This window comes from Phytohabitans aurantiacus (assembly GCF_027923225.1).
GTDB lineage: Bacteria > Actinomycetota > Actinomycetes > Mycobacteriales > Micromonosporaceae > Phytohabitans > Phytohabitans aurantiacus.
Genome location: NZ_BSDI01000024.1, coordinates 1 through 114,907, shown reverse-complemented (window position 1 = coordinate 114,907; position 114,907 = coordinate 1). Strand labels below are relative to the sequence as shown.

The 114,907-nt window shown below is 72.2% G+C and carries 106 protein-coding genes (1 of these 106 cut by a window edge); 54 read left to right on the top strand and 52 right to left on the bottom strand.

The genetic code is table 11. The features are described from left to right. Positions 1-18, bottom strand: the 5' portion of a protein-coding gene (locus QMG73_RS24225; protein WP_281899286.1) for a LuxR family transcriptional regulator. The gene continues 2,673 nt to the left of window position 1, outside the view; the window shows 18 of its 2,691 coding nt (coding positions 1-18); it begins with the start codon at positions 16-18; the stop codon falls past the left edge of the window. A gap of 38 nt (positions 19-56) precedes the next feature. Beyond that, positions 57-1,037, bottom strand: a complete 981-nt coding sequence (locus tag QMG73_RS24220; RefSeq protein WP_281899284.1) for a helix-turn-helix domain-containing protein — start codon at positions 1,035-1,037, stop codon at positions 57-59. Positions 1,038-1,186: 149 nt separating this feature from the next. Here QMG73_RS24220 and QMG73_RS24215 point away from each other — a divergent pair, with 149 nt between their 5' ends. The 4 genes from QMG73_RS24215 (at position 1,187) to QMG73_RS24200 (ending at position 6,766) form a co-directional block, all read left to right on the top strand. Then, complete coding sequence (locus tag QMG73_RS24215) at positions 1,187-5,149, top strand: S8 family serine peptidase (RefSeq protein WP_281899282.1); 3,963 nt, start codon at positions 1,187-1,189, stop codon at positions 5,147-5,149. Between the two features lie 155 nt (positions 5,150-5,304). After that, positions 5,305-5,838, top strand: coding sequence for a CGNR zinc finger domain-containing protein (locus tag QMG73_RS24210; protein WP_281899279.1), 534 nt, complete (start codon positions 5,305-5,307; stop codon positions 5,836-5,838). After that, positions 5,835-6,251, top strand: a complete 417-nt coding sequence (locus tag QMG73_RS24205; protein ID WP_281899277.1) for a VOC family protein — start codon at positions 5,835-5,837, stop codon at positions 6,249-6,251. The genes QMG73_RS24210 and QMG73_RS24205 overlap by 4 nt, the downstream gene beginning before the upstream one ends. Before the next feature lie 5 nt (positions 6,252-6,256). After that, positions 6,257-6,766 (top strand): GNAT family N-acetyltransferase, encoded by a 510-nt coding sequence (locus QMG73_RS24200; protein ID WP_281899275.1) that lies wholly within the window; start codon positions 6,257-6,259, stop codon positions 6,764-6,766. Here QMG73_RS24200 and QMG73_RS24195 read toward each other — a convergent pair. After that, positions 6,744-7,877, bottom strand: coding sequence for a M50 family metallopeptidase (locus QMG73_RS24195; protein WP_281899274.1), 1,134 nt, complete (start codon positions 7,875-7,877; stop codon positions 6,744-6,746). The two genes, QMG73_RS24200 and QMG73_RS24195, sit on opposite strands and share 23 nt — an antisense overlap. Before the next feature lie 62 nt (positions 7,878-7,939). Between QMG73_RS24195 and QMG73_RS24190 the strand changes: the two genes are divergently transcribed. Continuing rightward, complete coding sequence (locus QMG73_RS24190) at positions 7,940-8,233, top strand: hypothetical protein (RefSeq protein ID WP_281899272.1); 294 nt, start codon at positions 7,940-7,942, stop codon at positions 8,231-8,233. Between the two features lie 22 nt (positions 8,234-8,255). Here QMG73_RS24190 and pth2 read toward each other — a convergent pair whose 3' ends face one another. Then, positions 8,256-8,603 carry a peptidyl-tRNA hydrolase Pth2 gene (gene pth2 / locus QMG73_RS24185; RefSeq protein WP_281899270.1) on the bottom strand — a complete coding sequence of 116 codons (348 nt, stop codon included), beginning with the start codon at positions 8,601-8,603 and terminating at the stop codon, positions 8,256-8,258. Positions 8,604-8,641: 38 nt separating this feature from the next. On the opposite strand from pth2, the gene QMG73_RS24180 reads away from it, so the two are divergent. After that, positions 8,642-9,433, top strand: coding sequence for an alpha/beta fold hydrolase (locus QMG73_RS24180; RefSeq protein WP_281899268.1), 792 nt, complete (start codon positions 8,642-8,644; stop codon positions 9,431-9,433). A 905-nt stretch (positions 9,434-10,338) separates the two neighbouring features. Here the strand turns inward: QMG73_RS24180 and QMG73_RS24175 are convergent. The 3 genes from QMG73_RS24175 to QMG73_RS24165 are packed head-to-tail and all read right to left on the bottom strand — an operon-like array spanning position 10,339 to position 15,137. Next, a complete protein-coding gene (locus tag QMG73_RS24175) occupies positions 10,339-12,975 on the bottom strand; it encodes an alpha-L-rhamnosidase (RefSeq protein ID WP_281899265.1) in 2,637 nt (878 codons plus the stop codon). 32 nt (positions 12,976-13,007) lie between these two features. Next, on the bottom strand, positions 13,008-14,033 hold the full coding sequence (locus tag QMG73_RS24170; RefSeq protein ID WP_407676849.1) for an LLM class F420-dependent oxidoreductase: 1,026 nt from the start codon (positions 14,031-14,033) through the stop codon (positions 13,008-13,010). A 15-nt stretch (positions 14,034-14,048) separates the two neighbouring features. Beyond that, positions 14,049-15,137, bottom strand: coding sequence for a Zn-dependent alcohol dehydrogenase (locus QMG73_RS24165; RefSeq protein ID WP_281899262.1), 1,089 nt, complete (start codon positions 15,135-15,137; stop codon positions 14,049-14,051). 104 nt (positions 15,138-15,241) lie between these two features. Between QMG73_RS24165 and QMG73_RS24160 the strand changes: the two genes are divergently transcribed. Genes QMG73_RS24160 through QMG73_RS24145 form a run of 4 tightly spaced genes read left to right on the top strand, consistent with a single transcriptional unit; the run spans position 15,242 to position 18,001 of the window. Beyond that, positions 15,242-15,835 carry a TetR/AcrR family transcriptional regulator gene (locus QMG73_RS24160; protein WP_407676846.1) on the top strand — a complete coding sequence of 198 codons (594 nt, stop codon included), beginning with the start codon at positions 15,242-15,244 and terminating at the stop codon, positions 15,833-15,835. A 20-nt stretch (positions 15,836-15,855) separates the two neighbouring features. Beyond that, positions 15,856-16,617, top strand: a complete 762-nt coding sequence (locus tag QMG73_RS24155; RefSeq protein WP_281899261.1) for a glucose 1-dehydrogenase — start codon at positions 15,856-15,858, stop codon at positions 16,615-16,617. A gap of 26 nt (positions 16,618-16,643) precedes the next feature. Beyond that, entirely contained in the window at positions 16,644-17,549 is a 906-nt protein-coding gene (locus QMG73_RS24150; protein WP_281899260.1) for an SDR family NAD(P)-dependent oxidoreductase, read from the top strand. After that, entirely contained in the window at positions 17,549-18,001 is a 453-nt protein-coding gene (locus tag QMG73_RS24145; RefSeq protein ID WP_281899259.1) for a pyridoxamine 5'-phosphate oxidase family protein, read from the top strand. Before QMG73_RS24150 ends, QMG73_RS24145 begins: the two co-directional genes overlap by 1 nt. On the opposite strand, the gene QMG73_RS24140 is transcribed toward QMG73_RS24145, so the two are convergent. Beyond that, entirely contained in the window at positions 17,990-18,760 is a 771-nt protein-coding gene (locus tag QMG73_RS24140; RefSeq protein WP_281899319.1) for an SDR family oxidoreductase, read from the bottom strand. The genes QMG73_RS24145 and QMG73_RS24140 overlap by 12 nt on opposite strands. A gap of 44 nt (positions 18,761-18,804) precedes the next feature. On the opposite strand from QMG73_RS24140, the gene QMG73_RS24135 reads away from it, so the two are divergent. The 4 genes from QMG73_RS24135 to QMG73_RS24120 are packed head-to-tail and all read left to right on the top strand — an operon-like array spanning position 18,805 to position 22,213. Beyond that, a complete protein-coding gene (locus tag QMG73_RS24135; RefSeq protein WP_281899258.1) occupies positions 18,805-19,554 on the top strand; it encodes an enoyl-CoA hydratase family protein in 750 nt (249 codons plus the stop codon). Then, positions 19,554-20,411, top strand: coding sequence for a CoA transferase subunit A (locus QMG73_RS24130; protein ID WP_281899256.1), 858 nt, complete (start codon positions 19,554-19,556; stop codon positions 20,409-20,411). Before QMG73_RS24135 ends, QMG73_RS24130 begins: the two co-directional genes overlap by 1 nt. Positions 20,412-20,459: 48 nt before the next feature. Beyond that, positions 20,460-21,167, top strand: a complete 708-nt coding sequence (locus QMG73_RS24125) for a CoA-transferase subunit beta (RefSeq protein WP_281899255.1) — start codon at positions 20,460-20,462, stop codon at positions 21,165-21,167. Between the two features lie 53 nt (positions 21,168-21,220). Continuing rightward, positions 21,221-22,213, top strand: coding sequence for an NAD(P)H-dependent flavin oxidoreductase (locus QMG73_RS24120; protein ID WP_407676848.1), 993 nt, complete (start codon positions 21,221-21,223; stop codon positions 22,211-22,213). Here QMG73_RS24120 and QMG73_RS24115 read toward each other — a convergent pair. Then, positions 22,191-23,342: an acetyl-CoA C-acetyltransferase gene (locus tag QMG73_RS24115; RefSeq protein ID WP_281899252.1), complete on the bottom strand. Its 1,152-nt coding sequence runs from the start codon at positions 23,340-23,342 to the stop codon at positions 22,191-22,193. The genes QMG73_RS24120 and QMG73_RS24115 overlap by 23 nt on opposite strands. 17 nt (positions 23,343-23,359) lie before the next feature. Here QMG73_RS24115 and QMG73_RS24110 point away from each other — a divergent pair, with 17 nt between their 5' ends. After that, positions 23,360-24,541, top strand: a complete 1,182-nt coding sequence (locus QMG73_RS24110) for an acyl-CoA dehydrogenase family protein (protein ID WP_281899250.1) — start codon at positions 23,360-23,362, stop codon at positions 24,539-24,541. Positions 24,542-24,566: 25 nt separating this feature from the next. Continuing rightward, positions 24,567-25,607 carry an acyl-CoA dehydrogenase family protein gene (locus QMG73_RS24105; RefSeq protein WP_281899248.1) on the top strand — a complete coding sequence of 347 codons (1,041 nt, stop codon included), beginning with the start codon at positions 24,567-24,569 and terminating at the stop codon, positions 25,605-25,607. A 12-nt stretch (positions 25,608-25,619) separates the two neighbouring features. On the opposite strand, the gene QMG73_RS24100 is transcribed toward QMG73_RS24105, so the two are convergent. After that, entirely contained in the window at positions 25,620-26,711 is a 1,092-nt protein-coding gene (locus QMG73_RS24100) for an NAD(P)H-dependent flavin oxidoreductase (RefSeq protein WP_281899246.1), read from the bottom strand. Between the two features lie 28 nt (positions 26,712-26,739). Beyond that, entirely contained in the window at positions 26,740-28,329 is a 1,590-nt protein-coding gene (locus QMG73_RS24095; protein WP_281899245.1) for an acyl-CoA synthetase, read from the bottom strand. A 65-nt stretch (positions 28,330-28,394) separates the two neighbouring features. Here QMG73_RS24095 and QMG73_RS24090 point away from each other — a divergent pair, with 65 nt between their 5' ends. After that, the gene (locus QMG73_RS24090; protein ID WP_281899243.1) at positions 28,395-29,198 is read left to right on the top strand and encodes a crotonase/enoyl-CoA hydratase family protein; all 804 of its coding nucleotides are present in this window, start codon (positions 28,395-28,397) and stop codon (positions 29,196-29,198) included. On the opposite strand, the gene QMG73_RS24085 is transcribed toward QMG73_RS24090, so the two are convergent. Further along, positions 29,195-30,736 carry an acyl-CoA synthetase gene (locus tag QMG73_RS24085; RefSeq protein ID WP_281899241.1) on the bottom strand — a complete coding sequence of 514 codons (1,542 nt, stop codon included), beginning with the start codon at positions 30,734-30,736 and terminating at the stop codon, positions 29,195-29,197. The two genes, QMG73_RS24090 and QMG73_RS24085, sit on opposite strands and share 4 nt — an antisense overlap. 112 nt (positions 30,737-30,848) lie before the next feature. Between QMG73_RS24085 and QMG73_RS24080 the strand changes: the two genes are divergently transcribed. From QMG73_RS24080 to QMG73_RS24065, 4 genes are read left to right on the top strand one after another with little or no spacing between them, the layout of a single operon-like run. Then, positions 30,849-31,775: a Zn-ribbon domain-containing OB-fold protein gene (locus QMG73_RS24080; protein WP_281899317.1), complete on the top strand. Its 927-nt coding sequence runs from the start codon at positions 30,849-30,851 to the stop codon at positions 31,773-31,775. Between the two features lie 10 nt (positions 31,776-31,785). Further along, a complete protein-coding gene (locus QMG73_RS24075) occupies positions 31,786-32,841 on the top strand; it encodes a thiolase domain-containing protein (protein WP_281899239.1) in 1,056 nt (351 codons plus the stop codon). 26 nt (positions 32,842-32,867) lie between these two features. Next, positions 32,868-34,007 (top strand): thiolase domain-containing protein, encoded by a 1,140-nt coding sequence (locus QMG73_RS24070; protein WP_281899315.1) that lies wholly within the window; start codon positions 32,868-32,870, stop codon positions 34,005-34,007. Between the two features lie 12 nt (positions 34,008-34,019). Further along, positions 34,020-35,645: a GMC oxidoreductase gene (locus tag QMG73_RS24065; protein WP_281899237.1), complete on the top strand. Its 1,626-nt coding sequence runs from the start codon at positions 34,020-34,022 to the stop codon at positions 35,643-35,645. 583 nt (positions 35,646-36,228) lie between these two features. Here the strand turns inward: QMG73_RS24065 and QMG73_RS24060 are convergent. Continuing rightward, positions 36,229-37,458 carry a cytochrome P450 gene (locus QMG73_RS24060; RefSeq protein WP_281899235.1) on the bottom strand — a complete coding sequence of 410 codons (1,230 nt, stop codon included), beginning with the start codon at positions 37,456-37,458 and terminating at the stop codon, positions 36,229-36,231. Positions 37,459-37,583: 125 nt separating this feature from the next. Between QMG73_RS24060 and QMG73_RS24055 the strand changes: the two genes are divergently transcribed. Genes QMG73_RS24055 through QMG73_RS24045 form a run of 3 tightly spaced genes read left to right on the top strand, consistent with a single transcriptional unit; the run spans position 37,584 to position 40,011 of the window. After that, the gene (locus tag QMG73_RS24055; RefSeq protein ID WP_281899233.1) at positions 37,584-38,747 is read left to right on the top strand and encodes a steroid 3-ketoacyl-CoA thiolase; all 1,164 of its coding nucleotides are present in this window, start codon (positions 37,584-37,586) and stop codon (positions 38,745-38,747) included. A gap of 9 nt (positions 38,748-38,756) precedes the next feature. Next, complete coding sequence (locus QMG73_RS24050) at positions 38,757-38,942, top strand: hypothetical protein (protein WP_281899231.1); 186 nt, start codon at positions 38,757-38,759, stop codon at positions 38,940-38,942. A gap of 37 nt (positions 38,943-38,979) precedes the next feature. Beyond that, positions 38,980-40,011, top strand: a complete 1,032-nt coding sequence (locus QMG73_RS24045; RefSeq protein WP_281899229.1) for a DUF3068 domain-containing protein — start codon at positions 38,980-38,982, stop codon at positions 40,009-40,011. Here QMG73_RS24045 and QMG73_RS24040 read toward each other — a convergent pair. Together QMG73_RS24040 and QMG73_RS24035 are read right to left on the bottom strand one after the other, a co-directional pair. Further along, on the bottom strand, positions 40,008-40,760 hold the full coding sequence (locus tag QMG73_RS24040; protein WP_281899227.1) for an SDR family oxidoreductase: 753 nt from the start codon (positions 40,758-40,760) through the stop codon (positions 40,008-40,010). The genes QMG73_RS24045 and QMG73_RS24040 overlap by 4 nt on opposite strands. Then, positions 40,757-41,932: an acyl-CoA dehydrogenase family protein gene (locus QMG73_RS24035; protein WP_281899225.1), complete on the bottom strand. Its 1,176-nt coding sequence runs from the start codon at positions 41,930-41,932 to the stop codon at positions 40,757-40,759. Before QMG73_RS24035 ends, QMG73_RS24040 begins: the two co-directional genes overlap by 4 nt. A 32-nt stretch (positions 41,933-41,964) precedes the next feature. Between QMG73_RS24035 and QMG73_RS24030 the strand changes: the two genes are divergently transcribed. Genes QMG73_RS24030 through QMG73_RS24005 form a run of 6 tightly spaced genes read left to right on the top strand, consistent with a single transcriptional unit; the run spans position 41,965 to position 51,817 of the window. After that, a complete protein-coding gene (locus QMG73_RS24030) occupies positions 41,965-43,494 on the top strand; it encodes a FadD3 family acyl-CoA ligase (RefSeq protein ID WP_281899224.1) in 1,530 nt (509 codons plus the stop codon). 1 nt (position 43,495) lies between these two features. Then, on the top strand, positions 43,496-44,350 hold the full coding sequence (locus tag QMG73_RS24025; RefSeq protein WP_281899223.1) for an enoyl-CoA hydratase: 855 nt from the start codon (positions 43,496-43,498) through the stop codon (positions 44,348-44,350). Then, the gene (locus QMG73_RS24020; protein WP_281899222.1) at positions 44,347-45,471 is read left to right on the top strand and encodes an acyl-CoA dehydrogenase family protein; all 1,125 of its coding nucleotides are present in this window, start codon (positions 44,347-44,349) and stop codon (positions 45,469-45,471) included. Before QMG73_RS24025 ends, QMG73_RS24020 begins: the two co-directional genes overlap by 4 nt. Further along, positions 45,468-46,565 carry an acyl-CoA dehydrogenase family protein gene (locus QMG73_RS24015; RefSeq protein WP_281899220.1) on the top strand — a complete coding sequence of 366 codons (1,098 nt, stop codon included), beginning with the start codon at positions 45,468-45,470 and terminating at the stop codon, positions 46,563-46,565. Before QMG73_RS24020 ends, QMG73_RS24015 begins: the two co-directional genes overlap by 4 nt. Then, positions 46,562-47,560, top strand: a complete 999-nt coding sequence (locus QMG73_RS24010; protein ID WP_281899313.1) for an acyl-CoA dehydrogenase family protein — start codon at positions 46,562-46,564, stop codon at positions 47,558-47,560. The genes QMG73_RS24015 and QMG73_RS24010 overlap by 4 nt, the downstream gene beginning before the upstream one ends. A gap of 54 nt (positions 47,561-47,614) precedes the next feature. Beyond that, positions 47,615-51,817: a S8 family serine peptidase gene (locus QMG73_RS24005; RefSeq protein WP_281899217.1), complete on the top strand. Its 4,203-nt coding sequence runs from the start codon at positions 47,615-47,617 to the stop codon at positions 51,815-51,817. Positions 51,818-51,826: 9 nt separating this feature from the next. Here QMG73_RS24005 and hsaB read toward each other — a convergent pair whose 3' ends face one another. Genes hsaB through hsaA form a run of 4 tightly spaced genes read right to left on the bottom strand, consistent with a single transcriptional unit; the run spans position 51,827 to position 55,324 of the window. Beyond that, entirely contained in the window at positions 51,827-52,384 is a 558-nt protein-coding gene (hsaB, locus tag QMG73_RS24000) for a 3-hydroxy-9,10-secoandrosta-1,3,5(10)-triene-9,17-dione monooxygenase reductase subunit (RefSeq protein WP_281899213.1), read from the bottom strand. A 1-nt stretch (position 52,385) separates the two neighbouring features. Continuing rightward, complete coding sequence (gene hsaC / locus QMG73_RS23995) at positions 52,386-53,294, bottom strand: iron-dependent extradiol dioxygenase HsaC (RefSeq protein ID WP_281899211.1); 909 nt, start codon at positions 53,292-53,294, stop codon at positions 52,386-52,388. Further along, the gene (gene hsaD, locus QMG73_RS23990; protein ID WP_281899312.1) at positions 53,291-54,139 is read right to left on the bottom strand and encodes a 4,5:9,10-diseco-3-hydroxy-5,9,17-trioxoandrosta-1(10),2-diene-4-oate hydrolase; all 849 of its coding nucleotides are present in this window, start codon (positions 54,137-54,139) and stop codon (positions 53,291-53,293) included. Before hsaD ends, hsaC begins: the two co-directional genes overlap by 4 nt. 30 nt (positions 54,140-54,169) lie before the next feature. Beyond that, the gene (gene hsaA, locus QMG73_RS23985; RefSeq protein ID WP_281899210.1) at positions 54,170-55,324 is read right to left on the bottom strand and encodes a 3-hydroxy-9,10-secoandrosta-1,3,5(10)-triene-9,17-dione monooxygenase oxygenase subunit; all 1,155 of its coding nucleotides are present in this window, start codon (positions 55,322-55,324) and stop codon (positions 54,170-54,172) included. A 142-nt stretch (positions 55,325-55,466) separates the two neighbouring features. On the opposite strand from hsaA, the gene QMG73_RS23980 reads away from it, so the two are divergent. From QMG73_RS23980 to QMG73_RS23970, 3 genes are read left to right on the top strand one after another with little or no spacing between them, the layout of a single operon-like run. Then, the gene (locus QMG73_RS23980) at positions 55,467-56,606 is read left to right on the top strand and encodes a Rieske 2Fe-2S domain-containing protein (protein ID WP_281899208.1); all 1,140 of its coding nucleotides are present in this window, start codon (positions 55,467-55,469) and stop codon (positions 56,604-56,606) included. Next, entirely contained in the window at positions 56,603-56,863 is a 261-nt protein-coding gene (locus tag QMG73_RS23975) for a hypothetical protein (RefSeq protein ID WP_281899207.1), read from the top strand. Before QMG73_RS23980 ends, QMG73_RS23975 begins: the two co-directional genes overlap by 4 nt. Continuing rightward, positions 56,860-57,918, top strand: coding sequence for a ferredoxin--NADP reductase (locus tag QMG73_RS23970; protein ID WP_281899205.1), 1,059 nt, complete (start codon positions 56,860-56,862; stop codon positions 57,916-57,918). Before QMG73_RS23975 ends, QMG73_RS23970 begins: the two co-directional genes overlap by 4 nt. Here the strand turns inward: QMG73_RS23970 and dmpG are convergent. Genes dmpG through QMG73_RS23950 form a run of 4 tightly spaced genes read right to left on the bottom strand, consistent with a single transcriptional unit; the run spans position 57,909 to position 62,206 of the window. Then, positions 57,909-58,952 (bottom strand): 4-hydroxy-2-oxovalerate aldolase, encoded by a 1,044-nt coding sequence (gene dmpG / locus QMG73_RS23965; RefSeq protein WP_281899203.1) that lies wholly within the window; start codon positions 58,950-58,952, stop codon positions 57,909-57,911. The two genes, QMG73_RS23970 and dmpG, sit on opposite strands and share 10 nt — an antisense overlap. Continuing rightward, a complete protein-coding gene (locus tag QMG73_RS23960) occupies positions 58,930-59,835 on the bottom strand; it encodes an acetaldehyde dehydrogenase (acetylating) (protein ID WP_281899202.1) in 906 nt (301 codons plus the stop codon). Before QMG73_RS23960 ends, dmpG begins: the two co-directional genes overlap by 23 nt. Positions 59,836-59,837: 2 nt before the next feature. Then, on the bottom strand, positions 59,838-60,620 hold the full coding sequence (locus QMG73_RS23955; RefSeq protein ID WP_281899200.1) for a 2-keto-4-pentenoate hydratase: 783 nt from the start codon (positions 60,618-60,620) through the stop codon (positions 59,838-59,840). Further along, positions 60,614-62,206 carry an FAD-binding protein gene (locus QMG73_RS23950; RefSeq protein ID WP_281899198.1) on the bottom strand — a complete coding sequence of 531 codons (1,593 nt, stop codon included), beginning with the start codon at positions 62,204-62,206 and terminating at the stop codon, positions 60,614-60,616. The genes QMG73_RS23955 and QMG73_RS23950 overlap by 7 nt, the downstream gene beginning before the upstream one ends. Positions 62,207-62,245: 39 nt before the next feature. On the opposite strand from QMG73_RS23950, the gene kstD (QMG73_RS23945) reads away from it, so the two are divergent. Further along, entirely contained in the window at positions 62,246-63,871 is a 1,626-nt protein-coding gene (kstD, locus tag QMG73_RS23945) for a 3-oxosteroid 1-dehydrogenase (protein WP_281899195.1), read from the top strand. Beyond that, on the top strand, positions 63,871-64,701 hold the full coding sequence (locus QMG73_RS23940) for a MaoC/PaaZ C-terminal domain-containing protein (RefSeq protein ID WP_281899193.1): 831 nt from the start codon (positions 63,871-63,873) through the stop codon (positions 64,699-64,701). The genes kstD (QMG73_RS23945) and QMG73_RS23940 overlap by 1 nt, the downstream gene beginning before the upstream one ends. On the opposite strand, the gene QMG73_RS23935 is transcribed toward QMG73_RS23940, so the two are convergent. From QMG73_RS23935 to QMG73_RS23905, 7 genes are all read right to left on the bottom strand, one after another. Beyond that, on the bottom strand, positions 64,691-66,025 hold the full coding sequence (locus QMG73_RS23935; RefSeq protein ID WP_407676847.1) for an FAD-binding oxidoreductase: 1,335 nt from the start codon (positions 66,023-66,025) through the stop codon (positions 64,691-64,693). The two genes, QMG73_RS23940 and QMG73_RS23935, sit on opposite strands and share 11 nt — an antisense overlap. A 189-nt stretch (positions 66,026-66,214) precedes the next feature. Further along, positions 66,215-67,372 (bottom strand): lipid-transfer protein, encoded by a 1,158-nt coding sequence (locus QMG73_RS23930; RefSeq protein WP_281899189.1) that lies wholly within the window; start codon positions 67,370-67,372, stop codon positions 66,215-66,217. Then, a complete protein-coding gene (locus tag QMG73_RS23925) occupies positions 67,369-67,752 on the bottom strand; it encodes a MaoC family dehydratase (protein WP_281899187.1) in 384 nt (127 codons plus the stop codon). Before QMG73_RS23925 ends, QMG73_RS23930 begins: the two co-directional genes overlap by 4 nt. After that, a complete protein-coding gene (locus QMG73_RS23920; RefSeq protein WP_281899185.1) occupies positions 67,749-68,633 on the bottom strand; it encodes a bifunctional MaoC family dehydratase N-terminal/OB-fold nucleic acid binding domain-containing protein in 885 nt (294 codons plus the stop codon). Before QMG73_RS23920 ends, QMG73_RS23925 begins: the two co-directional genes overlap by 4 nt. After that, on the bottom strand, positions 68,630-69,775 hold the full coding sequence (locus tag QMG73_RS23915) for an acyl-CoA dehydrogenase family protein (protein WP_281899183.1): 1,146 nt from the start codon (positions 69,773-69,775) through the stop codon (positions 68,630-68,632). Before QMG73_RS23915 ends, QMG73_RS23920 begins: the two co-directional genes overlap by 4 nt. Beyond that, on the bottom strand, positions 69,760-70,803 hold the full coding sequence (locus QMG73_RS23910; RefSeq protein ID WP_281899179.1) for an acyl-CoA dehydrogenase family protein: 1,044 nt from the start codon (positions 70,801-70,803) through the stop codon (positions 69,760-69,762). Before QMG73_RS23910 ends, QMG73_RS23915 begins: the two co-directional genes overlap by 16 nt. A gap of 1 nt (position 70,804) precedes the next feature. Next, entirely contained in the window at positions 70,805-72,877 is a 2,073-nt protein-coding gene (locus QMG73_RS23905; protein ID WP_281899177.1) for an acyl-CoA dehydrogenase, read from the bottom strand. A gap of 98 nt (positions 72,878-72,975) precedes the next feature. Here QMG73_RS23905 and kstR point away from each other — a divergent pair, with 98 nt between their 5' ends. Next, positions 72,976-73,623 (top strand): cholesterol catabolism transcriptional regulator KstR, encoded by a 648-nt coding sequence (gene kstR, locus QMG73_RS23900; RefSeq protein ID WP_281899176.1) that lies wholly within the window; start codon positions 72,976-72,978, stop codon positions 73,621-73,623. 7 nt (positions 73,624-73,630) lie between these two features. On the opposite strand, the gene QMG73_RS23895 is transcribed toward kstR, so the two are convergent. Further along, on the bottom strand, positions 73,631-74,056 hold the full coding sequence (locus QMG73_RS23895; RefSeq protein ID WP_281899175.1) for a type II toxin-antitoxin system Rv0910 family toxin: 426 nt from the start codon (positions 74,054-74,056) through the stop codon (positions 73,631-73,633). A gap of 39 nt (positions 74,057-74,095) precedes the next feature. Continuing rightward, positions 74,096-75,754: a 3-oxosteroid 1-dehydrogenase gene (gene kstD / locus QMG73_RS23890; protein WP_281899173.1), complete on the bottom strand. Its 1,659-nt coding sequence runs from the start codon at positions 75,752-75,754 to the stop codon at positions 74,096-74,098. 38 nt (positions 75,755-75,792) lie between these two features. Between kstD (QMG73_RS23890) and QMG73_RS23885 the strand changes: the two genes are divergently transcribed. Continuing rightward, the gene (locus QMG73_RS23885; RefSeq protein ID WP_281899171.1) at positions 75,793-76,506 is read left to right on the top strand and encodes a PaaI family thioesterase; all 714 of its coding nucleotides are present in this window, start codon (positions 75,793-75,795) and stop codon (positions 76,504-76,506) included. A 3-nt stretch (positions 76,507-76,509) separates the two neighbouring features. Here the strand turns inward: QMG73_RS23885 and QMG73_RS23880 are convergent, their stop codons facing one another. The 3 genes from QMG73_RS23880 to QMG73_RS23870 are packed head-to-tail and all read right to left on the bottom strand — an operon-like array spanning position 76,510 to position 78,244. Then, entirely contained in the window at positions 76,510-76,995 is a 486-nt protein-coding gene (locus QMG73_RS23880; protein WP_281899170.1) for a nucleoside deaminase, read from the bottom strand. Positions 76,996-77,018: 23 nt separating this feature from the next. Next, positions 77,019-77,429 carry a RidA family protein gene (locus QMG73_RS23875; RefSeq protein WP_281899169.1) on the bottom strand — a complete coding sequence of 137 codons (411 nt, stop codon included), beginning with the start codon at positions 77,427-77,429 and terminating at the stop codon, positions 77,019-77,021. An 8-nt stretch (positions 77,430-77,437) separates the two neighbouring features. Beyond that, positions 77,438-78,244 carry an NAD(P)-dependent oxidoreductase gene (locus tag QMG73_RS23870; RefSeq protein WP_281899167.1) on the bottom strand — a complete coding sequence of 269 codons (807 nt, stop codon included), beginning with the start codon at positions 78,242-78,244 and terminating at the stop codon, positions 77,438-77,440. An 80-nt stretch (positions 78,245-78,324) separates the two neighbouring features. On the opposite strand from QMG73_RS23870, the gene QMG73_RS23865 reads away from it, so the two are divergent. After that, positions 78,325-79,221, top strand: a complete 897-nt coding sequence (locus QMG73_RS23865; protein WP_281899166.1) for a LysR family transcriptional regulator — start codon at positions 78,325-78,327, stop codon at positions 79,219-79,221. Between the two features lie 58 nt (positions 79,222-79,279). On the opposite strand, the gene QMG73_RS23860 is transcribed toward QMG73_RS23865, so the two are convergent. Together QMG73_RS23860 and QMG73_RS23855 are read right to left on the bottom strand one after the other, a co-directional pair. Then, positions 79,280-82,750: an ATP-binding cassette domain-containing protein gene (locus QMG73_RS23860; protein ID WP_281899310.1), complete on the bottom strand. Its 3,471-nt coding sequence runs from the start codon at positions 82,748-82,750 to the stop codon at positions 79,280-79,282. A gap of 111 nt (positions 82,751-82,861) precedes the next feature. Then, complete coding sequence (locus tag QMG73_RS23855) at positions 82,862-83,956, bottom strand: calcium:proton antiporter (RefSeq protein WP_281899164.1); 1,095 nt, start codon at positions 83,954-83,956, stop codon at positions 82,862-82,864. A gap of 39 nt (positions 83,957-83,995) precedes the next feature. Between QMG73_RS23855 and QMG73_RS23850 the strand changes: the two genes are divergently transcribed. Continuing rightward, entirely contained in the window at positions 83,996-85,309 is a 1,314-nt protein-coding gene (locus QMG73_RS23850; RefSeq protein WP_281899162.1) for an MFS transporter, read from the top strand. 12 nt (positions 85,310-85,321) lie between these two features. On the opposite strand, the gene QMG73_RS23845 is transcribed toward QMG73_RS23850, so the two are convergent. The 5 genes from QMG73_RS23845 to QMG73_RS23825 form a co-directional block, all read right to left on the bottom strand. Next, complete coding sequence (locus tag QMG73_RS23845) at positions 85,322-85,876, bottom strand: GbsR/MarR family transcriptional regulator (RefSeq protein ID WP_281899160.1); 555 nt, start codon at positions 85,874-85,876, stop codon at positions 85,322-85,324. Between the two features lie 27 nt (positions 85,877-85,903). Next, on the bottom strand, positions 85,904-87,535 hold the full coding sequence (locus QMG73_RS23840) for an ABC transporter permease (RefSeq protein ID WP_281899158.1): 1,632 nt from the start codon (positions 87,533-87,535) through the stop codon (positions 85,904-85,906). Beyond that, entirely contained in the window at positions 87,532-88,431 is a 900-nt protein-coding gene (locus QMG73_RS23835) for an ABC transporter ATP-binding protein (protein WP_281899157.1), read from the bottom strand. Before QMG73_RS23835 ends, QMG73_RS23840 begins: the two co-directional genes overlap by 4 nt. Before the next feature lie 158 nt (positions 88,432-88,589). Further along, entirely contained in the window at positions 88,590-89,072 is a 483-nt protein-coding gene (locus QMG73_RS23830) for a hypothetical protein (RefSeq protein ID WP_281899155.1), read from the bottom strand. A gap of 321 nt (positions 89,073-89,393) precedes the next feature. Continuing rightward, a complete protein-coding gene (locus tag QMG73_RS23825; protein ID WP_309299519.1) occupies positions 89,394-90,128 on the bottom strand; it encodes a CDP-alcohol phosphatidyltransferase family protein in 735 nt (244 codons plus the stop codon). 96 nt (positions 90,129-90,224) lie between these two features. Here QMG73_RS23825 and QMG73_RS23820 point away from each other — a divergent pair, with 96 nt between their 5' ends. Genes QMG73_RS23820 through QMG73_RS23800 form a run of 5 tightly spaced genes read left to right on the top strand, consistent with a single transcriptional unit; the run spans position 90,225 to position 94,634 of the window. After that, complete coding sequence (locus tag QMG73_RS23820) at positions 90,225-91,211, top strand: zinc-dependent alcohol dehydrogenase (protein WP_281899153.1); 987 nt, start codon at positions 90,225-90,227, stop codon at positions 91,209-91,211. A gap of 4 nt (positions 91,212-91,215) precedes the next feature. Then, on the top strand, positions 91,216-91,614 hold the full coding sequence (locus tag QMG73_RS23815; RefSeq protein WP_281899151.1) for a 6-pyruvoyl trahydropterin synthase family protein: 399 nt from the start codon (positions 91,216-91,218) through the stop codon (positions 91,612-91,614). A 19-nt stretch (positions 91,615-91,633) separates the two neighbouring features. Further along, the gene (locus QMG73_RS23810; RefSeq protein ID WP_281899150.1) at positions 91,634-92,719 is read left to right on the top strand and encodes a glycosyltransferase family 4 protein; all 1,086 of its coding nucleotides are present in this window, start codon (positions 91,634-91,636) and stop codon (positions 92,717-92,719) included. Then, positions 92,716-93,522: a class I SAM-dependent methyltransferase gene (locus tag QMG73_RS23805; protein ID WP_281899149.1), complete on the top strand. Its 807-nt coding sequence runs from the start codon at positions 92,716-92,718 to the stop codon at positions 93,520-93,522. The genes QMG73_RS23810 and QMG73_RS23805 overlap by 4 nt, the downstream gene beginning before the upstream one ends. 32 nt (positions 93,523-93,554) lie before the next feature. Then, positions 93,555-94,634, top strand: coding sequence for a lysylphosphatidylglycerol synthase transmembrane domain-containing protein (locus QMG73_RS23800; RefSeq protein WP_281899148.1), 1,080 nt, complete (start codon positions 93,555-93,557; stop codon positions 94,632-94,634). Here QMG73_RS23800 and QMG73_RS23795 read toward each other — a convergent pair. Next, positions 94,604-95,290: a RibD family protein gene (locus QMG73_RS23795; protein WP_281899305.1), complete on the bottom strand. Its 687-nt coding sequence runs from the start codon at positions 95,288-95,290 to the stop codon at positions 94,604-94,606. The two genes, QMG73_RS23800 and QMG73_RS23795, sit on opposite strands and share 31 nt — an antisense overlap. A 66-nt stretch (positions 95,291-95,356) precedes the next feature. Between QMG73_RS23795 and QMG73_RS23790 the strand changes: the two genes are divergently transcribed. Further along, positions 95,357-96,010, top strand: a complete 654-nt coding sequence (locus QMG73_RS23790) for a GTP cyclohydrolase II (RefSeq protein WP_281899146.1) — start codon at positions 95,357-95,359, stop codon at positions 96,008-96,010. Here the strand turns inward: QMG73_RS23790 and QMG73_RS23785 are convergent, their stop codons facing one another. The 5 genes from QMG73_RS23785 to QMG73_RS23765 form a co-directional block, all read right to left on the bottom strand. Further along, positions 96,011-97,546 (bottom strand): CotH kinase family protein, encoded by a 1,536-nt coding sequence (locus tag QMG73_RS23785; protein ID WP_281899144.1) that lies wholly within the window; start codon positions 97,544-97,546, stop codon positions 96,011-96,013. Next, entirely contained in the window at positions 97,546-98,223 is a 678-nt protein-coding gene (locus tag QMG73_RS23780; RefSeq protein WP_281899142.1) for a DUF4956 domain-containing protein, read from the bottom strand. Before QMG73_RS23780 ends, QMG73_RS23785 begins: the two co-directional genes overlap by 1 nt. A gap of 5 nt (positions 98,224-98,228) precedes the next feature. After that, positions 98,229-99,095 carry a polyphosphate polymerase domain-containing protein gene (locus QMG73_RS23775; RefSeq protein WP_281899140.1) on the bottom strand — a complete coding sequence of 289 codons (867 nt, stop codon included), beginning with the start codon at positions 99,093-99,095 and terminating at the stop codon, positions 98,229-98,231. 126 nt (positions 99,096-99,221) lie between these two features. Further along, complete coding sequence (locus QMG73_RS23770) at positions 99,222-99,836, bottom strand: HdeD family acid-resistance protein (protein WP_281899138.1); 615 nt, start codon at positions 99,834-99,836, stop codon at positions 99,222-99,224. Positions 99,837-99,838: 2 nt separating this feature from the next. After that, positions 99,839-100,393: a DUF7144 family membrane protein gene (locus QMG73_RS23765; RefSeq protein ID WP_281899136.1), complete on the bottom strand. Its 555-nt coding sequence runs from the start codon at positions 100,391-100,393 to the stop codon at positions 99,839-99,841. Positions 100,394-100,497: 104 nt separating this feature from the next. Between QMG73_RS23765 and QMG73_RS23760 the strand changes: the two genes are divergently transcribed. The 3 genes from QMG73_RS23760 (at position 100,498) to QMG73_RS23750 (ending at position 103,969) form a co-directional block, all read left to right on the top strand. After that, positions 100,498-101,202, top strand: a complete 705-nt coding sequence (locus QMG73_RS23760; protein WP_281899134.1) for a hypothetical protein — start codon at positions 100,498-100,500, stop codon at positions 101,200-101,202. Positions 101,203-101,340: 138 nt separating this feature from the next. Continuing rightward, entirely contained in the window at positions 101,341-102,531 is a 1,191-nt protein-coding gene (locus QMG73_RS23755; protein ID WP_281899132.1) for a pectate lyase, read from the top strand. A gap of 166 nt (positions 102,532-102,697) precedes the next feature. Continuing rightward, entirely contained in the window at positions 102,698-103,969 is a 1,272-nt protein-coding gene (locus QMG73_RS23750) for an SGNH/GDSL hydrolase family protein (RefSeq protein WP_281899130.1), read from the top strand. On the opposite strand, the gene ftrA is transcribed toward QMG73_RS23750, so the two are convergent. Further along, positions 103,941-104,939, bottom strand: coding sequence for a transcriptional regulator FtrA (gene ftrA, locus QMG73_RS23745; RefSeq protein ID WP_281899128.1), 999 nt, complete (start codon positions 104,937-104,939; stop codon positions 103,941-103,943). The two genes, QMG73_RS23750 and ftrA, sit on opposite strands and share 29 nt — an antisense overlap. 71 nt (positions 104,940-105,010) lie before the next feature. Here ftrA and QMG73_RS23740 point away from each other — a divergent pair, with 71 nt between their 5' ends. After that, positions 105,011-105,469, top strand: a complete 459-nt coding sequence (locus QMG73_RS23740) for a rhodanese-like domain-containing protein (protein ID WP_281899127.1) — start codon at positions 105,011-105,013, stop codon at positions 105,467-105,469. 75 nt (positions 105,470-105,544) lie between these two features. Here the strand turns inward: QMG73_RS23740 and QMG73_RS23735 are convergent, their stop codons facing one another. Beyond that, entirely contained in the window at positions 105,545-106,591 is a 1,047-nt protein-coding gene (locus QMG73_RS23735) for a trypsin-like serine peptidase (RefSeq protein WP_281899125.1), read from the bottom strand. Positions 106,592-106,774: 183 nt separating this feature from the next. Between QMG73_RS23735 and QMG73_RS23730 the strand changes: the two genes are divergently transcribed. Next, positions 106,775-109,327 carry an ATP-binding protein gene (locus QMG73_RS23730; RefSeq protein WP_281899123.1) on the top strand — a complete coding sequence of 851 codons (2,553 nt, stop codon included), beginning with the start codon at positions 106,775-106,777 and terminating at the stop codon, positions 109,325-109,327. 133 nt (positions 109,328-109,460) lie between these two features. Continuing rightward, complete coding sequence (locus tag QMG73_RS23725) at positions 109,461-110,105, top strand: YceI family protein (protein ID WP_281899303.1); 645 nt, start codon at positions 109,461-109,463, stop codon at positions 110,103-110,105. 31 nt (positions 110,106-110,136) lie between these two features. On the opposite strand, the gene QMG73_RS23720 is transcribed toward QMG73_RS23725, so the two are convergent. Further along, positions 110,137-110,505: a winged helix-turn-helix transcriptional regulator gene (locus QMG73_RS23720; RefSeq protein ID WP_281899121.1), complete on the bottom strand. Its 369-nt coding sequence runs from the start codon at positions 110,503-110,505 to the stop codon at positions 110,137-110,139. 75 nt (positions 110,506-110,580) lie between these two features. Here QMG73_RS23720 and QMG73_RS23715 point away from each other — a divergent pair, with 75 nt between their 5' ends. Then, positions 110,581-110,712, top strand: a complete 132-nt coding sequence (locus QMG73_RS23715) for a hypothetical protein (RefSeq protein WP_281899119.1) — start codon at positions 110,581-110,583, stop codon at positions 110,710-110,712. A 28-nt stretch (positions 110,713-110,740) separates the two neighbouring features. Then, a complete protein-coding gene (locus QMG73_RS23710; protein WP_281899117.1) occupies positions 110,741-111,391 on the top strand; it encodes a DsbA family oxidoreductase in 651 nt (216 codons plus the stop codon). Here QMG73_RS23710 and QMG73_RS23705 read toward each other — a convergent pair. Then, positions 111,388-111,867, bottom strand: coding sequence for a peroxiredoxin (locus QMG73_RS23705; RefSeq protein ID WP_281899115.1), 480 nt, complete (start codon positions 111,865-111,867; stop codon positions 111,388-111,390). The two genes, QMG73_RS23710 and QMG73_RS23705, sit on opposite strands and share 4 nt — an antisense overlap. Before the next feature lie 103 nt (positions 111,868-111,970). Between QMG73_RS23705 and QMG73_RS23700 the strand changes: the two genes are divergently transcribed. Next, a complete protein-coding gene (locus tag QMG73_RS23700; RefSeq protein WP_281899113.1) occupies positions 111,971-114,070 on the top strand; it encodes a glycoside hydrolase family 3 protein in 2,100 nt (699 codons plus the stop codon). Positions 114,071-114,907: the final 837 nt, after the last annotated feature.

The window sequence follows — 114,907 nt, the reverse complement described above, 5'->3', positions numbered from 1 at the left end:
CCGCGATCCACCAGGCATGTCACCAGTGTTACCGACAAGTAACAGGTTGGAAAGGGTCAGGCCCAGCCGCGTTCGCGAGCGGCGAGGCCGGCCTGGAAGCGGGTGGTCACGCCCAGCTCCAGGAGCAGGTCGTGGATGCGGCGCTGGACGGTACGCAGGCTGACGCCGAGGGTCCGGGCGATGGCCTCGTCGGTCAGGCCGGCGGCCAGCAACCCGAGCAGGGCGCGCGTCGGTTCGTCGGGGGCCAGGGCCGCCGGCGCGGCGGCACCGTCCACAGTGAAGGCCCGCACGGGTACGCCGCGGCGCCATTCCAGCTCGAAGAGGGCGACCAGGGCGTCCAGTAGCGTCGACGGGTGGATGACGAACGCGGCGTCGACCGCGTATCCGCTGCCCCGGATCGGGATGAGCGCGGCCGCGTCGTCGACCATCCACAGCTTGAGGGGCGCGTTCGTGACGATGCGGGCCTTCTCGCCGCGCTGGCTGGAGGCCCGGATGTCGTCGAGCTTGCCCGGCCGCCGCACCGACTCGACGTCGTACAGGATGCGGTACTCGATGCCCTCGCGCAGCCGCTGGTACTCGCGGTCGGCGTTGGTGTCGGCGTTGGGCATCGCGTACGGCGGCTTGTCGATGCCGCGCACCGACGACTGCGCGCCCTCCTGCAGGGCGAACGCGCGGCTGGCGATGTTCTGCGCGCCGGTCACCACCTCGACCAGCTCGGCGGGGTGGGTGTGCCGCGACGAGCGGTGGAACGAGGCGGTCAGCTCGTGAATGGCGGTGCGCACGTAGAGCAGCTCGTCTTCGCGGCGGGCGAGCATCGGTTGCAGCGACACGTCGGGCGCGACCGCCAGGTAGGACACCTGCCTGCCGGGGAGGCGGCTGGCCAGGCCGCGCCGGGCGAGCGCGGCGAGGGTACGGGCGGCGAGGCGGGCCGGCAGCTCGCACTGGCGCGCCACGTCGGCGGCGGAGGAGCGCGGGTTCTCGATCAGTGTCATGTAGACCCGGCTCTCCGTCGGCGAGAGACCGATCGCCTCCAACAACGCGGTTCACCTCCGGTAGCTGGGTGGTGGCGGGATGCCGTCAGATGGCGGGTATCTGCCGCACGGCGTACTTGCGCCGCCACACCACAACCACCAGGTTAGATCAACAACAAGGTGATCTCCATCGACGTCTCGTGCCGGAGGACCCCGTGCGCATCCCCATTCCCGCCGGACACCCCACCCTGCGCGGGTTCGTCGCCCAGGTCACCGCGGTCCTCGTGACCGCGACCGCGGCGCTGGCGGCTACCGCCCCTCCCGCCGGCGCCGCACCTAAACCGGCCCCAGCCACGGCCGCCAAGGTCGCGGCGTTCAAACCCACAGCGTTCAAGCCCACGAAGCTCACCCTCATCACCGGCGACACCGTCACCTACTCCCGCGACAGCGAGGGCCGCGCGTCGGTCAGCGTCGACCTCGGCGCCGGCCGCGACGAACTGACCTACCAGGCGCAGGAGGCGGACACCGGGTACTACGTCATCCCCAAGGACGCTCAGGGGTACGTGGCCTCGGGTGTGCTCGACAAGGAGCTGTTCAACCTCGACCGCCTAGCCGCCAGCGGGTACGCCGACACCACCGCCGCCGAACTACCGGTCATCGTCCAGTATGGACAGGAGTTGAGCGCGTCGGCCCTCGGCAAGCGCGCCGGCACCATCAAGGGCGGCACGAAGCCCCGGGCTCTCGCGAGCGTCAACGGCGCGGCGGTCCGGGTCACCAAGGCGCGTACCGGCGAGTTCTGGACCGGCTTCAAGCAGCCGGGGAACGCCGGGCTGCGCAAGGTGTGGCTGGACGCGAAGGCCACCGCCCTCGACGACGTGAGCAACGCCCAGATCGGCGCGGCCACGGCGTGGGCGGCGGGCTTCGACGGCACCGGTACCCAGGTGGGCATCATCGACACCGGCATCGACGCCACCCACCCGGACGTGGCCGGCAAGGTGACCGCCGCGCGCAGCTTCGTGCCGGCCGGCAGCCCCGGTGGCGGCGCGCCGGACGACGTCACCGACCGGCACGGGCACGGCACGCACGTGGCGTCGATCGTGGCCGGTACGGGTGCCGCCTCGGGTGGGCGCTACAAGGGCGTGGCGCCCGGTGCGACCCTCACCATCGCCAAGGCGCTCGACGACAAGGGCAGCGCCCTCAACTCCACCATCATCGAGGCGATGCAGTGGCAGGCCGCGACCGCGAAGGTGCGGATCGTGAGCATGAGCCTCGGCAGCGGCCCGACCGACGGCACCGACCCGCTCAGCCAGGCGGTCGACGACCTGACCGCCGAGTACGGGACGCTCTTCGTGGTGGCGGCGGGCAACGACGGGCCCGGTCGCCGCACGGTCGCGTCGCCGGGCGCGGCCACCTCGGCGCTGACCGTCGGCGCGGTCGACAGCGCCGACCACCTCGCCGACTTCTCCAGCCGGGGCCCGCGGTTGGGCGACTCAGCCATCAAGCCGGAGATCACCGCGCCGGGTGTCGCCACCGTCGCCGCCCGTGCGGCCGGTACCTCGATGGGCACCCCGCTGGACGCCCGGTACACGGCCGCCTCCGGCACCTCGATGGCCACGCCCCACGTCGCGGCGGCGGCCGCGCTGCTGGGCGCCAAGCATCCGAAGTGGACGGCGAAGCAGATCAAGGACGCGCTCGTCGGCACCGCCAAGGACGGCGGCTACTCGCCGTACGACCAGGGCGCCGGGCGGCTCGACGTGGCCCGTGCCATCACCCAGGACGTGTTCGCCGACACGGCGACCTTCTCGGAGTTCTTCGCCTACCCGTACCCCGGCCAGACCCGGACGAAGGCGGTCACCTTCCGCAACGAGGGCGCGGCCGACGCGACCCTCGACCTGTCGGCGACGCTGACGCGCGCTGACGGCGGCCCCGCCCCGGCGGGCCTCGCGACCCTGGCACCGGCCACGGTGACCGTGCCGGCCGGCGGCACCGCGACCGCTGACCTCGTCTTCGAACCGACGGTGGGCCAGTCCGGCCGGTACACGGGCCGGGTGACGGCGGCCGGCGGCAGCACCCGGCTGGGCATGCCGATGGCCGTGTTCAAGCAGGCCGAGCAGCAGACCCTGACGGTGCGGGTGGTCGGCGACCCCGCGTGGATCATGCAGCCTTACACGTCGATGACCGCGGTCCGGCTCAACGACACCGAACCGGCGCTCGACGGCGAGTACACCTCTGTCTTCAGTGGACAGTACAAGCAGACCGGTGAGCCCAACACGTACGAGGTCCAGCTCACTCTCGCCCGGGGCGGCATCTACTCGCTCGACGCCATCATGTGGTTCCGCGAGACCGCGGACGCGTATCCACGCCACGGCCTGCTGACCCTGCCCGAGGTGCGCCTCGACGGCGACACGACGGTCACATTGGACGCTCGCAAGCTGGTGCCGGTACGCGTCAGCACGCCGCTGCCGAGCGAGCAGGTCACGCTGAACTACCTGTACACCCGGACGACGGCGTCCGGCCGGCTGTGGGCCGGTGCCACGGTCTTCGCGTACTCGGCCGCGGTCCGGGGCGGGCTGTGGGTACTGCCGACGACCGGTACCGCGACGACGATCGGCAAGTCCACATTGGTCATCGACCAGATGCACATCAAGCCTCAGGTGACGATGGCGCTGACCGGCGGCCGCCGGGTCGACCTGCACCCCCGGTACATCGCCGAGGAGCACTCCGAGGTGCCGAAGTTCACCGCGGACCGGCGGGTGCGGCTGGCGAGCCAGGCCGAGCTGCGCGCCGGCCAGGACGTGCGCGGCAAGCTCGTCTACCTGGAGCCGGACACGCTCGCGAACTTCCGCGCGGACCTGTCGAAGGCGATCGCCGCTGGCGCCGCCGGCACCCTGACCGACAGCGCCTACGCATGGATCATGGTGGGGCCGAACAGCAAGCCGTACATGAGGATCCCGCTGCTGGTGATCGACCACGCCGAGGCGGCGCTGGTGACGCAGGCGCTCGCGAGGCAGCCGCGCCCGCAGGCCGACCTGGGCGTCGAGCTGGTCACGCCGTACCAGTACAAGCTCGCCTTCTACGTGCGCGGCGCGGTGCCGTCCAAGCTGGACTTCCGGCCCAAGGCGAGCGAGTTCACCCGGATCGAGACCACCTACCACGCGCAGTTCCCGACGTACCAGGGTGAGTGGGGCACCGGCGAGAACTTCGGCGAGGTGATCCACACGTTCGTACCCGAGCAGACGTTCAGCATCAAGACGCCGCACGGCTTCCCCGGGCCGGCGCGGCGCACCGAGTACTACAACGTGACCGGGCCCGACACGCTCTGGATGCGCGAGTACACCTTCTACGACCCGGCCACCGGCGCGATCCGTGCCGGGCTCGGCGAGCGCGGGTTCGCGAAGTCCACAAGCGAGCGTGAGGACTGGAACGAGGGCTTGCTGCCCATCCAGCTCGTCCCCGGCCCGCAGGCGCCCGAGGGCTTCACGCCGGTGATCCCGTGCGACGGCTGCCGCCAGGGTGACAAACTGCGGGTGCGGTCCCTCGCCGGCCTCGCCCTCGGCCAGTACTCCGACCTGAGCGACAACAGCCACAGCTACCAGGGCGCGGCCGGCGTCGAGGAGAACCACCTGTACGGAGGCGACACCGAGATAGCGCCCTCGTACGACGCCGCCGGCCTGCCGTACTACACGGTGCCCGAGGGCGTGCGGTCGTACCGGTTCACCAGCCGCTTCCAGGACGCCTTCGCGGCCGCCCACAACGCGACCGCGGTGACCACGACGTGGAACTTCCGGTCCGGCCGGCCCGCGAGCGGCAACGTCAAGGAGCCCAACCTCTGCCTGGACGGCGCTCTCTGGGGCGACACCGCCGCGTGCGCGTGGCTGCCGCTGATCCAGCTCCAGTACGAGCTGGGCCTCGCGCCGGACGACACCGCGCCCACCGGCCCGTACACGTTCACCGTCACGCCGAGCGGGGCCAAGCCGCGCGACGTGCGCGTGTGGACGTCCACGGACGCGGGCGCCCACTGGACGCCGGCGCTGGTGCTGCCGGGGTCGGGCGGCTCCTACAAGGTCGTGACCTGGAACACGCGCGGCACCGGCACGGTCTGGTTGCGCGCGCAGGCCCGGGACGCCGCCGGCAACTCGGTCGAGCAGGTCATCGCGGACGCGTACCGGAAGAGGTGAGCCCGGTCACCTCCACCCAGCGGTGCCCGCAAGGGCACCGCCGGTACCGGACCACCCCCTCGGAGGTGTAGTGCGCGGACTCGGTCTCGGCGCCCCACTTCAAGCGCCCGCAGGCTTCGCAGTGCTCCATGCGTCCAGCATGCTGTAATAGGCTTATGCACTTCAACCATTACGGAGGCACGGGGGCTTTCGTCGCGGCCGCGCTGGCCAACACCACGGATTTCAGCGTGGCCGCGATCGACCGCCTCCTGACCGAGCACGAGATGACCAGCCGGATCGCCGACGACAAGCAGGCCGCGACCCTCGCCGCGTGGGCCGACCGGGTCCGGCCGGTCTTCGGCGACGACGACCCGGGCAGGCAGATCGCGCTGGTCAACGAGCTGCTCACCGACGCCACCACCTCGGTGCGCGTCTCCCGGCACGACGGGTACGGCGCGCATCTGCACTACATCACCGATACCGACGATCCCGTCGCCCGGATCAAGGCCGCCGTCGCCGGCGGCCTGGCCGTGGCCATCTGCGGCGCGGGCGGGCAACGGCTCGGTCGCTGCTCGCGAGAGGGTTGCGCCATCGTGTACGTCGACACGTCACGCAACGGCCGCCGGCGCTTCTGCTCCCTCGCGTGCGCCAATCGGGTGAACGTGGCAGCACACCGCGCGCGAGTGGAGAAACTAGGATCGACGGCATGAACTGGACGCTCGAAGTCGTGGTCGTGCCCGTGTCCGACGTCGACCGCGCTCGCTCGTTCTACGCCGACCAGGTCGGCTTCAACGTCGACCATGACACGAAGATCGGCAACGAGCTCCGGGTCGTCCAGCTCACCCCGCCCGGTTCGGGCTGCTCGGTCGTCATCGGCACGGGCATCGGCGACAGCATGGCGCCCGGCTCGCTCAAGGGCCTGCAACTCGTGGTCTCCAACCTGCCGAAAGCCCGCGCCGAGCTGGTCGAGCGCGGCGTCGACCTCACCGAGATCCAGATCGCCGGCCCGGGCGGCTTCCGCCCCGCCAACGACGGCGAAGACCTCGACAACGTGGGCTTCGTCTTCTTCGCCGACCCCGACGGCAACAGCTGGGCGGTCCAGCAGATCTCCAGCCGCCCCTGACCGGCGTGGAGCGGCTGACAGAGCGCCTGCGCCTCGTGCCGATCGGCCGCCAGCACGCCGGCGAGCTGTGGCGGCTGCACTGGGACGAGTCGGTCGCCGCCTGGTACTGGGGCCGTTACACTGCCCAGCAGGCCGAACGCGTGGCGGCGACCATGGGCCGCGGGTGGCAGACGCGCGGCGTGAGCAAATGGCTGGCCTACGACCGCGGCAGCGGCGAGCTGGTCGGCCGCGGCGGCCTGTCGTACAAGACGCTGGTGGGCGCCGAGTGGCTGGAGGTCGGCTGGCTGCTGCGCCGCGAGTACTGGGGCAACGGCTACGCCACCGAGATCGGCCGGGCCGGGATCGACTTCGCGTTCGGCGAGCTGGGCGCGGCCGAGGTGGTCGCGTTCACCGAGCCACACAACGCCCGGTCGCGCGCGGTCATGGTGCGGCTCGGCATGCGCTACCAGCGCGAGATCACCCACGAGAGCGACCGGTACGCGCTCTACACGATCACTGCACCGTCACCGGGTTGACGAGGTCCGCGGCCACGGTCAGTAGCGTGATGCCCGCGAACAGCAGGATCGCCACGTACACGACCGGCATCAGCCGGTAGTAGTCGACCGGTCCGGGATCGCGCCGCCGCAGCTTCGCGTACACCCAGAAGCGCGCCCGCTCGAACCACCAGACCGCGATGTGCCCGCCGTCCAGCGGCAGCACCGGTAGCAGGTTGAAGACGCCGTAGAACAGGTTGAGCGCGGCCAGCAACAGCAGGAACGCCGCCCACTCCCCCTGATCGGCCAGCTCGCCGCCGATCCGGCTGGCGCCGACCACGCTGATCGGGCTGTCAGCGGGCCGCTCCTCGCCCGAGAGTGCGGAGATCAGCGCGGGCACCTTCTCCGGGAACCGTCGCAGGGCATCGAAAACACCCTCGAACATCACGACCGTCTGGTCGGCGGCCTTGCCGATGCCGCCGATCGGGCCGGCCGTGCTCTCCGGCATCACCGGCGTGACACCGAGCATCCCGGCCCCGTCGACGACCGGCAGCGTCGCCGCGCCGGTCCGCATCTGTCCATCATGAACGAACGTGACCTCCACCCGCTCGCCGCCCGACGCCCGGACGATGGCCACCATCGCGTCCCACCCGCGCACCGGCGAGCCGTCGATCGCCGTGATCACGTCGCCGGGCGCCAGGCCGACCGCCGCCGCGGCGCTCGCCGTGCCACTCACGCTCGCGACGCGGACCGGCTCGGTCTGCAGCCGGCCGGCGTCCGGCAGCGGCACGAACGCGAACAGGATCCAGAGCAGGAACACCCCGAAGACCACATGGGTACCGCAGCCGGCGAGCATGACGGTTGTGCGCTTCCAGAGGGGGTACCGCCACATGGCGCGCGCCTCGTCGGCGGGCGCCACGTCGGTGTCCCTGATCATCCCGACGATCCGCACGAAGGCGCCGGCCGGGATCGCCTTGACGCCGTACTCGGTCTCGCCGCGCCGGAACGACCACAGCGTCGGCCCGTACCCGATGAAGAAGCGGGTGACCTTCATGCCGAACGCCCGCGCGGTCAGCATGTGCCCCGCCTCGTGCAGGCACAGCGACACGAAGATGCCCAACGCGAACAGGATGACGCCGGCGACCTCAAGCATCCGGTCACCCTATCGGGCGGTGTCGCGCCACGGTTCGAACGCGTGTTCGATAGAATGTACGAATGATGGACACCACCACGTCGCGTCGAGCCGTGATCGCCCGGCTGTACGAGATCGCCACCGAGTACGCCGGTGGTTACGGCGAAGGGCTCGGCCGGGCGCGGGCGCTGGTCGAGCTGGCCGCCGTCTCCATCGACCCCGACCTGCTCTCCGCGGCCGCCGCCGCACACGCCCTGGCCGACAACTGGTACGCGATCGCCGCCGTCGACCTGCTCATCGAGGCCGGCGCCGAGCAACCCTTGATCCAACACCACATCCACGACCAAGGCCCCGGCGAGCCCTACGAAGCCCGCTAACCGCCCCTGATCTTAAGATCTCTCAGAGCAGGGACAACTCGCCGCAGACGGCGTCGACCTCGGCGTCGTGGGCGGGGCCGATCGCGCAGCAGGTCACGGTCCCGGCGGCGACCTGGGTGCGGCCGGCGTCGCGAATCACCGACACCGGCAGGCCGGCCGCTTCGGCGGCCGCGCACACCTCCAGGAGGGCCTCCTCACCCGGTACCCGCAGAACCACCTTGGGCTGGCCGGCGCGCAACCAGTCCGCGAACCGGGCGCTGCCCTGGTTTCGCAGCGCCGCCGAGACGGCGGCGTGCGCCGCCTGCGCGGCGATCTTGCCCTTGCCCATGGCGAGGTCCGCGCGCATCACGATCGCGAGCTTGGCCGGCATGACCACGCACTCTACGGGCTTCGGCTTACGATCACGGTGTGCGCGCGCAGGTGCGGCTCGCGACGGGCGTGACACTCCGGTACCGGGTACAGGGCACGGGCGTCCCGGTGGTCCTGCTGCATCCGTGGACCGAGTCGCTGGGCTGCTTCGACCGGCTGTTACCGCTGCTGCCCGCGACGATCCGCGCTTTCGCGGTCGACCAGCGCGGCCACGGTGGCGCCGACAAGCCGGCGACGGGATACGCGCTGGCCGACTATGCCGGTGACGTGGTCGCGTTCCTGGACGCGATGGAGTTGCCGGCGGCGGTGCTGCTCGGCTCGTCCAGCGGCGGGTACGTGGCGCAGCGCGTCGCCGTCGACCACCCGGACCGGGTCGCCGCGCTGATGCTGGTGGGGGCGCCGCGGTCCCTGTACGGCCGGCCCGCGTTCGCCGACGAGGTGGACCGTCTCACCGACCCCGTCGACCCGGAGTGGGTGCGAGCATCGTTGAGCTGGTTCCCGCTGGAACACGCGGTGCCAGACTGGTACCTGGCCGACCGCGTGACGGATGGCGCCCGAACCCCGGCGCGCGTGTGGCAGCAGGCGCTGGCGGGCCTGACCGAGGCGCCGCCGCCAACGGAGACCGGCACCATCACCGCACCCACGCTGATCATCTGGGGCGGGCGCGACACCCTCCTCCCCCGCGCCGACGCCGACCTGCTGGCGGCGGCGATCCCCGGCGCGCGACTGCTGATCTACGAGGACACCGGCCACCTGGTCCTCTGGGAGCGCCCGGACCGCGTAGCCGCCGACCTGATCACCCTCCTGCCCGACCCTCCACCCACCCCCTGACCCCTCTCCGCCCTCCCCCTCGCGCTCTCTCCCCGCCGACCGCTCGCTCCCCGCCGACCGCGCGCTCGCCCCTCCGCCGATCAAGGCCCTCCGCGCGCCCCTTCCGCCGATCAAGGGCAACCGCACGTGACTCAATGCCCTCCGCGCGTCCCTTCCGTCGATCAAGGGCGAATGCACGTGGTTGGATCTTTTTCCGCGTGCATTCGCCCTTGATCGATGAGATCGGCCTTGATCGCCGTCGCGCTTCCCGGCGCTGCCGTAAACGGCGGCCATGAAGGCCGCGATTTACGGCCAGACACGCGCCGGCGCCAGATCTTGGCGCTGTACCGTCGCCATGGCGACGCTCCAGTTCCAAGATCTGAGCGCGAGCATGGCTTGGTGGGGTGAGCTGGGATCTTGCGCCCCACCAAGCCGGATATATCCGGACGCAAGATCCCAGCCTGCCCCACCAAGCCACGCTGCGGGCTCCGCGCGGACGCGGAGCCGACGCGAGGAGCGGACGCGGGAAGCGCGCCCGCAGAGCCGGCGCGAGGAGCCGGCGCGAGGAGCCGGCGCGAGGAGCCGGCGCGAGGAGCCTGCGCGCGGAGCCGGCGCGCGGACCCGGCGCGCGGACCCTGCGCACGGAGCCGGCGCGAAGAGCCCGCGCGGGAGCGGACGCGGGGAACCCGCGCGGAAACCCGCCCGCGGAGCCGGCGCGGGCACCACAGCGCGGGACCGCCGCCGATCAAGGCCGATCCCATCGATCAAGGGCGAACGCACGCGGAAAAGAGATCCAACCACGTGCATTCGCCCTTGATCGACGGCAAATCGACGGGAGCGGCGCGAGGCCGCGCCGCAGGCGGCGGCGGTGTTGCCTATAGGGAAGCAGAGCAAAGCAGGGTGCGAACACACACAACGCCGTGTGGCTACTCGCCCTCCGCGCCGGGTTTTGGCCACACCGTGTGGGGTGGGCGCGGCGGCGGGTACCGGGCGGGTTCGTAGGCGATGCGGAACTCGTGGTCGCCGGAGCCCACCTCGACCGGGGCGCTGCCGTCGGGCAGTTCCACCACGGCGGTGGTGTTTGGTGGCACCGTTACGGATACCAGCAGCTCTCCGTCCAGTGTGGACCAACCCGCTGCCGCCGTGCCGTACGGCGTCTCATGGACAGCGCGGGCGTGGGTGAGGCCGCCGCCGGGGCGCGGGCGCACGGCGAGTCGCCGGTAGCCGGGGGCGGCCGGGGCCAGGCCGGCGACCGTGCGGTGCAGCCAGTCGGCGATCGCGCCGAGCGCGTAGTGGTTGAACGATGTCATCTCGCCCGGGTTGATGGAGCCGTCGGGCAGCATGCTGTCCCAGCGTTCCCACACGGTCGTCGCGCCCATCGTGACCGGGTACAGGAACGACGGGCAGGTGCGTTCCAGCAGCAGGCGGTACGCCACCTGGGTCTGCCCCGCGTCGACGAGGGCGTCGGCGATCAGCGGGGTGCCGACGAAGCCCGTGCCGATGTGGTAGTCGCGGGTGTGCACGAGTTCGGCCAGCCGGTCGCCGGCCCGCTCGCGCCGCGCGGGGTCGGGCAGCAGATCGAAGCGGAGCGCGAGGGCGTACGCGGTCTGCGAGTCGCTGGCGACCCGGCCGCTCGGCGTGACGTACTCGCGGGCGAACGCGGCGCGCACGTCGTCGGCGAGCCGGCCGTACCGCTTCGCGTCCTCCTCCTCGCCCAGCAGATCGGCCACAGTGGACACGATGCGCGCGGACCGGGCGAAGTAGGCGGTGGCGACGAGCGCGCCGTCGGTGCGGGTGTCGGCGGCCGCCTCGGGTGGGGCCGTCGGGTCGAGCCAGTCGCCGAACTGGAAGTGCCGGTCCCAGATCAGGTCCGGGCCGGCCAGTTCCGCCACCCGGTCGACCCAGGCGACCATGCTGTCGTACTGCCGGCGCAGCAGTTCCAGGTCGCCGTAGCGCTCGTACAGCACCCAGGGCGCGATGGTCACCACGTCGGACCAGGCGGCCGCCGGGAACGCCCAGCCGAGTACGTCCGGTACCACCAGCGGCGGGGTCTGGGTGGGCGAGGCGAGCTGCTCGGCGCGTACGTCGCGCAGCCAGGAGGTCAGCACGCCCGCGCAGTCGTACAGGAAGCTCGCCGTGGGCGCGAAGACCTGGAGGTCGCCGGTCCAGCCGAGCCGCTCGTCGCGCTGTGGACAGTCGGTCGGTACGTCGAGGAAGTTGCCGCGCATCGCCCACACCACGTTGTCGTGCAGGCGTTCCAGCAGCGGCTCGGAGCACGAGAACCAACCGGTGCGGCGCATGTCGCTGTGGCACACGACGGCGGTGAGGTCCGCGGGGGAAAGCTCGCCGGGCCAGCCCGAGACTTCGGCGTACCGGAAGCCGTGGAACGTGAACGACGGCTCCCACTCCTCGACATCGCCCGTGCCGCCGAGGATGTACCGGTCTTCGGCCTTCACCAGGCGCAGTGGCCGTACGCCCAACTCACCGTCTTCGAGCACCTCCGCGTGCCGCAGCACCACCTCGGTGCCAGCGGGACCGCGCGGCCGGATCCGCAGCCGCCCCACCAGGTTCTGTCCGAAGTCGACGATCGTCTTTCCGCTCGGCGTGCGCAGGATGGCGACCGGCTCGACGAGCTCGGTGCGGCGTACCGGCGGGCCGTCGGGGGCCACCAGGCGGGTGGCGTCGAGCGGCTGTGACAGTACAGCTGCCCACGCCGTGTCGTCGAAGCCCGGCTCGGCCCACCCGGCGTGCGCCCGGCGGGCGTCGTGCGTCTCGCCGTCGTACAGGCTCGCGAGCGTCGTGGCGCTGGGTGCGGAGCGCCACGAGCCGTCGGTGGCGACGACCGCCACGCTCCCGTCCTCGTACTCGACCTCCAGCTGGACCAGCAGGCCGGTGCGGTCGCCCCAGATGTCGCGCCGGCCGCCACCGAAGCCGAGCCGGCCGCGGTACCAGCCCTCGGCGACCAGTGCCCCGAGCGCGTTGCCGCCGGCCCGGAGCGCGCCGGTGACGTCGTAGGTCTGGTAGCGCAGGCGGTGGTGGTAGCTGGTCCAGCCGGGCGCGAGCACGTGGTCACCGACCCGGACGCCGTTGAGCCACAGCTCATAGACGCCGTGCGCGGTGGCGTACAGCCGCGCTCGCCTGACTGAGCGCTCAATCTGGAACTCGCGGCGGAACGCCGGCACCGGGCCCTCGGGCTCCTCGTCCCAGCCGGGCGCGACCACCTCGGCGGTCCAGTCGCCGGGCGCCAGGAGCCCCGCCTCGACGGCGTGCGGGTCGCTCCACGGGGTCGGCTCGGTGGCGGCGCCCCAGGCGCGCACCTGGACGGCCAGCCGCGCGCGTGAACCGAGCGGCGGGCCGGGCCACGGGACCAGGTGGGACTCGCCGCTGTCGATCCGGCCGCTGGTCCAGGCGACGGCGCCGGCGTCGTCCAGCGCGCGCACCTCGTATCCGGCCTGAAGCCAGCCGGGCTCGGCGGTGGTGACCCGCCAGGAGAGGCGGGGCGAGGGCTCGCCGATGCCGAGGGGCTCGTCGTGGTGCTCGAAGCGCACGGAGGTGACCTGCACAGAGGCCATTGTAACGTTTCAGCCCGGCAGGTTCACAAGAGCGACTTCAGCTCCGCGATCGACTTGACCCGTTCGGCCGGTGTGCGGGCGACCGGTGAGACGAGCAGCGTGGTCACCCCGGCTTCCCGGTAGGCGGCCAGCCGCTCCCGCACGTACCCGGCCGGCCCGACGAGCGAGGTCGCCCTGACCAGCGACTCAGGAACGGCGGCGACCGCCTCGGCTTTGCGGCCACTCAGGTACAGCTCCTGGATAAGCGCCGCCTCCCGCTCGTACCCGTATCGCCGCACCAGCGCGTTGGAGTAGTTCCGCTCGCGCGCGCCCATGCCGCCCACGTACAGGGCGAGCTGCGCGCGGTGGCCGCCGAGCACGGCGTCCGGGTCGTCCGTGATGCCGAACGGCGCGGCCGCGATGACGTCGAGCGGCCCGAGCGCGGGGTCGCGGCGCGCGGCACCCGACGCCAGCGCCTCGCCGAAGACGTCTGAGGCGCGCTCCGGGTTGAAGAAGAGCGTCAGCCAACCCTCGGCGATCTCGGCGGCGAGCGCCACGCTGCGCGGCCCGACCGCCGCCAGGAACACGGGTATCCGGGGCCGCACCGGGTGGTTGATGAGCTTCAGCGGCTTGCCGAGCCCGGTGCCCTGGCCGGGCGGCAGCGGCACCTGGTAATGCCGTCCCTTGTGGACGAGGACCTCGCGGGCCCACACCTTGCGGCAGATCTCGACGACCTCGCGCGTGCGGCCGAGCGGCGCGTCGTACGGCACGCCGTGGAACCCTTCGATCACCTGTGGCCCCGACGTGCCGAGCCCGAGCGCGAACCGTCCATTGGAGACATAGTCGAGCCCGGCGGCCGTCATCGCGGTGAGCGTCGGCGTGCGCGTGTAGAGCTGCATGATGCCGGACGCGAGCCGCACCCGCCGGGTGCGCGCCGCGACGAAGCCGAGCAGGCTCACCGCGTCGTAGCTGTACGCCTCCGGCACCACCGCGAGGTCGAGCCCCGCCGCCTCGCACTCGACGAGCTCCTGGACCGCCTCGGCGAACCCGCCGCTGTAGCCGAGCATCATTCCCAGCCGCACGACTCACGCCCCGTCGTGCAGGATGACCTGCCGGATCACGTCGCCGCGGCCGAGCGAGGCGAGCGCCTCGTCGATCTGGTCGAGGCGCAACCGGTGGCTGATCATCCCGGACAGGTCGAGCCGCCCGGCCCGCCACAGGTCGAGCAGCCGCCCGTAGTCGCGCCGCACGTCCGCCGACCCGTACAGCGAGGGCATGATGCGCTTGCCCTCGAAGAGCAGCTCGAACGGGCTGAACTCGACGTGGTGGTCGGCCCGCCCGGCGCCCACCACGACGACCGCGCCGCCGCGCCGGATCGAGACCCACGCGGAGCGCAGCGTCTGCGGTATCGCGACCACGTCGAACGCCCAGTCGAAGCCCTCGCCGCCGGTGACCTGTGTGGACAGATCGCTCAACTCGTTGGGGGTGACCGCGTGCGTGGCGCCGAACCGCTTGGCGACCTCGTGCTTCTCCGTCGCGGTGTCGACCGCGACGATGACTGAGGCGCCGCTCAGGCGGGCGCCCTGGATCGCCGCGATGCCGACGCCGCCGCAGCCGATGATGACGACCTTCTCGCCGGGGCGTACGCCGGCGGTGTTGACGACCGCGCCGACCCCGGTCATCACGCCGCACCCGACCAGGGCGGCCACCTCATACGGCACGTCGTCGGCGATCTTGACGGCGCCCTGCTGGGGCACCACGACCTCCTCGGCGAACACGCCGCAGCCGGCCATGCCGAACACCGGCGTCTCGCCGGCCAGGAACCGCGGCTGCACGTAGCCGAGCATGACGTGCGCCATGCACAGGTACGGTTCGCCACGCACGCACGACGAGCAGGAGCCGCACGCCGGCAGCCAGTTGACGATGACCCGGTCGCCGGGCGCCAGCTCGGTCACCCCGTCGCCCACCTCGACCACGTCGCCGGACGCCTCGTGGCCCAGCACCGCCGGCACCGGCTGCGGCAGCGCGCCGTCGCGGGCGGACAGGTCGGAGTGGCACACACCGGCCGCCCGTACCCGGACGCGGACCTCGCCCGCGGCGGGCGGGATCAGCATCACGTCGTCGCGTATCTCGAGCTTGTCGTCACCGACCGCGTTGAGGACCGCTGCCCGCACGACGCCACCCCCATCCATAGAACTGAAACTTGTTCTACTGTACGGTGGTTTTCACTCTAGGGCCGATACGGAGCGCCGAGCAAGCGTTTGGGTACCATGCCGCCGTGAGCACGACCAGAAAGACGCACCTGGTGCACCTGGCGGGCGAGTTGTTCGCCGAGAAGGGCTTCCGGGCCACCACGGTGCGCGAGATCGCGGACGCCGCGGGCATCCTGTCCGGCAGCCTGTATCACCACTTCGACTCCAAGGAGTCGATCGGCGACCAGATCCTGTCCGAGTTCCTGACGGACGTGCTCGCCGGCTACCGCGGCGTCGACACCGACGACCCGCGCGCCGCCATCGAACAGGTCGTGCGCGCCAGCACGGCGACGCTGAGCCGGCACCGCGCCGCGCTCACCATGCTCCAGCGGGACTGGAACTACTTCAGCGCGCAGCCACGCTTCGCATACCTGCGCGAGGCCATGCACGAGATAGAACAGGTCTGGATAACCCTGTTCGAGCGCGGCAAGCGCGACGGCCAGTTCCGGTCCGACCTCGACGCGAAGCTGACGTACCGGTTGCTGCGTGACGTGCTCTGGATGCCCACCTCCTGGCGGCAGGGCGAGGGCGGCTGGCAACCCGACGAGGTGGTCGACGGGTTCCTGCGCCTGCTCTTCGACGGCATCACGGCGAGAAACGGCAGCACCGCACGAAACTGAAACCTGTTACACTTTCCGGCGTGAAGAGGCTGGACGGCAAGGTCGCGCTCATCACCGGCGGCGCCCGCGGCATGGGCAAGTCGCACGCCCGGCACTTCGTCGCCGAGGGGGCCCGTGTGGTCATCGGCGACGTGCTCGACGAGCGCGGCGCGGCGGTCGCCGACAAGCTCGGGCCGGACGCGTGCCGGTACGTGCATCACGACGTCACCAGCGAAGACGGCTGGACCGCCGCGATCGCCACGGCGGTCGAGGCGTTCGGCAAGCTGGACGTGCTCGTGAACAACGCCGGCATCCTGCGGCACTCGACCATCGCCGACATGCCGCTCGCCGACTTCCGCGAGGTGCTCGACGTCAACCTGGTCGGCTGCTGGCTGGGCGTCAAGCACGCCATCGCGCCGATGACCGAGGCCGGCGGCGGGTCGATCGTCAACGTCTCGTCCATCGAGGGCTTCGTCGGGGCGGCCGGGCTGTCGGCGTACAGCGCGAGCAAGTTCGCGCTGCGCGGGCTCACCAAGACGGCCGCGCAAGAGCTTGGCCAGTACGGGATCCGCGTCAACTCGGTGCATCCGGGCGGCGTGCTCACCCCGATGTCCGTCGGCGCCGCGCAGGCGTTCAGCCACGTCGACCCCGAGGCGTTCCTCAAGGCGCAGCCGATCGCCCGGTTCGCCGAGTCGGTCGAGGTCTCCCGGCTGGTCGCGTTCCTCGCCTCCGACGAGGCCTCGTACGCCACGGGTGCCGAGTTCGTCGTCGACGGCGGGTTGCTCAGCGGTCCGAACTACTAGTCGCTGCTACGAGAGGGACGGCCACTATGGACGGTCGCGTCGCCGTGGTCACGGGGGCCGGAAACGGGCTCGGCCGCGCCGAGGCGCTGGCTCTCGCCTCAGCCGGTTTCCGCCTGGTTCTCAACGACCTGCCCGGTGCCGCGCTCGACGCGGTGGCCGGCGAGGTCAAGGCCGTCGGCGGCGAGGCGGTCACCTGCGCCGGCGACGTCGCCGAGTGGTCGACCGGTGAGGCCATCGTCGCGGCGGCGCTCGACTCGTACGGCAGCCTCGACGCGCTCGTCAACAACGCCGGCGTACTGCGCGACCGCACCGTCTTCAACATGACCGCCGACGAGTGGGACCTGGTCATCCGGGTGCACCTGCGCGGTCATTTCGTCACCACCCGGCACGCCACCGCGCACTGGCGGCGGCTGAGCAAGGAGCGCGGCGGCCCGGTGTACGGCCGGATCGTCAACACGTCGTCGGAGGCGTGGCTGCTCGGGTCGGCGGGGCAGCCCAACTACGCCGCCGCGAAAGGGGGCATCGTCGCGCTCACCATGGCCACCGCGCGCGGCTGTGCCCGGTACGGGGTGCGCGTCAACGCGATCTGCCCGCGGGCGCGCACCGCGATGACCGCCGAGCTGATGGGTGACGCGCCAGCCGGGGTGTCCGACCCGATGTCGCCGGACCGGGTCGCGCCCCTCGTGGTCTACCTGGCGAGCCCGGCCGGGGCGGGTTTCACCGGCGAGGTGTTCGTCGTGCACAGCGACGTCGTGGCCGTGATGGGGCCGCCGACGGTACGCGCCGCCTTCCACACAGTGGACGGTGCGGCGTGGACGGTCGACGGGCTGACCGGTGCCCTCGCCGACCTGGCCGCCAACGGCGAGCCGCCGCCCGGGTTCGTGTGCGAGGAGACGTTGCCGCTCGCCGCCTCCACCTTCGGCGAGGAGTGATGAAGGAGCGCGCTCGGGTCGCGATGACCGGCGCCGAGGTGCACGACCTGCTCACCGCCAAACGGAAGGTCCAGCTCGCCACCATCAACCGCGATGGCACACCGCACCTGGTCACGATGTTCTACGCGCTGCTCGACGAGCGGATCGCGTTCTGGACCTACCGCACCTCGCAGAAGGCGCTCAACCTGGCCCGCGATCCCCGGATCACGTGCCTCGTCGAAGACGGCGAAGAGTACTTCGAGCTGCGTGGCGTGCAGGTGGCCGGCACGGTCAAACGGTTCGACGAGCTGTCGGAGGTGCTGGCGGTCGGGCGGCTGATCGCGGGCGCGCTGCGCGGGGTGCCCGTCGAGGCGCTCGACTCCTATGTGGCCGAGGCCGCGCGCAAGCGGGTCGCCTACATCGTCGAGCCTGAGCGAGTGGTCAGCTGGGACCACCGCAAGCTACTCGCCTGACATCCCCACCTGGGCGCGCAGGTACGCCGGCCACTCACCGCCGCCGTGGACGGTCAGGGCGGCACCGGTGACATAGGACGCCAGGGGTGAGGCCAGGAAGAGACAGGCGTCCGCCACGTCGTCGGGCGTGCCGAGCCGGCCCAGCGGCACCGTGCCGGCCACCGCCTCGATATCGGCGTAGTGCTCGCCGGAGAGCTCGGTCGCGATCATGCCGACCACGATCGAGTTGATCCGCACCGCCGGGGCCCACTCGACCGCCAGGCTGGCCGCGAGATGGTGCAGTCCCGCCTTGGCGGCCCCGTACGCGGCCGTGCCGGGCGACGGGCGCACGCCGCTGACGCTGCCGACCATGACGATCGCGCCACCGCCAGGCTGCTCGCGCATCACCGCGTATGCCGCCTGCGAGACGTGCAGCGGCGCGATGAGGTTCAGCTCGATCACCTTGGCGTGGAACCGCGGTGACACGGTGGCCGCGTCGGCGTAGGGCGCACCGCCGGCGTTGTTGACGACGGCGTCGAGCCGGCCGAACGCGTCGACCGTGGCTCGCACCGCGGCGGACGCCTGGTACGGGTCGCGCACGTCGGCCGCGACGAACCGGGCGGTGCGACCGTCCACTTCGGGCAGAGCGGCGGGCGCCGTGCGGGCGCACACGAGAACGTCGGCGCCGGCGGCGAGGAAGCGGGCCGCGATCCCGGCCCCGATCCCCCGGGTGCCACCGGTGACCAGCACGGCACGACCAGCGAAGTCCAGGGGATTCAACACGCCCCTACCCTACCAAGCAAACGCTAGGTTAGTCTTGCCCGATGGGCATCCAGGTCCACGCCACAGGCGACGGGATCGCCGAAATCGTCATCGACTTCCCGCCGGTCAACGCCCTGCCCGCGAGCGGCTGGCACGCGCTCGCCGGCGCGCTGTCCGCGGCGGGAGCCGACCCTTCGGTACGCGCTGTCGTGCTCGCCGCCGAAGGGCGCGGGTTCTGCGCCGGCGTCGACATCAAGGAGATGCAGCGCACCCCCGGCCACACCGCCCTCATCGAGGCGAACCGGGGCTGCTTCGCCGCGTTCGCCGCCGTCTACGACTGCCCGGTGCCGGTGATCGCGGCGGTGCACGGGTTCTGCCTCGGCGGCGGGGTCGGCCTGGCCGGCAACGCCGACATCGTGGTGGCCGCCGACGACGCCACGTTCGGACTGCCCGAAGTGGACCGCGGCGCGCTCGGCGCGGCCACCCACCTGGCCCGGCTGGTGCCACAACACCTGATGCGCGCGATGGTGTACACGTGCCGCACGGTCGCTGCGGCGCAGCTGCACGCCTTCGGCTCGGTACTGGAGGTGGTGCCGCCCGACAAGCTGCGCGCGGCGGCACGGGCGCTGGCCGCCGAGATCGCCGGCAAGGACCCGCTCGTCATCCGGGCGGCCAAGCAGTCGCTGAACGGCATCGACCCGGTCGACGTCAAGCGCTCGTACCGGTACGAGCAGGGCTTCACGTTCGAGCTGAACCTCGACGGGGTGGCCGACCGGGCCCGCCAGCGTTTCGTCGACGAACGGGGTCAGTGATGAGCGACAAGGTGATGTCGCTCGCCGGCGTGGTGGGTGAGCTGCGCTCCGGCATGACGATCGGCATCGGCGGCTGGGGTTCGCGGCGCAAGCCCATGGCGCTCGTGCGGGCGATCCTGCGCAGCGACCTCACCGACCTGACCGTCGTCTCGTACGGCGGCCCAGACGTCGGCCTGCTCGCCGCGTACGGGCGCGTCCGGCGGCTCGTGACCGGATTCGTGTCGCTGGACAGTGTCCCGCTCGAACCGCACTTCCGCCGCGCCCGGCAGGAGGGCACGCTCGAACTGACCGAAGTGGACGAGGGCATGCTGTACTGGGGCCTGCTCGCCGCCGCCAACCGCCTGCCGTTCCTGCCGATCCGGGCCGGTCTCGGCTCCGACGTCCTACGCGTCAACCCGTCGCTGCGCACGATCCGATCGCCCTATGAGGACGGTGAGGAGCTGGTCGCCATGCCCGCCCTGCGGCTGGACGCGGCTCTCATCCACCTCAACCGGGCCGACCGGTACGGCAACGGCCAGTACCTCGGTCCCGACCCGTACTTCGACGACCTGTTCTGCCAGGCGGCCACCCGGCGGTACCTGACCTGCGAGCGGCTCGTCGACACCAAGGAGCTGCTTGCCGGCGGCCCGCCACAGAGCCTGCTGGTCAACCGGATGATGGTCGACGGAGTCGTGGAGACCCCGCGCGGCGCCCACTTCACCAGCTGCGTGCCCGACTACGACCGCGACGAGGCGTTCCAGCGTGCGTACGCGAAAGCAGCCGGCGACGAGGAAGCCTGGTCCCGCTTCCGCGCGGCCTATCTGGAGGGCGACGAGACCGAGTACCAGGAAGCCGTGATCAGGGCGTCCCTCACGTAGCCCTAACGACTTGAGGGACGCCCTGATCACGGGAGGAAAGGAGCGCGAGTGGACGCGAGTCGGGCCGAGGTGTGCGTGGTCGCGTGCGCGGAGGCGTGGCGCGGCGACGGGGAGATCCTGGCCAGCCCGATGGGAATCATCCCGCGGCTCGGCGCCGAGCTGGCCCGGCACACGTTCGCGCCTGACCTGCTGCTCAGCGACGGCGAGGCGTACCTGATGGCCGGCGACACCGTCGAAGGCTGGCTGCCGTACCGGGCCGTCTTCGGGGTGGTCGCCGCCGGCACCCGGCACGTCATGATGGGCGCCAGCCAGCTCGACCGCTTCGGCAACCAGAACATCTCGGCTGTCGGCGACTGGGCCCGGCCACGCTCGCAGCTGCTGGGTGTGCGCGGCGCACCGGGCAACACCGTCAACCATCCCACCAGCTACTGGGTGCCGCGCCACTCCCCCCGGGTCTTCGTGGAGCGGGTCGACATGGTGTGCGGCGTCGGATACGACCGGGCGGGCGGCCGCTTCCACGAGATCCGGCTCGTCGTCACCAACCTGGCGGTACTGGACTTCGACACACCCGACCGTGCCATGCGGCTGCGCTCCGTCCACCCGGGAGTGTCCGTATCGGACGTCGTGGCGGCCACCGGTTTCCCGCTCGCCGTGCCGGACGGCGTACCCGAGACACGCCTGCCGACCGCCGCGGAGCTGGCCCTCATCCGCGACCGCCTCGACCGGGACGCTCGCCGAGACCGGGAAGTCCCGTGAGAACCAGGCTCACCGAGTTGCTCGGCATCCGGTATCCCATCGTCCAGGCGGGGATGGGGTATGTCGCCGGCGCGAAGCTGGCGGCGGCGACCTCGCGGGCCGGCGGGCTCGGCGTCATCGCGTCCGCGACCATGAGCCTCGACCAGCTGCGCACCGCGATCCGCGAGGTACGCGAGCGCACGGACGCGCCCTTCGGGGTGAACCTGCGCGCCGACGCGCCCGACGCGGCGCGACGGATCGACCTGCTCGTGGCCGAGCGGGTCACGGTGGCGTCGTTCGCGCTCGCGCCCACCCGCGACCTGATCCAGCGCTGCGCCGGCGGCGGCGTGCTGACGATGCCATCCGTGGGCGCTCCCCGGCACGCCGAGAAGGTGGCCGGATGGGGCGCAGACCTCGTCGTCGTGCAGGGCGGCGAGGGCGGCGGCCACACCGGCGCGATCCCAACCAGCCTGCTGCTGCCGCGCGTGGTGGACACTGTGGACATACCCGTGGTCGCGGCGGGCGGATACTTCGACGGGCGCGGGTTGGTGGCCGCCCTGGCGTACGGCGCCGCCGGCATCGCGATGGGCACCCGTTTCCTGCTCACGAGCGACAGCCCGGTCGCCGCCGAGGTCAAGCGGCACTACCTCGACGCGCCGCTCACCGGCACCGTGGTCACCCAACGGGTCGACGGCGTGCCCCATCGCGTGCTGCGCACCCCGTTCGTCGACCGGCTCGAACGGTCCGGCCGGATCACGGGTCTGGCGCGGGCGGTGCGGCACGCGGCGGCGTTCCGCCAGATCTCCGGACTGTCCTGGCTGGACCTGCTGCGCGCCGGCCGGAACGCGCGGCGCGACCTGTCGTGGAGCCAGGTCGTGATGGCGGCGAACACGCCCATGCTGCTCAAGACGGCGATGGTCGACGGCCGGCCCGAGTACGGGGTGATGTCGGCCGGTCAGGTGGTCGGCATGATCGACGACCTGCCCTCGTGCGCGGAGCTGATCGACCGGATAGTCAAGGAGGCGGAGGGCTGCCTGAGCCGGCTCACAGCCGTTCGATCACCATGACGTTGGCCTGGCCGCCGCCCTCGCACATGGTCTGCAGGCCGTACCGCCCGCCCGTGCGCTCCAGCTCGTGCAACAGCGTGGTGAGCAGCCGGGTGCCGGTCGAGCCGAGCGGGTGGCCGAGCGCGATCGCGCCGCCGTTGACGTTGACGCGATCCAGCGAAGCGCCCAACTCCCGCTGCCACGCCAGCACCACGCTCGCGAACGCCTCGTTGATCTCGACCAGGTCGATGTCGTCGAGGCTCAACCCCGCCTTCCGCAAGGCGTGCTCGGTCGCCGGTATCGGGGCGGTCAGCATCATCACCGGGTCGTCGCCGCGCGCGCTGATGTGGTGTACGCGGGCGCGTGGCCGCAACCCGTGCTCGCGCACCGCCCGGTCGGACGCCACCAGCACCGCGCTGGCGCCGTCGGCGATCTGGCTGGACAGCGCGGCGGTGGTGATCCCGCCGGGCCGCAGCGGCGCCAGCGACGCCATCTTCTCCGCCGACGTGTCGCGGCGCGGGCCTTCGTCCACCGTGCACTGTCCATAGGGCACCGTCTCGGCGGCGAACCGGCCCTCGTCGAGCGCGCGCACCGCACGCCGGTGGCTGCCGAGCGCGTACGCCTCCAGCTCCTCGCGGTCGAGGCCCCACTTCGCGGCGATCATGTCGGCGCTGCGGAACTGCGACACCTCCTGATCGCCGTAGCGCGCCTCCCACCCGACCGAGCCGAGGTAGGGGCCGTCGGGCGTCATCGCGCTGGCGATCGGGACCTGGCTCATGTTCTGCACGCCGCCCGCCACCACCAGGTCGGCCGTGCCGCTCAGCACCGCCTGCGCGGCGAAGTGCACGGCCTGCTGCGCCGACCCGCACTGCCGGTCGACGGTGACGCCGGGCACGTGCTCGGGCAGCCCGGCGGCCAGCCAGCAGGTGCGTGCGATGTCGCCGGACTGCGGCCCGACCGTGTCGACGCAGCCGAACACCACGTCGTCGACGGCGGCAGGGTCGGCACCGACACGGTCGAGCAGCGCGGCGATGACGTGCCCGCCGAGGTCCGCCGGGTGCACGCCGGAGAGCCCGCCGCCGCGCCGGCCGGTCGGCGTGCGAACCGCGCCGACGATGTACGCCTCACCCCTGCCGCCAGAGTAGAACACGTTCTAACATTAGCAGGGTGCACATCGCTTACACACCGGATCAGGAGCGGCTCCGAGCCGAGTTGCGGGCCTACTTCGCCGGCCTGATGACACCGGAGCTGCGCGAGGCACTCGCCGGACCGGGCGGCGACTACGGCGACGGCACCGCCTACCGCGAGGTGGTGCGGCGGCTCGGCCGGGACGGCTGGCTCGCCCTCGGCTGGCCGGCCGAGTACGGCGGTGGCGGGCGGTCGCGACTCGAACAGCTCATCTTCATGGACGAGGCGGCCACCGCCGGCGTGCCCGTGCCGTTCCTGACGCTCGACAGCATCGGGCCGGCCATCATGCGGCACGGCACACCCGAGCAGCGCGCCCAGTATCTGCCCCGGATCGCCAGCGGTGAGATCCACTTCGCGATCGGGTACTCCGAGCCGGACGCCGGGACCGACCTGGCCGCACTGCGCACCCGCGCTTCTCTTGACGGCGACCACTACGTGGTCAACGGGCAGAAGATGTGGACCAGCCTCATCCAGTACGCCGACTACGTATGGCTCGCCTGCCGCACCGACCCGACCGAGCCACGCCACAAAGGACTGTCCATTCTCATCGTCTCGACCGCCGCCGAGGGCTTCTCCTGGACGCCGGTGCGCACCGTCGCCGGCCCCACCACGAGCGCCACCTACTACAGCGACGTACGCGTGCCCGCGTCCGCGCTCGTCGGCGTCGAGAACCAGGGCTGGGCGCTGATCACCAACCAGCTCAACCACGAGCGGGTCGCGCTCACCTCCGCCGCCCCGCTGCGCACCGCGCTGACCGAGGTCTGCGAGTGGGCACGCGCGACGCGACTCCCGGACGGCCGGCGGGTCGCCGACCAGGAATGGGTCCAGGTGCACCTGGCGCGGGTGCACGCCAAGACGGAGTTCCTGAAGCTGCTCAACTGGCGGGTCGCCTCGTCCACAGCAGACGGTCCCGGTCCGGCGACCGCCTCGGCCAGCAAGGTGTTCGGCACCGAGTTCGCCATCGAGGCGTACCGGCTGCTCATGGAGGTGCTCGGCGCCAACGCGTACGTGCGGGACGGCTCGCGCGGGGCGCTGCTGCGCGGACGGGTCGAACGCCTGCACCGGACGTCGCTGATCCTCACCTTCGGCGGCGGCACCAACGAGGTACAGCGCGACATCATCGCCGCCGCCGGGCTCGGGCTCCCGGCCGCGCGCCGTTAACAGAAGCGCCAAAAGGGGATACACAGTGGACTTCACACCGACCGACGCGCAGCGCGACCTCGCCAAGCTGACCCGCGAGATCCTCGCCGACGGCATCCCCGACCCGTGGCGCGACCTCGCGCAAGCCGGTGTGCTCGCCGCGGCGCTCCCCTTGGGCGCTGGCGGCGACGGATACGGGGTCCTCGAACGCGCCTCGATCCTCGTCGAGCTGGGCCGCGCCGCCGCGCCCCTGCCATACCTGCCCTCCATCGCCACCGCGGCGGCGGCCATCGCGCGCTTCGGCACCGGCGAGCAGGTGGAGCGGTGGGCCGGACCCGCCGGTCAGGGTTCGCCCATCCTGACGGCCGCGCTCGAGGCCGCAGACCCGTTCCGGGTCTCCCGCGAAAACGGGCGCTGGGTGGTGAGCGGCGCCGCGACGGCGGTGCCCGCGCCGTCGGCCGACCTTTTCCTGGTACCGGCCGGAGCCCGCGTCTTCCTCGTCGAACCCGGCGATGCCGGTGTCACCGTGGAGACCCAGGAGGTGCTGGGCGGGCCGGGCGCGGGATGGCTCACATTGGACGGTGCCGTCCTGCCCGACGACCGCGTCCTCGGCGAGCCCGACGCAGGCGAGTCTGACGGCCGCGTCGAGAGCTGGCTGCGGGCGCACGCCACCGTCGGCGCGTGCGCGGCGCAGCTCGGCGTGACCGAGCGGGCCCTGGAGATGACCGCGGAGTACGCGGGGACGCGTGTCCAGTTCGGACGGCCGATCGGCAGCTTCCAGGCCGTCGCGCAGCGGCTCGCCGACGCGTACATCGACGTGGAGGCGATCCGCCTGACGATGTGGCAGGCCGCGTGGCGACTCAGCGAAGACCTGCCGTGCGCCGCGGAGATCGCCACCGCGAAATTCTGGGCGGCCGATGGCGGCCACCGCGTGGCGCACGCCGCGGTGCACGTACACGGCGGCGTCGGCATCGACCTGGACTCGCCACTACACCGCTACTTCCTGGCGGCGAAGTACCACGAGTTCACGCTGGGCACCGCCACCGACCACCTCCGCACCCTCGGCACCACTCTCACCTCGCCCTGATCACCGCAGGGCTCACAGGGCGGAGAGGCGCTTCAGTGTTTCCGTGGCCTCGGCCACCAGTGCGGTCATGACATCCGCCACCGGGCGTACCTCGTTCATGCGGCCGACGATCTGACCGACCGGCATCGGGACGACGGTCGGATCGCCGGCGCGCATGAGGCGGTTGTGCGCCTCGCTCACCAAGAGGTTCTGCAGGGGCATCGGTAGCGGCGCGGGCGCCTCGGGCTCGCTCCACGCCTCGGTCCAGCGGTTGCGCAGCAGGCGTGCCGGCTTGCCGGAGTACACCCGGCTGCGCACCGTGTCGGCCGATGTCGCGTCGAGCAGCGCCTGCCGCAGCGCCGGCTGGGCCTGGTACTCCTCCGTGCCCAGCCAGGCCGACCCCATCCACACGCCCGTCGCGCCGAGCGCCAGCGCCGCCGCGATCTGGCGGCCGGAGCCGATGCCGCCGGCGGCGAGGACCGGTACGCCCTCACCGACGGCGTCGACCACCTCCGGTACCAGGACCATGCTGGCGATCTCACCGGTGTGGCCGCCGGCCTCATAGCCCTGCGCCACCACGATGTCGACGCCGCTCGCCACGTGGCTGCGGGCGTGCGTGGCGCGTCCGGCCAGCGCGGCGACGAGCAGGCCGCGCTCGTGTGCCGCGTCGATGACGTCGGGCGGCGGCGGGCCCAGGGCGTTGGCGATGAGGCGTACCGGGTGCGACAGCGCCACCTCGACGTGCGACCGGGCGATGGAGTGCAGCCAGCCGAGCACACCGTCGCCTGTGGACTCGCCGTCGGGCAGCGGCGGCACCCCCAGCTTCAGCAGTGTGCGCTGGACGAAGTCGCGGTGCCCGTCGGGGATCAGCTTGTCCAGGTCGACATGCTTGCCCTCGGCCGGCCCGTGCGTGGGCATGACGACGTCGACGCCGTACGGCCGGCCGCCGGTCTCGGTGTCCAGCCAGGACAGTACGGCGTCGAGCTCGTCGGCGTCGTTGAAGCGCACGCAGCCGAGTACACCGAACCCGCCGGCGCGGCTGATCGCGGCGACGACGCGCTCCGACGGGCTGAACCCGACGATCGGGTGCTCGATGCCGAGCAGGTCACACAGGGCGGTGTGCAAAGTAGACTCCTTGGTGCTCGGCGGCGGGTCAGTGTTCCGCGGCGTACTTGTGCGCCCACCGGTAGTCGGCCTTGCCGGCTGGGGTGCGGCCGATCTGGTCGACCACCCACACCGACCGCGGCACCTTGTAGCCGGCCACGAGCGTGCGCAGGTGGTCCTCCAGCGCGGCCAGGTCGACGTCGCGCCCTTCGCGCGGCTGCACGATCGCGGCGACCTTCTGGCCGAGCCGCTCGTCGGGTACGCCGATGACGAGCGCGTCGAACACGTCCGGGTACGCCTTGAGGGCGGCCTCGACCTCCTCGGGGAAGACCTTCTCCCCACCGGTGTTGACGCACGTGTTGCCGCGGCCGAGGAGCGTCAGCGTGCCGTCCTCCTCGATGCGGGCGAAGTCACCGGGCACCGAGTACCGCACGCCGTCGATCTCGGTCAGCAGCCGTGCCGTCTTGTCGGGATCCTTGTAGTACCCGAGCGGCACGTGACCGCCGCGCGCGAGCATGCCGACGACGCCCGGCCCGGCCTTCTTGCCGTACTCGTCGATGACGATGGTCATCGGCCCGGGGAACACCCGCGGACCGTCGGAGCCGCCGGCGTCGGCGTTGACGAACCCGATGCCCGCGAACCCGGTCTCCGACGACCCGATCGAGTCGGTGATGACGACGTGGGGCAGCGCCTCGATGTACTGCCGCTTCACCGAGGGCGAGAAGAGCGAGGCGCTGCTGGAGATGGCGACCAGCGACGAGGCGTCGTGCCCGCCCGCGAGGTACGTCTCGATGATCGGGCGGGCCATCGCGTCGCCGATGAGCACGACGACGTTCACCTTGTGCCGCTCGATCACCCGCCAGATCTCGGCGGCGTCGAACTGTGGCACCAGTACGACGGTGTCGCCCGCGAACAGCGCGGCGAGGGCGGCCCACTGGGCGTTGCCGTGGATGAGCGGCGCCAGGCACAGCCGGCTCATGCCGCCCATCTCCATGCCGCGTTTGGACTGTGCCCACTCGTCTTCCATGGGGATGCCGGAGACGAAGTCGATGCCGCCGCCGAGCACGCGCCAGACGTCTTCGTGGCGCCAGATCACGCCCTTCGGGTACCCGGTGGTGCCGCCGGTGTAGAGCATGTAGATGTCGTCGCCGGCGCGCTCGCCGAAGTCGCGCTCCGGCGAGCCGGCGGCGAGAGCGTCCTCAAGGGACACGCCACCATAGGCGGCGATGTCGGCGTCGCTCTCGTCGGGCAGCGCGATGGCCGTCGTGACGCCGGGGGTACTCGGCAGCACGGCCGCCACCTTGTCCGCGTACCGGCGGTCGTGCACCAGCGCGACCACGTCCGCGTCCGTGAACAGATACTGCAACTCGTTCTCGACGTACCTGTAGTTGACGTTGATGACGACCGCGCGCAGCTTGTACACCGCGAGCATGGTCTCCACCGCCTCGATCGAGTTGCGCGCGTAGACGCCCACGTGCGAACCCGGACCGACACCGCGATCACTGAGAAAATGCGCCAAGCGGTTGGCGTGCTCCTCCAGCTCGGCGTAGGACACCGCACGCTCACCGCAGGCCACCGCCACGCGCTCGGGAAACACGTCGACGGCATGCTCGAAGAGGTCGGCTATGTTGGCCACCATCACTAGAAAGTAGAACGTGTTATCGTCCTGAGCAAGGCCCCCCGGCGCACTCCAAGGAGACCCGCGTGGAATCCGAACCCTCCGAAGCTCATGCCCTCGTCGAGCGGCGCGGCCACGTCCTGATCGTGACGATGAACCGCCCGCACGCCCGCAACGCGCTGTCCGCCCAGATGATGGCCATCATGCGCGAGGCGTGGGACACGGTCGACAGCGATCCGGAGATCCGGGTGGCCGTGCTGACCGGTGCCGGCGGGGCGTTCTGCGCGGGCGCCGACCTGAAGGCGATGTCCGGTGAGCACCCGGGCGACGGGTTCAAGCGGGGCAACGGCACCGACCTCACGCGCATCGACTCGCTGCTCAAGGGCAGGCGGCTGTCGAAGCCTCTGATCGCCGCCGTCGAAGGGCCGGCCATCGCGGGCGGCACCGAGATCCTTCAGGCGACCGACGTGCGCGTCGCCGGCGAGGGCGCCCGGTTCGGGGTCTCGGAGGCGCGGTGGGGGCTCTTCCCGCTCGGCGGCTCGGCGGTGCGGCTGCCGCGCCAGATCCCGTACACGGTGGCCGCCGACATCCTGCTGACCGGCCGGCACCTGACCGCCGCCGAGGCGCGCGAGGTCGGCCTGATCGGGCATGTCGTACCGGACGGCGAGGCGCTGGCGAAGGCGCTCGAACTGGCCGAGCTGATCGCCTCGAACGGCCCGCTCGCCGTGCAGGCGATCCTGCGCACCATCCGGGAGACCGAGGGCATGCCGGAAAACGAGGCGTTCGCGGTGGAGACCCGGCTGGGCGTGCGGGTCTTCATGAGCCAGGACGCCAAGGAAGGGCCGCGCGCCTTCGCGGAGAAGCGTAAGCCGACCTTCAAGGGCGCCTAGATCGCCTTCTCCCGACCGGCCCAGTACGGGTCGCGCAGGTGTCGCTTGTAGAGCTTGCCGTTCGGATCGCGCGGCAGTTCGTCGACGTAGTCCACGCTGCGCGGCAGCTTGAACCGGGCCAGCCGCGCGCCGAGGAACTCCAGCAGCTCGGCGGTCAGCTCCAGCCCGGCCGCGACACCGGGCACCGGCTGCACGACAGCCTTGACCTCTTCGCCCCACTCGTCGTGCGGGATGCCGAACACCGCCACGTCGTCCACCTTGGGGTGGCAGGCCAGCTCGGACTCGATCTCGGCGGGGTAGATGTTCACGCCACCCGAGATGATCATGTCGCTGCGCCGGTCGCACAGGAACAGGTAACCGTCGGCGTCGAGGTACCCGATGTCGCCGACGGTGAACAGCTTGCCCTTGCGGGAGGCGCGGGTCTTCTCCGCGTCGCCGTGGTACTCGAACGTCGCGTCGCCCATCTGGAGGTACACCTGGCCGGGCTCCCCCACCGGCAGGTCGTCGCCGCTTTCGTCGAGGACGCGCACGGTGGACCCCGGCCACGCCTTGCCCACCGAGCCCGGCCGGGCCAGCCACTCCTCGGCGGTGATGAGCGCACCGCCGCCCTCGGAGGCCGCGTAGTACTCCACGACGACCGGCCCCCACCACTCCAGCATCCGCCGCTTGACCTCCTGCGGGCAGGGCGCGGCACCGTGGATCATCACCCGCAGGGAAGACATGTCGTACCCCTTGCGCACCGGCTCGGGCAGCGCAAGTAGCCGCCGGAACTGGGTCGGCACCATGTGGCTGTGCGTGACCCGGTGCCGCTCGATGAGGCGGAGCATCTCTTCCGGATCCCAGCGATCCATGACGACCACGGTGTGTCCAAGCTGGATGGAGATGCCGGCGAAGTTGAGCACGGCCGTGTGGTAGAGCGGCGATCCGCACAGGTGCACGTGGTCGTCGAACGGCCGCAGCCCGAACAGCCCGAAGAACCACTGCGACACCGGCATCACCTGGTCGGGGTCGGCGCCGGTCAGTGGCCGCCGTACCCCCTTGGGGCGACCGGAGGTACCCGAGGTGTAGACCATGGGCCCGCCGGCCGTGCGCTCGCTGGGGCGGCCCGTGCTGTCCGCACCGAGGTCCGCGAGCGGGCTGAAGCCGGCCACCTCGCCGATCGCGTACCGCGCGGGTATGCCGGCGATGTCCGCGGCCTCCACCGCCGCCGCCGCGAACCGCTCGTGCGCCACGAACGCCTTCGCCTCACTGTCGCGCAGGATGTACGCCAGCTCGGCGGCGACCAGGTGCCAGTTGAGCGGCACCACGTACAGTCCGGTCTGGAGGGTCGCGAAGTAGACGGCGAGCAGCTCGACGGAGTTGGGCAGGAGCATGGCCACGCTGTCGCCGGTGCGCAGGCCGGCCGCCTGGAACCCCCGGCCGATCCGGTCTGCCTCGGCGGCCAGCTCGGCGTAGGTGACGGCGCGCCCGTCCGGCCCGACGGCGGCGGTGCGCGATGGCGAGTGCTTGGCGATGTTCCACAGCCCGATGCCGGTCACGCCAGCACTGTATAACGCGTTCCAGTAGCTTGGAAGCCTCGCCCACAACAGTATTGCCCATAGATTTAGAACGTGTTTCACTAGCTCCGTGGAGAGCGTGCTGAGCGCGCCGATGGAGATCGGCTTCGACTACACCCGGTCGCTCGGGCCGGTGTTGAGCCGCTTCATGACCGCTCTCGCCGAGCGCCGCATACTGGGCTGTCGCGGGTCCGACGGCCGGGTGCACGCGCCGCCGCTGGAGTACGACCCGGTGACGTACGCGCCGTTGACCGAGCTGGTCGAGGTCGGCCCGGCCGGCACGGTGGTCACGTGGACCTGGCTCGACCGGCCGCTCGACGGGCAGCCGCTCGACCGGCCGTTCGGGTGGGCGCTGATCCGGCTCGACGGCGCCGACACGGCGATGCTGCACGCGGTCGACGCCGGCTCCAAGGACCGGATGCGCACCGGCATGCGGGTCCGGGTGCGCTGGGCGCCGGAGCCGGTCGGCCACATCCGCGACATCGCCTGCTTCGAGCCGCTCACCGACTCGCCTCCGACTCTCCCCGGGCCGACGGCGGAGCCCGTGACGATGGTGACGACGCCGATCCACCTCCGATACCGGCACACCACGTCGACCGAGGAGAGCCGGTACCTGCGCGGGCTGGCCGAGGGCAAGGTGATCGGCCAGCGCTGCCCGTCCTGCGGCAAGGTGTACGTGCCGCCGAGGGGTGCCTGCCCCACGTGCGGCGTGCCCACAGTGGACGACGTCGAGCTGCCCGACCGCGGCACGGTCACCACGTTCTGCGTCGTCAACGTGCCGTTCCCGGGCCAGCGCATCCCACCGCCCTACGTGGTGGCGTACGTGCTGCTCGACGGCGCCGACATCCCCTTCCAGCACCTCATCCTCGGCTGCCGCCCCGACGAGGTACGCATGGGGATGCGGGTGGCGGCGGTGTGGCGGCCGCGCGAGCAGTGGGGCACCACCCCGCAGAACATCGACCACTTCCAGCCGAGCGGCGAGCCTGACGCGCCGTTCAACTCGTACGCCCAACACCTCTAGGGGGCGCGCCGTGACCGAGGTGGCCGTCATCGGGTTCGCCCAGTCGCCGTGCCTGCCGTCCGCCGGCACCACGAGCGGCGTCGAGACGCTGGTGCCGGTGTTCCAGGAGGTGCTCGCCGCGACCGGGCTAGCCAAGCAGGACATCGACTTCTGGTGCTCCGGCTCCTCAGACTACCTGGCCGGCCGGGCGTTCTCCTTCGTCAACGCGGTCGACGCGATCGGCGCGTACCCGCCCGTGGCCGAGTCGCATGTGGAGATGGACGCGGCGTGGGCGCTGTACGAGGCGTACGTCAAGCTGCTCACCGGGGAGGCGCGCACCGCGCTCGTTTACGGCTTCGGCAAGTCGTCGGCCGGGCAGCTGCGCCGGGTACTGGCGCTGCAGCTCGACCCGTACCTGCACGCGCCACTGTGGCCCGACTCGGTCAGCATCGCCGCGCTCCAGGCCCGTGCCGGGCTCGACGCTGGCCGGTACACGGAGCGGGACATGGCGCGGGTGGCGGCCCGCAGCCGGACCGCGGCGCTTTCCAACCCGAAGGCGCAGGTGTCCGGATCGGACACCGCCGACGACCTGCTCGCCGCGCCGTACGTGGCCGATCCGTTGCGGGCGCACGACTGCGCACCGGTCGGCGACGGTGCCGCCGCGGTCGTGCTGGCCGCCGGCGACGAGGCCCGGCGGCTCCGCGCCCGCCCGGCCTGGATCACCGGCTTCGCGCACAATGTGGACTCCCCCGCGCTCGGCGTGCGCGACCTCACGACGGTGCCGTCGGCGACCGCGGCGGCAGCCGCGGCGGGCCTGCGCGGCGGCGACCTGGACGCCGTCGAGCTGCACGCGCCGTTCAGCCACCAGGAGCTGCTGCTGGCCGCCGCGCTGGGGCTCGGCGACCGGGCGAGCGTGAACCCGTCCGGCGGTGTCCTCTGTGGAAACCCCATGTTCTCCGCCGGGCTGTCCAGGATCGGCCTCGCGGCCAAGCTCGTGATGTCGGGGCGGGCGGACCGGGTGGCCGGGCACGCCACCAGCGGCCCGGCGCTGCAGCAGAACCTCGTGTGCGTGATGGAGGGTTCGTGAACAGCGCCATCACAACCAGGGCCGCCGTGCTGGGCACCGGGCAGACCGAGCATCGGACCCGGCGCACCGACGTGTCGATGGCCGGCCTGTGCCGGGAGGCCATCGACCGCGCGCTCGCCGACGCGGGCATCGAATGGTCCGACGTGGACGCTGTCGTCCTCGGCAAGGCGCCGGACCTGTTCGAGGGCGTGATGATGCCCGAGCTGTTCCTCGCCGACGCGCTCGGCGCCACCGGCCGGCCGCTGCTGCGCGTGCACACGGCCGGTTCGGTGGGCGGGTCGACCGCGATCGTGGCCAGCCAGCTGGTCCAGGCCGGTGTCCACCGCCGGGTACTGGCGGTCGCGTTCGAGAAGCAGTCCGAGTCCAACGCCATGTGGGCGCTGTCGATCCAGCCGCCGTTCACGATGCCGGTCGGCGCCGGCGCGGGTGGCTACTTCGCGCCCCACATCCGTTCCTACATCCGCCGCTCCGGCGCCCCGCCTCACGTCGGCGCGATGGTGGCGGTCAAGGACCGGCGCAACGGCGCGCTCAACCCGCACGCGCACCTGCGCCAGCCCGGCATCACGCTGGAGTCGGTCAACGCCTCACCGATGCTGTGGGACCCGATCCGGTACGACGAGACGTGCCCGTCGTCCGACGGCGCGTGCGCGATCGTCATCGGCGACGAGGCGGCCGCCGAGGCCAGCGATCGCCAGGTGGCCTGGATCCACGCGACCGCGATGCGCACCGAGCCGACCTACTTCGCCGGCAAGGACCACGTCAACCCGCGCGCCGGATACGAGGCCGCACGGGCGTTGTGGCGCGCGGCCGGCATCACCGACCCGCTGGAGCAGATCGACGCCGCCGAGATCTACGTACCGTTCTCGTGGTTCGAGCCGATGTGGTTGGAGAACCTCGGCTTCGCGGCGCCGGGCGAGGGCTGGAAGCTCACCGAGGCGGGTGAGACCGGCATCGGTGGGGCGCTGCCCGTGAACCCGTCCGGCGGCGTCATGTGCTCCAACCCGATCGGCGCCTCCGGGCTGCTGCGGTTCGCCGAGGCCGCGATGCAGGTGATGGGACGCGCCGGCGAACACCAGGTGGAGGGCGCCCGCACCGCACTCGGGCACGCGTACGGCGGGGGTTCCCAGTTCTTCGCCATGTGGGTGGTGGGCACCGCCCCGGTCTGAAAGGGGTCCACTGTGGAGCTAAGTCGGCGCGGCCTGCTGCGCATCACCGCCGTGGGAGCGGGAGCGGCGGTCGCCAGCGGGGTACTCGGTCGGGAACAGGCACTCGCCTCGTACGGCGTGGTGCCGAGCCTGGCGGGCAAGACGGCGATCGTCATCGGCAGCGGGTTCGGCGGGGCGGTAGCGGCGTATCGCCTCGGGCAGGCCGGCCTCGTCACGACAGTACTGGAACGCGGCCGGCGATGGGACGTCGACGGCTCCGGCACCACGTTCTGTACGATAACCAACCCCGACTGGCGGTGCGCGTGGTTCAGCGACCGGCCGCCGCTCGGCCTCGACACCACCAAGCGCGTCGAGCGGCGCGCCGGCCTCATCGCGACGCACACCGGCGAGGGCATCAAGGTGCTCAGCGGTTCGGGCGTCGGCGGCGGGTCGCTCGTCATCGGCATGTTCCTGCCGCAGCCCCGGCGCGCCGACTGGCTCAAGGTGTACCCGCTCGGCGTCGACTACTCCCAAATGGACAGCGTGTACTGGCCGCGCGCCCGGCAGAACCTGCGCGCCGCCACCATCCCCACCGACGTGCAGAACGCGCCACAGTTCGCCGCCGCGCGGGCCTGGCTCGAGTACATCGCGGAGTTCGGCCAGGCCCCGGTGCAGGTCCCGTTCGCGGTCGACTGGGACGTGATCCGGGCCGAGCTGGCCGGGCGGGCGCCCGCGTGCCACACCATCGGCGAGGGACCGTTCGGCAGCAACTCTGGCGCCAAGAACAGCGTCGACCGCAACTATCTCAAGTGGGCGGCCGCCACCGGCAACGTCAGTGTCCTGCCGCTGCACGAGGTGACCGAGGTGCGCGAGGTGTCCGGACAGGACAAGTTCGAGGTGGCCTGCAAACAGATCGACGAGTACGGCACGGTGCTCGCCACCAAGACACTCGTCTGCGACTATCTCTTCCTGGCCGCCGGCTCAGTAGGAACCACGTCGCTGCTGGTGACCTCCCGGCAGCGGGGCAACCTGCCGCGCCTGACCAACGCCCAGGTCGGCAAGGGCTGGGGCAACAACGGCGACTTCCTCGTCGCGCGGCTGGCCCTGCGCAAGAACGTCGGGTCCGCGCAGGGCGGGCCGGGCAACGTGAAGTTCTTCGACGACGCGAACCCTTACGCGACCGCGACGATGGCGTGGGAGAGCGCCCCGGTGCCATCCTGGCTCGGGCAGACGACCGCGCACCTCGTGACGAGCATCGCCCCCGAGCGCGGCGAGATACGCTACGACGCGGCGACCGGTGCGGGCAAGGTCTACTGGCCGTACGGCGTGATGGAGACGTCGTCGGAGAAGGCCGGACGCGACCTGGTGACGCGGCTGTGGTGGCGCACCGAGGGGCGATACGGGTACCTGTTCAACGGCCTGCCCGACTACGACCGCAGCACGGGCATGGGGCTGGGATCGGCGAACACCTGGCACCCACTGGGCGGCATGGTCATGGGCCAGGCCACCGACCTCGCCGGCAAGGTGTCGGGCTACCCCAATCTGTACTGTGTGGACGGTTCGGTCCTGCCCGGCTCGGCGGCGCTGGCCAATCCCGCCCTGACCATTACCGCGAACGCCGAACGCTGCCTTGACGCCTTCATAGCCACCCACGCCTAACCCCCCGGCGCGCGCCCGCCGCCGCGCGCCATTTCCGTCGATCAAGGGCAAACGCACGTGGTTCGATCTCTTTTCCGCGTGCATTCGCCCTTGATCCATGCGCACGCCCTTGATCGGCGCTACCGTCCGCGTGGCTTCTTGAGCTACCGCGACGTGCGTCGCGGTCCATACCGTTGCTCCCGCGGCCTCACCCTGCGCGTCCCACGCCCCAACCCGCGGGGGGTTGACCGTGGATCGCGGACGGTGAGGCCGCGGGAGCAACGGTCCGCACCACGACGGACGTCGCGGTAGCTCACGCCAGTCTCTTGGGCCACCTCGGCGTGAGCGATATGCGCATCGCGGTGTCCGGGACGAAGTAGATGCCGGCGGGCGGACCTATGTGGACGGACAATCGTCCACACCGTGGCGGTCGGCCGCTGCCGCGCGGGCGCCGCAGCCGTCGATCAAGGAGATCTCCATCGATCAAGGGCGAACGCACGCGGAAAAGAGATCGAACCACGTGCATTCGCCCTTGATCGACGGCAAGAGGGGGCGGCGCGGGCGGGGCGCGCGGGCGGCGCGGCGCGGGTGTGGCGGAAGGGAGTTAGGCGTATTGGACTCTTAGTTCTTTTATGCCGTTTAGCCAGCCGGAGCGGAGGCGGTGGGCCTCCTCCAGGCGGCGGATCGCGGGCATCTGGTCGGCGATGGCGTTGAACATCAGCTCGATCTCCAGGCGGGCCAGGTTGGCGCCCAGGCAGTAGTGCGCGCCGCTGCCGCCGAACCCCAGGTGCGGGTTGGGGCTGCGGGTCACGTCGAACCGGTGCGGCTGGTCGAACACCTCGTCGTCGAAGTTGGCCGAGCCGTAGAAGATCGCCACACGCTGGCCGGCCTTGATCTCCTGCCCGCCGAGCTGGGTGTCCTTGGTCGTGGTGCGCTGGAAGACGTTGACCGGCGTGCCCCAGCGGATGATCTCGTCGACCGCCGTCTTGGGCCGGGTGGCCTTGTACAGCTCCCACTGCTCCGGGTGGTCGAGGAACGCGTTCATCCCGTGCGAGATCGCGTTGCGGGTGGTCTCGTTGCCGGCGACGGCCAGCATCAGCACGAAGAAGCCGAACTCGTCTGATGACAGGTGCCCGCCGTCGATCTCGGCGTTGACGAGCTTGGTGACGATGTCGTCGCGCGGCTCCTGCTGGCGCTGCTCGGCGAGCTTCATCGCGTACGCGAGCAGCTCGGTCGCCGCGACGAGCGGGTCGGTGCCGCTGTATTCCGGGTCGTCGTACCCGATCATGTCGTTGGACCAGTCGAAGATCTGCCGCCGGTCTTCCTGCGGGATGCCGAGCAGTTCGGCGATCGCCTGCAGCGGCAGCTCGCAGGCGATGTCGGTGACGAAGTCGCCGCTGCCCCGCTCGGCGGCCTCGCGCACGATCCGCTCGGAGCGGTCGGCGAGCGCGGCGCGCAGCGCGTTGATGGCGCGCGGGGTGAAGCCGCGCGAGACGATCGCGCGCAGCTGGGTGTGGTGCGGCGGGTCGATGTTGAGCATGACGAACCGCTGCATCTCGATCTGGTCTCGGGTGGTGCCCTCACGGAAGCGCACGATGGCGGTGTTCTCCCAGGAGGAGTACGTCTCGCTGTCGCGGGAGACCTCCATGACGTCGGCGTGCCGGGTCACCACCCAGTAGCCGTCGTCGTCGAAGCCGGCGCTGCCGTGGCGCTGACTGTTCCACCAGACAGGCGCGGTGCGGCGCAGCTCGGCGAACTCCTCGTGCGGTATCCGGCGATGGAGCACGTCGGGGTCGGTGAAGTCGAATCCAGGTGGAATGTGCGGATCGCCCACGGCTGCTCCTACAGAAGGAGGTCTCTACAGAAACAGGTTCTAGTCTCATTCAAACACAGGAAGTGTCGCGCTTGAAGCGGCGGCATGCTAAATATAAGAACGCGTTCTAGTGGAGGAGGCGCCGGGTGGGCACACCGGTGATCGTCGAGGCGGCCCGGACGCCGATCGGCAAGCGCGCCGGGTGGTTGTCCGGCCTGCACGCGGCCGAGTTGCTCGGCGCCGCGCAGCGCGGCCTGCTGGAGCGCGCCGGCATCGACCCGGGCGTCGTCGAGCAGGTCCTCGGCGGCTGCGTCACGCAGGGTGGCGAGCAGTCCAACAACATCACGCGCACCGCGTGGCTGCACGCCGGCCTGCCGTACCAGGCCGGGTGCCTGACGCTCGACGCGCAGTGTGGGTCGGCGCAGCAGGCCGCCCACCTGGTCGCGGGGCTGATCTCCGCCGGCGCGATCGACGTGGGTGTCGCGTGCGGCGTCGAGTCCATGAGCCGGGTACCGCTGCGCGCGAACCTGGGTGTCGACGCCGGCATGCCGCGCCCCTCCTCGTGGGACATCGACCTGCCCAACCAGTACGTGGCCGCCGAACGGATCGCCGTGCGGCGCGGGCTGTCGCGCGAAGACGTCGACGCGTTCGGTGCCCGTTCACAGGCGAACGCGGCCCGTGCCTGGGCGGCCGGGCACTTCGACCGCGAGGTCCTGGCGGTACCGGCACCCGTGCTCGACGCCGAGGGGCAGCTGACCGGCGAGACCCGCACCGTCACCCGCGACCAGGGACTGCGGGACACCACTGTGGAGGGACTGGCCCGGCTCAAGCCCGTCGTCGACGGTGGACTGCACACGGCCGGTACCGCGTCGCAGATCTCCGACGGCGCCGCCGCCGTGCTGATCGCGGACGCCGACCGCGCGCGGGCCCTGGGCCTGCGACCGCGGGCCCGGATCGTCGCCCAGTGCCTGGTCGGCGCGGAGCCCTACTACCACCTCGACGGGCCGGTCGCCGCGACCGAGCGGGTCCTCGCGCGCGCCGGCATGAAGATCGACGACGTCGACCTGTTCGAGGTGAACGAGGCGTTCGCCGCCGTGGTGCTCTCCTGGATGGGCGCGCACCGGCCGGATCCGGACCGGGTCAACGTCAACGGCGGCGCCATCGCGCTCGGCCACCCGGTGGGCAGCACCGGCGCGCGGCTCATCACGACGGCGCTGCACGAGTTGGAGCGCGGCGACCGGAGCACCGCTCTGGTCACCATGTGCGCCGGCGGCGCGATGTCGACGGCGTCCATCATCGAGCGGCTGTGAGGAGTGACGATGCGAACGTTCAGGGCTCTGGTTGTCGGGGCGGTGGTGGGCGTGCTGCTGGCGGTGTTCGGCGTGGCCGCGCTCGCGAGCGTGCTCGACCCGTCGGCCGACGACGTGTGGCGCCAGGTGTCCTCTGAGGACGCCGACAGCGGTCAGAGCAGTGACGCGCCGCCAGCGTTCTACGGCGAGCGCTGAGTGAGATACGGCGAGCGTTGACATAGAGGAGCAGGCGATGATGAAGCGGGTTGTGGGCTCGGTGCTTTTCGGCACCGGGCTGTTCCTGGTGGTGGTCGCGGTGGCGCTCGCCTTCGTCGTCACGCCAAGGGTGAGCAAGATGCCACTCGACCTCGAGCCGCCGGAGACCGTACTGAGTGGACCGGACGCGACGTTCGTGCAGGCGAAGCGCACCGGCGACAACCTCGAGATCGCCGTACAGCACGGTGATCTGACCGCCATCAACGGCATCAAGCCGGACGTCCAGGAGGCCGCGAAGCTGACCGGCGACCTCGCTGACGAGACCGTGGTGTGGACGGTTTACCAGGCCATCAAGCGCGCCGACAACGACGAGCTCATCAACGCGTCGCAGAGCCGGATCGCGATGGACCGCAAGACCGGCGCGGCCGTCGACTGGAGCGGCCAGTGCTACACCGACGGCGACGGCGAGCCGTGCGAGCCCGGCAGCATCTCGTACGACGGCCAGCTCTACGCGTTCCCGTTCGGCACCGAGAAGAGGACGTACGAGTACTTCGACAGCACGCTGAAGCGGCCGCTGCCGATCCAGTACCAGGCCACCGAGAAGGTCGAGGGCCTGACGGTGTACAAGTTCGTGCAGGAGGTGCCCGAGCAGCAGGCCAATATGGACCCCGAGCTCGTGCACGGGCTGCTGGGCGTGTTCGCGCCGACGGCCACCGACGGTGAGATCCGCTACCGCACCACCCGCACGCTGTGGGTCGAGCCGGTCACCGGCAGCGTCGTCGACTACCAGGACGCGCAGCACCGCGAGCTGGTCGCCGACACCGGCGAGCGCACCGTCCTCATCGACGCGGTGTTCCGGTACACGCCGGATACGCGGGCGACCATTGTGGACAAGGCGAGCGACGGCCGGACGATGCTGATGGCGCTGAGCCGGTACGTGCCGATCGGGCTGACGGTGCTCGGGCTGGGCCTGCTGGTGCTCGGCTACCTGGTGGCCCGGGGCGGTCGGGCGCCGGCCCGCGAGCCGGTCGCCGAGCCGGCCCCGCGCCACGCCAGCAGTCCCGCCTAGGCTTGCTGGCTGCTCACCGAGATGACCTCGCCGGTCAGGTAGGAAGCCAGGTCGCTGGCGAGGAAGACCATCACGTTGGCCACCTCCCACGGTTCGGCTGGCCGCCCGAAAGCCTCCTGGGCGGCCAGCCGCGCGAGCAGCTCGTCGCTGGTCACCTTGGCGAGGAACGGATGCATCGCGAGGCTCGGCGCGACGGCGTTGACCCGGATGCCGTGCGCGGCCACGTCGAGCGCGGCGCACCGGGTCAGCGCCATCACGCCCGCCTTGGCGGCCGCGTAGTGCGCCTGGCCGGCCTGCGCCCGCCAGCCGAGCACCGAGGCGTTGTTGACGACCGCTCCCCCACCGCCCTGCGCGACCATCTGGCGCAGGGCGGCTCGCGTGCACCGGAGCGTGCCGGTCAGGGTCACGTCGAGCACCCGCGCCCACTCGTCGTCGGCCATCTCCAGGACCGACGCGGTGCCACCCAGCCCGGCATTGTTGATCATCACGTCGAGACGTCCACAGTGGTCGACCGCGGCCTCGACGAGGCGCCGCACGGCCGCTTCGTCGGTGACGTCGCACGGCACCGCGAAGACCCGGTCGCCGTGCGCCTCCGCGAGCCGGTCACGGGTCTCGGCGAGGCGGCGCTCGTGGTGGTCGCTGACCACCACGCGGGCGCCCTCCTCCAGGCACCGCCGCGCGGCCGCCGACCCGATGCCGGTGCCGGCCGCGGCGGTCACCACGACGACCTTGTCCTTCAGCAGGCTCATCGCGGCAACCCCAGTACCCGCGTGGCGATGATGTTTTTCTGTATCTCGTCGGAGCCGCCGTAGATGGTGTCGGCGCGGCTGAAAAGAAACAGGCGCTGCCACCGGTCCAGCTCGCCGGCGTCGCCGCGCGCCAGCGTGCCGGCGGCGCCCAGCACGTCCATCGCCAGCTCGCCGAGCGACCGGTGCCAGCCCGACCACAGCAGCTTCACCACCGAAGCGTCCTGGCTGGACGGTGCGCCGTCGAGCGTGCGCAGCGTGTGGCTGCGCAGCACCGACAGGCCCACCCAGGCGCGCGCGATCCGCTCCCGGATGACCGGGTCGCGTGCCGCGCCGGTCTCCCGCGCCAGGGCGATGACGCCGTCCAGCTCGCGCCGGAACCCGATCTGCTGGCCGATCGTCGAGGCGCCGCGCTCGAAGGCGAGCGTGCCCATCGCGACCCGCCAGCCCTGGCCCACCTCGCCGACCACCATGTCGCTTGCGGTGCGGGCGCCGTCGAAGAAGACCTCGTTGAACTCCGAGTCACCGGTCAGTTGCCGGATCGGGCGCACGGTCACGCCCGGCTGGCGCATCGGTACGAGCAGATAGGACAGTCCGCTGTGGCGGGACGCGCCCTCGGGCGGCGGTCCCGTGCGGGCCAGTACGAAGCACCAGTCGGCCACGTGGGCGAGTGACGTCCAGATCTTCTGGCCGTCCAGCACCCATTCGTCGCCGTCGGGTCGGGCGCGGGTCGACACGGCGGCCAGGTCGGAACCGGCGCCCGGCTCGGAGTATCCCTGGCACCACAGCTCTTCGACGGCGGCGATCCCGGGCAGGAACCGCCGCTGCTGCTCCGGCGTGCCGAACGCGATCAGCGTCGGGCCTACGAGGGTCTCCCCGATGTGGTCCACGCGTGCCGGCGCGTCCGCGCGGGCGTACTCCTCGTGGAAGACGACCTGCGCGGCGAGTGGCGCGCCGCGACCGCCGTGCGCCTCCGGCCAGGCCAGGCAGGTCCATCCGGCGGCGGCCAGCCGCCGGCACCATGCGAGCCGCTCGGGGAACGCCTCGTGCTCGCGCCCCGGCCCGCCGGCGCCGCGCAGCGCGGGGTCGAGGTTGGCCGCCAACCAGGCCCGCACCTCGCGACGGAAGCCTTGTAGGGACACTGGCGCCACCTCCCGCAACCCGCGTAGGCTCACCCTACCAAGCACTTGCTTTGTTGGGAGGGTGCGTGACAATCACCATCCCGTCCGCCCTGATCGCCGCGGCCCGCGACCACGGCGACTCCCCCGCGCTGCTGCAGCCGGACGGGCCGCGACTGACCTATGTGGAGCTGCATGAGCGGGTCCGCACCGTCGCGCGCGCGTTCATCGCCGCGGGCGTCGAGGCCGGCGACCGGGTGGCCATCTGGTCGCCCAACACCCACCACTGGGTCGAGGCCGCACTGGGCGCCAGCTACGCCGGCGCCGCGCTCGTGCCCATCAACACGCGCTTCACGGGCCACGAGGCGCTGGATCTGGTACGCCGCAGCGGCGCGCGCGCCGTCGTGGTCGCGGACCTGTTTCTGGGCACGGACCGGCTGGGAGCGTTGCGCGAGGCCGCCGCCGCAGAGAGCGCCGTGCTGCCCGAGCTTGTTCTCCGGGTACCGGTCGAAGGCGGCACCACCGACTGGGAGGCGTTCGCCGAGCGGGCCGCCACGGTGCCCGCCGAGGTCGCCGACGCGCGCGCCGCCGCCGTGATGCCCGATCAGGTCAGCGACATCCTCTTCACGTCCGGCACGACGGGGCGCAGCAAGGGAGTCATGAGCGCGCACCGGCAGTCGCTCGCGGTGGCCGCCGCGTGGGCCGGGATGGTCGGGCTCGCGCCCACCGATCGGTACCTCGTCGTGAACCCGTTCTTCCACAGCTTCGGCCTCAAGGCCGGCATGCTGTCGTGCCTGCTGACCGGCGCCGCGATCGTGCCGCAGGCGGTGTTCGACGTGCCGCTCACGATGCGGCTGGTCGAGACGGAGCGCATCACCGTGCTGCCCGGTGCGCCGACCGTGTACCAGAGCATCCTCGACCACCCCGAGCGCGAGAAGCACGACCTGTCCACGCTGCGCCTCGCCGTCACCGGTGCGGCCAGCGTGCCGTCCGTCCTCATCGAACGGATGCGCGACGACCTCGCCATCGACACGGTGCTCACCGGATACGGGCTCACCGAGGCGGTCGTCGCCACCATGTGCCGGCCCGGCGACGACCCGGAAACGGTGGCGCACACGTGCGGTGTCGCGGCGGCCGGCTGCGAGGTGCGCGTCGCCGACAGCGGCGAGGTGCTGCTGCGCGGCCCGAACGTGATGCTGGGCTACCTCGACGACCCCGAGGCGACCGCCGCCGCGATCGACGCGGACGGGTGGCTGCACACCGGCGACATCGGCCGGCTCGACGAGCGCGGGTACCTCACCATCACCGACCGCCTCAAGGACATGTACATCTGCGGGGGCTTCAACGTGTACCCGGCCGAGGTGGAGCGGACGCTCGCCCGGCTGCCCGGCGTGTCCGAGGCGGCGGTCATCGGGGTGCCCGACGAGCGCCTCGGCGAGGTCGGCCGGGCCTACGTGGTGGCCGCCCCGGGTCACGATCTGTCGACAGTGGACGTGCTGGAGTACTGCCGGAAGTGGATGGCGAACTACAAGGTGCCGCGCCAGGTGGAGTTCCGGCCGGTGTTGCCGCGCAACGCTTCCGGCAAGGTGCTCAAGTACCTGCTGCGGGAGGAGGGTTGACGTGTCCGAGGAACCCGTCGTGGTGTACGAGCGGCGCGGGCCGGTCGCGCTGGTGACGATGAACCGGCCGAGGTACCGCAACGCGCAGAACTCCGCGATGACGTACGCGCTCGACGACGCGTACACCCGGGCGGTCGACGACGGTGACGTGGCGGTCGTCGTGCTGGCCGGCTCCGGCGACCACTTCTCGGCCGGGCACGACATCGGCAGTCCCGGCCGCGACGCCGACACGTCGTTCACGCGGCGGGCCGCGATGTGGTGGGACCACACCGACAAGGCCGGCGCCGACCGCCGGTACGCCCGCGAGGTCGAGGTGTACCTCGGCATGTGCCGGCGCTGGCGCGAGATGCCCAAGCCGAGCATCGCGATGGTGCAGGGCGCCTGCGTGGCCGGTGGGCTGATGCTGGCGTGGTCGTGTGACCTCATCGTCGCCGCCGACGACGCGTTCTTCGCCGATCCCGTGGTGCGCATGGGCATCCCCGGCGTCGAGTACTTCGCGCACCCGTGGATGCTCGGCCCGCGCTTCGCCAAGGAGGTGCTGTTCACCGGCGACCGGTTCGACGCGCGCCGGGCGTACGAGGTGGGCATGGTCAACCGGGTGGTGCCGCGCGACGAACTGGAGGCGACCACGTTCGCGCTCGCGGAGCGGATCGCGAAGATGCCGCCGTTCGGGCTGGCGCTGGCCAAGCGGGCGGTCAACCAGTGCGAGGACCTGATGGGCATGCGCTCCGGCATGGACTCGGTCTTCGGGCTGCACCACGTCGCGCACGCGCACAACGCCGAGGTGTCCGGCAACCCGCTCGCCGGCATGGACGCGCGGGCCATGCGGGATGCGGCGCCAAGGGACCGGTCATGAACCTCGACGTCGACGCCGATACCGCGGCGTTCCGCGCGGAGGTGCGCGAGTGGCTGGCCGCCAACGCGCCCGCCGCACCACTGCCCAGTGTGGACAGCGCCGAGGGCGACGCCGCGCACCGGGAGTGGGAGCGCCTGCTCACCGGGGCGCGCCTGTCGGCCGTCTCGTGGCCCGTCGAGTACGGCGGCCGCGACGCGCCGCCGATGCACTGGCTGGTGTTCGAAGAGGAGTACCACGCGGCCGGCGGCCCGGTGCGGATCGGCCAGAACGGGCTGTTCCTGCTCGCGCCGACGCTCTTCGGGCACGGCACCGCCGAGCAGCGCGACCGGCTGCTGCCCCGGATGGCGCGCGCCGACGACGTGTGGGCGCAGGCGTGGTCCGAGCCGGACGCGGGCAGCGACCTGGCGGCCATCCGGTCCCGCGCCACCCGCACCGACGGCGGATGGCTCCTCTATGGGCAGAAGACGTGGAGCTCCCGCGCGGCGTACGCCGACCGCGCGTTCGGCCTGTTCCGCACCGACCCGGACGCCGAGCGGCATCGTGGCCTGACCTACCTGATGTTCGACCTGCGCGCCGAAGGCGTGACCGTGCGGCCGATCCGGCAACTGGGCGGGGCGCCCGGTTTCGCGGAGATCTTCCTCGACGGTGCGTTCGTACCGGACGCGGACGTCATCGGGGCGCCCGGCGACGGCTGGCGGGTGGCGATGAGCACGGCCGGGCACGAGCGTGGGCTGTCGCTGCGCAGCCCCGGACGGTTCCTGGCGGCCGCGGAGCGCCTCGTCGACCTGTGGCGCGACTCCGGCGACAGCGCGCTGGCCGGCCGGGTCGCCGACGCGTGGATCGCCGCGCAGGCGTACAAGATGCACGGGTACGCGGCGCTGGAGCGGCCGCCGGGGCCGCACGCCGGGAGCCTCGGCAAGCTGTTCTGGTCCGAACTGGACCTCGCGCTGCACGAGACCGCGCTGGACCTGCTCGGCCCGCACGCCGAGGTGCGCGGGTCGAGCAGGTCCGGCGGCTGGCTGGACGGGTACCTGTTCGCGCTGGCGGGCCCCATTTACGCGGGCACCAACGAGATACAGCGCACCATCGTCGCCGACCGCGTGCTGGGGCTGCCACGATGAAGCTGACGCTCTCGGACGAGCAGGCACGCTTTGGCGCGACGCTGCACGACCTGCTCGACGCGGCCGATGTGCCGGCCGCCTCCCGTGCGTGGGCGGCGGGCGATGCCGTGCCGGGGTGCGCGGTGTGGCGGCGGCTCGCCGACGCGGGGGTGACCGCGCTGGCGGTACCCGAGAAGTGGGGTGGCCTGGAAGCGTCGCCGGCGGATCTGGTGGTGGCGTGCGAAGAGTTGGGGCACCACGCGTTGCCCGGCCCCGCGATGGAGACGGTGGCCGCGGTGCCGGCGCTGCTGGCCGCGCTCGGCGGAGCGGCCGCCGAGCGGTGGCTGCCGGCGTTGGCGTCCGGCGAGGCGCTGGCGACGCTCGCAGCGCCGCCCTGGCTGCCGTACGCGGTCGACGCCGACACGGCCGGCGTGTCTCTCCTCGCCGCGCGGCCGGCCGGCGCGGCGGACCTCCTCGCCTCCGGAAGCCCGACCGCCGCGGCACGCCTGCCGGGCGCTACCGGCGCGACGGGCGCGATCGTGGCGCGGCCGGCCCGCGCGGCGGTGGGCGTCTGGGTGGGGGTCGTGGGCGAGGCGGTCGCGTCGGTGGATCCGACGCGGCGGCTGTTCGAGCTGGGCCCGGGCGAGATGCTGGCCGACGACGCGGGTGGCGCCGTCGGGCGGGCGCTGGATCTGGGTGCGCTGGCGTGCGCGGCGCACCTGCTCGGCGCCGGGCGGGCCATGCTGGAGACGGCGGTGGAGTACGCGAAGCAGCGAGTGCAGTTTGGACAGCCGATCGGGCGGTTCCAGGCGATCAAGCACGCGCTCGCCGACGTCGCGGTCGGGCTGGAGTTCGCGCGGCCGCTGCTCTACGCCGCCGCGGTGACGCTCACGCCGCGCGACGTGTCAGCGGCGAAGGTGGCGTGTGCCAGCGCCGCGCACCGGGCGGCGCGCGCGGCGCTCCAGGTGCACGGCGCTATCGGGTACACCGAGGAGTACGGGCTCGGGCGGTGGCTGACGCGGGTGCGGGCGCTGATGGCGGCGTGGGGCACCTCGTCCGACCACCGCGCCCGCGTGCTGGCCACCCTGACCGCGCAGGCTGAGCCATGGAGCTGACCGAGGAGCGTGCGGCGCTGCGCGAGGCGGTGCGGGATCTGCTGCGCAAGGATCCGGACGGGCACTGGCCGCGGCTGTGCGGCGAGATCGGCGCCGCCGGGCTGGCCGTGCCTGAGCGGTTCGGCGGTGCCGGCGCGAGTCTCGTCGAGGCCCACCTGGTGCTCGAAGAGCTCGGGCGCGGGCTGACGCCCTCACCGTTTCTCGGCTCGGCGGTGCTCGCCGCCCAGGCGCTCCTCGCGACCGATGCCGGCGCGGCGTGCGCCCGGCTGCTGCCCGGGATCGCGGACGGCAGCCGGATCGCCGCGCTCGCCCTCACCGGTGGCGTCACCGTCACGCACGACGACCGGTTGCACGGCACCGCACACCACGTCCTCGACGGCGACACCGCCGAGATCCTGCTCGTGGCCGTCCCCAGTGGACTGTACGAGGTGGACCCCGGCGACGTGTCCCGCACCCACACCCCCACCCTCGACCTGACGCGCCGGCTCGCCACCGTCGAGCTGCGCGGTGCCGCCGGGCGGCGGTTGGGCCCGTGCCGGCCCGACCGGCTGCGCGACATCGCGGCCGTGGCGCTGTCCGCCGAACAGGTGGGCGCGGCGTCGCGGGCCCTCGAACTGACCGTCGAGTACACGAAGACGCGGGTGCAGTTCGGCCGGCCGATCGGGGCGTTCCAGGCGCTCCAGCACCGCCTCGCCGACCTGTACGTGCTCGTGGAGAGCGCCCGGTCCGCCTCGTACGCCGCGGTCGACGCGATCGTGGCGCAGGCGCCCGACGCGGCCGAGTTGGCCACCGTGGCGGCGGTGCACTGCACCGAGACCCTCGAACGGGTCGCCGCCGAGATGATCCAGATCCACGGTGGTATCGGGATCACCTGGGAACACGACGCACATAGGTACTTCAAAAGGGCCCATGGCACCAAACACCTCTTCGGCGGTCCGCACGAGAATCTGGCGCGGCTCGCGGTCACCATCGTCGATGCGCCTGGGCTAGAGTGACCCCTGCGCGCCGGTCACCTCCACCGGCCCGCTTCACGGGGGAGGGATGTTTCCGTGCGTCCACAATGGATGATTCGTGCCTGGCTCGCCTGGGTTCTCGTGGCCACGATGGCGATGGTGGTCACTCCGCGGCCGGCCGAGGCGGCACCGCCCGCCCCGCCCGCGAAGGACACCGCCGACGGGCGTGACGAGCGCCACACCGTCATGCTGCTGACCGGTGACCGTGTCACGTACACGATCCGCGGCGACGGGCGGCGGGCCGTGAGCGTCCAGGCGGCGCCGCGTCCCGACGGCACGCCGGTGTCGTTCAGCACCACGTCGCACGGCGACCATTACTACGTGATCCCGTCCGACGCGCGGGCCCGCCTCGCCGCCGGCGCTCTCGACCGCGCGCTGTTCGACATCCCGCTGCTGGTGCGCGACGGCCAGGCGACCGCCGACCAGCCGGCCGGCGTCATCCTCGCCTACGCGAAGGGCACGGCGGCCGCCCGTGACAGCGCCACGCTGCCCGGCGCCTCCCGGCGCGCGCCCCTGAGCAGCATCAACAGCGCGGCCGTCCGGCCCGGCAAGGGTAAGGCGCCCGAGCTGTGGCGGGCCGTGCGCGGCGCCCGGGCCGCCGACCGCACGCTGGCGCGCGGCATCGCGCGGGTCTCACTCGACTCCGTGGTCCGGCCGGCGCTCGACACCAGCGTCATCCAGATCGGCGCGCCCACGGCCTGGTTCGCCGGCTACCGTGGCGAAGGCGTGCGCGTGGCGGTGCTCGACACGGGGATCGACGCCAACCACCCCGACGTGGCGGGCCGCATCGTCAGCAGCGCCAACTTCACCCCCGAGGCGTCCATATCGGACGGTCACGGGCACGGCACGCACGTCGCCTCGACCGTCGCCGGCAACGGCGCCGCTTCCGCCGAACGGTTCCGCGGCGTGGCGCCGGCCGCCTCGCTCATGGTCGGCAAGGTGCTCAACAGCGCCGGCGAGGGCGTGATGTCGCAGGTCATCGCCGGCATGGAGTGGGCCGCGCGCAACGGAGCGAAGGTAGTCAACCTCAGCATCGGCGCCGGGCCCAGCGACGGCACCGACCCGGCCAGCCAAGCCGTCGACGCGCTCACCGCCGAGACCGGCGCGCTGTTCGTCATCGCCGCCGGCAACAACAACGGTGACGCCTCCGTCAACACGCCGGGCGCGGCCAGCGCCGCGCTCACCGTCGGCGCCACCGACAAGGTCGGCGGCGCGGTCGCGTACTCCAACCGGGGTCCGCGGCGCGGCGACGGCGCCGTCAAGCCCGAGCTGAGCGCGCCCGGACACCAGATCATCGCCGCCCGGGCCGCCGGCACCTCGATGGGTACGCCCTACGACGCCAACTACACGAGCGCCAACGGCACCTCGATGGCCACCCCGCACGTGGCCGGCGCCGCGGCGCTGCTCGCCCAGGCGCACCCGACCTGGACCGCCACCCAGCTCAAGGACGCGCTGGTCTCGACGGCCGAGCCGAAGTCGCTGCCGCTGTTCACGGAGGGCGCCGGCTGGGTCGACGTGCGCCGCGTGATCGGTCAGGGCGTGTTCGGCCCGGAAGGCGCCGACTTCGGGGCGATCCCGGCGATCCCGGCGACCTCGAGCGGCCTCCGCACCAAGACGCTGGAGTACCGCAACGACACCACCGCCGCGGTGACCCTGCAGTTCGCGGTCCAGGGGCAGGGCTGGGACGGGCGCGCGCTGCCGTCCGGCGCGGTGTCGGTGAGCGCCAGTACCCTCACGGTGCCCGCCGGCGCCAAGGGCTCGGTGACGCTCACCCTCAACCCCGCACCCGGCGACCCCGGCGTGTACGGCGGCGTCGTCACCGCCGCCGACGCGAGCGGCACCGTGAAGCTGCGCACGCCGTTCAGTTACTACAAGGGCGCGGCGCACAAGCTGACCATCCCGGTGCTCGACTCGCGCGGCGCACCGGCGACCTCGGCAGTCGTCACGGTCGCCAAGCTCGACGGCGCGAACGACCCGAACGACCCGCTGGTGACCGAGGTGGCGACCGGTTTCACCGACGCCAACGGCATGTTCGAGACGTACGTGGCCGATGGGGTCTACGACGCCTACGGCACCATCTTCGAGTGGGACGCCGAGGTGCGCCGGGCCACCCACGCGATCGCCATCGAGCGCTCGATCCAGGCGTCCACCACGCTCACCCTCGACGCCCGCCAGGCCCGCAAGGTCAACCCGGTGCTGCCCGAGCAGGTCGACACGCTGATCCTCAGCACGGGCACGCTGCGCGGGCTGCCCAGTGGCCAGCCCGTGGGCTCCGGCCCGCTCGTGCCGTGGGAGAACTACGACCTGTATGTCACGCCCACGCCCGCACCGGCCATCGGATGGTTCGACGAGTTCGAGCAGTGGATGCTGGGCTCCAAGCAGATACAGGTGCGCGCCAACGGCACGGTCGTACCCGTCGAGTCGCACCCGTACTTCAACGGCCGCTCGCTGGCGCGGTACCAGAACAGCTCCTTGCCCTTGGTCTACGCGGGCGGTGGCAGCCCCGCGGAGCTGACCGCCGCGGGCGCCGCCGGCAAGGTGGCGCTGGTGCGGATCGAGGTGCCGGCCGGCACGCCGCACGCGACCTCCGGCGGTGTCGCCTGGAACGCGATCGAGGCGGCCCGCCTGCACGCCGCCTCCGAGGGCGCGGCCGGCATCATCGCGTACATCGACCGGCCGGCCGGCGTCCCGATGCCCGTCCGCGACGACCAGATCCTCGCGCTGACCGTGTCCGGCGCGACCGGGCGGGCGCTGCGGGCGCAGATCCAGGCAGGTCCGGTCACGTTGGCGGTCACCGGCGGCCGCGCCAACCCCGAGCGGGTGTTCCAGCTCCGCTACCAGAACACCGCGGGCGTGCCCGCCACCGCACCCACCGTCGACCCGGCACAGCTGATCTCGTACCCGGGCCGGTACCACGCCGACCGCGAGGGCCTGACCTACGGGCTGGGCTCGATCGTGTTCGGCGAGCACGACGAGACGGCCTCCTCAGGTGTCGTCGGGTTCTGGGCGCCGATGAACTGGACCGAGTACTTCGGCCCGGGCGACGCGCGGCTCACGTGGTCCCGGCTCACGACCCAGCAGACCTCCTGGGACGCGCCGACCGCCGCCCAGCTGGAGTCCCGGGAGAAGTTCCGGCCGGGCGACACCCGCGGCGCCGAAGACTGGTTCCTGCCGCCCATGCGCACCGGCCCGGCCGACGTGCCCGACGGCTACCCGTACGAGCTGCGGTGCACGTTCTGCCGCGAGGGCAACACGTTCACCGCCGGGTGGTACCAGGGCGACGCCGACCCCCGGCACTACGCGGTGACCGCTGGCGACGGCATCACCTACCGGATGTTCCGCCCGGACGGCTCCCAGATCCCGGTGTCGGCGCTCGGCCCGACCCAGTTCACGATGCCGACGACGCCCGGCGCGTACCGCCTCGAGGCCGTCGAGCCCCAGCGCGGACTCGGCACGGTGCGCACGCTCGGCCAGCGGATCACGACGAGCTGGACGTTCCAGTCCGCGCCGCAGGCCACCCCGGGCAGGCCCGCTGGGTACCGGTGCTTCAGCACCAACTCCGACACCGCGTCGTGCGCGTTCCAGCCGCTGATCCACCCGCGGTACCTGGCCGACCTCGACCCGCTCAACCGGGCGACGGCCGGGCAGGCGTTCACGTTCGACGTGGTGGCGGCGCCGCACCGGCTCACCCCCGGCGGCTCGCCCGCCACCACCCTGACCCTGTCGACCTCGGTGAACGGCGGCTCCACCTGGCAGCCGGCGACCGTCACGTCGCTCGGGGGCGGCCGCTTCCGGGTGGCCGTGACGCACCCGGCGCTGTCCAGCACCGACGGCTACGTGTGGTTGCGCACCGAGGCATCCGACGCCGCCGGCAACAGGGTGACCCAGACGGTGGAGCGGGCGTACGCGCTGAAGCAGGGCCCGACCTGCCGGGTCAGCTACACGGCGAACAGCTGGGCCACCGGCTTCACCGCCAGCGTCCAGATCACCAACACCGGCCCGACCGCGGTCAACGGCTGGACCCTCGCCTGGGCGTTCCCCGGCGACCAGCGCATCACGAGCGCGTGGAACGGCGTGGCCACCCAGAACGGTCAGCAGGCGAGCGTCACCAACACCAGCTCGAACGCGACCATCGCGGCGGGCGCGTCGACCAGCTTCGGTTTCCAGGGCACCTACACCGGCACCAACACCGACCCGAGCACCTTCACCCTCAACGGCGGCCCCTGCGTCAAGCAGTAGCCGCCATCGCTACATCCAGTCGGTGTGCCTGTGCCAGGAGAGGATGGTGTCGACGACCTCGGGTTCGTCGTGGGGGGAGATGTCCTGGGGGGCGGTGTAGCGACCCTTGTAGAAGAGCAAGGGTTTCGCCGCCCGGCACTCCCCCAGCGCCGTGACCCGGCCGACCACGATGTCGTGGTCACCACCCGGGTGTACGACCTCGACGTGGCAGTCGGCCCAGGTCAGTACGCCGGTGAGGATCGGCGCGCCGGCCGGTGACGGGCTCCACGCCACGTCTCGCCACCGGTCGGCGCCCGCGGTGCCGAAGCGCCGGGACAGGTCGCGCTGGTCGTCGGCGAGCACGTTGACGCCGAAGTGCCCGGCCGAGCGGATGCGCCGCCAGGTCTCCGACGTGCCGCGCGGGCAGAACAGCGCCAGCGGCGGGTCGAGCGACAGGGCGGCGAACGCCTGGCACGCGAACCCGACCGGCGCCCCGTCGACGATCCCGGTTATCACCGTGACACCCGTGCAGAAGTGCCCGAACACCCGGCGGAACCGGTCGGTGTCCACAGTGGCCGGCGCGATCACGCTAGCCCGCCGCCGCCGCGCGGGTGAAGCGGTGGCCCCACACGCTGTGGGCGGTGGTCTGGCGGGCCACCCACGTCGCGTCGTCGACCGTCTGCCCGTCGGTGCCGTACTCGATGTCGAACCCGCTCGGCGTGCGCAGGTAGAACGACACCATGAAGTCGTTGGCGTGCCGCCCGAGCGACGAGATCAACGGCGCGCCCTGCTTGCGGCAGCGGTCCATCGCGCGGCCGACGTCGTCGAGCGTCTCGACCTCGATCATCAGGTGGATGAGGCCGGACCGGGCCGGGATCGGTGCCACCGCGAGGCTGTGGTGCCGCGGGTTGCACCCGAGGAACCGCATCCACAGTGGAGTATCGATCGCGGGCAGGCCGAGCGTCTCGGGGATCAGCCGCATCGAGTCGCGCAGCCGGAAGCCGAGCACCTCGGTGTAGAACCGCAGCGCGGCGGCGTCGTCGCTGGCGGGCAGCACGACGTGGCCCATGCCCTGGTCGCCGGTGACGAAGCGGGTGCCGTACGGCGACAGGGCCGGCCGGGTGTCGAGGGCCGCGCCACAGAACAGTTCGAGCGTGTTGCCGAACGGGTCGTCGACGCTCACCATCTCGGAGACCCGCCGGTCGGCCAGTTCGGCGGCGCCCGCGGGCTTGACCGCGACCCCCGCCTCTTCGAGGGTGCGCACCGCTCGGGCCAGCGCCGGCGGGTCGGTCAGCTCCCACCCGGTGGCGGTCAGCCGGTCGCGCTCCCCCGGCGTGACCACGAGCCGGGCCGGGAAGTCGTCCATCCGCAGGTACAGCGCGGACTGGTCCGGGCCGCGCCCCTCGACCATGCCGAGGACCTTGGTGCCGAACTCCCGCCACGCCCCGATGTCGGTCGCCTCTATCCGCAGGTATCCCAGCGAACGGATGAGACTCATGTGCCTTCCCCTTCCAGGAAGTCGATGGCCAGCCGGTTGAACTCGTCGAACCGCTCCAGCTGCGCCCAGTGGCCGCAGCCACCGAAGACGTGCAGCCGGGCGCGGCGGATCAGCTTGAGCGCCACGAGCGCGCCGTCGAGCGGGTTGACCCGGTCCTCCCGGCCCCAGATCAGCAGCACCTCGTTGCGCAGCCGGTGCGCCTCGCGCCAGAGCAGCCCCTCCTCGTAGCGCGCCGGGTCGGTGAAGGACGCGCCCATCGCCTTCATCGCGCGCAGCGCCGCCGGCTCGGTGGCCGCCCGGAACCGCTCCTCCACGAGCTCGTCGGTGACGAGGCTCGGGTCGTGCACCAGCGTCCGCAGGAACGCCGCGAGCTTCTCGCGGGTCGGCCCGGGCGGCGCGGCGAACGCCATCAGCCGCCGGACGCCCTCGGTCGGATCAGGCGAGAAGACGTTCAGGCTGAGGCCGCCGGGCCCCATCAGCACGAGACGGCCGGCCCTTTTCGGGTACCGGAGGGCGAAGCGCACCGCGGTGCCACCGCCCAGCGAGTTGCCGATGAGGTGTACCCGCTCTAGCTCCAGCTCGTCGAGCAGGCCCGCGAGCGCGTCGGCCGCGTGCGTGAAGTAGTGGTCGGTGATGTCGCCGGCCTCGGACCGGCCGTAGCCCGGCTGGTCGACGGCGAGCGTGTGGAACCGGCGCGCCAGCACTGGAACGTTGCGCCCGAAGTTGCTCCACGCCGAGGCGCCGGGCCCGCCGCCGTGCAGCAGCACCACGGTGGCGGCGCCGGCGGGACCGGCCTCGTGGTAGTGCACACCGGCGGCCGTGCGGCTCGTCGCCTCGAAGTCCACAGTAGGCTCCACAGTAGACGCACTCACGGCTCACACCATCGCGTCGGTGATCTGGAGGCCGAACTCGCCCCGACCGAACATCGACAGCGCGCGCTCCGGGTCGTTGATGGCGTGTACCCGGCCGGCGTGCGCGTCGCGCCAGAAGCGCTGGATCGGCGTACCCATCGCGAGCGCGCGCCCGCCTGAGTTCTCGAACAGGCGGTCGACGGCACGGATCGCCTGCGCGGTGCCGCGCACCTGGTCCCGGCGTACCCGGAGGCGAAGTCGCATGGGCAACTTCTCCCCGGCGGTGACCAGCGCCATCAGCTCGCGGAAGTTGTTCTCCAGGGCGAGCCACGCGTTGTCGAGGTCGCCCGCGGCCTCGGCGACGCGCACCTGGGAGTGCGGGTCCTCCGCGGCCTTGACCCCGACGTAGGACGCGCGGACCCGGTCGCGCAGGTAGTCGACGTGCGCGTCGTAGGCGCCGGTGGCCATGCCGATGACGGGCGTGGTGATGGCGTACGAGAACAGCGAGCCGTACGGGATCCGGTACAGCGGCGCGGTATTGAGCTCCTGGCCGGGGCACTTGCAACGCGCGGTGTCCATGAAACTGAGCGACCGGTGGGCCGGCACGAACGCGTCTTCGATGACGATGTCGTTGCTGCCGGTGCCGCGCAGGCCGACCGTGTTCCACACGTCGTCGATGGTGTAGTCGGAGCGGGGCACCAGGAACGTGCGGAAGTCGGCCGGGTCGCCGGGCGCGATGCCGCCGAGCAGCACCCAGGTGGCGTGGTCGCAGCCGGACGAGAAGCTCCACCGCCCGCTGAGCCGGTAGCCGCCGTCGACGACGGTGACCTTGCCGGTGGGCGCGTACGACGACGACATGCGGGTGCTCGGGTCGTCGCCCCAGACGTCCTGCTGCGCCTGGTCGGGAAAGAGCCCGAGCTGCCAGTTGTGCACGCCGATGACCGAGCCGACCCAGCCGGTGGAGCCGCAGGCGCTGCCCAGCAGCCGCACCGCGGTGAGGAAGGTGACCGGATCGGCCTCGTATCCGCCCCACCGCGCGGGCTGGAGCAGCCGGAAGAACCCGATCTCGGTCAGGGATTTCACGGTCTCGGCGGGCAGCGCTCGGCGATCTTCGGCTTCCTGCGCGCGCTCGCGCAACACGGGAAGGAGATCTTTCACCCCATCGAGGACTTCGCTCATGTTCTGCCCCCTTGCTGGCTGACTGGATCGCCAGCCACTATAGTAGAACACGTTCTAGATTTGGTGAGCCACCGCGTACGAGCGAAGTTTAGCGCACTGTATAACGTGTTTCAGATCGATGAACGGGCATGTGGAGGGGCTGATGAACGACGGGGACGCCGTACGGTCCATCGACGCCGGCGAGCCGCCGAAGCGGTTCGCGCGGGGTTGGCACTGCCTCGGGCTCGCCGACACCTTCCGCGACGGCGCCCCGCACGCCATCGAGGCGTTCGGCACCAAGCTGGTCGTGTTCGCCGACTCAGCGGGCAAGCTGCACGTGCTCGACGCGTACTGCCGGCACATGGGCGGCGACCTCACCATGGGCACCGTGAAGGGTGACGCGATCGCCTGCCCCTTCCACGACTGGCGGTGGGGCGGCGACGGCAGGTGCGCGGGAGTGCCGTACGCCCACCGCGTGCCGCCGCGGGCGCGCACCCGGTCGTGGCCGACGCTGGAGGAGAACCAGCAGCTCTTCGTCTGGAACGACCCGCAGGGCGGCAAGCCGCCGGAAGACGTCACGATCCCCCGCATCGAGGGCGCGTTCTCCGACGAGTGGAGCCAGTGGACGTGGGACTCGGTGCGCATCGACGGCGCGAACTGCCGCGAGGTCATCGACAACGTCGTCGACATGGCGCACTTCTTCTACATCCACTTCGCCTTCCCGACGTACTTCAAGAACGTCATGGAGGGGCACGTGGCGGCGCAGTACCTGGAGACCCGGGGCCGGCCCGACGTCACGAACGGCTCCAACTACGCCGGCGACTCCGAGACCACGCTGCGCTCGGAGGCCGCGTACTACGGGCCCTCGTACATGATCGACAAGCTCTTCCACAACTACCACGGCATCGTGGTGGAGTCGATCCTCATCAACTGCCACTACCCCGTCACGCCGACCTCGTTCGTGCTCCAGTGGGGCGTCATCGTCAAGCGGCTGCCCGGCCTCACCACCGAGCAGGCGGAGAAGGTGGCCCGTAAGTTCGGCAAGAGCGTGGGCGTCGGGTTCCTGCAGGACGTGGAGATCTGGAAGCACAAGAGCCGCATCGACAACCCGCTGCTGTGCGCCGAGGACGGTCCGGTGTACCAGCTCCGGCGCTGGTACGAACAGTTCTATGTGGACGTCGAGGACGTCACCGACGACATGGTCGCCCGGTACGAGTTCGAAGTGGACACGACGCGGGCGATACAGGCGTGGGAGGTCGAGGTGGCCGACAACCTGGCACGGCGCGCGGCGGCCGAGACGTGACCGCCGACTTCTACCTCGAAGGCGGGCTGGCGCCGCTGGCGTGCGAGCACTGTGGAGCCCGGGTGCGGGTCAAGAAGGCCAGCGCCATGCAGACCAGCGTGCAGTGGACGCGGTCGGCGGTGGCGGAGTGCGCGGAGTTCACCGCCTCCGCCGCGGGCGCGGCCGACGGCCAGCCCAACGCGCTCGTCGCCACGTGCGTCAAGCTCCGCGACAGCATCGAGCGCGCGGTCCGCTGCGGCGAGTTGAGGGCGGGATGATCCGGTACCGCCGGCTGCGGGTCGCCGACCTCATCGAGGAGACGCCCGACGCGTACTCGCTCGTGCTGGCCGTGCCACCGGAACTGGCCGCCGAGTTCGCGTACCGGCCGGGGCAGTACCTGACGATCCGGGTGCCCGGCGCGGCCGGGGGCGCGGTGGCGCGCTGCTACTCGCTGTCCAGCTCCCCGCACACCGACGACCACCTGAAGATCACGGTGAAGCGGGTGCCCGACGGGCGCGCCTCGAACTGGATCTGCGACCACGTCAAGGTGGGCGCCGTGCTGGAGCTGTTGCCGCCGTCCGGTGCCTTCACGCCCGGCTCGCTCGACCGCGACCTGTTGCTGCTCGCCGGCGGCAGCGGCATCACACCGGTCATGTCGATCATCAAGTCGGCGCTGGCGCGGGGTTCCGGCCACCTCTCCCTCCTGTACGCCAACCGGGATACCGCCTCGGTCATCTTCGCGGCCGAGCTGCGGACACTTTCGGAGCGGCACCCGTCGCGGCTGCGGGTCGCGCACTGGCTCGACAGCGCGCAGGGGCCACCCGATCCGGCGTCGCTCGCGCCACTGCTGGCGCCCTACGCCGACCGGGACGCGTACGTGTGCGGGCCCGAGCCGTTCGTCGCTGTGGCGTGCAAGGCGCTGGGCCAGCTCGGCGTGCCGGAGCAGAGAGTCCACATCGAACGGTTCCACTCCGCCCTGGCACCCGCCGCGATCGACGACGCGAGTCCCCCGCCCGCCGTCGACCCCGGGCTGGGGGTACCCGCTTTGAACGGTGCCACGGCGGCGACCGCGGAGGTGCACCTCGACGGGCAGGTCCACCACCTGCCGTGGCCGGCCGGCACGCGCCTGCTCGACCTGCTCATCTCGGCCGGGCTCAACCCGCCCTACTCGTGCCGGCAGGGCACCTGCGGCGCCTGCGCGTGCCGGTTGCTGGAGGGCGAGGTCGAGCTGGTGCACAACGAGATCCTCGAAGACGAGGACTTCGCCGAGGGGTACACCCTCGCCTGCCAGGCGATACCGCGGACCGCGACGGTCCGCGTCACCTACTCCTGACCCGCTCCGCGCGCCGCGAGGGTCAACGCGATGTCGATCAGCTGGTCCTCCTGGCCGCCGACCAGTCGGCGGGCGCCGGCCTCGACCAGGATCTCGGCGCCGGAGACGCCGTAGCGTTCGGCCAAGGTGTACGCGTGCTTGAGGAAACTCGAGTACACGCCGGCGTACCCCATCACCAGCGCCAGCCGGTCGAGCCGGCACTCCTCGGGCATCGCCGGCCGCACCACGTCTTCCGCCGCGTCGACGATCGCGAAGAAGTCGATGCCGGTGGTGATGCCGAGCTTGTCGCACACCCCCACGAACGCCTCGACCGGCGTGTTGCCGGCACCCGCGCCGAACCGGCGGGTGCTGCCGTCGATCTGGGTGGCTCCGGCGCGGGCGGCCAGGACCGAGTTCGCCACGCCGAGGCCGAGGTTCTCATGGCCGTGGAAGCCGACCTGCGCGTCGTCGCCGAGCTCCGCGACGAGGGCGGCGACCCGGTCGCTGACCTGGTCGAGCACCAGCGCGCCGGCGGAGTCGACGACGTACACGCACTGGCAGCCGGCGTCGGCCATTATGCGGGCCTGCTTGGCGAGGTCTTCGGGAGACACCGAGTGCGCCATCATCAGGAAGCCCACGGTCTCCAGGCCACGGTCGCGGGCGAGCCCGAAGTGCTGGGCGGCGATGTCGGCCTCGGTGCAGTGGGTGGCGATGCGGCACACGGTGGCGCCGTTGCCGGCGGACGCGAGGATGTCGTCCTTGACGCCGACGCCGGGCAGCATGAGGAACGCGATCTTGGCGTGCCGCGCGGTCTCGACCGCTACCGAGATCAGCTCCTGTTCGGGCGTGCGGCTGAAGCCGTACGTGAACGAGGAGCCGCCGAGCCCGTCGCCATGGGTCACCTCGATGACCGGTACGCCCGCGGCGTCGAGGGCGCCGACGACGGCGGCCACCTCGGCGGCGGTGAACTGGTGCCGCTTGGCGTGCGAGCCGTCGCGCAGGGACGAGTCGGTGATGCGCAGGTCGAGAGCGTCAGAGAAGCGGCGCGGCAGCATGAGACTCCCCAAGGGATCGGGCCAGTTCTTCGCCGACGCGGGTGGCGGCGGCGGTCATGATGTCGAGGTTGCCGGCGTACGCGGGCAGGAAGTCGCCGGCACCGGCGATCTCCACGAAGATGGCGACCCTCGTGTGTGGACCGTGCGCGTCGAACTGCGGCTCGTTGAGCAGCCGGTACCCGGGCACGTAGCGGGCCACGTCGGCGGCCATCGCCTTGACGGAGGCGGCCACCGCGGCGGTGTCGGCGCCCGGGTCGACGGCGCAGAAGATGGTGTCGCGCATGACCATCGGCGGGTCGGCCGGGTTGAGCACGATGATGGCCTTGCCCCGGGCGGCGCCGCCGATCACCTCCAGCCCGCGGCTCGTGGTGCGGGTGAACTCGTCGATGTTGGCCCGGGTACCCGGCCCCGCGGACTTCGACGCCACGGTCGCCACGATCTCGGCGTAGCTGACCGGGGTGACCCGGGAGACGGCGTACACCATCGGGATGGTGGCCTGGCCGCCGCAGGTGATGAGGTTGACGTTGGGCGCGTCGAGGTGGGCGTCGAGGTTGACGTGCGGCACCACGGGCGGGCCGACGGCCGCGGGTGTCAGGTCGATCGCCCGGATGCCGGCGGCCGCGTACCGGGGCGCGTTGGCGCTGTGCACCGCGGCCGAGGTGGCCTCGAAGACCAGTTCGGGCAGCGGGTCCTGAGCCAGCAACCAGTCGACGCCGTCCACTGTGGTCGCGAGGCCCAGCTCGGCGGCGCGGCGCAGCCCCGCGCTCGCCGGGTCGATGCCGACCATCCAGCGCGGCTCCACCAGGTCGGAGCGGAGCAGCTTGAAGAGCAGGTCGGTGCCGATGTTGCCCGACCCGACGATGGCGGCGGTCGCCTTGGCCACGGTCACCCTCCCACGAACGACAACGAGACGTCACCCAGGCCCGTGAACGACGCGCGGAACTCGTCGCCCGGGCGGGCGTCGATCGCGCGGGCGCATGCCCCGGGCAGGATCAGGTGCCCGGCCCGCAGCCGTACCCCGAAACGGGCCACGGTGCGCGCGAGCCAGGCCACGGCGGTCACCGGGTTGCCCAGTACCGCGTCGGAGCGGCCCTGCGCGACGACCTCGGTGCCCCGGTACAGCACGGCGTCGATGCGGCGGATGTCCACCTCGGACGGTGGCACCCGGGCGGCACCGACCACGAACCCCGCCGACGACGCGTTGTCGGCGATGGTGTCGGCCAGGCTGATCCGCCAGTCGAGGATGCGGCTGTCGATCAGCTCGATCGATGGGGCGTACGCCTCGGTGGCGGCCACCACGTCGTCTTCGGTGCAGTCCTCGCCGGGCAGGTCGGCGCCGAGCAGGAACGCGACCTCGATCTCCACGCGGGGATAGCAGTACCGGGTCGCGTCGACCGGAACGGTCTCGGACAGGCCCATGTCGGCCAGCAGGTGGCCGTAGTCGGGCTCGTCGACGCCCATCATCTCCTGCATCGCCCGCGACGACAGCCCCACCTTGTGGCCCACCACGCTCGCGGTGCGCCGCCGGATGTTGTGGAGCTGGATCTCGTACGCGTCGGCCGCTTCCAGCTTCGGGTGCGACTCGACGAGCGGCGGGATCGGCGCCCGGTCGCGCTCGGCGTCTCGCAGCCGGTCGGCCAGTGTGGACAGTTCCAGCTCACTCAGCACGGTACCCCCTCTTCAGAGCCGGCGTGCCGGCCAGCGCGCCGGCCGGAGAACACGCAGTCGGCCAGCGACAGGCCGCTGACGTACGAGTTCGAGCAGACACCCACGGCGGAGCGGCCGGCGGCGTACAGGCCGGGGATGGTGTCGCCGCCGGGCCGGCGTACCAGACCGGTCCGCTCGTCGACCAGCAACCCACCCAGGGTGAGCATCGGCGCGGGCTGGCCCAGCCGCGGCCTGACCGAGCAGTCGATCAGTGAGTAGGGCGCTTGCCCGAGCGGCCGGACGTGGTCGGCGGGCTTGCCGGCCGGGTCTGGCTCGCCGGCCTCGGCGGCCGCGTTGTACGCCTTGATGGTCGCCGCGAGCCCGCCCGGTTCGACGCCGGCCTTCGCCGCGACCGCCGCCAGGGTCGGCCCGCTGACCCGGTCGACGGTCAGCAACCACCGCGCCTGCAGCCACTGGAACCACAGCGTCTGCTCGCGTACCTGCCGGCGGGCCTCCGCGAGCGTGCCGGCGTCGACCAGCAGCCACGCCCTGCGCTCGTCGCACCGCAGCACGGCGTCGCCGATCGCGGCGCCGTACCGGGACTCGTCGCACACCCGCTGCCCGGCCCGGTCGACGAGGACCCCGCGCACGAGCGCGGCGGGCGGGGTGATGAAGCGCCACAGCGACACCCGGTCGAGGTGTCCGGTGCCGGCGCCCACCTCCGTGCCGAGCCGGATGCCGCTGCCGTCGTCGGCGGGGGTACCGAGGCGCAGGCCGCCCCGGTACTCGGGCGCGTGCTCGGCGACCATCCGTCGGTTGTGGACGAAGCCGCCGGCCGACAGCACGACGCCGCGCCGGGCGGCGATCCGCAGTGGACGGCCGAAGCGGCGCTCCAGCCAGGTGACCGGCCGGTGCAGCGCGCGCCCGAGCGCGGGGAGGTAGAGCCCCGGCTTGACGGACCAGCGGTGCAGCACACCGTGCGCGAACCGTACCCAGCCGGGCGCACCGCTCAGCGTGGTGGCCTCGACGCCGACGACCCGGCCGCCGTCGCCGGTGACCAGCCGGTGCGCGGTCGTCCGGGTGCGTACCCGGACCCGCCGCTCCCGCGCGGCGGCGGCCAGCCGGGCGTGCAGCACCGCGCCCGACGTGCCCTTGCCGACGGCGCGGTGGCCGCGCGGCGCGGGCGCGGGGAACGACAGCTCACTCCCGGAGTAATACAGGTAGAACCTGTTATCGGGATACGACGTCTTGTGCGGGCAGAGGCTGGCCTCGAACGGGACGCCGCGCTCCTCCAGCCACGCCAGCATGCTCACGCTGCCCTCGCAGAACCGCCGCAGCGTCTCCGGCGAGACGGCGTCGCCCACCTCGTGGCTCAGGTACGCGAACATCGCCTCCGAGTTGTCCTCGATGCCGGCCGCGCGCTGCTGGGCGGTGCCGCCGCCGGCGTACACGACGCCGCCGGAGAGCGCGGTCGAGCCGCCGCCGCCGAAGCGGTCGAGCGCCACCACGGTCGCGCCGGCCTCGGCCGCCTCGATGGCGGCGCAGGCTCCGGCGGCACCGAAGCCGACCACCACCACATCGGCGTACTCGTCCCAGGCCACGGTCACCTCCTAGGCATCACCCTCGCAGAACTATAACCTGTTCTAGTGGAACACTTCGACCTCGTAGTAGTGGGAAGCGGAGCGGCGGGCATGACGGCCGCGCTGACCGCCGCGCACAACGGGCTCACCGCGGTCGTCCTGGAGAAGGCCGGCGCCTTCGGCGGCTCCACGGCACGCTCTGGTGGCGGCGTCTGGCTGCCCGGCAACGACGTGCTGCGCCGCGCCGGCGTGACCGACAACGAGGACCAGGCTCTGAGGTACCTGGCGCACGTCGCCGGGCCCGAGGTGCCGGAGGCGCGGCAGCGGGCGCTGATCGAGCACGGGCCGGCGGCGCTGGCGTTCGTCGCGGCGCACTCGCCGCTGCGGTTCTCGTGGGTGCCCGGGTACGCCGACTACTACCCGGAGGCGCCGGGCGGGCTGCCGCAGGGGCGCACGATCGAGCCGGTGCCGCTCGACGGGCGGGTACTGGGAACCGACCTCGACGCCCTCGCGCCGCCGTACCTGCCGGTGCCCGAGGGCATGGTCGTGACCGCCGTCGACTACCGGTGGCTGTCGCTGGGCACGCGGCACTGGCGGGCGGCCCTGACGGCCGCGCGGCTCGGCGTGCGGGCGGCCGTGTCGCGGGCGCTCAAGCGGCGCCGGATCGGCATGGGCCAGGCGCTCGCCGCCGGCCTGCGCGCGGGGTTGCGGCAGGCGGGCGTGCCGGTGTGGCTGGACACTCCGATGGCCGACCTGTACGTCGTGGACGGCCGCGTCGCCGGTGTGCGGACCGGAGACGGGCGCCTCGTCGGGGCGCACCGGGGTGTCCTGATCGCCTCGGGCGGCTTCGAGCGCAACGAGGCCATGCGCCAGCTGTACCAGCGGGCACCGATCGGTACGGAGTGGACGGTCGGGGCGCCCGGCAACACCGGCGACGGGATCGCGGCCGGCGAACGGCTGGGCGCCGCGCTGGACCTCATGGACGACGCGTGGTGGGGCCCGTCGATACCGCTGCCCAACGGTCCCTACTTCTGCCTGGCCGAGCGCAGCCTGCCCGGCTGCGTCATCGTGAACGAGCGCGGGCAGCGGTTCGTCAACGAGGCCGCGCCCTATGTGGACGCCGTGCACGCCATGTACGACACCGGCAGCGTGCCCGCCTGGCTCGTCGCCGACCAGACCTACCGGGACCGGTACCTGTTCGCCGGTCGCGGGCCACGCGCGCCGCTCCCCCGCCGCTGGTACGAGGCGGGCGTGGCACACCGAGCGTCCACCCTGGACAGCCTTGCCGCGAAGATGGGCGTACCGCCCGAGGCGCTGCGCGACACCGTCGAGCGGTTCAACGGGTTCGCCACGGTCGGCCACGACCTCGACTTCGGGCGCGGCGACTCCGCCTACGACCGGTACTACGGCGACCCGCGCAACCACCCCAACCCGAACCTCGCGCCACTGCTCAAGCCACCGTTCCACGCGTTCCGGATCGTGCCCGGCGACCTGGGCACCAAAGGCGGGCTGCGCACCGACGAGCGCGCCCGCGTCCTGCGCCCGGACGGCTCGACGATCCCCGGCCTGTACGCCGCCGGCAACGCCAGCGCGTCGGTGATGGGCCACAGCTACGCGGGCGCCGGCGCCACGATCGGGCCCGCGATGACGTTCGGATACCTGGCCGCCCTCGACGCCGCCAAGGAGGCGTGATGCCCATCGACCCCGCCGTCGCGATCGGCGCCGAACTGCCCGGCCGCGACCTGTCCTGGACCAGCACCGACGTGCTGCTGTACCACCTCGCGCTGGGCGCCGGCGCCTCGGAGATGTCCTATGTGTACGAGCGGGACCTGCGGGTGCTGCCGACATTCGCGGTGGTGGCGGCCACGCTGCGCGACACCGAGCCGCCCCCGCTCGACATGCCGGGCGTCGACGTGAGCCTCGCCAGCGCCCTGCACGGGCGGGAGGAGCTTGTCATCCACCAGCCGCTGCCCGTCACCGGCGAAGCGAAGTCGCGGTCGCGGATCGCGGACGTGTACGACAAGGGCAGCGCGGCCATCGTGGTGACCGAGACCAGCACGCCGTACTACACCAACCGCACGAGCATCTTCCTGCGCGGCGAGGGCGCATTCGGCGGCGACCGCGGGCCGAAGACGGCGGTGGCGGTGCCGGAGCGCACGCCCGACGCCGAGGTACTGTGCCGCACCTGGCCGGAACAGCCCCTGTGGTACCGGCTGCTGGGCGACCGGAACCCGTTGCACGCCGACCCGGACTTCGCCGCGCTGGCCGGCTTCCCGCGCCCGATCATGCACGGCCTGTGCACGTACGGGATGGTGTGCAAGGCCGTGGTGGACGCCATGCTCGACGGCGATCCGTCCACAGTGACCGGTTACGGTGCCCGCTTCGCGGGCGTGGTCTTCCCCGGCGAGACCCTGCGCGTACGCGCCTGGCACGCCGACGGCGGCTTCGCCGTCACCGCCACCGTGGCCGACCGCGACGACGCCCCCGCCCTCTCCGACGCCCTCCTGACCGTCAGCGGGTAGTGGGTGGGATGTTCTGGTTCAGGCGGAAGACGTTGTCGGGGTCGTAACGGCGTTTCAGGGCGCGGAGCCGGTCGTACTTCGCCGGCCCGTACGCCTGCCGCACCCGATCCTCGCCCTCGTCCATGAGGAAGTTGACGTAGACGCCTGTATGGAAGGGGCTGAGCGCCGTCCAGAAGTCGCGCACCCACTCGCGCTCCTCGTCGAAGCCGTCCGGGCCGTCGGTGGCGGCGGTGATGTTGAACGTGTGGCCGGTGACCCGGCCCTCGAAGGCCGTGTCGTCCCGGCCGACGCGGGCCGCCGCGCCGCCGACCTGCCAGATGGGGAACGCGGTGCGCGGCGACCGGATGCGCATCGCGTGGTCGACGGTGATGTCGATGACGTCGTCGGTCAGCTCGACGACGTCGCAGGCGCGCATGTAGTACCACCAGCCGTGCGGGTAGCTCGGGTCGAACATCGCCTGGTGCGCCAGGAACGGCTTCGGGCGGCACAGGTCGAGCACCGGCGACCCGAACCGCCGCAGCGGCCGCAGCACGCGCTCGCCCTCGTCGACCGCGCCGGCCCAGCAGGACACGACGGCGACGACCAGCTCGCCGTGCAGCTCGGTCGGGATGAACGGCAGCGGCGGGGCCTTGCGGTGCACCACCGCCGTCATCAGCTCGTCCGGCGCGTCCGCGATCCACTCCCGGTAGAACCGCAGCACCCTCGGCGACTCGGCCATCGGCCAGAAGATCGGTCCAGCTAGGACGGTCGGGCCCAGCGGGTTGAGCCGGAACTCAAACTCGGTGACGACGCCGAAGTTTCCGCCGCCCCCACGCACGCCCCAGAACAGGTCGGCGTTCTCGCCGGCGCTCGCCTTCACGAACTCGCCGCCCGCGGTGACCACGTCGACCGACAGCAGCTGGTCGATCGTGAGCCCGTACTTGGGCATCAGCCAGCCGAGCCCGCCGCCCAGCGTGAGCCCGGCGACGCCGGTGTGCGTGACGATGCCCGCCGGCACCGCCAGGCCGAACTCCTGCGTCTCGCGATCAAGCTCGCCGATCAGCACGCCGGCCTGTACCCGAGCGGTGCGCGCGTCGGGGTCGACGCGCACGCCCTTCATCGGCGAGAGGTCGATCATCAGGCCGCCGTCGCAGACCGAGTACCCGGGGAAGCTGTGACCTCCGCCCCGGACGGCCACGGTCAGGCCGTGCTCCCGCGCGAACCGCACCGCGGCCATCACGTCAGCGACCCCGGCACACCGGACAATCAGGGCAGGGCGGCGATCGATCGAACCGTTCCAAACCCGACGAACAGCGTCAAACTCCCCATCAGTCGGGCGGACCAGGCCGCCCCGTAACGTCGCAACAAAATCATTGACCGCGCGTTCCTCGACCCGAGCCGGCGGAACGGCAGCCGTAGCCAGGCTGGTCATGCCCTCAGTGTGCGCGCGCCATTGCCCCCTGTCAGGAGCTTGCGCCGTCGCCTTGGCGACGCTAAGAGACTTTTGGGCTACCGCGACGCCCGCCGCGGGCAGCTACACGCCACAGAGGATCAGGGCACTGGTAGGGACGCCGGTGCCGGCCGTCACCAGCACGGGGCCGAGGTCGGGGACCTGGTTGACGGCGGTGCCGCGCACCTGGCGGACCGCTTCGGCGATGCCGTTGACGCCGTGGATGTACGCCTCGCCGAGCTGGCCGCCGTGCGGGTTGAGGACGAGCCGGCCGCCGGGCTCGATGGCGCCGTCCGCGAGGAACCGCCCCGCCTCGCCGCGCGGGCAGAAGCCGAGCGCCTCCAGCTGCATCAGCACGTACGGCGTGAAGTGGTCGTACAGCACGGCCACCCGCACGTCGTCCGGAGCATATCCGGAGCGGCGCCAGAGCTGGCGGGCCACCACGCCCATCTCGGGCAGGCCGGCGACGTCGTCGCGGTAGTAGCTGGTCATCACGTACTGGTCGGGACCGCTGCCCTGGGCGGTCGCCGCGACGACAGCCGGCGGCTGGCGCAGGTCGCGGGCGCGGTCGAGGCTTGTCACCACGAGCGCCACCGCGCCGTCGCTCTCCTGGCAGCAGTCGAGCAGCCGCAGCGGCTCGGAGATCCAGCGGGACGCCTGGTGGTCGGCGAGGGTGATGGGTCGCTTGTGGAACCACGCGTGCGGGTTCGTGGCGGCGTGGCGGCGGCTGGCGACCGCGACCCGGCCGAAGTCCTCTGTGGACCCGCCGTACTCGTGCAGGTACCGCTGGGCGACCATCGCCACCATCGCGGCCGGCGTGGCGAGGCCCATCGGGTAGTGCCAGCCGGCGTCCACACCGGACGACGTGGGCGCGCCGGCGAGCGCGTGTGACACCTGCCCGAACCGGCGGCCGGAGCGTTCGTTGAGGGCGCGGTAACAGACCACGACGTCGGCGAGCCCGGCGTCGACGGCCAGCACCGCCTGCTGCACGATCCCGCAGGCCGCGCCGCCGCCGTACCCGACCTGGCCGAAGTACGTCAGCTCCGGCACTCCCAGCTCGCGGGCGACGGCGATCTCGGTACTGGTGTCCATCGTGAACGTCACCAGTCCGTCTACATCGGATGGTGCAAGTCCCGCGTCGGCGAGCGCGGCCCGGACCGCCTCGACGGCCAGCTTCAGCTCGCTGCGCCCGGAGTCCTTGCTGAACTCCGTCGCGCCGATCCCCACGATGGCAACACTCATGGCAATCGCACCCGCACCGTGCCGGTAACGTGCGCGCCGAGGCTGTTGCGCCCTGCCACGTCGACCACGCACTCGCCGCCGGCGACCTCGGCCACCGTGCCCGTGAAGGTGAGCGTCTCGTACGGGTGGCACGGCACGCCCAGCCGGATGGCGATCCGGCCCACCACCGCCTCCGGCCCGGCCCAGTCGGTGACGTACCGCTGCACCAGTCCCGTGGTGGTGAGGATGTTGAGGAAGATGTCCTTGCCGCCGCGCTGGACCGACCGGTCGCGGTCGTGGTGCACGTCCTGGAAGTCGCGGGTGGCGATGGCGGTGCTGACGACGAGCGTCGGCGTGATCTCGACTGACCACTCAGGCAGTGCGGTGCCGACCCCGGTCATGACAGCCGCCACGCGGGCAGCGCGAGCGTCGCGTCGACGCGCACGAAGTCGACCCGCACGGGCGCGCCGATCCGCGCCTCGGCCGGGTCGCAGTCGAGCAGCTCCCCCATCACGCGTACCCCTTCCCGCAACTCGACAAGCGCGACGACGAACGGCGCCTTATGGCCCGGCACCGGAGGGTGGTGGTGGACGACGTAGCTGTACACCGTGCCGGTGCCCGCCGCGACCACGTATCCGGGGCGCATGGCGCCGCACCGGGGGCAGGAGGGGCCGGGTGGGTGCCGCAGCGCGCCGCACTCCTCACACCGCCAGATGCGCAGCTCGCCCTTGACCGTGCCGGCCCAGAAGTACTCGGTGTCGGGGCTCACGACGGGCCGGAGCGCGGCCCGCGGCGCCGGCTTGTACTTGAGGATCCGGAACAGCATGGTGGCGACCGGCTCGGCGCCGACGTACCAGGTGCTTTCGGTGGTGAAGAACCAGCCCTCGCCGAGCGCGGTGCGCTTGGGGCCGGTGATGTCGACGAGCTTGCTCCGCACCGCGACCCGCTCCCCCTCCCGCAGGTACCGGTGGTACGTCTGCTCGCAGTTGGTGGCCACCACGGAGGTGAAGCCGGCCGCGTCGAGCACCGCCGACATCGCGGCGAGCGGGTCGTGCGGGTCGGGAGCCGGGCGCAGGCCCCGCATCGTCCACACCTGCGTCATCGCGGGCGGTGCGAGCCCGTCCCGCTCGTACACGGGGTTGTCGTCGCCCATCGCCTCCAGCCAGTTGCGCACCATCGGCATGTTGACGGCGTCGCGGGCCACCCGGGGTGGGCTCTCGCCAGCGGCGATGATCCGCTTGGCCTCGTCCAGAATGTCCGCGGCGTCGAAGGAAGCGGTCATCGCGGCACCCTTGGCAAGGAGAGACCGGCCGTCGCGATCAGCTCCCGCTGGACCTCGTTGGCTCCGCCGCCGAACGTCAGCACCAGGTTGCGCTTGATCTGGATGTCCAACCAGGACAGCAGCCGCCCGGTTTCCTCGTCCGCCGGGTCGCCGTGCCGCCCGACCACCTCCACGAGTTCCTCCCCCAGTCGTTGCAGGCTCTCGGACGCGAACACCTTCGTCGCCGACGCGTCTGCCACCCGCACCGGGTCGACGGCCGCCACCTGCCAGTTGAGCAGCTCGTTGACGCGCAGCGTGGCGTACGCCCGGCTCAGCACCCGCCGCACGTCCGGCTCGTCCACAAGGGACCGTGCCGCCGCCCAGTCGCGCACCCGGTCGTAGAGCGCGCCCAGCCGCCCGGCCGGGCCGAGCATCACCCGCTCGTGGTTGAGCTGGGTGGTGATCAGGCGCCAGCCGGCGTTCTCGGCGCCGACCCGCATCTCGACCGGTACCCGGACGTCGCTGTAGTAGGTGGCGTTGACGTGGTGCGCGCCGTCGGCCGTGATGATGGGTGTCCACGAGTACCCGGGGTCTTTGGTGTCGACGATGAGGATCGAGATGCCCTTGTGCTTGGGCGCCTCCGGGTCGGTGCGGCACGCCAGCCAGACGTAGTCGGCGTCGTGCGCGCCCGTGGTGAACGTCTTCTGTCCATTCACGACGTACGCGTCGCCCTGCCGCACGGCGCGGGTGCTCAGGGAGGCCAGGTCGGTGCCGGCGCCCGGCTCGGTGTACCCGATGGCGAAGTGGACGTCGCCGGCCAGGATGCGGGACAGGAAGAAGTCCTTCTGCGAGTCTGTGCCGTGGGTCAGCAGGGTCGGCCCGACGGTCTGGAGCGTGACCGAGGGCAGCGGCACGTCCGCGCGCACCGCCTCGTCGACGAAGATCTGCTGCTCCACCGGCCCGAAGCCGCGCCCGCCGTACTCCACCGGCCAGCCCACGCCGAGCCAGCCGTCGCGCCCCATCCGCTTCACCACCGCGCGGAGTACGGGGCCGTGCCGCTCGCGCAGCAGCGCCGCCCGCTCGTCGGGTGTCATGAGGCCGGCGAAGTAGGCCCGCAGTTCGGCGCGCAGCGCGTACTGTGCCTCGGTCAGGTCGACGAACACGGCACCTCCCCCAACCGGTACTCGGCGCCGCCGATGAGCCGCACCAGGTCGGTGACCAGCGCGGAGTACCGGTGCAGCGGGTAGCTCACGTCGAGGCCGACACCGCCGTGGAGGTGGTGGCAGGTGCGCATGGCCGGTGGTCCCTGACTGGCGAGCCAGTACGCGGCGACGCTCAGGTCGGTGTCGGCGGGGCGGCCGGTGCCGAGGCGCCACGCCGCGGCGAGCGCCGCCAGGTGTGTCGTGCGTGCGGCCACGTACACGTCGGCGACTTGCTGAGCCACCGCCTGGAACGTGGCGAGCGGCTTGCCGAACTGCTCCCGGGAGCCCACGTGCGCCGAGGTGCGGTCCAGCGCCCCGGCGAGCGCCCCGGCACCGGTGGCGCACGTGGCGGCGAGCGTGCACCGGTACAGGTCGGCCACCGTCACGCCGGACAGCAGCTCGGCGGCCACCCCGTCGAGCCGCACGGTGTACTCCGGGTCGCCGGTCGAGCTGTGCGTGCGGTGGAGTGTCACGCCCGCGTCGGCGGGGTCCACAATGGCCACCGCCGTCCCACCGTCGACCGATACCGGCACGAGAATGCGATGGGCCCGCGACGCGTACGGGACGCCCACCTTCACCCCGCTCACCAAAGGCGCCGCCGTGGTGCGAGGACGTGCCGGCATCGGGTCACCGGGTTCCCGGACGGCCGCGGTCAGCAGGGTGTCTCCGGCCGCGACCCCGGACAGCAGCGCCGCCCGCTGCGCCGCGTCGGTCGCCCGCGCCACCGGCAGCACGCCGAGCGCGAGGGCGAGCGCCGGTACCGGCACGGCCCGCCGCCCGATCTCCGCGAGCGTCAGGCAGGTCTCGACCACGCCGAGCCCCGCCCCGCCCGACTCCGGCGGCACCGCCAGGGCCAGCAGGCCCGCCTGGGCGAGCGCCTTCCAGACCCGCTCGGGCGGATCGTCGCCGGTGCCGTCGAGCACCTCGGCGGCGAGCCGCACGACGGCTTCCTGCGTCTCATCGGGCGCGAAGTCCAGCGCGAGGTCCATGTCAGCGACCCTCCCGGGGCAGGCCCAGCACCCGCTGCGCCACGACGGACAGCAGGATCTGCGTGGTGCCACCGGCGATGCTCAGGCACCGGCTCAGGAGGAACTCGTGCACCGCCTCGGCGCCGTCGCCGTCTGCCGCCGCGCCCGCCTCGCCGAGACACACGAGTGCTGCCTCGGCGACCGCCTGCCGGTGCGCCACGCCGACGAGCTTGGCCACGGCCGACTCCGGGCCGCCGGGCTGGCCGTCGAGGCGGCGCAGCGCGGCCCGTACGTCCAGAAGGGACACCGCGAGCCCGCCCGCCACGAGACCGCCGAGCAGCTCCGCCGGGGCGCCGGCCGCGACCAGCCGCTCCACGCCCTCGCCGAACGACGAGCCCCGCGACATCGCCACCCGCTCGTACGCGAGCGTGCCGCGCGCCAGCCGCCAGCCATCGCCGGGCTGACCCACGACACAGTCGTCGGGCACGAACACGCCGTCGAGGAAGACCTCGTTGAAGACCGCGCGCCCGGTCAGCTCCCGCAGCGGCCGCACCTCGACGCCGGGCGAGCGCATCGGTACGAGAAAGTACGTGAGCCCCTTGTGCTTGGGCGCGTCGGGGTCGGTGCGGGCCAGGCAGATGCCCCAGTCGGCGTCGGCGGCGAGGGACGTCCAGACCTTCTGACCGGTCAGTCGCCAGCCGCCCGGTGCCGCCTCCGCCCGCATACGCAGCGATGCCAGGTCGGAGCCCGCCTCCGGCTCGCTGAACAGCTGGCACCAGGTGATCTCGCCGCGCAGCGACGGGCCGGCGAAGCGCTCGCGCTGGGCTTCGGTGCCGTGGCTCAGGATCGTGGGCACCGCCCAGCCGGCGATGGCGATGTCGGGCCGGGTCACCCCGGCGCGGTCCAGCTCGGCGTCGAGGGCGAGCTGTTCGGCCGGCCCGGCACCGAGCCCGTACGGGGCCGGCCACTGTGGAGCGAGGTATCCCGCGTCGGCGAGCGCGACCCGCCGCTCCCCCTCCGGTAGCGCGGCGATCCCGGCGACCCGGACGCGTACCTCGGGCGGCGCGGACGTGTCCCCTATGGACAGCGTGCGCCGGGCGCCGGCCACGGCCAGCTCGGCGGCTCGCGCGCGCCAGGCCGCCCCGCCGCCGAGGAACTGGCGCAGCGCCACCGCCCGGCGCAGGTACAGGTGCGCGTCGTGCTCCCAGGTGAAGCCGATGCCGCCGAGCACCTGTACGCAGTCCTTGGCGTTGTCGACGCCCGCGTCCAGCGCGACCGCCGCAGCGGCGGCCACCGCGAGGGGAAACTCCTCGGGCGCCTCGTCGAACGCCCGGGCGGCGTCCCACACCAGCGCCGTGGCCCGCTCGGCGCGGCAGAGCATCTCGGCACACATGTGCTGTACCGCTTGGAAAGCGCCGATCGGCCGGCCGAACTGCTGGCGCACCTTGGCGTACTCGGCGGCCGTGCGCGTGGCCCAGCTGGCGACGGCGGTGGACTCGACGGCGGCGACCAGCGCCGCGATGTCCTTGACCCGCGCGGTCGTGAGCGGCAGGCGGCGCTCCGCTGGCAGGACGCCGGCCTCGACGACGCCGATCGGCCGCGAGAAGTCGACGGCCGTGCGCGGCGTCACCCGGGCGTCGAGCAGATACCAGCCGCTGTCCCCCGGAAGGAAGCCCGGCAGGAGGACATGAGAGGCGCCGGCGCCGAGGACGAACCCACCGGGCGTCAGGCAGAGGGCCACGGTCGCGCCGCCGGACGCGAGCGCGGGCAGCGCCTCCTTGGCGGCGGGCAGGTCGGCGTGGTCGGCCAGCGCGAGCGCGGCGACGAGTGTGGGGAGCACGGGACCGGGCACCAGCGCTTCCGCGAGAGCCTCGACGGCGCTGGCCAGGTCGGCGGCGGTGCCACCGGCTCCACCGCACGGCTCCGGCAGCGCGATCGCGAAGACGCCGAGGCCGGCCACGCCCGCCCAGTGCCGCTCCCAGGCGGCCGGCGTCTCCTCCATCGCGCGGACGGTCACGAGCGTGCCCGCGCCGGCGGCCCAGCGGCGCACCGACTCCCGCAGGGCCCGCTGCTCCTCCGTGATGGCAATCGGCACGCTGGAATTAGAACACGTTTCACTATGTTGAGACCAGTACACGTGCGCGTAACAGCAGCATTGCTAGTCTTGACGCAACGAGATCCCGGAGAGGAAGCATGGCAGCACCGAGAACAAATACCAGCAATCCCGCTTTGGGCACGCTCGCCGCCGACGCCGAGCAGGGTTCCGCCGCGCAGCGCGACCGGCGCCGCCGCATTCTCGACGCGACGCTCCAGCTCGCCTCCAAGGGCGGCTACGACGCGGTGCAGATGCGCGCCGTCGCGGAGCGCGCCGAGGTGGCACTCGGCACGCTGTACCGCTACTTCCCCTCCAAGATCCACCTGCTGGTGTCGGCGCTCGCCCGGGAGCTGGACCGCTCGCAGGAGAAGCTCACCCGCGCCCCGATCCCCGGCGACACCTCGTACGACCGCATGCTCTTCGTGCTCGGCAAGGTGACCCGCTCGATGCAGCGCGACCCGCTGCTGACCGAGGCGATGACGCGGGCGTTCATGTTCGCCGACCCGTCGGCGGCCACCGAGGTCAACGCCGTGGCGCGGCTGATGGAAGACATGTTCACCCGGGCCATCCACGAGGGCGAGGCCTCCGCGGACGACCGGGCGACGGCCCGGGTGATCGGTGACGTCTGGCTGTCGAACCTGGTCGCCTGGGTGACCCGGCGCGCCTCCGCCAACGACGTCATCAACCACCTCGAGCTCGCCGCCCGGCTGCTGCTCGCGACGCCCCGCCCTGAGACGCCAGAGTAGGGCTAGCTCAGAGCAGGGCAGTGAACTTGGCCAGGGACTGCTGAGCGGCGGTCCCGGCCTGCTTCTCCAGCATGCCCGCCATCGGTCCGGCGAGCGCCGGCCCGTTGAACTCCATCTCGTACGTGATCTTCGAGCCGTCGCCGGATGGCTCGACGTAGAAGCGGTTGGCCGCCTTGACGCCCATCGGGCCATCGCCGGCCAGTTCGAGCCGCCCGGCGTCGGCGGTCGCCACCCGCCACGCCATCTCGGCGGGCATCCCCATGAGCTTGACCCGCTGGCGGTACGCGGCGCCCTCCGTGAGCGTCGCTGGCACCTCCCCCGTGAAGCCCTCGTGCATGGTGTTCCACTCCGCCCAGCGGGGCAGGTCGGTCGCGAGCTCCCACACCCGGTCGGGTCCGGCGGCGGCCTCGGCTGAAACGCTTACCTTCGGCATTGCTTACCTCCCGTAACTGTGTTCCGACTGAAACTTGTTCTAACTCTGGGCCAGGTCGCGTCCGGCGACATACCCGAAGGTCATCGCCGGGCCGAGTGTCGAGCCGGCGCCCGCGTAGCTGTAGCCCATGACCGCGCCGCTCGCGTTTCCGGCCGCGTAGAGGCCGGGGATCACCGAGCCGTCGGGGCGCAGCGCGCGGGCGCGCGCGTCGGTGCGGATGCCGCCCTTCGTGCCCAGGTCGCCGGGGACGATCTTGAACGCGTAGTACGGCGGCAGGTCGAGCGTCGCCAGGCAGGGGCTGGGCTGGTTGGTGGGGTCGGCGAAGTACGCGTCGTAGGCGCTGTCGCCGCGCCGGAAGTCGGTGTCGCGGCCGGCGCGGGCCAGCCCGTTGAAGCGGGTGATCGTGGCGCGCAGGGCCGCCGGCGGTACGCCGATCTTGGTGGCCAGCCCCTCGATGGTCCAGTCGCGGTGCAGGGCGCCGCTCGAATACCACGCGTCCGGGTACGGGAGCGCGGGCGAGACGTCCTTGAAGAGGTACCGGTTGCGGTACTTCTGGTCGGTCACCATCCAGCACGGGATGTGCGGGACCTGGGCGGTGTGCTTGTCGTACATGGTGTGCACGACGTCGGAGTACGGCGCGGCCTCGTTGACGAACCGGTTTCCCGCCGCGTTGACGAAGATGTTGCCGGGCAGGGTGCGCTCGGACAGGCAGAAGTACGGGCCGTCCGGCAGCGGGATCATCGGGCCCCACCAGGCGTCGTCCATCAGCTCCAGGCTGGCGCCGGCCCGCGCGCCCGCCTCGATGCCGTCGCCGGTGTTGGAGGCGGCGCCGACCGTCCAGTCCACGCCGATCGGCTCCCGCTGGAACTGCTTGCGCATGCGCTCGTTGTGCTCGAACCCGCCCGAGGCGAGCAGCACCCCCCGGGCGGCCTTGACCAGCAGGTCCTCGCCGTCCGCGGTGGTCGCCCAGACGCCCGCGACCCGCCCGTTCTGCACGTACAGGTCGGTCAGCGCCGTGTTGAGTAGGACCGGCACGTCGGCGGCGATCAGCCCGGCCCGCAGCCCACCCGCCAGCGCCTGCCCCATCGTGATCGGCTTCTGGCCCCGCAGGGACAGGTCCAGGTACCGCCGGACGATCTCGGTCGCGGTCGCCAGGCCGCGCGGGTGGCGGGCGATCAGCGCCAGCCACTTGTAGTCGACGGCGAGCACGACCGTGCCCGCCGGCACGGCCAGGTACGGCGGGTTGAGGTTGGCGGCCTCGGTGCCGAGGATGTTGGCGTCGAGCGGCGCCGGCTCGATCGAGCGGCCGTTCGGCATGCCGCCGGCCAGCTCCGGGTAGTAGTCCGGGTAGCTCTCCATCCAGGAGAACCGCAGCGGCGTGTTGCGGAGCAGGAACGAGATGGTGGCGGGACCGTTGTCCAGGTACGCCCGCTGCCGAGCCGCGGGTGAGCCGGACCCGACGACGGCCGTCAGGTAGGCGGTGGCCTTGGCCGGCGTATCCGGCACGCCCGCCGCGAGCACCACCTCGTTGTTGGGCACCCAGATGCCCGCGCCGGAGCGGGCCGTGGAGCCGCCGAACTTTCCGGCCTTCTCGATGAGGATGGTCCGCAACCCCTGTTTGGCCGCGGCGAGCGCGCCGGTCATGCCCGCCGCGCCAGCCCCGACCACGACGGCGTCGTACTCTACAGTGGTGGTCATCACACCTCCTCAGAATTAGAACAGGTTATAACTAAGACATGGGCCGGAGCTACCACACGATCGACTCCACTTCTCCGCCGCCACCCGAGTCCCCCTCCGTGGAGGACCGGCGAGCGGCCATCGCGGAGCTCGGCGAGGCACTGCGCACCCTCGTCGAGCAGGCCGCCGCCAGCGAGTCACCGGCCGACGAGCTGCGCCGCGCGGCCGCCCTCGTGCGCGAGGCCACCATCCCGGTCGGCAAGCAGCAGCGCACCCGCGGCCAGATCCCCAGCGCCGACGACCTGCTCGGCGGCGTGCGGATGCACAACCCGGTGTGTGGTGACGGCAGCGCTATCGCGCCGCCGCTGCGCGTCGAGGTCGTCGAGGGCAAGGCCGTCGGCACGTGCACGCTTGGTCTCGTCTACGAAGGCCCGCCGATGTACGCCCACGGCGGCATCAGCGCACTACTCCTGGACCAGATCCTGGGGTACGCCACCAGCGTCGCCGGCCACCCGGGGATGACCGTGCGGCTCGACACCCAGTACCGCGCCCCGGTGCCGTTGCGGACACCGTTGCGGCTGGCCGCCGAGGTCGTGGGCGTCGACGGCCGCAAGGTGACCGCCCGCGCCACCATCACGACAGAGTCCGAGCCCGACGCGGTACTCGTCGAGGCGACCGGGCTGTTCGTGGCACTGCGCTCAGACCAGTCCGAGCGTCTCTTCGGCGAGGCCCTCCACCCCGACGCCTCCAACCCCGCCGCCGCCCACGACTAACGGTCAGGCGCCGGGGGCGTTGTGGAAGCGGCGGTGCAGCTCGCGGACCCGGGCGGTCAGCTTGGGTACCGGGCCCTCCACGTCGGCTTCGGGCACGATGTCGCGGATCGGCAGCGCGCGTACCGGCGGTAGGGGCGCGTCCATCTCGGCGAGCCAGCCCTCCAGTTGGGCGGACGACGCCACGTACACGATGCGGCCGAGCCCCACCCAGCCGTGCGCCGCCGCGCACATCGGGCAGTGCTCGCCGGAGGTGTACACGGTCGCGGTCTCGCGCTCGGCCGGGGCGAGGTTGGCCGCCGCCCAGCGTGCGAGCGCCAGCTCCGCGTGCTGGGTGTGGTCGCCGCCGGCGACGCGGTTGTGGTCTTCGGCAAGCACCGTGCCGTCGGCACCGACGAGTACGGCGCCGAACGGCTCATCGCCGGCAGCGAGCGCCTCCTCGGCGAGTTCAACGCAGCGGTGCAGGTGCCGGAGATCCCCGTGGCCCATCATGCCGGCCAGCCTAGAACCTACCGCTACGCGGCGCTGACCGCCGCTGTCACCTCGACCTCCAGCACCGCGCCGGGGAGGAACAGGCGGCGCACCTCGACGGTGGTGCTCGCTGGTGGCGTGCCGCCCGCGAACAGGCGGCGCCGCACCGCGCCGTACGCGGGCAGGTCGTCGAGGTTCGTCATGAACGTACGCACGTGCAGTATGTCGCCGAAGCCAGCGCCGTGCGCGGCCAGCACGCCGCCGATGATCTCGAAGATCCGCTCGGACTGCGCGGTGGCGTCGCCGGGCGCGTACACGGCGCCGGTGTCGTCGACGGCGACCTGGCCGGCCAGCACGAGCAGCGCGCCACCAAGCAGGTCGACGCGGGCCACATGCGCGAACCGGTCACCGAAGGGTGCGGCCACGCTCGCGGGGTTGTCCAGGGTCAGGCGCACGATACTCCTTATTGGACGATGACGCCGAGGTCAGCGCCTCGGTTCTCTACAGTGGACAGTGTGTCTGCCGCGCCTCGGGCGACGGGAGCGGGCGTCGCACCCAACGCGCGCAGTGCGAGGCCGAGGTCCTTGGCGGCGAGCGCCACACTGAACGCGGATCCGCTTCCACCCAGCCGCCCAGCCACGCCGCCCAGCGCCCCGGCGCCGATCACGTCCAGCGCCGCGTCCCGGTCGACGCCGAGCGCCCGCGCGACGGCGAGGGTGTCGGCGAGTGCGGCCACGGCGGTCACGAGCGCGGTGTTGGCGACGAGCTTCATGGCGGCGCCGGCGCCGAGGCCGCCGCAACGGCGCACGGTGCCGAGGGCGGACAGCACGGGCTCGACCCGGTCGAGCGCGGCGGGTTCGCCGCCGGCGAGCACCCGCAGCTGCCCCGAGGCGGCCGCGCCGACGCTGCCGCCAACCGGTGCGTCGACCAGGTCGACGCCGGCGGGCAGCCGGGACACCAGGGCGCGCACGGCGTCAGGCCCGAGGGTGGACATCTCCACGAGGCAGGCGCCCGGACGCAGCGCCGCCGCGGCGCCGCGGGCGAACAACACGTCCTCGACCGCTGACCCGTCGGTCAGCATCGTGATGACGGCGTCGGCGTCGCGAGCGGCGTCGGCCGCGGACGCGGCCAGGGTCGCCCCATCCGCCGCGAGGGGCGCCGCACGCTCTGGCGTGCGATTCCAGGCGATTACCTGGTACCCGCTGGCGAGCAGCCGCCGCGCGATGGGCGTGCCCATGTGTCCGGTTCCGAGTACGGCGATGGTCTTCACGGTTGGCAACGGTATGGCGGACATTGCCATGTCACCAACGAATGTCACGCATAGCTGCGATGCGCAGATAGCATGGGTGCGTGCAGATCCAATCGCTGGAGGTCTTCCACGCGGTCGCCCGGCATGGCTCCATCACCGTGGCGGCGCGGGCTTTGCGGTACACCCAGTCGGCGGTGTCCCGGCAGATCGCCGCGCTGGAGGCGGAGACCGGCGCCCGGCTGTTCGACCGGCTCCCGCGCGGTGTCGCGCTCACCGAGGAGGGACGCTGCCTGCTCGGGCACGCGGACGCGGTACTCGATCGGCTGGCGACCGCGCAGCGTGACCTGGCGGCGCTGCGTGGCCTCGGCGCGGGCCGGTTGAGGGTTGGCGCGTTTCCCACCGCGGTGGCCGCGCTCGTGCCGCGCGCCCTCTCCGCGTTCCGCGCGGAGTACCCGGAGGTGACCCTGTCTCTTGTGGAGGGTCGCACGCCACAGCTGCTGGAGCGGCTCGCCGACGGCGACGCGGACGTGGCCGTGGTGAGCGCGCCGCCCGACCAGCCGCTGGATGGCAGCCGGTTCGCCCTGCGCCATCTGCTCGACGAGCGGCTCCTGGTGGCGGTACCACGCACACACCGGCTGGCCCGGCGGCGCACCGTGCGGCTGACCGAGTTGACCGGGGAGTCCTTTGTGGTCGGCTCCGCGACCGCCGAGGAGACGCTGTTGCGGGCCACGCTGCCGAGCGGTTTCCAGCCACGGATCGACATCGTCGCCGCGGAGTGGACGGGCAAGCTCGGCTGCGTCGCGGCCGGGCTGGGCGTGGCTTTGGTGCCAGCGCTCGCGATCCGGGCCACGCCCGCCGACCTCGCGCTGCTGCGGCTGCACCGCGACGATGCGACGGTGCGGCGGGTGTTCGCGGCCACGCTGGCCGGCCGGCGCACCCCGCCGGCGGTCGAGCCGTTTGTCCACATGCTCACGACGGAGGCCGCCGCGCTGTCATGATCAGGGCGTCCCTCAAGTCGTTAGAACGACTTGAGGGACGCCCTGATCACGGAGGTGGTTAGCCGGCGAGGTGGCCCCAGTGGGGTTCCAGGTCGCGCCAGGTGCCCTGGGCCACCGGGCTGCCGGCCTGGAGGACGACCACGCGGTCGGCCTGGGCCAGGGCGGCCCGCTTGGACGTCGAACCCACCACCGTCACCCCATGGGATCGCAGCGCCCGCCACAGGTCCAGCTCGGTCGTGACGTCGAGCGCGGACGATACGTCGTCGGCGACCAGGAGCTCGGTGCGCGGCGCCAGCGCTCTCGCGAGGGCCAGGCGCTGCAGCTGCCCACCCGACAGGCGGGTGCCCTTGTGCCCGATCAGCAACGACAGCCCCGCACCCGCGGCGGCCAGGTCGTGGTCGAGCTGGGCCGTGGACACCGCACCGGCCGCGTCGACCTCGTGGCCGAGGCGGATGTTGTCGGCGACGGTGCCCGACAGTACCCGGGGTAGCTGGGCCACGTAGCCGACCTGGTTGGGCCGCAGGAACAGCTCCGGCTCGGTGACCGCCTGGCCGTTCCACTGTAGGTCACCGGTGTGGTGCACGATGCCGGCGAGCGCCCGCAGCAGCGACGACTTTCCCGAACCCACCGGGCCGAGCAGAAGCACCAACTGTCCACGTTCGACGGCCAGGTCGACGTCGCGGACGCCGACCGTGCCGTCCTCGTGCACGGCGCTGAACCCGACCAGGTCAAGCCTCCTCAGTGGATGCCGGGGCGCGGCCGCCGGGGCGGGCGCGGTGCCCTCCGACAGGTCGAGGCCCGGCACGGGCGCGGAGTACTGGCCGGTGCCGGTCATCGCGACGGTGCGCCGGGTCCACACGCGGGCCGACGGCAGCTGCGACACGAGCGACGCCGTCGTCCACGCGAACCACTGTGCCGAGTACAGCGTGGTCACCGCGACCAGTGCGGCGCCCGACGTGAGCGAGCCGCCCAGGTACAGCGCCCACACCGCGATCGGCGCCAGTCCACTGAGGACGGCGGGCGTCGAGCGGGCCCAGACCTGCACCGAGATCTCCCGCCGCTGCCGGTCGCTGCGCGCGCGGTCGAGCCTGGCCAGGTGCGCCAGGACCGGCTCGGTCGCGCCGGCCAGCTTGACCGTGCGGGCCGCGGACAGCGACGACACTAGGGAGGTGGCGAACGCGGCGCGGGCCGACACGGTGCGCCGGGCGGCCCGCTCCAGCATCGGCGCGAAGAGCGTCGCTGCCAGGCCGGACAGCACGATCGTGCAGAGGAAGAACAGGCCCGGCACGATCGAGCCGGACACCGCCGTCATCGACACCAGCACCAGTACCGCGATTGACTGATCGATCAGGTTGTCGGCCAGTACGACCACGCGCTCGGTCTCGCCGCCCTGCGCCACCACGGCCGCCGGGCTGTGCGAGCTGACCCGGCGCGGGCCGGTCTGCCCGTGTACCAGGCGGGCGCTGATGCGCAGCATCTGCCTGACCCACCACTCAGGGAACCACTGGAAGGTGCGGTACGGCACGGGTATCGCCACGAGCAGGCCCGCGACGATGCCGGCGGCCGGCCAGAACAGCCCTCCCGAGCCGTCGACCAGGTCGGCCCAGAGCCACGACAGCAGCGCGCCGTCGAGGCCGAGCAGCACCATGACGACGAACAGCGACACCGCGCCCAGGCCGTAGCGCGGGTCGTTGGTGGCGAGCCGCACGATCTCGCGCAGGGTGCGGGCGGGCGGCGGATCCGGTACCGGTGGCGGGTCGGTCTTGGGCGGCGCGGCGATCTCGGTCGCTGGCAGCGCGACCATCGCCTCGACCTCGGCCGGCGCCTCGGCCAGCGCGACCGCCCCGGCGGCGCCACCGCGCGCGGGCATCGCGGCGCCCGCCGTGGCCAGCAACCGCGCGAACCGCTCCGACTCCTCCAGCGGCCCGGCCTCGACGACCTCGCCGTCGGCGAGCACCACGACCTCGTCGCAGCGGCGCACCGAGGAGAGCCGGTGCGCGATGACGATGCCGATCCGGTCGCGCAGCAGGCGTTCGGTGGCGCGTTGCACGCGACGTTCGGTGACCGGGTCCATCCGCGCGGTGGCCTCGTCGAGGATCACCACGTGCGGGTCGCGGACCAGGATGCGCGCGAACGCCACGAGCTGCTCCTGGCCGGACGACAGCACGTGGCCACCCTCGCCGAGCTTGGTGTGCATGCCGTCCGGCAGGTCGGCGACCCACGACGACAGGCCGAGCTCATCGAGGGCGCGGGCCGCCGGTTCGAGTAGGTCGGGGTCGAAGAGCGCGATGTTCTCCGCGAGCGTGCCGGCCAGTACCTCGGTGCGCTGCGGCACCACGGCGACCCAGCGGCGCAGCGCCTCGACGTCGACGTCGAGCAGGTCCACGCCGCCGAGAAAGACGGTGCCGCGGGGCACGTCGACGGAGCGCGTCAACACCTTGGCCAATGTGGACTTACCCGAGCCGCTGCGCCCGATCAGCGCGTAGGAACGGCCGCGGGCGAACGCCAGGTCCACATTGCTCAGTGCCGGCCGGGCGCCGCTGCCGTACCCGAAGGTCAGGTCACGGACGGCGAGGTCGCCGTCGATGGGCGCGGCCCCGCCGGCCGGTTCCTGCTTCGCGGTTCGCAGCAGCTGTACCCGGGCCCAGGCACCGAGCGCGTGCTGCAGCTCGGGCACCATCCGGCTCATCTGCTCCACCGTGCCGCCGAAGCCGATCGCGAGCAGCCACACGGCCGTCAGCCGCGCTCCGTCGATCTGGCCGCCCGCGAGGGCCCACACGCCGCCGGCCACCATCACGGCGATGCCGGCGCGCATGGCACCGGACGCGATGGTGGTAACGACCGCGGACAGTTGCCACACCACGCGGCCGCGGCTCAGCACCCGGCTGGCCCGCTGGGCGTACAGGCGCAGCACGTACGGGCGGGCGAGCGAGCTGCGTACGTCGTCCTGGCCGTGGATGGACTCCTCCATCACGGCGGCCAGGTCGGACCACGCCTCCTCTTCCCTCATCCGCGCGGCGGAGATGCGGCCCGCCGGGCGTTTGAGGCCGACGGTCAACGCGGCGGCCAGCAGGAACATGGCGATCGCCGCCGGCCACCACACGACGGTGGCGGTGACGATGGACAGCACGCCAACGGTCAGGGCGCGGGCGACCCGCACACCTTCGTTGCGCACGGCGGCGCCCACCTGGTACACGTCGCCGTCGATGCGGTCGAGCAGCTCGCCGACCGGTGTGGTCTCCAGCGTCGGCAGGTCCTGGCCGAGCGCCACCCGGCAGAGCCGGCGGCGTACGTCGGCGGTCCAGTCGGCGGTGAGCCCGGCGGCGATGAGGTTGACGACCATCTCGCTGAGGACGGCGGCGACGAGCGCCGCGGCGAGCACGAAGAAGAGCGTCGTCGAGCGGTCGACGAGTACCGGCCCCGCGAGCGCGGCGGCGGACGCCTGCCCCGCGGCACCGAGCACGACGAGTCCGGCCACGAGCGCGACGCGGCGCGGTGACGTGGCCCACAGGTCGCTGAGCAGGCGCATGGCAGGCATCTCCCGGAGGTTTGGGTGCGGCCTACCAGCCTGCGCTCCTTACCGAATGTCCTCAACGGATTTACGCCCGCGGTGGATGCGCTCAGGGCGAAGCGGGCTCGTTCAAGGCGAAGCCGCGAGGAACAGGAACGCCGCCAGCAGCGCGAGGTGCACGCCGCCCTGAAGGAGAGTCGCCCGTCCGGGTACCACTGTGAGAACTCCCACCACGACGGTGAGCGAGAGCAGCACGATCTGCGTGCCGCCGAGCCCGAGCAGCAGCGGCCCGTCCAGCCAGATGGACGCGATCGCGATCGCCGGGATCGTGAGGCCGATGCTCGCGATGGCCGACCCGAGCGCGAGGTTGAGGCTGATCTGCACCCGGTCGCGGCGGGCGGCGCGTACCGCCGCGAGCGTCTCGGGCAGCAGCACGAGCAGCGCGATCACCACGCCCACGACGGCCTGCGGCAGCCCTGCCGCCGCGACTCCACTCTCGATGGCCGGCGACACGGACTTGGCGTCGCCCACGACGGCCACCAGCGCGAGCAGCAGCAGGCCGAGGCTGATCAGCGCGGTCCGGTTGGACGGCGGGTCGGCGTGCTGTTCGTCGTCGACGCTCGCGCCGGTGGTCTCCACCGGCAGGAAGTAGTCGCGGTGCCGGCGGGTCTGCATCATCACGAAGAGGAGGTACAGGCCGAGGGACGCGATGGCGGCGAAGGCGAGCTGCGCCGAGGTGAACTCCGGTCCCGGCTTGCTGGTGGTGAACGTCGGCAGTACCAGGCTGAGGGCGGCGATGGTCGCGACGGTCGCGAACGCCGCGCCGGTGCCCTCCGGGTTGAACTCGGCGTGCTTGCGGCGTAACGCTCCGATGAGCAGCGACAGGCCGAGGATGCCGTTACAGGTGATCATGACGGCCGCGAAGACGGTATCGCGGGCGAGCGCGGCGGTCTTGTCGCCGCCCCCGATCATCAGCGTGACGATCAGGGCGACCTCGATGACCGTCACGGCCACCGCCAGGACCAGCGAGCCGAACGGCTCACCCACCCGGTGGGCGACCACCTCCGCGTGGTGCACGGCGGCCAGCACGGCTCCGGCGAGGAACGCCGCGACGATCGCCACCACGACGCCGGGCAACTCCCGGCCCCAGGTCAGGATCAGCGCAACGACCGCGAGCACCGGTACGGACACGGTCCAGGGGACGAAACGGATCTTGGCCAGCATCCCTCAACCTTGCCAGACAGCCGCGTACGATTGCGTGCAATGTCTAGTTTGACCGTTATTGTGCCGACTACGGGCCAATCCGCGCCGCCGCGCCGTCTCGCCTTCGCCACGTTCATCGGGACGGCGATCGAGTTCTACGACTTCTACCTGTACGGGATCGCCGCCGCACTGATCTTCCCGGCGGTGTTCTTCACCGAGCTCGACCCGGTCGCGGGCACCCTCGCGGCCCTGTCCACGTTCGGCGCCGCGTTCGTCGCCCGTCCCGCCGGAGCGCTGATCTTCGGTGCGCGCGGCGACCGGTACGGCCGCAAGGCGGCGCTGGTGTGGACGCTGCTGCTCACCGGCCTGGCCACGGTGGCGATCGGGCTGCTGCCGGGGTACGCCGCCATCGGGGTCGCCGCGCCCGTCATGCTGACCCTGCTCCGGCTCGCACAGGGCGTCGGGCTCGGCGGCGAATGGGCCGGCGCCGCGCTGCTCGCCGCCGAACACGCGCCACCCGGCCGGCGCGGCCGGTTCGCCGTGGGCACCCAACTCGGCCCGGCAGCCGGGTTCATCCTCGCGAATGGCGCTTTCCTCCTGCTCGACCGAATGCTCGGAGGCGATGCGTTCGAAAGCTGGGGCTGGCGGTTGCCATTTGCCGCGAGCATGCTCCTCGTATTGCTCGGACTCTGGACGCGCCTGCGCATCGCGGACGCTCCGATCTACCGCACCGCCGAACGCTCCGCGTCACCGCTGCGCGACCTGCTCCGTCACCAGTGGCGCCAGGTGCTGCTCGGCGCCGGCGTGATGATTCCCGGGTACGCCCTCTTCTACACCACGACCGTGTACTTCCTCGCCTACGGGACCCGGCAGCTCGGCGTGCCACGTACCACAATGTTGCTGGTCACACTGGCCGGCGTCGCGGTCATGGGCGCGACCACGGCGGCGTCCGCGATCCTGTCCGACCGTGCCGGGCGGCGCCGCACGCTGCTGGTCGCGACCGGCCTGGCCGCGGTCTGGAGCGCCGGCATGCCGGCGCTGGTCGGTCGCGGAACAATGTGGTGGACGGCGGTCGCGGTGGTCGGAGCATTGGCGATCATGGGCCTGATGTACGGGCCAAAGGGCGCGCTGCTGCCCGAGCTGTTCGAGACGCGGTACCGGTACAGCGGCGCCGCCTTGGCGTACAACCTGGGCGGGATCGTGGGCGGCGCGATCACGCCGGTCGTGGCGACGCTGCTGCGGCCCGAGACGGTCGGGTGGTACCTGTCGGCGCTCGCGCTGGTGGGCCTGCTCTGCCTACGCGCCCTCCCCGACCACACCGCCCACTCCCTAAACCGTGATCAGGGCGTCCCTCAAGTCGTTAGGGCGACTTGAGGGACGCCCTGATCACGGGGTGCGGGTGCGTTCCCAGCGGTCCAGGATGTCGACGAGCGAGTCCTGGATGAAGAGCATGAAGTCGCGCATCTCGGCCAGGCGGGCTCCGGACGGCGAGGTCTCGTCGCCGACAACGACCACGCCCTCCTGTACCAGGTCGGCGACTCGCTTGTAGACGCCGCTCTTGGCCGCGCCCGCCAGGTACCACGGGTCGTCCGGGAGCCGGTAGCGGTCGCTGCGCGATCCCGGTACCGGCTCGCGGGCGACCATGCCGACCTGGACGAGATAGCGCACCGCGCCTGAGACGGCGGCCGCGCTGACGCCCAGGCGCTGGCCGATCTGGCCGGCGGTCAGGCCGGGCTCGACCGCGACCATCAGGGTGCCGAGGACTCGCGCGGACATGCGCGGGAAGCCCAGGTTGCTCAGCGTCAGCGCGAACCGCTCGACGAAGTGGCGGACGCCTTCCTCGTCGCGGGTGCTGTCGACGGCGACGCCGGCCCCGCCGTCGTCGTGGGCGGGTCCGGACCCGTCGGGACGCTTGCGGCGAGGCGGGGTCGAGTTCGTCATCGTGGTCTCACAGGGCTCATCGTGGTCTCACAGGGCGAGGTTACGTCGCCGGAACGATGCCATGCCGGCGATGCCGAAGGCCAGCGCCACCGCGACCAGTGCCAGCAGCGGCCCGGCCGTGGCGTCGACGGCTGGTACCGCGGGCACGTGGCTGAACGGGGAGATGTCGCGAACCGCCTGCGGCAGTCCCAGCAGGTCGCCGAGCTGGCCGAGGACCAGGCTGACGGTGAACGCGGCCCACGCCAGGCCGACCGCGAGCCGGGGCAGCAGCCCGTACGCCGCGATCGCCACGCCCGCCAGGATCAGCGCGGCCGGCAGTTGCACCAGCGCCGCGCCGGTCATGTCGGCGAGGTGCGTGCCGAGGTCGCCTTCGGTGAGCCCGTACACCAGGCCGGCACAGAGACCGGCGAGCAGCAGCAGGGCGGTGGCGCCGCCGACCGCGACGGCGAGATGGGACCCCAGCCAGCGGAGCCGGCCGGTCGCGGTCGCCAGTACCGCCTCCGCGGGGCCGCCCGCCTCTTCGGCCCGCGGCCGCATCAACGCCTGCACCACGTATCCGGCCACCATCGCGCCGATGATCGCCATCATCGCGGCGAAGAACGCGTCGACGAGGTTGCTCGTGCCTCCGCCGCCGATCTTGGCGATGGTTTCGGCCGCCTTCGCGTTGTCGCGGTACGCCTCTTCGACCGTTCCGCTCAGGGATCCCACGACCGCGGCCATCGCGCCGACTCCGATCGCCCAGCCGAGAAGCGTGCCGCGCTGCAACCGCCAGGCCAGACCAAGCGGGCTGAGCAGCGCGCGCTTCGCGGAGCGCGGCCCCGGCCGCGCGGCGATCAGCCCCATGCCGACGTCGCGCCGGCCGGCGAGCGCGAACGAGACGGCCACTGACCCGGCGAACAGCAGTAGCGGCAGCGCGAGCACCCACAAGCGCTCTCCCGCGTACGGGCGCACCTGCTCGGCCCAGCCGATCGGCGACAACCACACGGGCCACGCGTTGTCCATTGTGTACCCGTTGGCTTGGATCTCACCGAAGGCGTCGCCGAATCCGCGTACCAGGAAGGCTATTCCGATCGCCGCGGCGGCCATGCCGTTCGCGGCGCGCGCACCCTGCGCCGCCTGCGCGACGACCGCCGCGAGGCCGGCGAACGACACGCCGGCCGCACCCACCGCGACGCCCGCGGCGACCGCGCCAGCGCCACCCAGCCCACTGCCGACGAGGACAAGAGCAATGAGCATGGCCAGCACCGCGTTGGCGATCACGGCCGTGACCAGGGCTGCCGTGAGGCTCGCGTATCGGCCGACCACCATCGCGCCGAGCATCTCGGAGCGGCCGGTCTCCTCGTTCTGACGGGTGTGGCGCACGACCGCGAGCGTGCTCATGAAGCCGGCGAGCAGCGCGAGGAACGTCAGGATCTGGAACACCAGCATCCCGCCCTCGCTGGTGTTGGTGGGCGCGCTGCGCAGGATCAGCACGGCCGGGCTGCCCGCGACCGTGGTCAGGGCCTGCAGCCGGTCCTCCTCGGTGGGGTACTGCTCACGCGTCGCCGAAATGGTGGTCCACAGCAACAGAACCGTGCCAAGTATCCACAGTGGAAGCTGGATCCGGTCACGGCGCAGCGCGAGCCGGGTGAGCCGGGCGGTGCCGGTGAACGCGCTCATCGCGCACCCGCCAACTCGTCGCCGTAGTGGCGCATGAACAGCTCCTCCAGCGAGGGCGGCGCGCTGGTCAGCGTGCGCACCTCGAAGCGGGTCAGGTATCGCAGGACGTGGTCGAGCTCACTGGTGTCCACATCGAACTTCGCGCGCGTCGTGTCCACCTGGGCGTCGTGCACTCCGGACACCTCAAGCAGACCCGCGATCGGATGGGTGGTCTCGACGGAGATGGACGTGCGGGTCAGGTGCCGCAGCTCGGCGAGCGTGCCCGACTCCACCGTGCGGCCCTGCCGGATGATGCTCACCCGGTCGCACAGAGCCTCCACTTCGGAGAAGATGTGGCTGGAGAGCAGTACCGTGCGGCCGCGCTCCTTCACCTCGCGCACGCACTCCTGAAAGACCGCCTCCATCAAGGGATCCAGGCCCGATGTCGGCTCGTCCAGGATGTACAGCTCCACATCGGACGCGAACGCCGCGACCACCGCGACCTTCTGCCGGTTGCCCTTGGAGTAGGTGCGGGCCTTCTTGCTGGGGTCGAGCTGGAAACGCTCCACGAGCTCGTCGCGGCGTCGCTTGTCGATCCCTCCGCGCAGTGCCGCGAAGAGGTCGATGGCCTCCCCGCCGGTCAGGTTGGGCCAGAGGTTGACGTCGCCAGGCACGTACGCGAGCCGGCGGTGCAACTCCACCGCGTCGCGCCACGGGTGCCCGCCGAGCAGGGTCGCCTCGCCGCCGTCGGCGCGCAGCAGGCCGAGCAGCACCCGGATCGTGGTCGACTTTCCCGCGCCGTTCGGGCCGAGGAAGCCGTGCACCTCACCGGTCTCGACGGCCAGGTCGAGTTCGTCGAGCGCGCGGGCGCGCCCGAAGGTCTTGACCAGGCCGGAGACCGAGATCGCAGTTGTCATACCTCACAAGTTACTGTCGTTTCACAAATTAGTGAAGTGTATGAAGCGCCACAATCAGCTGGCGTTACCGAGCGCGGGCGGCCACCGCTCCGGAGTGAGCGCACCGAGGCGGACCAGGCGCGACACGATGCCGCCACGGGTGCGACCGAACTCGCCCGTCAGGTCGGCGACCAGGGAAGAAGATCGGCACGGAGTCGGGCGAGCGCGGCGTCGAGCGCCGGGCCCGGGTCGCCGTCGACGAGCCACAACAAGCCACCGGTACCCGGTGAGCGGCGGACCGACACGCGGACGGTGCGGTGCGGTCCGAGCTCGACGCGCGTGATGGCCAGCGTCGTCCACGCGATGCGCTCGCGTGCGAGCGCGAGCAGCGGCGCTGCCGCGGGCAGCGGCAGGACGGTGCGCGGCGGGACGTCGGGTGACCAGCCGGTCAACACCAGGCCATGGCCGTCTTCCCAGGTCGCGCGAGCGATGCGCTCCCAGCCGAGGCGAAGGTCGCGGTGATACAGGGCGCGGTCGGTAGCGACCACCTCCGCGCCGTCGGCGGTGGCGGCGGTGTGGATGGCGCGCTCGCCGGGCGCGAACGGCACCGGACCGACCCGGGCGCGCGCCGCGAACGGTAACCAGGTGGTGATCGCGGCCATGGCAGCCTCCCCAAGCGCGACCACCGTACCACAAACATCGACGCCCGTGGATATTCAGCGTAAGGCCCGCGCATGCTCGGGTTCGGACCGCGCGTTTGCCGCAGCCATGACCGATCGCTCCAGCGCGCGGCGCAGCGGCCGCCGATCAAGGCCATTCGCATCGATCAAGGGCGAACGCACGCGGAAAAGCGATCAAACCACGTGCGTTTGCCCTTGATCGGCGGGGAGAGGGGGCGGCGCGCGGAGAGCGGCGCGGCGCGCGGGAAGCGCGGCGCGCGCCGGGAGCGGGACGCGCACAGCGCGATGCGCGCGGGACGGGGGTCAGGCGGGGGTTGGGGTCAAGGTGTAGCGGTGGTGCCAGAGCCACACCACGTCGCGCCCGAAGGACCACACCAACGACGCCAGCGCCGCCCCCACCAGCGCGAACGCCAACACCCCCGGCAGTACGCCAGCCGCCGCCACGACCAGGGCGATCCCCTGCACCGCCGCCACGGTCTTGCGGGAGAAGCGGGGCGGGAGCGTGCCGTTCAGCCAGGGTGCCACCCACGCGGCGGCCACGAAGACGTACCGGAACGCGCCGATCGCCAGTACCCACCAGCCCAGCGTGCCGGCCACGAGGACGCTCAGCACCAGTACCAGGAACGCGTCGACCTCCATGTCGAACCTCGCGCCGAGCGCCGAGGTCGAGCCGGTGCGCCGGGCCACCTGGCCGTCGACGCCGTCGAGGGCGAGCGCCACGCTGGCCAGGGCGACCAGTACCCCGACCGACGCTGGCGTGAAGACCGAGTCCGCCACGAGTGCCGCCACGCCGCCCACGAGGGTCGCCCGTGCGAGGGTGACCTGGTTGGCCGGGCCCAGCAGGTGGGTGCCGGAGCGGCGCAGCGCCCGGGTCAGCAGCGCACACGTGACCAGCGCGTACGCCGTACCCGTCAGCCAGCCGGCGGTACCGAGGCCGACGATCGCGCCGAGAGCACCCAACAGGACGAACTGGACGGCCATACCGATAGTGGGCCCGTCGACGGTCGGCGCCGCGACGGTACGTTCACTGACTGTCAAGATTCCTCCGTCCGGGGCGCCGCGTATCGTTACCGGAGCCCACCTGGGAAACGAGAGCGGGCCGGGTTCGGTTCACCGGTCGGGGAAAGGAAGCCGATGACGCTGCGTGGCCGAGCGTTCTGGCTCCGCTCCCCCGGCCACGGCGAGATCCGTCCCGTCGATGTCTCGGCGCCCGGCCCCGGTGAGGTCCTGGTGCGCACCCTCTACTCGGGCGTGAGCCGCGGCACGGAGACGCTCGTGTTCCGCGGCGGCGTACCGGTCAACCAGCACGCCGCCATGCGCGCCCCGTTCCAGGAGGGCGAGTTCCCCGGACCGGTCAAGTACGGGTACCTCAACGTGGGCCTGGTCGAGCAGGGGCTGCCCCACCTGCGCGGTCGCACGGTCTTCTGCCTGTATCCGCACCAGACCCGCTATGTCGTGCCCGCCGAGGCGGTCACCGTGGTGCCCGACGGGGTGCCGCCGGCGCGGGCGGTGCTCGCGGGCACGGTGGAGACCGCCGTGAACGCCGCCTGGGACGCCGCGCCGCTGGTCGGCGACCGGATCGCGGTGGTGGGCGCGGGCATGGTGGGCTGCTCGGTGGCGGGCGTACTGGCCAGGCTGCCCGGCGCGCGGGTGCAGCTTGTCGACACCGATCCGAGCCGCGCGGCGGTGGCGGCCGCGTTCGGCGTGGCGTTCAGCCATCCGGACGGCGCGGCCGGCGACTGCGACCTCGTGGTGCACGCCAGCGCCACCGAGGCGGGGCTGGCCCGGTCGCTGGAGCTGCTCGCGCCGGAGGGCACCGTCGTGGAGCTGAGCTGGTACGGGGACCGCAGGGTGAGCCTCCCTCTGGGTGAGCACTTCCACTCCCGGCGTCTGGTGGTGCGCGGCAGCCAGGTGGGTACGGTGTCGCCTGCCCAGCGGGGTCGCCGCACGTACGCCGACCGGCTGGCGCTGGCCCTGGAGCTGCTCGCCGACCCGTCCTTCGACGCGCTGATCACGGGCGCGTCCGACTTCGCGGAGCTGCCCGACGTGCTGCCCCGCCTGGCGTCCGGTGAGCTGCCGGCGCTGTGTCACCTAGTTACGTACCCCGACGCGGAAGGGTAAATCTTTGTTCAGCGTTACGGTCCGGGATCACATGATGGTCGCCCACAGCTTCCGGGGCGAGGTCTTCGGGCCCGCGCAGCGGCTGCACGGCGCCACGTTCGTCGTGGACGCCACGTTTCGCCGGCCCGAGCTGGACGCCGACAACATCGTGGTCGACATCGGGGCGGCCTCGACCGAGCTGGCGGGCGTCCTCGCCGATCTCAACTACCGCAACCTGGACGACGAGCCCGCCTTCGCCGGCGTCAACACCTCGACCGAGGCCCTCGCGAAGGTGGTCGCCGACCGGCTGGCCGAGAAGGTGCGCGCGGGCGTGCTCGGCGAGGGCGCTCGCGGCCTGACCGGCATCACGGTGACGCTGCACGAGTCGCATATCGCGTGGGCGAGCTACGAGCTGAGCCTGTGATTTCCGGCGAGCAAGAGCGGTGAGCAGGGTCTACGCCATCCTGCCGGGCGGCGTGGACGACCTGGCGGCGCCGAGCGGCGGCAACCGGTACGACCGGCGGGTGTGCGCGGGCCTGGCGGCGGCCGGCTGGCGGGTGACCGAGCTGCCCGTCGAAGGCGGCTGGCCATCGCCCTCCCCAGAGGAGAAGGCACGGCTCGCGGGCGCGCTCGCCGCGATACCGGACGGTGCGCCGGTACTGGTCGACGGGCTCGTCGCGTGCGGGGTGCCGGACGTCGTCGAGCCAGCGGTCCGGCGGCTGCCGCTGGCGGTACTCGTGCATCTGCCGCTCGCCGACGAGACCGGCCTGCGGGCGGACGCCGCCGCGCGACTGGACGCTCTTGAGCGGCGCGCCCTGCGTGCCGCTACCGCCGTGATCGCGACGAGCGACTGGACCGCCGCGCGGCTGGTCGAGCACCACGGGCTGGCGCCGGACCGGGTGCACGCCGCCGCGCCGGGCGTCGATCCGGCGCCGCTCGCGGTCCCGTCCGACTCGGGCGGGCGGCTGCTGTGCGTCGCCGCCGTGACCCCGCGCAAGGCCCAGGACGTGCTGGTGGAGGCGCTCGGCACGCTGAGCGATACCCGATGGAGCTGCACCTTCGCGGGCGCGCTCGACCGCGACGCCGCCTTCACCGCGCGGGTCCGGCGGCTGGTCGAGGCGCACGGCCTGGGCGAGCGGGTGCGGTTCGCGGGCCCGCTCGCGGGCGCGGCGCTCGACGCCGGCTACGCCGCCGCCGACCTGCTGGTCCTGCCGTCGCACGCGGAGACCTACGGCATGGTGGTCACGGAAGCCCTAGCGCGCGGCGTGCCGGTCCTCGCGACCGCCGTTGGCGGCGTCGCGGAGGCCCTGGGTCAAGCTGCTGATGGGGTACCGGGAAGGCTGGTCCCGCCGGGCGACGTGGCGGCCTTGGCGGAGGCTCTGCGGGCCTGGCTGACCGACGCTGACCTGCGCGAACGGCTCCGGGCGGCCGCCCGGGCCCGCCGCGACACCCTGCCGACCTGGGACGCCACCGTGCGCGCGGTGGCTGGAGTACTGGATGGCCTCCGCCTATGGAAAGGACCGACATGAGCTTCAGCCCCGAGTGGTTGGCGCTGCGGGAGCCGGCCGACGCCGCCGCCCGCGCTGCCGACCTGCTCGACCCCGTACGCGAGCGGCTGGCCGGCGTCGAGCGGCCCGTGATCCGCGACCTCGGCTGCGGCACCGGCTCGATGGCACGGTGGCTCGCGCCGCTGCTGGACGGCCCGCAGCACTGGGTGCTGTACGACCAGGACCCGGCGCTGCTCGACCGTGCCACCGAGAGCATCGCCACGGCGAGCCTGCCCGCGCCGGTGACCGCCTCGGCGGTACAGGCGGACGTCACGGCCCTGACCGCCGCCGACCTGGCCGGTGCCGACCTGATCACCACGTCGGCGCTGCTCGACCTGCTCACCGCCGACGAGGTCGACCGGCTGGTCGCCGCGTGCGTCGAGGCCGGCTGCCCGGCGCTGCTGACGCTGTCGGTGACCGGCCGGGTCGACCTCGACCCGGCCGAGGATCTCGACGCCGACCTGGCGGCCGCGTTCAACGCGCACCAGCGGCGCAGCACCGGCGGCCGGCGACTGCTCGGGCCGGACGCCGTCGAGGCGACGGCCGGCGCGTTCGGCAAGCTGAGCGTGTCGGTGCGGGTCAGCCCGAGCCCGTGGCGGCTCGGCTCCGCGACCGGCGCGCTCACCGCCGAATGGCTGCGCGGCTGGGTCGGCGCGGCCTGCGAGCAGGAGCCCGCCCTGGTCGGGCCGTCCAAGGGGTACCTGGAGCGCCGGCTCGACGCCATCGCGGCGGGCGAGTTGGGCGTCCTGGTCCATCACAGCGATCTGCTGGCCGATCCGGAATGAACCCGGACGACCGGCTCAACGTATGAGGCGTCATGGGGCGAACGGTGTGGGCGTGGGTTCGACTGCTGGGCGGGCTGGCCATCCTCGGGCTCCTGGGGTGGCGGCTGGGCACCAGCGCGTTCGTCTCCGGGCTCCACGTGATCGACGGCGGCGCCCTGCTCGCGGCCGGTGCGATCGGGCTGCTGACCACGGTGTTCAGCGCGTGGCGCTGGCGGCTGGTGGCGCGCGGCCTGGGCATCGACCTGCCGCTGCGCACGGCTGTCGCTGACTACTACCGGGCGCTGTTCCTCAACGCCGCCCTGCCCGGCGGGATCCTCGGTGACGTGCACCGGGCGGTCCGGCACGGTCAGGAGGCCGGCGACGTGGGGCGCGGCGTCCGGGCGGTGGTGCTGGAGCGTACCGCCGGCATGGTGGTGTTCGTCGCCGCCGGGCTGGGGCTGCTGCTCGCGCTGCCGTCGCCCATACCGTCGTTGACGCGGCTGCTGCCCGATGTGCACACCGGCGTGGTGGCGCTCGTCGCCGTGGTCGCCGTCGCGGGGCTGCTCGCGTGGCTGCGGCCGTGGCGGGGCGCGTCGCGGTGGGCGCGCGGCCTGCGTACCAGCCTGGTCGACGTGCGGCGCGGCCTCTTCTCCCCCACCACCGGGCCGGGCGTCGTGCTCGCGTCCACGATCGTGCTGGCCGGGCACCTGGCGACGTTCCTGGTCGCGGCCCGGGCCGCCGGCTCCACGGCACCGCTGACCACCCTCGCACCACTGATGATCATGGCGCTGCTCGCGATGGTGCTGCCGCTGAGCGTGGGCGGCTGGGGGCCGCGCGAGGGCGTGACCGCGTGGGCGTTCGGGGCGGCCGGACTCAGCCCGTCCCTGGGGCTGACCATCGCGGTCGTCTACGGCGTCCTGGCGTTCGTGGCCAGCCTGCCGGGCGCGGCCGTGCTGCTGTACCGCTGGGCTGCGGCGCGGCCACGGAAGGCAGCGCCGCCGCAGGTGGCGCCTTCCGTGGCCCCCGTGATCAGGGCGTCCCTCACGTCGCTCTTACGACGTGAGGGACGCCCTGATCACGGGGTTGGGGGGCGGGAGCTGGCCTACGCGGGGAAACGGTCGGACAGTGCGTAGCGCAGGAGCACCACGTCGCCGATCTGCCGTACCTCGGCGAGCGTCGCGCGGTGGTCCGGGCTCCACGGGAACGCGCCGTCGCCGACGAAGCGGGGCGCCCGGGAGTCGCCGACGAAGAAGGGCGCGACCACCAGGTGCAACTCGTCGACGAGGCCAGCGGTGAGGAACTGGGTGTGCACGCGCTCGCCGCCCTCGACCATGAGCCTGCGGACGCCGCGAGCGTTCAGGTCGGCGAGCATCCGCCGCAGGTCCACCGGGTCGCCGCCGTCGACCACCGTCGCGAGATCGCCGAGCCGCTCGCGGGCCGCGTCGAACGCGGCGCTCGCGCAGTACACGAGCTTCTCGGCGTCACCGGCGAAGAACCGCCCGGCGGGGTCCAGCTCGCCGCGGCTGGTGACGGTGACCTTGACGGGGTTCGGGCGCAGGCCGCGGGCCACCCGGTCGTCGCGGCGGGCCGCCGAGCGCACGAGCAGCCGAGGGTTGTCCTGCCGGATCGTCCCGGCGCCGACCATGATCGCGTCAGAAGCGGCACGTACCGCGTCAACCCGGTCGAAATCGGCGTCGTTGGATAGCAGCAATCGCTGCCCGGTGGCAGTGTCGAGGTAACCATCGATCGACATACCGCAACTCAGCAGGACGTACGGTCGCTCGACCACCGCTCGCGCCTCCCCTCGGGCCGGACCGGACTCGTACTCAATCTTGCTCACGTTAAGGGAGAGCCGATGTTTCAAACGCGCCAGCTCACCGGGGTCGGACGGGCTCCGGGCGCCGCGGTCCGCCGCCAGGTGACCGTACCGCTACGGTTTCCGGACGGGTACGCCAGCACCGCGCGGGTGTTCACGTTCGAGGGGCTCGCGGACGGGCGGGAGCACCTGGCGCTCGGGCTCGGCGACTGGCGCGGCGCGGCGACCCCGCTCGTACGCCCGCACAGCGAGTGCCTGACCGGCGACGTGTTCGGCAGCGAGCGCTGCGACTGCGGCCCGCAGCTGCGCGAGGCCGTCGAGCGGATCACCGAATCGGGCGGTTTCGTCCTGTACCTGCGGCAGGAGGGGCGCGGCATCGGCCTGTACGCGAAGCTGGACGCGTACGCGCTGCAGGACGGCGGGCTCGACACGTACGAGGCGAACGTCGCGCTGGGACACGGCGAGGACGAGCGGGACTACACCGCGGCGGCCCAGATGCTGCGCGCGCTGGGCGTCGAGCGGGTGACGCTGCTGAGCAACAACCCCGACAAGGAGGAGCAGCTCGACCAGCTGGGCGTGACGGTGGTCGAGCGGGTCCCCACCGGTGTGCACGTCTCGCCCGCCAACGTGCGCTACCTCGCCGCGAAGGCGACCCGCTCGGCACACACCATCGACCTGCCCGCTACCCGGTGATCACCCTGCCTGCCCAGTGACGACCTTGTCGGTCGACAGGCTCTTCGCGCGGTTCTCGACGAGGGTCCGCAGGCTCGCGGCCTCGGCGGTGACATCGGTGCCGGCCGCCTTGAGGCCCGCGCTGACCTGGTCGACCGCCGCCAGGGCCGCGCCGCTGGCGTACAGCTTCTGATAGAGGTCGCGGTACGCGGTGTCGTACACCTCGGTGAACGCCGGGGAGGCGAGGAACCGGTCCTTGAGGGCGTGCCCCATGCGGGGTCCTCCCCCACCCTGCCTTTGCGGAGCAGCGCCGCCGGGCCGACCGAAGCCGCCCGCGTCGCGTGGGCCCTGTGTCGCGTCGCCGCGCATCGCGAGGTTGAGGTCCCAGGTCAGCACCGTGAAGCGACGGGTGTCGAGGTTGTAGTACAGGTAGTAGTTCTTGCCCGGTCCCGCCATGTCGTCGAAGTTGAGCAGCAGGTTCTGCAACGCGACGTACCGGGCGAACGACTCGACATCGACCCGCTCGGCGAGCCCCGCCGCGAACTCCTCGTCGGACGACTTCTCCACCCACTGGATCAGGTCGATCACCGGCTGGAGGTCCTGGCTGCCCTTCTTGTTGAGCTGGTCGAAGTCGTCCTGGTAGTCGGTCGGGTCGTCGCCCTGGTCGGCGAACTGGCCGCTCGCCCGCGACTTGTACAGCACGCCGTCGCCGGCGAGGTCCTCGGCGTACGCCTGGTCGGGGTGCTCGACGAGCAGCCGGATGACGGTGGGCCGGTCGTTGACGGTGAACGTCGCGTTCGTGTACCGCTGGCTGGGCTCGCCGGACTGGGCGAGCAGGTTCAGCGCGACCGACTCGGTCAGGGCGGTGCTGCCTCCCATGCCGCTGGCGGGGCGCACCGCGATCTCGGACCGCCCCTGGTAGCGCCGGCCCTCCACGTACTCGTCGAAGCTGATGAGCCACGGCAGGTTCTCCGGCTCCTCGACCTTGAGCGACGAGCCCATGCCGCCGCCGCGAAACCCGCCCCCGGGCCCACCCTGAAAACCGCCAGGCGGGCCGCCCTCGAAACCGCCGGGCGGGCCGCCCTCGGGAAAGGCACCGCCGGCGGGCCCGACGCCGCCGCCGGGTCCGCCACGGCCGCGCGGGGCGCTCTCGCCGTCGCGGGTCACCCCGGACAGCGTCGAGTTGCCCTTGAGCCGGATGCCGACGCTGTCCAGGCTGGTGCCGTCGATCACCATGTCGGCCTCGACGTACTCCTTCTCCCCGTCCTCCCAGAACTGGTCGACCATCCGGTCGTAGTCGTCCTGCGAGTACGACAGCGTGATCTCGTGCGTCCTGCCGGTGTCGAAGAGGTCGACGGTGCCGGCCACGTCCTGCGTGACCACGTCGGTGTCGGCGCGCTCGTCGCTGGTGACGATGGGCGCGACCCTGCTGGTGCCGACCAGCCCGACGAGTACGGCGAAGAACGCGCCGCACGCGGCGACCACCTTCCAGTGATGCCGCAGCCGCACCGGTACCCGGTGCTTCAGCCCCTTAAAAACAAAACGGCGGCGCTTCATCACAGGTCGGTCTGGTCGTAGCCGGTCAGGATCGTGACCCGCTGGCCGGACGTGCGCTCGCGCAGCGCGGCGATGAGCGTGCTGGGCTCGGTGCCCTTGCGCAGCTTGACCGTGTACAGCAACTCGGTGATCGCGCCGCCGCGAATGGACTCCATGCTCACCAGCTCGAACTCGGTGGTGTGCCGGATCAGCACGTCCTGGATGTCGCTGGTGTAGTCCTCGTCGGCCGGCACCTGCACCTTGACGACCTGCCGCTGCACGTTGAGCTGGAACCAGTTGAAGCGCTGCATGACGACCACGGCCAGGCAGATCGCGACCGTGGCGACCACGGCCAGGGTGTAGAACCGGGTGCCGCAGGCCATGCCGACGCCCATCACCAGGAAGATGAACCCGACGTCGCGGGTCTCCTTGATGGCGTTGCGGAACCGGATCACCGACAGCGCGCCGACCAGCGCGAAGGCCCGCGCGATGTTGGAGCCGACCACCAGCATGATCAGCGAGATGATCATGCCGAGGATGACGAGCGTCTGCACGTACGACTGGCTGTACGACACGTTGCGGTGGGTGGCCCGGTACACCCAGCCGATCGCGCTGCTCAGCACGAACGACAGCGCCAACGCGATCGCGATGTCGCCGACGCTGAAGGTGCCGGACAGGTCCTGGACGTTGAAGTCCATAGTGGTCAGTTCTCCTCTGGCACGTGAAAGACGGATCTGGGCGCGCGCCCGAACGCCTCGACGCTCTGGCAGTACTTGGACACGCGAACCACGGACAGGTTGCGTTTGGCGGTGAGGTCGGTCAGCCAGTACGGCACGCGGTCGTTGGCCTTGACCTCGAGCACGGCCCGGCTGGCCGGGATGATGAGGCGGTTCTCGGCCTCGGCGCCGAAGTGGAAGTCGCGGTCGCGGCCGCGTACCCGGTGGTCGAGGGTGACCCGCAGCCCCACGTCGGCGTCCCGCCCGATGAACGCCTCCCGCTGGTACCCGGTCATCGCGACCGGCCGCAGGTCGAGCCCGTTGACGAGGCCCAGCACCTCTTCGAGGAAGCCGTGCCCGGTCCACGGGTACTCGATCATCTGCCGCTGGTCGCAGAGCTCGCGGGCCTGGCGGTACGGCACCCGCACGCGGCGCTTCTGCGTCACGCGGTTGACCCGCTGCTTGATCTCCACGAACACCGGGGTGTCGTCGTCGACGGTGAACCGGTCTCCGTAGTGCCGCAGCCGCAGCTTGCGCCGGAACCGCAGGCCCTCGATCTTCTCCCAGTAGAAGCGCAGGCTCGGAGTGTCGTAGTACACGCTCCAGACGCCGTACCCGGCGCGGGCGGCGTGGGCGTCCAGGTCCATCCGCGCGGCGAACTCGTGCCGCAGTTCGTCCACCATGGAGCGATCGACCAGGTACTTGATCTCGTACCGGTTGAACGCGTGCAGCTTGCTCGGTGCCCGTAGCGCGTGACCAGCGTCCGCCGCCGCCTCCTCCAGCGGTGGCGCCTCCTCCAGCGGTGGCAGCGGCCGCACCGCCGGCGATGACCGCCGGCCAAGCCTGAACCGCATCGACGCCCCTCTCCCCAGTCGCGGTGACATCGAAGAGGAGACAGGCGGGACCTCAACGCCAGCTCAAAACCGGACGCCAACTCGCTGAGAACGCGAGACGAACGCGCGGTGAACCGCTGGCGAGGCTCAGGTGATCAGGTCGCGTACCGCCTTGCGGGCGCGCAGCACCAGGTACACCTGGACAAGGCCCATGACGATCAGCCAGATACCGGTGATGTAGACGATCGTGAGCAGCGTGATGTCCGGCCAGACCAGCACCACGACGCCGCCCAGGATCGCGATCACGCCCGGCAGCACGGCGCCCAGGGTCCGCTCGGCGGCGCTGCCCGGGCCGGCGACGGCGCGCGCGATCTCGATGATGCCGGCGACCAGCCAGGACAGGCCGATCAGCGTCACCACGACGGCGAGCGAGACCAGCAGGTCGCGCAGGCACAGCACCCCGGCGACCACGAACAGCACGCCGACGATGCCCGACAGGGCCCGCGCGCCGGGATTGGCCGAGGTCGCCACCACCGCCTCGACGATCCGGACCACGCCGTGCACCAGCAGCCACAGTCCAAAAAGGACAGCTGCGACGCCGAGGGTGGCGTCCGGCCAGACGAGCATGAAAATGCCGACCACGACGCTGATCGCCCCGGCGAGCAGGGCGAACCAGAACAGCGCGCGGCCAAGCCAGGCGCTCGGCCGCTCGGGTGGCGCGGAGACGGCGTATCCCGTCTGGTACGGCATCGTCGCGGACACGGCTACCGCTGCCCGGTCGGCGGGGTGTTGGTGATCCCCTCGGGGGCGGGCGCGGTGGCCGGCTCGTCCACGCGTCCGGTCGAGGGCCGGTTGGTCGGCCAGCGCTCACCGCTGCGGGGCGTCTCGTAGTAGCCGCCGGCGGCGACCTCCCGCCGCGCGGCGAGCCGTTCGGTGTCCACTGTGGCCAGTGACCAGATGATGAACACGTCCAGCGCGATCACCACGATCGCCCACAGCGGGTAGTACGGCAGGAAGATGAAGTTGTTGATCGCGGAGATGGCCGCCAGCGCGATACCGACGCCGCGCGCCCACGCGGCGCCCGTGAACAGGAAGAATCCCGTCACGATGACCAGCGTGCCGAGGGCGATGTGTATCCAGCCCCACGCGGTGGTGTCGATCTCGTACGTGTATCCGCGCACGGCCACGAGAAAGCCGTCGTCGGCGATGGCGGCGATGCCGACGAACACCTGCCATACGCCCACCATCACCAGCATCGTGGCGGCGAACACCATGCCACCGGTCGCCCAGGCCTGTTCCGAGCTGTTCCTGCGTCCCATCGTGCCTCCTCACGTGTCAGGCCGACCATAAGCACACCCTCCATCTCGACACACAGCAAATCAGCACATATGGCACCCTCGCCTCCGTACGGCAGGATGTCCGCGTGCGTGATCTGTTCGTGAACCTCCTCGCCAGCGTCGTCGCCGGCACCGCCGTCTGGCTGGCACAGCGGGTGCGGGGCCACCTGCGGCTCGCCCGCAAGCGCGCCTTCTTCGGCATCGACGACGGCACCGCCTGCCAGCTGGCGGTCTCGCGCCACGCGTCCTCCTCGCACCACCTCAGCGTCCACCGCGGCGACGTGGCGGCGCTGGTCGAGCTGGCCACCATCGCGCGGGACTGCGGCGGCCGGGCCGACCTGGTACCGGCCGAAGACCTGCCGGAGGGCATCGGCCGGCTCACCGAGTTCTGCGTGGGCGGGCCCGGCGCCAACGCGCGCACCGCCGCGCACCTGCGGTCGATCCTGCGCGGCATCGAGGTGACGCCGTTCGACCCGGAGACCAGGTCGGTGGAGTTCTCCGTCGGCACGACCACCTACCGGCGCGAGCGGCACCGCGTGGAATACGTCTTCCTGGCCCGCGCCTGGGGTCCGGCGGGCGGGCGCCCGGTGTTCGTCCTGGGTGGACAGACAGCGCCGACGAACCTGGCGGCCGCGCGGTACCTGGCGACCCGCTACCGGGACCTGCACCGCCGGTACGGCGCGGACCAGCGGTTCTGCCTGGTACTGCGGATCGTCGAGCCGGGCGTGTACGGCTCGGACTATGTGGAACTGGTCGACGACGTCACCGAGCAAGCCTTCCCTTTACATTGATCAGCGTCTGTGCTTCCATCTGGGGAAAGCGTTTGCCGAGCCGGGCGAGATGTGACCGACCCCGGCCCGCCACGGCACCGACTGGGCAGCGGTGTCGCAGGCTACGGGCCGCACGCACGTCACCCCCAGGGAGAAGACATGCTCCACAGACGGCGCCGCTTGGCGCTGTGGACCTCGGCCGCCGCGGCGGCCACGCTCGCCGCTGCCGGCGTCATCGTCACGGCCGGCGCGGCACAGGCGGCCGTCGGCTGCCGGGTCAGCTACGCGGTCGGCTCGCAGTGGCAGAGCGGCTTCACCGGCAACGTGGTACTCACCAACGTCGGCGACCCGCTCACCTCGTGGGCCGTCACCTGGACGTTCACCGCGGGGCAGACGGTGAGCCAGGGCTGGAACGCCACCTTCACGCAGAGCGGCAGCTCGGTACGGGCCGCCAACGTCAGCTGGAACGCGAACCTCGCCACCAACGCGACCGCCTCGTTCGGCTTCAACGGCACGTGGAACAACAGCAGCAACCCGGTGCCGGCCAGCTTCGCGGTCAACGGCGTCACCTGTACCGGCCAGACCACACCGACCACGCCGGGCACGAACCCGACGACCGGCGCCCCGCCGACCACTCCACCGCCCACGACTGCCCCGCCGCCCACCACCGGCACGTGGCCGACACCGACCGGGCAGGTCAACGTCAACGGCACCATCCAGGTACCGGCCAGCGGCCTCGACGGCGGCATGCGGCGGTACTGCTGCGTCGGCGACGGCGACCAGGACGAGAGCCAGGACCCGGTGTTCGAGCTCGCGCCCGGCGCCACGCTCTCCAACGTCATCATCGGCGCACCCGCCGGTGACGGCGTGCACTGCAGCGGCCCCTGCACCCTGCGCAACGTGTGGTGGGAAGACGTGGGCGAAGACGCCGCGACGTTCCGCGGCAGCGGCTCCCCCGCCTTCCTCGTCGACGGCGGCGGCGCCCGGGCGGCCAGCGACAAGGTCTTCCAGCACAACGGGCCCGGCACGCTGACCATCCAGAACTTCCAGGCCAGCAACTTCGGCACCTTCTACCGCTCGTGCGGCAACTGCTCCACGCAGACGCGGCGCAACGTGGTGATCCGGAACGTGACGCTGACCCGGCCCGGCAACACCATCGCCGGCATCAACGTCAACTACGGCGACACGGCGCGCTTCAGCGGCATCACGATCGTGGGCGACTCCAGCCGGGCGATGGTGATCTGCCGCAAGTACAACGGGAACAACACCGGCGACGAGCCGACGCAGGTCGGCACGGGCGCCGACAGTACCAACTGCTTCTACACCTCGTCCGATCTCACCTATCGCTGACCGGGCCGCCGCCGGGGAAGGGCCCGCTTCCCCGGCGGCGCGCCTTCTCTCTCCCTTGGCTGGCTCAGCCCTTGACCGGCTCTCCCCTTGACCGGTTAAGGTAATCTATCGCAGTCGATGTGGCGGGCCGGCTCGGCCGGGCTCGCCGTGTGCTGGAGGTGAGGCCGTGACCCAGTCGAGCAGCCGCTTCGGTGCGGCCCTACTCGCCGCGCTTGCCGTGGCCGCGACGGTGGTCGCCGTCCGAAGTGCTCCGTCCATTGTGGGCACTGGAGCCGCCGGCGGCGGAGGCGGAGGCGGCAACTGGGTCGCGGGCTGGGCACCGAGCCCGGTGGCCGGCAGCGAGATCCCGTGGATGCCCGACTGCCCGGCCGGCAAGGGCCTGACTGACCAGACAGTCCGCAACGTCGCCTTCCTGGCCGCGGGCGGCAGCGCGGTCCGCGTGCGCGTGACCAACACCTTCGGGGCCACCGCACTGCGCGTGGGCCGCGCGTCCGTCGCGGTCCAGGGCGCTGACGCGGCTGTGGTACCGGGAACCGTGCGCGAGCTGACCTTCGGTGGCAAGACGAGCGTCACCGTCGCGGCCGGCGGGCGGGCCCTCAGTGATCCGGTTCAGCTGTCGGTGGCGGCGCTGAGCACGCTGCTGGTGAGCGTCTACGTGCCCGAGGCCACCGGCCCGGTCACCAACCACCCGTTCACCGCGCAGGGCAACTTCCTCGCCGCGGGCGACCGGGCGCTGTCACCCACCGGCGAGGGCTACTCGTCGATACCGTGCTGGATGCTGGTCGACGGCATCGACGTGCGCGCCTCGTCGCGGTTCACCGGCACCGTCGTCGCGCTCGGCGACTCCATCACCGACACGTCCGCGACCAGCGGCAACGCCAACAAGCGCTATCCGGACGACCTCGCGCGGCGCCTCAACGCGCGCCGCGGCTCCACCCTCTCCGTCGTCAACGCCGGCCTCGGCGGCAACCGCCTGCTCGCACCGCGCGACGGCGAGCCGTACTGGGGCGTGCCGGCGCTCGCCCGCCTGGAGCGCGACGTGTTCGCGCAGACGGGCGTGAAGTCCGTGATCCTGTTCGAGGGCGTCAACGACATCGGATACAGCGCGGGCGCCGACGAGATGATCGCCGGGTACCAGCAGGTGATCGCGCAGACAAAGGCGCAGGGGCTGCGCATCTACGGCGCCACGATCACCCCGTTCGGCGGTTCGTTCATCGAGACGCCGGAGCGGTTGGCGACCTGGCGCGCGGTCAACCACTGGATCCGCACCAGCGGTGAGTTCGACGGTGTCTTCGACTTCGCCAAGGCGCTGGGCGCGCCCGGCAACCCGGAGGCGCTGGCGACACAGTACGACAGCGGCGACCACCTGCACCCGAACGACGCCGGATGCCAGGCGATGGCCGACACGGTCAACCTCGACGTCCTGCTGCGCCGCTGACTTGGAAGGCTTTGCGGTAGGCGGTCGGTGACGTTTTCATCGTCTGTCCAAAGTGGTGCCGGTACGTCACGGGGGTGTCGAAGCCGACCGCGCGGGCGATCTCCTCGACGGGCGCCCGCGTGGTCTCCAGCAGGGCCAGGCTGGCCTGTACCCGCTGATTGACCAGCCACCGGATCGGTGACGTACCGGTCGCGCGGGCGAAGTGCCGCAGGTAGGTGCGCGGCGACATGTGCGCGCGCCGGGCGAGGGTCTCGACCGTGATCGCGTCGCTCAGGTTGGCCAGGGCCCACGCCATGCTGCCCGCCACCCGGTCGTCGTCGGGGTCGGCGGCCACCGGCGCCTCGACGAACTGCGCCTGCCCGCCGTCACGGTGCGGCTGGATCACGAGGCGGCGGGCGACCGCGTTGGCGATGGCGGCGCCGTGGTCGCGCCGCACCACGTGCAGGCACAGGTCGAGGCCGGCCGCGCTGCCGGCACTGGTCAGCACGTCGCCGCCGTCGACGTACAGCACGTCGGGGTCGACGTCGACGGCCGGGTAGCGCTGGCGCAGCCGGTCGGCGTACCGCCAGTGCGTGGTCGCCCGGCGCCCGTCGAGCAGCCCGGCGGCGGCCAGCGCGAACGCCCCCGAGCAGATCGACAACACCCGGGCACCCCGCTCGTGCGCCTGTCGCAGCGCGTCGACCAGCGCCAGCGACGGGTCGGCTTTCACGTCGGGCACACCAGGCACGATGACGGTGCCGGCGGCGGCGAAGTCGTCGAGCCCGTGCGGCGTGTGCAGGCTGGCACCGCCGAGCACGCGGACCGGACCGGGCCGCTCCGCGCACAGCACCAGGTCGTACCAGGGCACGTCGAACTCCGGCCGGGGCAGGCCGAACACCTCGGTGACGATGCCGGTCTCGAAGACGGACATCCCCTCGTAGGCGAGCACCGAGACGGTGAGTCCGGCGGCGGGGCGCGTGGCGGCGGGCATGGCGGTATCTTAGCGGTCATCGTCGTTCGCGCCACTGGGCGGTCCCCACCCGCCGCCGGCATGCTCATGTCATGTCCAACGTGCTTTCGGTGCCGGCGGCCTCGCCCGCCGCCGCGGTCGCCCACTTCGCCGCCCGCCTGTCCTTCGAGACCGACGTCAGCGACGTCCACGCCGACCTGACCGCCAGCGTGCCCGGCGTCGTGGTCGTCGACTCCCGCGGCATCGAGGCCTGGCAGCAGGGCCACGTGCCCGGCGCGCTCCACCTGCCCACCCGCGAGATCGCGGCTCGGGCCGCCCGGGAGATCCCCGCCGGCGCGACCGTGGTCGCGTACTGCTGGGGGCCGGGCTGCAACGGCGCGACGCGGGCGGCGCTGGAGTTCGCTCGACTCGGGTACCCGGTCAAGGAGATGATCGGCGGCTTCGAGTACTGGTCCCGTGAGGGCCTGCCCGTGCAGACCGCGCTCGGCATCCAGAGCTCCGCCCCCGACCCGCTGACCGCCCCCATCGGCGCCCCCACCTGCGCCTGCTGACCCCACCCATGGTGATCAGGGCGTCCCTCAAGTCGCTAGAACGACTTGGGGGACGCCCTGATCACTGAGGGAACGTCAGCGCCACTGCACGCTGGAGTACAGGTTGCCGACCGCGTTGCCGTAGTACGGCGAGAACATCCGGGTCGGATCCCAGGTGATCTTGTAGCTGTTGTTGCCGTTGACCCAGCCGTTCCAGCCGTCGAACCAGCCCAGCCACGGCCCGCCACTGGCACCGCCGGTCATGTTGCACTTCATGCCGACGTCAGCGCCGCTCGCCCAGGTGCCGCCGAAGCAGTACTGGAGCGTCATGCCGTTGAAGGGCCACTCGGCCGGATACCCGAAGTTGTGCACGTACCCGTTCTTCGAGTAGTTCCACGCCAACCCCTGGCCGCCGGTGACGCTGGCGATCCGCTGGCCCCCGGGCTTGGGAGCCATGACGGCGGCACCGAAGTCGTAGCTGTAGTTGCCACCGTCGATCCACTTGCTCCACGACCACAGCTGCTCGGCGTACCACCACCCGTATGCCGGGTCCACGCCGTTGCGGTAGTGCGGGTAGAAGATCCAGTTCTGGTGCCACTTCTTGCTGGACCCTCCACCGTGGATACAGTGTCCCGCTGTCCACACCAGACGGTTGCTGTCGGCGTCGACGACCGTGGCGGAGCACCACTTGTTCTTCTTCGCCGTGGCGTCGTAGTAGTACACCCGGCCGATGGTGGTGGCCGGCTCGTCACCCCGGTACGGCCACGGCTGCCCCAGGTCGCCGAAGCCCGACACCGCCGACGGGTCCTCGACCGGGCGCGGGCCGGGCGGTGACGCCTGCCGCCGCACCGAGCGCCCCGGCTCGCCGGCCGGCTCCTGCTCGCCGCGGCCCGCCTCCTCCTCGGTCAGGGTCGGCAGCTCGACCTGTTCCGCGGTGGCTCGCCGCTCCTCCGTCCAGTACGCCTCCAGGGCCGCACCGTGATCCGTGCTCATCACGCGCGCCTCCGCCGACAGCTCGGACGCGCCCGAGCTCGGCCGCCCCGGCTCCACCGCGGCCACCGCCTGTCCCGACGCCACCGGGACGAGCGCGCCGGCCCCCACGACGAACGCCAGCAGCAGCCTGATCCTGCGCCTGCCTGCCATTAGATTCCTCTCCCCCTACCGCCCGTGCCGCTCGGCCGGACCGGAACCACGATGCGGTCGCCGTGCCCGGATCCGACCCGGCGCCGGCCGGAACTTCCGGCCAACTGCCGGTGTCGCCGGTCCCGCTGTCGGGAAAGCGATGTATCGCAAGGACTGACCGGCATCGCTGCCTACCGTTACCGGGTGACGACGACGGGAGCGGGCGTGGCGCCGGCACGCACCGGCGCGCTCGGCGAGCTGCTGGTCCGCCACCGCACGGCGGCGGGCCTTGGCCAGCGGGAGCTCGCCGAGCGCTGCGGCCTCAGCGAGCGGGCGATCAGAGACCTGGAGCGGGGCGTCCGGACGCCCCGCGCCCACTCGGTACGCGCGGTGGCCGCCGCGCTGGGGCTGGCCGGAGACGACCTGAGCGCCTTTCTCGCCGCGGCCCGCCCGGTCCCGGCACGGGACGCGCCACCGGTACCGGCCGTGCCGTCCACAGTGCCCGGTGACCTGATCGGCCGGGACCGCGAGTTGGCGGCCCTCGCGGACCTGGCCACCGGGGCCCGGTACCGGCTCGTCACCGTGACCGGGCCGGCCGGGGTGGGCAAGTCCCGGCTGGCCACCGAGCTGGCCGCCACGCTCGCCCCGCGAACCGGGCTCGCCGTACGCACGCTCGACCTGTCGGCGGTGTACGAGCCGGAACTGGTCGACGAGCTGATCGCCGGGGCACTGGGCTGCGGCACCTCCGCGCTGCCGCCCGTGGAGCGGATCGCCGCTCACCTGCGCGACCGGCGGCTCGTGCTGCTGCTGGACCGGTTCGAGCAGTTGGTGGCGGCCGCCCCGGTGCTGGCGACGCTGGTCCGGCGCTGTCCCGGGCTGACCGTCGTCGTGACGAGCCAGCGCCCCCTGCGGGTACGCGACGAACGCGTCGTCTCCCTGCGACCGCTGGATCCCCAGGCCGCCATCGCCCTCTTCGCCCGGCGCGCCGCGGCCGCCCGCCCCGAACTCCGGCTCACCGACGAGATCGAGACCGGCGACACTGGGGCCGGCGACGCTGGAGCCGGCGACACTCGGGCCGGCGACACCGCCGAAGCGGTGGCCGGCATCTGCCAGCGGGTCGGCTACCTGCCCCTGGCCATCGAGCTGGCGGCCGCCCGGGTGCGGCTGCTGCATCCGGTGGAACTGGCCGCCCGGCTGGATTCCCGCCTGCAGGTCCTCACGGACGGGGCTCGCGACCTCCCACCCCGCCACCGTTCGCTGCGCGCCGCCATCGAGGCGAGCCTGGAGGTGGTGACGGCGCCCGGCCGCACCCTGTTTCGCTGGCTCGGCGCGTTCGCCGGCGGTGCCGCGCTCGACGCCGTCGAGGCGACCGCCACCGCGATGGAGCGCGACCGCGAGTGGCTGCTGGACGCGCTCACCGAGCTCGTCGACATCAACCTGGTCCGCTCGGTCGACGGCGGGGGCACCACCCGGTACACGCTGCCCGACGCGGTGGCCGAGCTGGCAGCGCGCCAGCTGGCGGACGGCCCGGACCGGACGCCCGTCATGGGCGCGGTCGCTGCGCACTTCCTCGACCGGCTGCGCCGCGCCATCGACGGGTCCGGCCCGCCGGTGCCGGACCATGACGCCGCGAACGTCCGCGCCGCGATCGCCTGGGCCCTCGCGCACGAGCCCGGCCTGGTCGATCCCGGCGCCATCCACGCGATCCACCGCTTCTACGAGGCGACCGGTCGGCTGGCGGAGGGGCGCGACCTGCTGTGCCGGGTGGCGGCGGCCGGCATGGCCGCGGGCTGGGTCAGGGCCGGCCAGCTGGCGGTACTGCGCGGCGACCTCGATGACGCCGAAGACCTGGGCGTCCGGGGGTTGGAGGCGGCCACCGACCCGGAGCTGAGATCCGCCGCGCTGAGCCTGCTGGCGCACGCGGCGGTGGAGCGGGGCCAGCCGCGGCTGGCGCGGGCCCGGATGCGGGCCGCGCTGGTGCAGGCCCGCCGCGTGGGCGACGTCGGCCTGATCGGCCGGGTGCTAAACAACCTGTCGTCGATCTCGGTCGAGCTGGGCCGCCCGCGCGACGCCCAGCGGCAGCTACGGGCGGCGCTGGAGGCCAAGTGCCGCGCGGGCGCCGGTCCCCTGGAACGCGGCCGCACCCTGTTCAACCTGGCCGAGGTCGCACTGGAGATGGGCGACACCGCGAACGCGGTGGACCAGGGCGGGAAAGCGGCCGAGTTGCTGCTCGCCGCCGGCTACACGCGGCTCGCGGCGGTGGCCGAGACCACCCGCGGGCTGGCGCTGATGCGTGGCGGGGCCGCTCCCTCCACGGCGCTGGCCGCGATGGATCGGGCCGCCGCGCTGCTCGACGCCGGCGACGACCGCCGCACCGCCGCCGTCGTGGACCTCCGGCGAAGCGTCGCCCTGCACGCCGCCGGCGAGCTGGCCGCCGCCCGCGACGCCACCCGCCGCGGGCTGCGCGAGGCGCTGCGGCACGACAACCGGGACCGCGACGAGCTCGCGGACGCCCTTCAAACCCATGCGTGGTACCTCGTGCGGCGTGACCCGGACGCGGCCGCGGCACTGATCGGGGCCGGGCGGGCGGTGCGCCGCCGTCCGGTACCGGCGGCCCTCACGCCGCTGATCGACCAGACCGTCGCGGCCGCGAGGTCGGCGTTGGGCGGCCGGCGGTTCACGGCGGCACACGGCCGCGGTGCGGACGCCGTCGACCTCGACGCGCTGTGCGACCGGATCGCGGTGCCACCCGCCTGATCGAGCGAAGGGCTGGTGAGAAGCGTCACGACCGCCCTTCGCCGGTTCGCCACCGCCCTGACCTGCCTCTTTATGCTGGGCTCGGGGTACGTGGGGAGTGGGGGTTCAGACGGTGACCGGTCCTGCCACCCGGATGTGGGAGGGCTTGACCATCCCGGCGCCGGGGAGTTATCTGCTCGATCCCGCCCACAAGCGGATCGGTTTCCTGGCGCGGCACATGATGGTCAGCCCGGTCCGCGGCGAGTTTACGGCGGCGACCGCCTGGATCGACGTGGCCGACGACCCGCTGGCGTCATCCGTGGCGGCGACGATCGAAACGGCGAGCATCGACACCGGAAACGTCGACCGGGACGCCCACCTGAGCAGCGCCGACTTCCTCGACGTCGCGACCTACCCGACGCTGGAGTACCGCAGCACCGGGGTCAAACGGTACGAAACCGAGGATCCGATCTTCTTCTGGGCGCGACTGAAGGCGCACAAGCGAGGTCTGGGTACCGGTGCCGACCCGGCGCCGCAGCGCTCGGCGGGCCGGTTCGTGCTCGCTGGCGAGCTGACCGTCAAGGCCGTCACCCGGCCCGTCGACCTGCAGGTGGAGTTCGGCGGCGCCCGCCGTGACCCGTACGGCCAGGAGATCTTCGGCTTCAGCGCCACGGCCGAGATCGACCGGGAGGACTACGGACTGCTCTGGAACGTCGCCCTGGAGAGCGGCGGCGTACTGGTGGGCAAGACGGTCCGGATCGAGATCGCGGGCGAGGCGATCCGCCAGCCCAGCCCGTAGCGCCCGAGGTCAGAGCCCATAGCGCCCGAGGTCAGACCGGGGCGTGGTCGTGGCGGTCGCGGGCGGCGCGGATGTCGTCGCGGTGTGTGTTCGCCCACTCTTCGAGGGCCGTCAGGATGTCGAGCAGCGTGCGGCCGAGGTCGGTCAGCTCGTACTCGACGCGGGGCGGCACGCTGGCGTACACGGTGCGGTTGACGAGCCCGTCGCGGACCAGCGCGCGCAGCGTCAGCGTCAGCATGCGCTGGCTGATGCCCTCGATCCCGCGATGCAGCTCACTGAACCGGTGGGTGCGCCGCCCCAGCAGCACGATGATCAGGACACTCCACTTGTCACCGATCCGGTCGAGCACCTCGCGGACCGGGCAGTCGGTGATGGGTACACCGGTGTGCGTAGCGGACATGGAAGTGCCTCCTTACAGTTGCCTCCATGCTGACGCATGATGGTGTTACGCACAAGAAGTAACCAAGGGGAGTCGATGAGCGTCACCGCGGGACCGGAGCCAGAGACCGTCGAGCCAGAGCCGGATATGCCCGCGCCCGCGCCGACCGGCCTGATCGTGCTGGACACCGAGGACGCGCCCGTTTGCGCGGACGGAAACTGCTGGTAACCCCGGTACTGCTAGAAAGGCGATCACCGTGCTCATCGAAGTCTGGTCCGATGTCGTGTGCCCGTGGTGCTACATCGGCAAGCGACGCCTGGAGAAGGCGCTCGCCGAGTTCCCGCACGCCGCCGAGGTCGAGGTGGTGTGGCGCAGCTTCCAGCTCGACCCCTCGTACCCCAAGGGCGAGCGCACCTCGACATACGAGTACCTGGCGAAGAAGTTCGGCGGCTCGCCGCAGCAGGCGAAGGGCATGACCGGGCAGGTCAAGGCGGTCGCCGCCGGCGAAGGGCTGGCGTTCGACTTCGACCGCGCGCGCGTGGTCAACACGTACGACGCGCACCGGGTCACGCACCTGGCCAAGGCGCACGGGCTGGGCCCGCAGGCGCACGAGCGCTTCCTGCACGCACACTTCGTCGAGGGCGCCACCCTCAACGACTCCGACACGCTAGCCGGCCTGGCCGCCGAGGTGGGCGTGCCGGAGGCCGAGGTGCGCAAGGTGCTGGCCGGTGACCAGTACAGCGACGAGGTCGACGCCGACATCCGCGACGCACGGACGCTGGGCGCGTCCGGCGTGCCCTTCTTCGTTCTGGACCGCGCGTTCGGCGTCTCCGGCGCGCAGCCCGTCGAGACCTTCCTCAGCGCGCTCCAGCGCGCGCACGACCACGCGGCGGCGTCGGCCCGCTAGCTGCGGGTGGCGTGTGCTCGCAGGACCGTCAGGGCTTGGTCGGCATGGTCGTTCATGCTGACCTCGCTGTGGATGACCTCGAGCACACGCCGATCCGTGTCGATCACGAACGTCATCCGCTTGGTGCTGAGCGGCCCGAGCGGCAGCTTGCGCTTCACACCCAGCTGCTCGGCCACCTTACCGTCAGGGTCCGACAGCAGCGGGTAGTCGAAGCCGTGCATCTCGGAGAACTGCCGCTGCTTCTCGACACTGTCGCGGCTGATGCCGACGCGGTGCGCGCCCACCTCGGCGAACTCGGCCGCCAGGTCGCGGAAATGGCAACTCTCCACCGTGCAGCCGCGGGTCATCGCGGCCGGGTAGAAGAACAGCACGACCGGCCCACTGGCGAGGAACTCGCTGAGCCGCCGCGCGGCACCGGTCTCGTCGAGCAGTTCGAAGTCGGCGACCTCGTCGCCTTTACCAACCCCAGATCCCATGGCGGCAAGGGTACGCCGGGACACTCTTGACCTTCGGGTTGAGTATCATAGATTCTGATCACTGCGGGTACGGGCATCTTCTCAGTCACAAGGGAGTTCCTGCATGTCCGCACCTGGTAAGGAGGGCCCGCGCAGCCACCGGCTGGCGGCTCGTCTCGACCGGCACGGCCGCACGATGATCGGCCTCACGGTCACCTGCCTCGTGCTCACCGCCGCCACCCTCGTCGCGTCGGCGCTGGACATGATCGGGCCGGGCAAAGGCGCCGGAGCCAAGGCCAGCACATCGGTGCTCCCCTACCGCGATCCGGGCAAGCCGGTCGCGCTCCGCGTCGACGACCTGCTGACCCGCATGGGGCCGGAAGACAAGCTGGGGCAGCTCATCCAGGTCGACCGGGCCGCGCTGACCACCCCCGACGACGTGGCCTCGTACCGGATCGGCTCGATCGTCTCGGGCCCGGACTCCCTGCCCGCGGACCCCAGCGCGATCGGCTGGGCCGACATGTACGACGGCATCCAGCGCACCGCCCTCACCACCGCCCTGTCGATCCCCGTGATCTACGGCACAACCGCGGTGCACGGGCACAACAATGTGCGCGGCGCCACAGTCTTCCCGCACAACATCGGGCTCGGCGCGACCCGCGACCCGGAGCTGGTGCGGCGGGTCGGCCGGGCGACCGCCGAAGAGCTGGCCGGCACCGGCGTCGACTGGACGTTCTCGCCCTGCCTGTGCGTGGCCCGCGACGACCGCTCCGGTCGCACCTACGAGTCGTTCGGCGAGCAGCCCGAGATCCCGGCCGCGATGACGTCGATCGTGCAGGGTCTCCAGGGCCCCGCCCTGAACGACCCGGCCGCGGTGCTCGCCACCGCCAAGTACCTGGGCGACGGCGCGGGCACCACCGAGGCCGAACTGCGCGGCATCCACCTGCCGCCGTTCCAGGCGGCCATCTCGGCGGGCGCCGGTTCGGTACAGGTGTCGCTGGCCGGCTGGAGCCCGCAGCGCGCGAAGCTGGTCAACGAGGTACTCAAGGGTGAGCTGCGGTTCAGCGGGTTCGTGCTCGCCGACGGCACCGGACTGGACAAACTGGACGGTGCGCCCGGCGTCACCGGCGCCGACATCACCGCCGCCTACAACGCCGGCATCGACATGATCGCGGCTTCGGGTGACTTCCGGCAGTTCGTCGCGATGCTGCGCGCCGAGGTCGACGGCGGGCGGATCACCTGGCAGCGGGTCGACGACGCGAACCGGCGCATCCTCACCAAGAAGTTCGAGCTCGGCCTGTTCGAGCGGCCGCTCAGCGACCGCGGGCTCACCACCAACATCGGCGGCGCCGCCCACCGCGACGTGGCCCGCGAGGCGGTCCGCAAGTCGCAGGTGCTGCTGAAGAACGACGGCAAGACGCTGCCGCTGGCCAAGACCGGCGGCAAGATCTTCGTGGCCGGCCGGAGCGCCGACGACATCGGCATCCAGTCCGGCGGCTGGACCATGTCGTCGCAGGGCGCCAGCGGGCCCATCACCCAGGGCACGACCATCCTGCAGGGCATCCGCGCCACGGTCGGCACCGGCGCGACCATCACGTACAACCGGGACGGCACCGGCATCAACCGCACCTACCGCGCGGCCATCGCGGTGGTCGGCGAGAAGCCGTACGCCGGCACAAAGGGCGACCGCAAGGGCGCGCTGGCACTCGACAAGGACGACCTGCGCACGCTCGACCGCCTACGGGCCTCAGGTGTACCGGTGGTGGTGGTCCTCGTCTCCGGCCGCCCGCTCGACGTCACGAGCCGCCTCAAAGACTGGGACGCGCTGGTCGCCGCCTGGCTGCCCGGCACCGAGGGGCAGGGCGTCGCCGACGTACTGTTCGGCGACTACGCGCCGACCGGCAAACTGCCGATGACGTGGATGCGCGCCTCGGCGCAGCAACCCATCAACGCCGGCGACGGCAAGCCGGCCCTTTTCGCGTACGGCTTCGGGCTGACCTTCCCGGCGACCCCGGCCGCGACGCCCACGCCGACCCCGTCCGCGTCCCGCCCCCGGCCGGCCTCCCCCACGCCCACCCCGACACGCCCGCGCACCCCGGCGCCGCCCCGCACCACCCCGCCATCACCAACCCCCCAGCCCAACCCGACGACCGCGCCAACACCCACCGAGCCTCCCGCCGCGGCCGCCCGCACCGTCGAATACAACCCGGCAAGCCAGCGATAGACCGCCTTCATGCCCGCCCCACGTCACGACCAGCGGCTCAGCACTCGCCGGCGGCGCGACTTACTCCGCCAACGCCCGCGCCGCCCGGCTGGCGCGCTTGCCCCCCGCCCGCCCCGCGCCGCCCGACTTGCGCGCGCTTGCCCCCGCCCGCCCCGCGCCGCCCGACTTGCGCGGGCTCGCCCCCGCCGGCCCCGCGCCGCCACGGCGGCGTGTCGCCACGCCCCGGCCCGTCGATCAAGGGCAAACGCACGCGGTTCGATCGCTTATCCGCGAGCATTCGCCCTTGATCGATGCGAATGCCCTTGATCGGCGACGCCGATCACGGGCGCCGGCACCACCTGCCCGGCGCGGCTTCCCGCCGCCGACGCCCGCGCCACCCGACCACGGCGGCGTTTCGCCACCCCCGCCCGCCGATCAAGGGCGAATGCACGCGGTTCGATCGCTTATCCACGAGCATTCGCCCTTGGTCCATGCAAACCCCTTGATCGGCGACGCCGATCGCGGGCGACGGCGCGAGTGCGCCACCCAGCCAGCCCGGCTTGCCGCCGTCGACACCCACGCCGCCCGCTAGCGCGGCTTGCCCGCCCGCCACGCGCCGCCCGACCACGACGGCGTGTCGCCACGCCCCGCCCGCTGGGGATTTAAGGCTGTTGGGTGGTGTTGGCTGGTGGGTTGCGGCGTTTGGGGTGGCCGGTGTTGGCGGGTCGGCCTTTCCTGATCACGGGTTGGCGGGTTCGGGGATACTTGTTCTTCGATCCTTTGGGGCGGCCTGGGCCGGGTCGGGAGGGTTTTGGTGGCTTGGTCGGGGTGGGCAGGGCCGCGGTAGCTAGCCGAAAT

Excerpts from the sequence above, each read along its gene's own strand:
- QMG73_RS24170 (WP_407676849.1), bottom strand. The coding sequence starts at position 14,033 with ATGATGCTCGGCTACAGCGGCGGGTTCGCCGAGGCGGTCCAGGAGCTC.
- QMG73_RS24015 (WP_281899220.1), top strand. The coding sequence starts at position 45,468 with ATGAAGCTGACGCTCTCGGACGAGCAGGCACGCTTTGGCGCGACGCTG.
- QMG73_RS23860 (WP_281899310.1), bottom strand. The coding sequence starts at position 82,750 with ATGCGCCTGCTCAGCGACCTGTGGGCCACGTCACCGCGCCGCGTCGCG.
- QMG73_RS24190 (WP_281899272.1), top strand. The coding sequence starts at position 7,940 with ATGATGGACACCACCACGTCGCGTCGAGCCGTGATCGCCCGGCTGTAC.
- QMG73_RS23970 (WP_281899205.1), top strand. The coding sequence starts at position 56,860 with ATGATCCGGTACCGCCGGCTGCGGGTCGCCGACCTCATCGAGGAGACG.
- QMG73_RS23855 (WP_281899164.1), bottom strand. The coding sequence starts at position 83,956 with ATGCTGGCCAAGATCCGTTTCGTCCCCTGGACCGTGTCCGTACCGGTG.
- ftrA (WP_281899128.1), bottom strand. The coding sequence starts at position 104,939 with ATGCCCGCCGCCACGCGCCCCGCCGCCGGACTCACCGTCTCGGTGCTC.
- hsaC (WP_281899211.1), bottom strand. The coding sequence starts at position 53,294 with ATGAGTCTCATCCGTTCGCTGGGATACCTGCGGATAGAGGCGACCGAC.
- QMG73_RS23705 (WP_281899115.1), bottom strand. The coding sequence starts at position 111,867 with ATGGGATCTGGGGTTGGTAAAGGCGACGAGGTCGCCGACTTCGAACTG.
- QMG73_RS24130 (WP_281899256.1), top strand. The coding sequence starts at position 19,554 with ATGAGCGACAAGGTGATGTCGCTCGCCGGCGTGGTGGGTGAGCTGCGC.
- QMG73_RS23835 (WP_281899157.1), bottom strand. The coding sequence starts at position 88,431 with ATGACAACTGCGATCTCGGTCTCCGGCCTGGTCAAGACCTTCGGGCGC.
- QMG73_RS24150 (WP_281899260.1), top strand. The coding sequence starts at position 16,644 with ATGGACGGTCGCGTCGCCGTGGTCACGGGGGCCGGAAACGGGCTCGGC.
- QMG73_RS23780 (WP_281899142.1), bottom strand. The coding sequence starts at position 98,223 with ATGGACTTCAACGTCCAGGACCTGTCCGGCACCTTCAGCGTCGGCGAC.
- QMG73_RS23930 (WP_281899189.1), bottom strand. The coding sequence starts at position 67,372 with ATGAGTGTTGCCATCGTGGGGATCGGCGCGACGGAGTTCAGCAAGGAC.
- QMG73_RS23715 (WP_281899119.1), top strand. The coding sequence starts at position 110,581 with ATGAGCGTCACCGCGGGACCGGAGCCAGAGACCGTCGAGCCAGAGCCG.
- pth2 (WP_281899270.1), bottom strand. The coding sequence starts at position 8,603 with ATGCCGGCCAAGCTCGCGATCGTGATGCGCGCGGACCTCGCCATGGGC.
- dmpG (WP_281899203.1), bottom strand. The coding sequence starts at position 58,952 with ATGCTGCCGCGCCGCTTCTCTGACGCTCTCGACCTGCGCATCACCGAC.
- QMG73_RS24210 (WP_281899279.1), top strand. The coding sequence starts at position 5,305 with ATGCACTTCAACCATTACGGAGGCACGGGGGCTTTCGTCGCGGCCGCG.
- QMG73_RS23740 (WP_281899127.1), top strand. The coding sequence starts at position 105,011 with ATGTCCAACGTGCTTTCGGTGCCGGCGGCCTCGCCCGCCGCCGCGGTC.
- QMG73_RS23940 (WP_281899193.1), top strand. The coding sequence starts at position 63,871 with ATGCCCATCGACCCCGCCGTCGCGATCGGCGCCGAACTGCCCGGCCGC.
- QMG73_RS24145 (WP_281899259.1), top strand. The coding sequence starts at position 17,549 with ATGAAGGAGCGCGCTCGGGTCGCGATGACCGGCGCCGAGGTGCACGAC.
- QMG73_RS23735 (WP_281899125.1), bottom strand. The coding sequence starts at position 106,591 with ATGGCAGGCAGGCGCAGGATCAGGCTGCTGCTGGCGTTCGTCGTGGGG.
- QMG73_RS24040 (WP_281899227.1), bottom strand. The coding sequence starts at position 40,760 with ATGAGCCTGCTGAAGGACAAGGTCGTCGTGGTGACCGCCGCGGCCGGC.
- QMG73_RS24045 (WP_281899229.1), top strand. The coding sequence starts at position 38,980 with ATGATGAAGCGGGTTGTGGGCTCGGTGCTTTTCGGCACCGGGCTGTTC.
- QMG73_RS24120 (WP_407676848.1), top strand. The coding sequence starts at position 21,221 with ATGGGGTATGTCGCCGGCGCGAAGCTGGCGGCGGCGACCTCGCGGGCC.
- kstD (WP_281899173.1), bottom strand. The coding sequence starts at position 75,754 with ATGACCACCACTGTAGAGTACGACGCCGTCGTGGTCGGGGCTGGCGCG.
- QMG73_RS23700 (WP_281899113.1), top strand. The coding sequence starts at position 111,971 with ATGTCCGCACCTGGTAAGGAGGGCCCGCGCAGCCACCGGCTGGCGGCT.
- QMG73_RS24195 (WP_281899274.1), bottom strand. The coding sequence starts at position 7,877 with ATGCTTGAGGTCGCCGGCGTCATCCTGTTCGCGTTGGGCATCTTCGTG.
- QMG73_RS23775 (WP_281899140.1), bottom strand. The coding sequence starts at position 99,095 with ATGCGGTTCAGGCTTGGCCGGCGGTCATCGCCGGCGGTGCGGCCGCTG.
- QMG73_RS23725 (WP_281899303.1), top strand. The coding sequence starts at position 109,461 with ATGTGGGAGGGCTTGACCATCCCGGCGCCGGGGAGTTATCTGCTCGAT.
- QMG73_RS24080 (WP_281899317.1), top strand. The coding sequence starts at position 30,849 with ATGGAGATCGGCTTCGACTACACCCGGTCGCTCGGGCCGGTGTTGAGC.
- QMG73_RS23925 (WP_281899187.1), bottom strand. The coding sequence starts at position 67,752 with ATGACCGGGGTCGGCACCGCACTGCCTGAGTGGTCAGTCGAGATCACG.
- kstR (WP_281899176.1), top strand. The coding sequence starts at position 72,976 with ATGGCAGCACCGAGAACAAATACCAGCAATCCCGCTTTGGGCACGCTC.
- QMG73_RS23800 (WP_281899148.1), top strand. The coding sequence starts at position 93,555 with ATGGGGCGAACGGTGTGGGCGTGGGTTCGACTGCTGGGCGGGCTGGCC.
- QMG73_RS23720 (WP_281899121.1), bottom strand. The coding sequence starts at position 110,505 with ATGTCCGCTACGCACACCGGTGTACCCATCACCGACTGCCCGGTCCGC.
- QMG73_RS23845 (WP_281899160.1), bottom strand. The coding sequence starts at position 85,876 with ATGACGAACTCGACCCCGCCTCGCCGCAAGCGTCCCGACGGGTCCGGA.
- QMG73_RS23880 (WP_281899170.1), bottom strand. The coding sequence starts at position 76,995 with ATGATGGGCCACGGGGATCTCCGGCACCTGCACCGCTGCGTTGAACTC.
- QMG73_RS23785 (WP_281899144.1), bottom strand. The coding sequence starts at position 97,546 with ATGAAGCGCCGCCGTTTTGTTTTTAAGGGGCTGAAGCACCGGGTACCG.
- QMG73_RS23895 (WP_281899175.1), bottom strand. The coding sequence starts at position 74,056 with ATGCCGAAGGTAAGCGTTTCAGCCGAGGCCGCCGCCGGACCCGACCGG.
- QMG73_RS23820 (WP_281899153.1), top strand. The coding sequence starts at position 90,225 with ATGACGCTGCGTGGCCGAGCGTTCTGGCTCCGCTCCCCCGGCCACGGC.
- QMG73_RS23910 (WP_281899179.1), bottom strand. The coding sequence starts at position 70,803 with ATGGACCTCGCGCTGGACTTCGCGCCCGATGAGACGCAGGAAGCCGTC.
- QMG73_RS24020 (WP_281899222.1), top strand. The coding sequence starts at position 44,347 with ATGAACCTCGACGTCGACGCCGATACCGCGGCGTTCCGCGCGGAGGTG.
- QMG73_RS24135 (WP_281899258.1), top strand. The coding sequence starts at position 18,805 with ATGGGCATCCAGGTCCACGCCACAGGCGACGGGATCGCCGAAATCGTC.
- QMG73_RS23885 (WP_281899171.1), top strand. The coding sequence starts at position 75,793 with ATGGGCCGGAGCTACCACACGATCGACTCCACTTCTCCGCCGCCACCC.
- QMG73_RS23765 (WP_281899136.1), bottom strand. The coding sequence starts at position 100,393 with ATGGGACGCAGGAACAGCTCGGAACAGGCCTGGGCGACCGGTGGCATG.
- QMG73_RS23830 (WP_281899155.1), bottom strand. The coding sequence starts at position 89,072 with ATGGCCGCGATCACCACCTGGTTACCGTTCGCGGCGCGCGCCCGGGTC.
- QMG73_RS23755 (WP_281899132.1), top strand. The coding sequence starts at position 101,341 with ATGCTCCACAGACGGCGCCGCTTGGCGCTGTGGACCTCGGCCGCCGCG.
- QMG73_RS24205 (WP_281899277.1), top strand. The coding sequence starts at position 5,835 with ATGAACTGGACGCTCGAAGTCGTGGTCGTGCCCGTGTCCGACGTCGAC.
- QMG73_RS23805 (WP_281899149.1), top strand. The coding sequence starts at position 92,716 with ATGAGCTTCAGCCCCGAGTGGTTGGCGCTGCGGGAGCCGGCCGACGCC.
- hsaA (WP_281899210.1), bottom strand. The coding sequence starts at position 55,324 with ATGAGCGAAGTCCTCGATGGGGTGAAAGATCTCCTTCCCGTGTTGCGC.
- QMG73_RS23840 (WP_281899158.1), bottom strand. The coding sequence starts at position 87,535 with ATGAGCGCGTTCACCGGCACCGCCCGGCTCACCCGGCTCGCGCTGCGC.
- QMG73_RS23920 (WP_281899185.1), bottom strand. The coding sequence starts at position 68,633 with ATGACCGCTTCCTTCGACGCCGCGGACATTCTGGACGAGGCCAAGCGG.
- QMG73_RS23790 (WP_281899146.1), top strand. The coding sequence starts at position 95,357 with ATGTTTCAAACGCGCCAGCTCACCGGGGTCGGACGGGCTCCGGGCGCC.
- QMG73_RS23980 (WP_281899208.1), top strand. The coding sequence starts at position 55,467 with ATGAACGACGGGGACGCCGTACGGTCCATCGACGCCGGCGAGCCGCCG.
- QMG73_RS23850 (WP_281899162.1), top strand. The coding sequence starts at position 83,996 with ATGTCTAGTTTGACCGTTATTGTGCCGACTACGGGCCAATCCGCGCCG.
- QMG73_RS24095 (WP_281899245.1), bottom strand. The coding sequence starts at position 28,329 with ATGGTGGCCAACATAGCCGACCTCTTCGAGCATGCCGTCGACGTGTTT.
- QMG73_RS24050 (WP_281899231.1), top strand. The coding sequence starts at position 38,757 with ATGCGAACGTTCAGGGCTCTGGTTGTCGGGGCGGTGGTGGGCGTGCTG.